This window comes from Streptomyces sp. NBC_00328 (genome assembly GCF_036139655.1).
Taxonomy (GTDB): domain Bacteria; phylum Actinomycetota; class Actinomycetes; order Streptomycetales; family Streptomycetaceae; genus Streptomyces.
In genome coordinates this window covers 6086660-6200001 of sequence record NZ_CP108013.1, presented here as the reverse complement: position 1 = coordinate 6200001, position 113342 = coordinate 6086660, and the positions used below count along the sequence as shown (strand labels likewise).

Annotated in this window: 101 protein-coding genes and 1 pseudogene; 45 read left to right on the top strand and 57 right to left on the bottom strand. The window is 71.2% G+C overall.

What is annotated here, in order from left to right:
* Window positions 1-5 precede the first annotated feature (5 nt).
* Genes OG485_RS27270 through OG485_RS27260 form a run of 3 tightly spaced genes read left to right on the top strand, consistent with a single transcriptional unit; the run spans window position 6 to window position 3314 of the window.
* Window positions 6-1178 (top strand): toxic anion resistance protein, encoded by a 1173-nt coding sequence (locus OG485_RS27270; protein WP_328671152.1) that lies wholly within the window; start codon window positions 6-8, stop codon window positions 1176-1178.
* Window positions 1175-2719, top strand: coding sequence for a substrate-binding and vWA domain-containing protein (locus OG485_RS27265; RefSeq protein ID WP_328671151.1), 1545 nt, complete (start codon window positions 1175-1177; stop codon window positions 2717-2719). Before OG485_RS27270 ends, OG485_RS27265 begins: the two co-directional genes overlap by 4 nt.
* Window positions 2706-3314 (top strand): hypothetical protein, encoded by a 609-nt coding sequence (locus OG485_RS27260; protein ID WP_328671150.1) that lies wholly within the window; start codon window positions 2706-2708, stop codon window positions 3312-3314. The genes OG485_RS27265 and OG485_RS27260 overlap by 14 nt, the downstream gene beginning before the upstream one ends.
* Window positions 3315-3369: 55 nt before the next feature.
* Here the strand turns inward: OG485_RS27260 and OG485_RS27255 are convergent, their stop codons facing one another.
* From OG485_RS27255 to OG485_RS27225, 7 genes are all read right to left on the bottom strand, one after another.
* Complete coding sequence (locus OG485_RS27255; RefSeq protein WP_328671149.1) at window positions 3370-4539, bottom strand: hypothetical protein; 1170 nt, start codon at window positions 4537-4539, stop codon at window positions 3370-3372.
* Complete coding sequence (locus OG485_RS27250) at window positions 4536-5342, bottom strand: PP2C family serine/threonine-protein phosphatase (protein WP_328671148.1); 807 nt, start codon at window positions 5340-5342, stop codon at window positions 4536-4538. The genes OG485_RS27255 and OG485_RS27250 overlap by 4 nt, the downstream gene beginning before the upstream one ends.
* 27 nt (window positions 5343-5369) lie before the next feature.
* On the bottom strand, window positions 5370-6131 hold the full coding sequence (locus OG485_RS27245) for a vWA domain-containing protein (RefSeq protein WP_328448780.1): 762 nt from the start codon (window positions 6129-6131) through the stop codon (window positions 5370-5372).
* Between the two features lie 17 nt (window positions 6132-6148).
* A complete protein-coding gene (locus OG485_RS27240) occupies window positions 6149-7369 on the bottom strand; it encodes a hypothetical protein (RefSeq protein WP_328671147.1) in 1221 nt (406 codons plus the stop codon).
* A 117-nt stretch (window positions 7370-7486) separates the two neighbouring features.
* Window positions 7487-7951: a hypothetical protein gene (locus OG485_RS27235; protein ID WP_328671146.1), complete on the bottom strand. Its 465-nt coding sequence runs from the start codon at window positions 7949-7951 to the stop codon at window positions 7487-7489.
* Window positions 7938-8900 (bottom strand): serine/threonine-protein kinase, encoded by a 963-nt coding sequence (locus tag OG485_RS27230; RefSeq protein ID WP_328671145.1) that lies wholly within the window; start codon window positions 8898-8900, stop codon window positions 7938-7940. The genes OG485_RS27235 and OG485_RS27230 overlap by 14 nt, the downstream gene beginning before the upstream one ends.
* A gap of 244 nt (window positions 8901-9144) precedes the next feature.
* Complete coding sequence (locus tag OG485_RS27225; RefSeq protein ID WP_326785804.1) at window positions 9145-10971, bottom strand: phosphoenolpyruvate carboxykinase (GTP); 1827 nt, start codon at window positions 10969-10971, stop codon at window positions 9145-9147.
* Between the two features lie 322 nt (window positions 10972-11293).
* On the opposite strand from OG485_RS27225, the gene trhA reads away from it, so the two are divergent.
* From trhA to OG485_RS27205, 4 genes are all read left to right on the top strand, one after another.
* Complete coding sequence (trhA, locus tag OG485_RS27220) at window positions 11294-12007, top strand: PAQR family membrane homeostasis protein TrhA (RefSeq protein ID WP_328448790.1); 714 nt, start codon at window positions 11294-11296, stop codon at window positions 12005-12007.
* 168 nt (window positions 12008-12175) lie between these two features.
* Window positions 12176-13741 (top strand): MFS transporter, encoded by a 1566-nt coding sequence (locus tag OG485_RS27215; protein ID WP_328671144.1) that lies wholly within the window; start codon window positions 12176-12178, stop codon window positions 13739-13741.
* A gap of 5 nt (window positions 13742-13746) precedes the next feature.
* Window positions 13747-14409, top strand: a complete 663-nt coding sequence (locus tag OG485_RS27210; RefSeq protein ID WP_328671143.1) for a TetR/AcrR family transcriptional regulator — start codon at window positions 13747-13749, stop codon at window positions 14407-14409.
* Between the two features lie 4 nt (window positions 14410-14413).
* Window positions 14414-15139 (top strand): Mut7-C RNAse domain-containing protein, encoded by a 726-nt coding sequence (locus OG485_RS27205; RefSeq protein WP_328671142.1) that lies wholly within the window; start codon window positions 14414-14416, stop codon window positions 15137-15139.
* A 30-nt stretch (window positions 15140-15169) separates the two neighbouring features.
* Here the strand turns inward: OG485_RS27205 and OG485_RS27200 are convergent, their stop codons facing one another.
* The 6 genes from OG485_RS27200 to OG485_RS27175 all read right to left on the bottom strand — a co-directional run bounded on the left by OG485_RS27200 (window position 15170) and on the right by OG485_RS27175 (window position 24500).
* The gene (locus OG485_RS27200; RefSeq protein ID WP_328674682.1) at window positions 15170-17434 is read right to left on the bottom strand and encodes a galactose oxidase early set domain-containing protein; all 2265 of its coding nucleotides are present in this window, start codon (window positions 17432-17434) and stop codon (window positions 15170-15172) included.
* Window positions 17435-17577: 143 nt separating this feature from the next.
* On the bottom strand, window positions 17578-18783 hold the full coding sequence (locus tag OG485_RS27195) for a glycosyltransferase family 2 protein (RefSeq protein ID WP_328671141.1): 1206 nt from the start codon (window positions 18781-18783) through the stop codon (window positions 17578-17580).
* Window positions 18780-20459, bottom strand: coding sequence for an ArnT family glycosyltransferase (locus OG485_RS27190; protein ID WP_328671140.1), 1680 nt, complete (start codon window positions 20457-20459; stop codon window positions 18780-18782). The genes OG485_RS27195 and OG485_RS27190 overlap by 4 nt, the downstream gene beginning before the upstream one ends.
* Window positions 20456-21718 (bottom strand): glycosyltransferase, encoded by a 1263-nt coding sequence (locus tag OG485_RS27185; protein ID WP_328671139.1) that lies wholly within the window; start codon window positions 21716-21718, stop codon window positions 20456-20458. Before OG485_RS27185 ends, OG485_RS27190 begins: the two co-directional genes overlap by 4 nt.
* 180 nt (window positions 21719-21898) lie before the next feature.
* Window positions 21899-23935 carry a thioredoxin domain-containing protein gene (locus tag OG485_RS27180; RefSeq protein WP_328671138.1) on the bottom strand — a complete coding sequence of 679 codons (2037 nt, stop codon included), beginning with the start codon at window positions 23933-23935 and terminating at the stop codon, window positions 21899-21901.
* Window positions 23916-24500: an ArsR/SmtB family transcription factor gene (locus OG485_RS27175; protein WP_328671137.1), complete on the bottom strand. Its 585-nt coding sequence runs from the start codon at window positions 24498-24500 to the stop codon at window positions 23916-23918. The genes OG485_RS27180 and OG485_RS27175 overlap by 20 nt, the downstream gene beginning before the upstream one ends.
* Window positions 24501-24592: 92 nt before the next feature.
* On the opposite strand from OG485_RS27175, the gene OG485_RS27170 reads away from it, so the two are divergent.
* Together OG485_RS27170 and OG485_RS27165 are read left to right on the top strand one after the other, a co-directional pair.
* Window positions 24593-25054: a hypothetical protein gene (locus tag OG485_RS27170; RefSeq protein WP_328671136.1), complete on the top strand. Its 462-nt coding sequence runs from the start codon at window positions 24593-24595 to the stop codon at window positions 25052-25054.
* A 77-nt stretch (window positions 25055-25131) separates the two neighbouring features.
* Complete coding sequence (locus tag OG485_RS27165) at window positions 25132-28326, top strand: tetratricopeptide repeat protein (RefSeq protein WP_328671135.1); 3195 nt, start codon at window positions 25132-25134, stop codon at window positions 28324-28326.
* Between the two features lie 301 nt (window positions 28327-28627).
* On the opposite strand, the gene OG485_RS27160 is transcribed toward OG485_RS27165, so the two are convergent.
* On the bottom strand, window positions 28628-28879 hold the full coding sequence (locus OG485_RS27160; protein ID WP_326785816.1) for a hypothetical protein: 252 nt from the start codon (window positions 28877-28879) through the stop codon (window positions 28628-28630).
* On the bottom strand, window positions 28872-29732 hold the full coding sequence (mca, locus tag OG485_RS27155) for a mycothiol conjugate amidase Mca (RefSeq protein ID WP_328674681.1): 861 nt from the start codon (window positions 29730-29732) through the stop codon (window positions 28872-28874). The genes OG485_RS27160 and mca overlap by 8 nt, the downstream gene beginning before the upstream one ends.
* A gap of 171 nt (window positions 29733-29903) precedes the next feature.
* Here mca and OG485_RS27150 point away from each other — a divergent pair, with 171 nt between their 5' ends.
* Entirely contained in the window at window positions 29904-30302 is a 399-nt protein-coding gene (locus tag OG485_RS27150; RefSeq protein WP_328671134.1) for a DUF4307 domain-containing protein, read from the top strand.
* A 234-nt stretch (window positions 30303-30536) separates the two neighbouring features.
* The gene (greA, locus tag OG485_RS27145; RefSeq protein WP_326785819.1) at window positions 30537-31034 is read left to right on the top strand and encodes a transcription elongation factor GreA; all 498 of its coding nucleotides are present in this window, start codon (window positions 30537-30539) and stop codon (window positions 31032-31034) included.
* A 124-nt stretch (window positions 31035-31158) separates the two neighbouring features.
* Here the strand turns inward: greA and OG485_RS27140 are convergent, their stop codons facing one another.
* The 3 genes from OG485_RS27140 to ilvA form a co-directional block, all read right to left on the bottom strand.
* Entirely contained in the window at window positions 31159-32016 is an 858-nt protein-coding gene (locus tag OG485_RS27140) for an ABC transporter permease (protein ID WP_328671133.1), read from the bottom strand.
* Window positions 32013-33047, bottom strand: a complete 1035-nt coding sequence (locus OG485_RS27135; RefSeq protein WP_328671132.1) for an ATP-binding cassette domain-containing protein — start codon at window positions 33045-33047, stop codon at window positions 32013-32015. The genes OG485_RS27140 and OG485_RS27135 overlap by 4 nt, the downstream gene beginning before the upstream one ends.
* Before the next feature lie 200 nt (window positions 33048-33247).
* The gene (ilvA, locus tag OG485_RS27130) at window positions 33248-34477 is read right to left on the bottom strand and encodes a threonine ammonia-lyase (protein ID WP_328671131.1); all 1230 of its coding nucleotides are present in this window, start codon (window positions 34475-34477) and stop codon (window positions 33248-33250) included.
* A 165-nt stretch (window positions 34478-34642) separates the two neighbouring features.
* Between ilvA and OG485_RS27125 the strand changes: the two genes are divergently transcribed.
* The 3 genes from OG485_RS27125 to OG485_RS27115 all read left to right on the top strand — a co-directional run bounded on the left by OG485_RS27125 (window position 34643) and on the right by OG485_RS27115 (window position 36114).
* Window positions 34643-35149, top strand: coding sequence for a MarR family winged helix-turn-helix transcriptional regulator (locus OG485_RS27125; protein WP_443048944.1), 507 nt, complete (start codon window positions 34643-34645; stop codon window positions 35147-35149).
* A 219-nt stretch (window positions 35150-35368) separates the two neighbouring features.
* Entirely contained in the window at window positions 35369-35866 is a 498-nt protein-coding gene (locus OG485_RS27120; RefSeq protein ID WP_328671129.1) for a sigma factor-like helix-turn-helix DNA-binding protein, read from the top strand.
* A complete protein-coding gene (locus OG485_RS27115) occupies window positions 35863-36114 on the top strand; it encodes a hypothetical protein (protein WP_328671128.1) in 252 nt (83 codons plus the stop codon). The genes OG485_RS27120 and OG485_RS27115 overlap by 4 nt, the downstream gene beginning before the upstream one ends.
* Before the next feature lie 128 nt (window positions 36115-36242).
* Here OG485_RS27115 and OG485_RS27110 read toward each other — a convergent pair whose 3' ends face one another.
* A complete protein-coding gene (locus tag OG485_RS27110; protein ID WP_328671127.1) occupies window positions 36243-37397 on the bottom strand; it encodes a cystathionine gamma-synthase in 1155 nt (384 codons plus the stop codon).
* Between the two features lie 155 nt (window positions 37398-37552).
* Here OG485_RS27110 and OG485_RS27105 point away from each other — a divergent pair, with 155 nt between their 5' ends.
* Complete coding sequence (locus OG485_RS27105) at window positions 37553-38671, top strand: hypothetical protein (protein ID WP_328671126.1); 1119 nt, start codon at window positions 37553-37555, stop codon at window positions 38669-38671.
* Window positions 38672-38911: 240 nt separating this feature from the next.
* Here OG485_RS27105 and OG485_RS27100 read toward each other — a convergent pair whose 3' ends face one another.
* Window positions 38912-40261, bottom strand: coding sequence for a VanZ family protein (locus OG485_RS27100; protein WP_328671125.1), 1350 nt, complete (start codon window positions 40259-40261; stop codon window positions 38912-38914).
* A gap of 189 nt (window positions 40262-40450) precedes the next feature.
* Entirely contained in the window at window positions 40451-41629 is a 1179-nt protein-coding gene (locus OG485_RS27095; RefSeq protein WP_328671124.1) for a M48 family metallopeptidase, read from the bottom strand.
* Window positions 41630-42045: 416 nt separating this feature from the next.
* On the opposite strand from OG485_RS27095, the gene OG485_RS27090 reads away from it, so the two are divergent.
* On the top strand, window positions 42046-43275 hold the full coding sequence (locus tag OG485_RS27090) for a serine hydrolase domain-containing protein (RefSeq protein WP_328671123.1): 1230 nt from the start codon (window positions 42046-42048) through the stop codon (window positions 43273-43275).
* A 31-nt stretch (window positions 43276-43306) separates the two neighbouring features.
* Here the strand turns inward: OG485_RS27090 and OG485_RS27085 are convergent, their stop codons facing one another.
* Together OG485_RS27085 and OG485_RS27080 are read right to left on the bottom strand one after the other, a co-directional pair.
* Entirely contained in the window at window positions 43307-45475 is a 2169-nt protein-coding gene (locus OG485_RS27085; RefSeq protein WP_328671122.1) for a restriction endonuclease, read from the bottom strand.
* 283 nt (window positions 45476-45758) lie between these two features.
* Entirely contained in the window at window positions 45759-46802 is a 1044-nt protein-coding gene (locus OG485_RS27080) for an NAD(P)-dependent alcohol dehydrogenase (protein WP_328671121.1), read from the bottom strand.
* 174 nt (window positions 46803-46976) lie between these two features.
* Between OG485_RS27080 and OG485_RS27075 the strand changes: the two genes are divergently transcribed.
* Window positions 46977-47891 (top strand): helix-turn-helix domain-containing protein, encoded by a 915-nt coding sequence (locus OG485_RS27075; protein WP_328671120.1) that lies wholly within the window; start codon window positions 46977-46979, stop codon window positions 47889-47891.
* A gap of 11 nt (window positions 47892-47902) precedes the next feature.
* Here OG485_RS27075 and OG485_RS27070 read toward each other — a convergent pair whose 3' ends face one another.
* From OG485_RS27070 to OG485_RS27050, 5 genes are all read right to left on the bottom strand, one after another.
* Window positions 47903-48673 carry a group II truncated hemoglobin gene (locus OG485_RS27070; RefSeq protein WP_328671119.1) on the bottom strand — a complete coding sequence of 257 codons (771 nt, stop codon included), beginning with the start codon at window positions 48671-48673 and terminating at the stop codon, window positions 47903-47905.
* Window positions 48674-48820: 147 nt separating this feature from the next.
* Window positions 48821-49504, bottom strand: a complete 684-nt coding sequence (locus OG485_RS27065; RefSeq protein WP_328671118.1) for an ABC transporter ATP-binding protein — start codon at window positions 49502-49504, stop codon at window positions 48821-48823.
* Between the two features lie 41 nt (window positions 49505-49545).
* Entirely contained in the window at window positions 49546-51009 is a 1464-nt protein-coding gene (locus tag OG485_RS27060; protein ID WP_328671117.1) for an ABC transporter permease, read from the bottom strand.
* Window positions 51010-51224: 215 nt separating this feature from the next.
* Window positions 51225-52493 carry a L,D-transpeptidase gene (locus OG485_RS27055; protein WP_328671116.1) on the bottom strand — a complete coding sequence of 423 codons (1269 nt, stop codon included), beginning with the start codon at window positions 52491-52493 and terminating at the stop codon, window positions 51225-51227.
* A gap of 251 nt (window positions 52494-52744) precedes the next feature.
* Complete coding sequence (locus OG485_RS27050; RefSeq protein WP_328671115.1) at window positions 52745-53089, bottom strand: hypothetical protein; 345 nt, start codon at window positions 53087-53089, stop codon at window positions 52745-52747.
* Between the two features lie 110 nt (window positions 53090-53199).
* Between OG485_RS27050 and OG485_RS27045 the strand changes: the two genes are divergently transcribed.
* Complete coding sequence (locus OG485_RS27045; protein ID WP_328671114.1) at window positions 53200-53565, top strand: hypothetical protein; 366 nt, start codon at window positions 53200-53202, stop codon at window positions 53563-53565.
* A 37-nt stretch (window positions 53566-53602) separates the two neighbouring features.
* Window positions 53603-54355, top strand: a complete 753-nt coding sequence (locus OG485_RS27040; protein ID WP_328671113.1) for a DUF2625 family protein — start codon at window positions 53603-53605, stop codon at window positions 54353-54355.
* Window positions 54356-54508: 153 nt separating this feature from the next.
* Here the strand turns inward: OG485_RS27040 and OG485_RS27035 are convergent, their stop codons facing one another.
* The 6 genes from OG485_RS27035 to OG485_RS27010 all read right to left on the bottom strand — a co-directional run bounded on the left by OG485_RS27035 (window position 54509) and on the right by OG485_RS27010 (window position 61389).
* Window positions 54509-56287 (bottom strand): DEAD/DEAH box helicase, encoded by a 1779-nt coding sequence (locus tag OG485_RS27035; protein ID WP_328671112.1) that lies wholly within the window; start codon window positions 56285-56287, stop codon window positions 54509-54511.
* 133 nt (window positions 56288-56420) lie between these two features.
* Window positions 56421-56624 carry a cold-shock protein gene (locus OG485_RS27030; RefSeq protein WP_030362889.1) on the bottom strand — a complete coding sequence of 68 codons (204 nt, stop codon included), beginning with the start codon at window positions 56622-56624 and terminating at the stop codon, window positions 56421-56423.
* Between the two features lie 224 nt (window positions 56625-56848).
* Complete coding sequence (gene hutH / locus OG485_RS27025; RefSeq protein ID WP_328674680.1) at window positions 56849-58387, bottom strand: histidine ammonia-lyase; 1539 nt, start codon at window positions 58385-58387, stop codon at window positions 56849-56851.
* Window positions 58388-58568: 181 nt separating this feature from the next.
* Window positions 58569-59723: a GGDEF domain-containing protein gene (locus tag OG485_RS27020; RefSeq protein WP_328671111.1), complete on the bottom strand. Its 1155-nt coding sequence runs from the start codon at window positions 59721-59723 to the stop codon at window positions 58569-58571.
* An 84-nt stretch (window positions 59724-59807) separates the two neighbouring features.
* Entirely contained in the window at window positions 59808-60635 is an 828-nt protein-coding gene (locus OG485_RS27015; protein WP_443048769.1) for an enoyl-CoA hydratase/isomerase family protein, read from the bottom strand.
* A gap of 184 nt (window positions 60636-60819) precedes the next feature.
* Window positions 60820-61389, bottom strand: a complete 570-nt coding sequence (locus tag OG485_RS27010; protein ID WP_328671110.1) for a hypothetical protein — start codon at window positions 61387-61389, stop codon at window positions 60820-60822.
* A gap of 37 nt (window positions 61390-61426) precedes the next feature.
* Between OG485_RS27010 and OG485_RS27005 the strand changes: the two genes are divergently transcribed.
* Window positions 61427-62512 carry a hypothetical protein gene (locus OG485_RS27005; RefSeq protein ID WP_328671109.1) on the top strand — a complete coding sequence of 362 codons (1086 nt, stop codon included), beginning with the start codon at window positions 61427-61429 and terminating at the stop codon, window positions 62510-62512.
* Between the two features lie 10 nt (window positions 62513-62522).
* Here OG485_RS27005 and OG485_RS27000 read toward each other — a convergent pair whose 3' ends face one another.
* Window positions 62523-63605, bottom strand: a complete 1083-nt coding sequence (locus tag OG485_RS27000; protein WP_326790818.1) for an adenylate/guanylate cyclase domain-containing protein — start codon at window positions 63603-63605, stop codon at window positions 62523-62525.
* An 800-nt stretch (window positions 63606-64405) separates the two neighbouring features.
* Window positions 64406-65275 carry a biotin--[acetyl-CoA-carboxylase] ligase gene (locus OG485_RS26995; protein WP_328671108.1) on the bottom strand — a complete coding sequence of 290 codons (870 nt, stop codon included), beginning with the start codon at window positions 65273-65275 and terminating at the stop codon, window positions 64406-64408.
* Window positions 65276-65439: 164 nt separating this feature from the next.
* Here OG485_RS26995 and OG485_RS26990 point away from each other — a divergent pair, with 164 nt between their 5' ends.
* The 6 genes from OG485_RS26990 (at window position 65440) to OG485_RS26965 (ending at window position 69523) form a co-directional block, all read left to right on the top strand.
* A complete protein-coding gene (locus OG485_RS26990) occupies window positions 65440-67032 on the top strand; it encodes an acyl-CoA carboxylase subunit beta (RefSeq protein WP_328671107.1) in 1593 nt (530 codons plus the stop codon).
* Window positions 67033-67063: 31 nt separating this feature from the next.
* Window positions 67064-67273, top strand: a complete 210-nt coding sequence (locus OG485_RS26985) for an acyl-CoA carboxylase epsilon subunit (protein WP_328448876.1) — start codon at window positions 67064-67066, stop codon at window positions 67271-67273.
* A 42-nt stretch (window positions 67274-67315) separates the two neighbouring features.
* Window positions 67316-67645: a hypothetical protein gene (locus OG485_RS26980; RefSeq protein WP_328671106.1), complete on the top strand. Its 330-nt coding sequence runs from the start codon at window positions 67316-67318 to the stop codon at window positions 67643-67645.
* Complete coding sequence (locus OG485_RS26975) at window positions 67645-68037, top strand: hypothetical protein (protein WP_328671105.1); 393 nt, start codon at window positions 67645-67647, stop codon at window positions 68035-68037. Before OG485_RS26980 ends, OG485_RS26975 begins: the two co-directional genes overlap by 1 nt.
* A gap of 597 nt (window positions 68038-68634) precedes the next feature.
* Entirely contained in the window at window positions 68635-68763 is a 129-nt protein-coding gene (mmpB, locus tag OG485_RS26970) for a morphogenic membrane protein MmpB (RefSeq protein WP_328671104.1), read from the top strand.
* 139 nt (window positions 68764-68902) lie between these two features.
* On the top strand, window positions 68903-69523 hold the full coding sequence (locus tag OG485_RS26965; protein ID WP_328671103.1) for a Maf family protein: 621 nt from the start codon (window positions 68903-68905) through the stop codon (window positions 69521-69523).
* Window positions 69524-69707: 184 nt separating this feature from the next.
* Here the strand turns inward: OG485_RS26965 and OG485_RS44050 are convergent, their stop codons facing one another.
* Window positions 69708-70397: a hypothetical protein gene (locus OG485_RS44050; protein ID WP_443048768.1), complete on the bottom strand. Its 690-nt coding sequence runs from the start codon at window positions 70395-70397 to the stop codon at window positions 69708-69710.
* Between the two features lie 355 nt (window positions 70398-70752).
* Here OG485_RS44050 and OG485_RS26955 point away from each other — a divergent pair, with 355 nt between their 5' ends.
* Together OG485_RS26955 and OG485_RS26950 are read left to right on the top strand one after the other, a co-directional pair.
* The gene (locus OG485_RS26955; RefSeq protein ID WP_328671102.1) at window positions 70753-72525 is read left to right on the top strand and encodes an acetyl/propionyl/methylcrotonyl-CoA carboxylase subunit alpha; all 1773 of its coding nucleotides are present in this window, start codon (window positions 70753-70755) and stop codon (window positions 72523-72525) included.
* A gap of 314 nt (window positions 72526-72839) precedes the next feature.
* Window positions 72840-73385 (top strand): TetR/AcrR family transcriptional regulator, encoded by a 546-nt coding sequence (locus OG485_RS26950; RefSeq protein ID WP_328674678.1) that lies wholly within the window; start codon window positions 72840-72842, stop codon window positions 73383-73385.
* Between the two features lie 217 nt (window positions 73386-73602).
* On the opposite strand, the gene OG485_RS26945 is transcribed toward OG485_RS26950, so the two are convergent.
* Entirely contained in the window at window positions 73603-74568 is a 966-nt protein-coding gene (locus tag OG485_RS26945; RefSeq protein WP_328671101.1) for a DeoR/GlpR family DNA-binding transcription regulator, read from the bottom strand.
* Between the two features lie 167 nt (window positions 74569-74735).
* Window positions 74736-76184, bottom strand: coding sequence for an NAD(P)H-quinone dehydrogenase (locus OG485_RS26940; protein ID WP_328671100.1), 1449 nt, complete (start codon window positions 76182-76184; stop codon window positions 74736-74738).
* Window positions 76185-76291: 107 nt separating this feature from the next.
* Between OG485_RS26940 and OG485_RS26935 the strand changes: the two genes are divergently transcribed.
* The 4 genes from OG485_RS26935 to OG485_RS26920 all read left to right on the top strand — a co-directional run bounded on the left by OG485_RS26935 (window position 76292) and on the right by OG485_RS26920 (window position 80979).
* On the top strand, window positions 76292-76729 hold the full coding sequence (locus OG485_RS26935; RefSeq protein ID WP_328671099.1) for a gamma-glutamylcyclotransferase: 438 nt from the start codon (window positions 76292-76294) through the stop codon (window positions 76727-76729).
* Between the two features lie 294 nt (window positions 76730-77023).
* Window positions 77024-77848 carry a purine-nucleoside phosphorylase gene (locus tag OG485_RS26930; RefSeq protein ID WP_328553785.1) on the top strand — a complete coding sequence of 275 codons (825 nt, stop codon included), beginning with the start codon at window positions 77024-77026 and terminating at the stop codon, window positions 77846-77848.
* An 82-nt stretch (window positions 77849-77930) separates the two neighbouring features.
* Window positions 77931-79562, top strand: a complete 1632-nt coding sequence (locus OG485_RS26925; protein ID WP_328671098.1) for a phospho-sugar mutase — start codon at window positions 77931-77933, stop codon at window positions 79560-79562.
* Window positions 79563-79758: 196 nt separating this feature from the next.
* Window positions 79759-80979: a hypothetical protein gene (locus OG485_RS26920; protein WP_328671097.1), complete on the top strand. Its 1221-nt coding sequence runs from the start codon at window positions 79759-79761 to the stop codon at window positions 80977-80979.
* An 81-nt stretch (window positions 80980-81060) separates the two neighbouring features.
* On the opposite strand, the gene OG485_RS26915 is transcribed toward OG485_RS26920, so the two are convergent.
* From OG485_RS26915 to OG485_RS26905, 3 genes are all read right to left on the bottom strand, one after another.
* Window positions 81061-82764 (bottom strand): hypothetical protein, encoded by a 1704-nt coding sequence (locus tag OG485_RS26915; protein ID WP_328671096.1) that lies wholly within the window; start codon window positions 82762-82764, stop codon window positions 81061-81063.
* 116 nt (window positions 82765-82880) lie between these two features.
* A complete protein-coding gene (locus OG485_RS26910) occupies window positions 82881-83558 on the bottom strand; it encodes a PH domain-containing protein (RefSeq protein ID WP_328671095.1) in 678 nt (225 codons plus the stop codon).
* 52 nt (window positions 83559-83610) lie between these two features.
* Window positions 83611-84051 (bottom strand): helix-turn-helix domain-containing protein, encoded by a 441-nt coding sequence (locus tag OG485_RS26905; RefSeq protein WP_328671094.1) that lies wholly within the window; start codon window positions 84049-84051, stop codon window positions 83611-83613.
* 89 nt (window positions 84052-84140) lie between these two features.
* Here OG485_RS26905 and OG485_RS26900 point away from each other — a divergent pair, with 89 nt between their 5' ends.
* The 4 genes from OG485_RS26900 to OG485_RS26885 all read left to right on the top strand — a co-directional run bounded on the left by OG485_RS26900 (window position 84141) and on the right by OG485_RS26885 (window position 88827).
* Window positions 84141-85007 carry a class I SAM-dependent methyltransferase gene (locus tag OG485_RS26900; protein WP_328671093.1) on the top strand — a complete coding sequence of 289 codons (867 nt, stop codon included), beginning with the start codon at window positions 84141-84143 and terminating at the stop codon, window positions 85005-85007.
* A gap of 454 nt (window positions 85008-85461) precedes the next feature.
* Window positions 85462-86457 carry a deoxyribose-phosphate aldolase gene (gene deoC, locus OG485_RS26895; protein WP_328674676.1) on the top strand — a complete coding sequence of 332 codons (996 nt, stop codon included), beginning with the start codon at window positions 85462-85464 and terminating at the stop codon, window positions 86455-86457.
* A 6-nt stretch (window positions 86458-86463) separates the two neighbouring features.
* The gene (locus OG485_RS26890; RefSeq protein WP_328671092.1) at window positions 86464-87921 is read left to right on the top strand and encodes an aldehyde dehydrogenase family protein; all 1458 of its coding nucleotides are present in this window, start codon (window positions 86464-86466) and stop codon (window positions 87919-87921) included.
* Window positions 87922-88827 carry an aldehyde dehydrogenase family protein gene (locus OG485_RS26885; protein WP_328671091.1) on the top strand — a complete coding sequence of 302 codons (906 nt, stop codon included), beginning with the start codon at window positions 87922-87924 and terminating at the stop codon, window positions 88825-88827. It abuts the gene before it with no gap.
* Window positions 88828-88981: 154 nt separating this feature from the next.
* Here the strand turns inward: OG485_RS26885 and OG485_RS26880 are convergent, their stop codons facing one another.
* Window positions 88982-89389 carry a hypothetical protein gene (locus tag OG485_RS26880; RefSeq protein ID WP_328671090.1) on the bottom strand — a complete coding sequence of 136 codons (408 nt, stop codon included), beginning with the start codon at window positions 89387-89389 and terminating at the stop codon, window positions 88982-88984.
* Between the two features lie 249 nt (window positions 89390-89638).
* Here OG485_RS26880 and OG485_RS26875 point away from each other — a divergent pair, with 249 nt between their 5' ends.
* Window positions 89639-90277 carry a uridine kinase family protein gene (locus tag OG485_RS26875; protein ID WP_328671089.1) on the top strand — a complete coding sequence of 213 codons (639 nt, stop codon included), beginning with the start codon at window positions 89639-89641 and terminating at the stop codon, window positions 90275-90277.
* 279 nt (window positions 90278-90556) lie between these two features.
* Here the strand turns inward: OG485_RS26875 and OG485_RS26870 are convergent, their stop codons facing one another.
* A complete protein-coding gene (locus tag OG485_RS26870; protein ID WP_328671088.1) occupies window positions 90557-91351 on the bottom strand; it encodes a SigE family RNA polymerase sigma factor in 795 nt (264 codons plus the stop codon).
* Window positions 91352-91647: 296 nt separating this feature from the next.
* Between OG485_RS26870 and afsQ1 the strand changes: the two genes are divergently transcribed.
* The 5 genes from afsQ1 to OG485_RS26845 all read left to right on the top strand — a co-directional run bounded on the left by afsQ1 (window position 91648) and on the right by OG485_RS26845 (window position 95704).
* Window positions 91648-92325, top strand: coding sequence for a two-component system response regulator AfsQ1 (afsQ1, locus tag OG485_RS26865; protein WP_037625670.1), 678 nt, complete (start codon window positions 91648-91650; stop codon window positions 92323-92325).
* Window positions 92322-93911, top strand: coding sequence for a HAMP domain-containing sensor histidine kinase (locus OG485_RS26860; RefSeq protein WP_328671087.1), 1590 nt, complete (start codon window positions 92322-92324; stop codon window positions 93909-93911). Before afsQ1 ends, OG485_RS26860 begins: the two co-directional genes overlap by 4 nt.
* A gap of 281 nt (window positions 93912-94192) precedes the next feature.
* The gene (locus OG485_RS26855) at window positions 94193-94771 is read left to right on the top strand and encodes a hypothetical protein (RefSeq protein WP_328674674.1); all 579 of its coding nucleotides are present in this window, start codon (window positions 94193-94195) and stop codon (window positions 94769-94771) included.
* A 63-nt stretch (window positions 94772-94834) separates the two neighbouring features.
* Window positions 94835-95416 (top strand): VanZ family protein, encoded by a 582-nt coding sequence (locus OG485_RS26850; RefSeq protein ID WP_328674672.1) that lies wholly within the window; start codon window positions 94835-94837, stop codon window positions 95414-95416.
* An 84-nt stretch (window positions 95417-95500) separates the two neighbouring features.
* The gene (locus OG485_RS26845) at window positions 95501-95704 is read left to right on the top strand and encodes a PspC domain-containing protein (RefSeq protein WP_328448921.1); all 204 of its coding nucleotides are present in this window, start codon (window positions 95501-95503) and stop codon (window positions 95702-95704) included.
* Between the two features lie 184 nt (window positions 95705-95888).
* Here the strand turns inward: OG485_RS26845 and OG485_RS26840 are convergent, their stop codons facing one another.
* Both OG485_RS26840 and OG485_RS26835 read right to left on the bottom strand, forming a co-directional pair.
* Complete coding sequence (locus OG485_RS26840; RefSeq protein ID WP_328671086.1) at window positions 95889-96242, bottom strand: ATP-binding protein; 354 nt, start codon at window positions 96240-96242, stop codon at window positions 95889-95891.
* A 143-nt stretch (window positions 96243-96385) separates the two neighbouring features.
* Complete coding sequence (locus OG485_RS26835; protein ID WP_328671085.1) at window positions 96386-97540, bottom strand: adenosine deaminase; 1155 nt, start codon at window positions 97538-97540, stop codon at window positions 96386-96388.
* 113 nt (window positions 97541-97653) lie between these two features.
* Between OG485_RS26835 and OG485_RS26830 the strand changes: the two genes are divergently transcribed.
* Window positions 97654-98415 (top strand): alpha/beta hydrolase, encoded by a 762-nt coding sequence (locus tag OG485_RS26830; RefSeq protein WP_328671084.1) that lies wholly within the window; start codon window positions 97654-97656, stop codon window positions 98413-98415.
* A 48-nt stretch (window positions 98416-98463) separates the two neighbouring features.
* On the opposite strand, the gene OG485_RS26825 is transcribed toward OG485_RS26830, so the two are convergent.
* Window positions 98464-99426, bottom strand: coding sequence for a LysR family transcriptional regulator (locus tag OG485_RS26825; RefSeq protein ID WP_328671083.1), 963 nt, complete (start codon window positions 99424-99426; stop codon window positions 98464-98466).
* Between the two features lie 63 nt (window positions 99427-99489).
* Here OG485_RS26825 and OG485_RS26820 point away from each other — a divergent pair, with 63 nt between their 5' ends.
* Window positions 99490-100809 carry an MFS transporter gene (locus OG485_RS26820; RefSeq protein ID WP_328671082.1) on the top strand — a complete coding sequence of 440 codons (1320 nt, stop codon included), beginning with the start codon at window positions 99490-99492 and terminating at the stop codon, window positions 100807-100809.
* 201 nt (window positions 100810-101010) lie between these two features.
* Entirely contained in the window at window positions 101011-102078 is a 1068-nt protein-coding gene (locus OG485_RS26815; RefSeq protein ID WP_328671081.1) for a sigma-70 family RNA polymerase sigma factor, read from the top strand.
* A gap of 39 nt (window positions 102079-102117) precedes the next feature.
* Here OG485_RS26815 and OG485_RS26810 read toward each other — a convergent pair.
* The 10 genes and pseudogenes from OG485_RS26810 to OG485_RS26765 all read right to left on the bottom strand — a co-directional run.
* Window positions 102118-102357 (bottom strand): annotated as a pseudogene (locus OG485_RS26810) (STAS domain-containing protein); the annotation flags it as partial.
* A 53-nt stretch (window positions 102358-102410) separates the two neighbouring features.
* A complete protein-coding gene (locus tag OG485_RS26805) occupies window positions 102411-102995 on the bottom strand; it encodes a Uma2 family endonuclease (RefSeq protein WP_328671080.1) in 585 nt (194 codons plus the stop codon).
* Window positions 102996-103090: 95 nt separating this feature from the next.
* On the bottom strand, window positions 103091-104374 hold the full coding sequence (locus OG485_RS26800) for a thymidine phosphorylase (protein ID WP_328671079.1): 1284 nt from the start codon (window positions 104372-104374) through the stop codon (window positions 103091-103093).
* 65 nt (window positions 104375-104439) lie between these two features.
* Window positions 104440-104853: a cytidine deaminase gene (locus OG485_RS26795; RefSeq protein WP_328671078.1), complete on the bottom strand. Its 414-nt coding sequence runs from the start codon at window positions 104851-104853 to the stop codon at window positions 104440-104442.
* Window positions 104850-106115 carry an ABC transporter permease gene (locus OG485_RS26790; protein ID WP_328671077.1) on the bottom strand — a complete coding sequence of 422 codons (1266 nt, stop codon included), beginning with the start codon at window positions 106113-106115 and terminating at the stop codon, window positions 104850-104852. The genes OG485_RS26795 and OG485_RS26790 overlap by 4 nt, the downstream gene beginning before the upstream one ends.
* On the bottom strand, window positions 106112-107236 hold the full coding sequence (locus OG485_RS26785; RefSeq protein ID WP_328671076.1) for an ABC transporter permease: 1125 nt from the start codon (window positions 107234-107236) through the stop codon (window positions 106112-106114). Before OG485_RS26785 ends, OG485_RS26790 begins: the two co-directional genes overlap by 4 nt.
* Window positions 107236-108927 (bottom strand): ABC transporter ATP-binding protein, encoded by a 1692-nt coding sequence (locus tag OG485_RS26780; RefSeq protein WP_328674670.1) that lies wholly within the window; start codon window positions 108925-108927, stop codon window positions 107236-107238. The genes OG485_RS26785 and OG485_RS26780 overlap by 1 nt, the downstream gene beginning before the upstream one ends.
* Window positions 108928-109170: 243 nt before the next feature.
* Entirely contained in the window at window positions 109171-110223 is a 1053-nt protein-coding gene (locus OG485_RS26775; protein WP_328671075.1) for a BMP family lipoprotein, read from the bottom strand.
* A 332-nt stretch (window positions 110224-110555) separates the two neighbouring features.
* Window positions 110556-111611 carry a BMP family lipoprotein gene (locus OG485_RS26770; protein ID WP_328671074.1) on the bottom strand — a complete coding sequence of 352 codons (1056 nt, stop codon included), beginning with the start codon at window positions 111609-111611 and terminating at the stop codon, window positions 110556-110558.
* Window positions 111612-111950: 339 nt separating this feature from the next.
* The gene (locus OG485_RS26765; RefSeq protein WP_328674669.1) at window positions 111951-113174 is read right to left on the bottom strand and encodes an amidohydrolase; all 1224 of its coding nucleotides are present in this window, start codon (window positions 113172-113174) and stop codon (window positions 111951-111953) included.
* Between the last annotated feature and the right edge of the window lie 168 nt (window positions 113175-113342).

Here is a 113342-nt window from a genome sequence, read left to right as displayed (position 1 = left end):
AGCACATGAGTACCGAAGACACGTTCACCCTCACGCCGCCCGAGGCCGTTGCCCCCGTGCCCCGTGAGAAGGCCGGCGGACTCGTCCCCGTCGACCCCGGTGTGCAGGACGAGATGGCGCGCCGCGCCGCGGAGTACATCGACGGTCTCGCCGTCCTGGACGCGCGCTCCCCCGAATTCGCGGGCAAGGTCGGGGAGATCGCCGGCCTCGGGGCCACCGAGATGCGCGGCGCCGCCGCCCAGTCCAACCGCATGCTGGAGCGCACGATCCGCAGTCTGCCCTCCAAGGGCGAGGACGCGCAGTCGCACGTCGCGGGCTCCCTCGTCGAACTCCGGCGTGTGGTCGAGGACCTGGACCCGCGCGACCTGTCCGCGAGCAAGGGCAGGAAGTTCCTGTCCCGGCTGCCGGGCGGCAACAAGCTGCGCGACCACGTCGCCAAGTACGCCTCCGCGCAAGGCACGTTGAACAAGATCGTCGGTTCGCTGCGCGGCGGCCAGGACGAACTGCGCCGGGACAACGCGGCCCTGCAGACCGAACGCGTCCGGCTCTGGGAGACGATGGGCAAGCTCCAGGAGTACGTCGTGCTCACCCAGGCCCTGGACACCGCGGTCGAGACCCACATCGCGGGAGTGGACGCCGCCGACCCCGCGCAGGCCGACACGCTCCGCTCCGACGTGCTCTTCCCCGTCCGGCAGAAGCACCAGGACCTGCTCACCCAGCTCGCGGTGTGCGCCCAGGGCTATCTGGCGATGGACGTGGTCCGGCGCAACAACGACGAACTCATCAAGGGCGTCGACCGCGCGGCCACCACCACGGTCTCCGCGCTGCGCATCTCGGTCATGCTCGCCTCCGCGCTCGACAACCAGCGCAAGGTCGTCGAACAGGTCAACGCCCTGCGCGGCACGACGGAGGACCTCATCCGCGGCAACGCCGAGATGCTCGCCACCCAGAGCGGAGAGATCCAGCGCATCGCCGCCGACCCGGCCGTCGGCGCCGAGACCCTGCGCACCGCCTTCCAGGAGATCTACCGCACCCTCGACGCGATCGACACCTACAAGGTCCGGGCGACCGAGACGATGGCCGCGACCGTGGAGTCCCTGACCTCCGAACTCCAGAACGCCGGAGCCTACTTGGAGCGCAGCCGCACGCGGGGCGCCCTGGACGGCGGTCAGGGATGAGAGCGCTCCGGCGGGCGGCCGGCGCCGCCCTGGCCCTGCTCGCCGTCACGGCCTGCACGGCCCAGGGGGAGCCGAGGTCCGGGGACGACGGGGCACCGCGGCCCGGCACCCTCCGGGTCCTCGCCTCCAGCGAACTCAGCGACATGAAGCCGGTGCTCGACCGGATCCGGCGGGACACCGGCATCACGGTCAGACCCACCTACATGGGCACCCTCGCCGCCGTGGACCTGATCGCGCGGGGCGCCTCGGACGACAGGTTCGACGCCCTGTGGCTCTCCTCCGACGACTATCTGCATCTGCGCCCGGAAGCCGCGAAGAAGGTCGTCTCGGAGACACCGGTCATGTCGAGCCCGGTGGCCCTCGGCGTGAAGCCGGACACGGTGCGGGCCCTCGGCTGGAAACCGGACGACGTCACCTGGTCGCAGGTGGAGAAGGCCGTGGCGGACGGAAAGCTCACGTACGGCATGACCGATCCGGCACGCTCCAACTCCGGTTTCTCCACACTGATCTCGGTGGCCTCGGCCCTGTCCGGCGCCCAGTCGGCACTCACGGACGCGGACGTGGCCAGGGCGACACCCCGGCTGCGGGAGTTCTTCGAGGGGCAGAAGCTGACGTCGGGTTCATCCGGCTGGCTGGCCACCGCCTACGAACGCCGCGGCACCGTGGACGCCCTGCTCAACTACGAGTCCGTCCTCATGGGCGTGAAGGGCCTGACCGTCATCCGTCCGCGCGACGGCGTGGTGACGGCGGACTATCCGCTCTCCTCCCTCGCCGCGACCTCCAGGGACACCCGCGACGACGTCCGGCGCCTCGCCGAGGCACTGCGCGCGCCGGCCGCCCAGAAGCTGATCACCGAGCGGACGCACCGCCGTCCGGTCGTCGCCTCCGTCGCCCCGGCGGCCGGACTCGACACCGGCCGCCGGCGTGAACTCCCCTTCCCCGGAAGCCGGTCCGTCGCCGACCATCTGCTCGACTCGTACGAGAACAAGCTGCGGCGGCCGTCCCGGACCGTGTACGTCCTCGACACCTCGGGCTCGATGGGCGGCGAGCGCATCGACCGGCTGAGGAAGGCCCTCGGCAACCTGACCGGCGACTTCCGCGACCGTGAGGAAGTGACGCTGATGCCGTTCGGGTCGGCGGTCAAGAGTGTCCGCACGCACGTCGTCCGCCCCGAGGACCCCCGGGCCGGGCTCGACGCCATCCACGAGGACGTCCTCGCCCTGAAAGCCTCCGGCGACACCGCGATCTACACCTCCCTGGAGAAGGCGTACGGGCATCTGGGCGCCGACGACGACACGTTCACGTCGATCGTGCTGATGACGGACGGCGAGAACACCAGGGGCGCGAGCCCGTCCGACTTCGAAGCCTTCTACCGGCGGCTGCCGGGCGGACAACGGGAGATCCCCGTCTTCCCCATCCTGTTCGGCGACTCCGACCGCGGCGAGCTCCAGCACATCGCCGACCTGACCGGCGGCCGTCTCTTCGACGCCCAGAAGGGCTCGCTCGACGGCGCCTTCGAGGAGATCCGTGGCTACCAGTAGGTTCATCGGCTTCCTCGAATCGCGCAAGAACCTGACCGGCAGCGCGTGCGGGATCGCCGGACTCGCGCTGACCTTCACCGGTCTGGCGGGCCCGTACTGGCCGGTCGTCGTGGCCGGTCTGTACGGCGCGGGCGCGCTGATCGCACCGCCGGAGCGCCCTGCCCCGCCCGACTTCCCGGACCCCTCCGCCCAACTGGCCGAACTGCGCGTCGACTTCGGCAAGCTGCGGGAGTATCTGGACGGCGTCGAGCTGCCCCCGGCGGCGGCCGGCCGGCTCACCGAGCTGACCGAGGTCCTCACCGCCCTGCTCGATCCGGGCTGGGTCGCCGAGATCCTCGCCCAGGACCCCGAGGGCGTGCACGCCCTGTCGCGTACCGTGCGGCAGGACATCCCGGAAGCCGTCGACACCTTCGTCCGCACCCGGTGGTGGACCCGGCTGGCCCCCGGCACCGAACCGCCGGAGCGCCATCTGGAGCGCCAGCTCACCGTGCTCCAGGAGGAGTCGGACCGGCTCGCGGCGGCGCTGCGCGAGACGGAGGCGCGACGCCAGGAGTCCCACACGCGCTATCTGGAGGACCGCGGCCGCTCACAGTGACCGCGGCGGTCCGCAGTGGCCCCGGCCGCCCGCGGCCGCCCACGGTTCCGGCGGCTCAGGCGTTCGCCACGATCACCGCCAGGATCACGATCGCCAGGATCAGCAGCGCCACCTTCAGCCCCGTGGGCCACGGCTCGCCCGGCGCCGGCACGGGCGGCGGCGGCTGGGCCACGCCGGGCCCCGGGACCGCCACCGGGACGTTGAACACGTCGTGCCCGGTGAGCGCCGCCCGGGTGCACCAGGGGCACGAGGTCAGATGCGAGCCGAACGCGTGCAGCGGGCGGGCCGGGCAGACCCGTACCAGCGCGCGCTCCTTGTCCAGGGCGCGCAGCCACGCCTCCGCGGGGGGCCGCGTGGCGGGGTCGTGCACGCCGGGGCCGAAGGCGGTGCGGGCCAGCGCGAGGAGTTCCGGCGGGAGCACGGAGGGGTCGACGGTGCCGCGCGGGATGACGACCCGTTCGGGGCGCACGACGTAGGAGATGCTGGCGGCGATGTTGTCCTTGACGGTCGACTCGGACGCGCTGTCGTGCGGGACGCCGCCGAAGGGGTGGTTCCCGGCCGTCAGGAGCTGGTAGACGAGGACCGCGAGGGCGAATTCGTCGGTGGCGCGGGTGGCGGGGCCGCCTGCCTGCCGCTCGGGGGACGAGTAGTCGGTGGTGTGCATCAGACACGGGAACAGCTCCCCGGTCACCGGGTCGCTGAAGGCGATGGAGTCGCAGTCGAGGAAGGTGACGAAGCCGTTGGCGTCGACGACGACATTGCTGCTGGAGAAGTCGCCGATGACGAGATTGTCGTAGTGCATCCGCGCGGTCATGAAGGCGAGGTTCCAGGCGACGCCGAGCAGGAAGCGCCAGTCGGCCCGGTCGGCGAACAGCTTGAGGCGCTGGGCGCGGGTGAACAGGCCGATGAGCTGGACGTGCTGGGGCTCGCCGAAGCGGCGCATGGCGTAGCCGAGGAACTCGCCCTGCGGGCCGCGGGCGAGGGCGGTCGGCCAGGCCAGTTCGGGCGGCTGCGAGGCGTCGGTGGGACGGGTCACGAGCGGGGACATGGTCAGCATCCGCTTCAGCCGCTGTTCCTCCTTGGGGCCCGGCGTCTCGCGGTACAGCTTGACGACGATGCCGTCGTCGCCGACGACCGGGAAGACGGCCGCCTGACCGCCGCCCTTCAGGGGCAGCTCGGCGAGGGTGACCGGCTTGCCGTCCAGGAACACGGTGCGGCCGCTCATGGCCGCGCCTTGAGCACGGCCCGCAGCAGGGTCTTGTCGTCGGCGTTGAGGGCGGTGAGCCGGTCCGAGCGGAGCAGGGTCCCCAGGCCCTCGTGGGCGCTCGCGGTCACCGGACCGGGGGCGTCGAGCGAGCGGAACACGGCCTCGGCGAAGGACGTGTTGGGGGACAGCGCGCCGCCCGTGGACCGGTTGAGCGCGGCCTGCGCCAGTCCGTCGGTGGACAGCAGCACCCCGTCGATCCCGTTGTCGGAGACGCAGTCGGTGTGCACCCAGCGGGCCGCGTCCGGCGAGGTGAGGAAGACCGTCTCGTTGCTGTACTCGCTGGCCGCGGCCGGCTGCGGCAGCAGATGGAACTGCCGCTCACCGTCCTCCGTACCGGCCCGCAGGACGACGAAGCCGTCCCCCACGGACAGATGACCGAGCCAGCCGCGCGCGAGCACGACCACGGTGAGCGTGGTCGCGAAGTCCGCCGCGTCGGCGCCCGTGCGGTCCAGGAACACCTTGGAGACGTCGTGGAAGGCGTCCCGCAGAAGCTCGCGCACCGCCTTGCCGGGACGCCGGTCCGCCGCACTGGCGGCCCGGCGCGCGAAGTGCTCGGTGGCCAGGTCGACCGCGAGCCGGGCGCCCTCCTCCGAACGCGGCCGGCTGCCCGCGCCGTCGGCGACGGCGAGGACCGCCACGGACGCCCTCACCGTGTGCGCGCAGGCGTCCTGGCAGGGCTGCCCCTGACGGCGGTGCCGGTATCCCTCGACGCTCATTCCGTGGATCCGCCACGGCGTGTCCCTCTCGTCGGCTTCGGTCATCAGTCAGGATTCCCATCGGGTCATCGGTCACGATTCCCAGGCCGGGCGCTGTGTCTTGAACTGGCTGAAGATCTTCTCGAAGACCTCGTCACCTGCGCCCTTCTGCTCGGCGTTGGCGCTCGCGGACATCATCTGGAGCAGCTCGCGGAACGGGAATCCCTGGAGCCGGGCGTTGAACTTCGGCGCGAAGGACCGGAGCACCTGCTCGCCCCGGTCCGTGATGCCGCCGACCCCGATCGCGTACAGCCGGAAGCGGCGGGCCTGCTGCTCGTCGGCGAGGACGGGGATCAACCGGTGCCAGGAGTCGGTGAGATGACCCGTGGCGTCGGTGGGCAGTCCGTCGGTGACGAGACAGATCTGCGGCCGGTAGTACTGGAGTCCGGAGGCGCGCAGCTCGGCCTTGCGGGCGGCGATGATGTTCATCGACAGTTCGAGGGCCTCGGTCATCAGGGTGACCCCGGCGGCGGCGAGCTGCGGCGGGTGGAACATGTGCGCCGGCACGAAGGGGCTCACCGGCGCGTGCGGGGGCAGGAGCTGGGGTCCGCGCCAGGCGGTGACGCCGGGCCCACCGAAGGTGACCACGGCGACCTCGACGCTGTAGCTGAGGCTGACGTCGTCGTGCAGTTCCCGGGTCCACTCGGCGAGCGCGTTGTTGAGCGTCTGGATGGGCTGACCCGCCATGGAGCTGGAGATGTCGAGGCACAGGACGAGCGGCAGCCGCTGCGCGTTGTTCTCGAACTCGATGTCGGCGTACTCCGCCGGCAGCGTGGGCGGGTAGTCGCTGTGCATGGGGATCTCTCCTGGTCTCAGGGCCTGGTGGCTTTGGCGTGCCGTCCGGCTGTGGGCGGGAACGCGTAGAGGACGTCGGAGTCCCGCTCCCCCGCCTCGGTGACGTCGACGAGTCCGCCGGGCGCGGGCGGCGGCCGGCCGGGTTCGGCCCACACCGCCCGGTACAGCACGTGCTCCACCTCGACGTAGCCCTGCGGGTGCAGTTCGGTGCGTACGACGGCGGGCCGGGCGGGGCCCGGTACGTTGCCGACGCGCCGTCCGTGGCTGCGGGGCGCGGGCGTGGCCCGGATGCGGGTGGTGGCCTCGTCCGGCATCCGGGCACGGGTCCGGGTGGTGGCCTCGTCGGGCATCCGGGCGCGGGGGCGGGTACGGGGACGGGGCGTCGCGGCGGCAGGTACGGCGCCGACGCCCTGTGCGGCGAGCGAGCGCCTGGACAGGGTGCCGACGGCGACGGACCGGGCGGAGCGGCGGATCAGGAAGAGCAGCAGGCCGAGCAGGAGGACGAGTACGGCGCACAGGACGGTGAGCACCGCGGTGGCGGTGTCCCAGCCGGCGTCGTCGCCCGGGTCGGGGGCGGTGCCGGGGTCCGGGCCGGTGTTGCCGCCGTTCCCGGTCGCCTGCTCCTGCTGCTGGTTCTGCCCCTGTCCCTGCTCTTGCTCCTGCCCTTGCCCCTGTTTCCCGGCGGCGGTCTCACCTGTGGAGGCCGCGGACGGGCCGGCCCCGGAGCCGCTGACGGTGTCCGTGCGGGAGAGGTCGCCGGCCAGGCCCAGGCGGACCAGGTCGGCCCCGGTCAGCGAGTCGCCCTTGCCGAGCCGGGCGCACAGGTCCCCCGTCTCCTTGGGGTGGCAGGCTCCGTGTGCGGCCAGCTCGGCCACGGTCTCGGGCTTCAGCGGGTCGATGACGGCGTCGTCCGCGACGAGCCTGCCCTTGCGGTCCGCCAGCACGAGAAGTGCCGTTCCGCCCTGCCCGGTGTGGACGCGCGAGGGCACTTCGACCAGGAGCCTCGCGCTGTGGGCCGACAGGGTCCGTTCGAAGGGCTCGCGGCGGTCGGCGGGGCCGTCGAACAGCAGGGGCCGGTCGAGGGTGACGCGAACCGTTCCCTCGCCGATCCAGTCGGCCCAGCAGCCGAGGTGCCGGTCGAAGGTGCCGCCGCACGGCTCGCCGGCCGCGGCGGTCACCGCCGGAGCGAACGCGGCCAGGAGTCCGGACATCATGACGAGGGAAATCCGACGCCGCATGAAAAGACCCCCCATGGCCCTTAGAAAACACCCCCGTGACCCTGAAAGGCACTCGCCCATAGTGGCGGAAACCGGAGGGTGTCCGGAAGGGTTTGAGAAACGCTGCGGGCATCACTTCTACAACTCGAACACCTGATGGCATCGGGTGAACATTTGTCTCGCCCGCTCCACCCAATCACTGGCCAAAGCATCGAAATCTGTTTGCGTCATTCGACAGGTCAGGGGAAGGTCGCACACTCCTGCGAGACAGGGACGCGGTCCCCGTACGTCCCATACGGACAGCATGGGGTGGAGCTGCTCGGTGTTCCACGCGTTCGACGCGGCGGCGGCGAGGGCCAGTTGGTCCTTGCGCAGGAAATGCCCGTCGGTCGCGAAAGCGACCAGCAGCCGCTTGGTCGTCATGAATCGGACGGTGACCATCCGGCCCGTTTCCTCCAGGTCGAATCGCATGGAGACGGAAACGGTGTCGGTCACCGTGTGGAAATTCCGCCTGGCCACCCAGGTCTGCACCAACTGCCGCCAGTGCGTTCCGATTTCCAGGATCTCCCGGCCGCGGCCGGGAAAGGAGTCAGGCGTCGCCACGGACCACCGCCTCGGCGACCATCGCGTCGGTCAGTCCGGCGTCGAGCAGCGCCTGGGCGTGCGACAGCAGACAGGAGGGTACGGACACGCTGGCGCTCTCCTTGCGGCGCTTGATCAGGTCCTGGGTGCACACCTTGATGCTGAGGGCGACCGTGGGCGGTGGCCACTCCGCCTGCCGGGGCTCCTGCTCCAGCAGGCCGGCCAGGAGCAGGTCCGGTCGGGGCCGGTCCTCGGGATTCTTGGCCAGACAGCGCGCGACCAGATCCCGCAGCGGCCCCGCGATGCCGTCGAGTCCGGGTTCGGCGAAGACGACGCGGTGGCGCACGGCCTCTCCGCTGCCGTGCGGCGGCCGCCCGGTGAGCGCGTACACCAGGACCCCGCCGAGCGAGAAGACATCGCTCTGCGGGCCCACCGCGGCGCCCTTGATCTGCTCGGGCGACATATAGGGCGGGGTGCCGACGACGACGCCGACCTGGGTGAGGCCGGGGGCGCCGTCCACGCGGGAGATCCCGAAGTCGATGACGCGCGGTCCGTCCGAGGCGAGGAGCACGTTGGCCGGTTTGAGGTCCCGGTGCACCACGCGTGCGGCGTGGATGGCCTGGAGCGCCTCGACCAGGCCCGCGCCGAGCCGTCGTACCTGCGGCTCGGACAGGGGACCGTCGGTCTGGACCGCCTCGGCGAGCGAGGGGCCGGGCACGTACAGCGTGGCCAGCCAGGGCAGTTCGGCCTCGGTGTCGGCGTCGACCACGGCCGCGGTGTAGGCGCCGCTGACCACGCGCGCCGCGGCGACCTCGCGCGCGAAGCGCTCCCGGAACTCGCGCTCCGCGGCCAGTTCGGGCCGCACCACCTTGACCGCGACCTCGCGCCCGGCGGGCGAACGGCCGAGATACACCCATCCCATGCCACCGGAGCCGAGCCGGCCCACGATGCGGTACGGACCGATCTTCATGGGGTCACTGACAGGCGTACGCACCCCGCCCACCTCATTTCGGGGGTCACTGCAGGATGTCAGGAGTGTCCCGCGAAATCCGTTCTTTTTCAGCCGTTCCGGCACGGGCAGGGCGCGGGGAACGAAAAAGCCGGGGTCCCGCACGGATGTGCGCGGAACCCCGGCCGGTGCTGTCACCGCGGCCGACCGCCGCAACGGTCGCAGGTCAGGGCAACTCGGGTCGGCCGCGGAGTCACAGGGGGCGTCAGCCCAGGCGCTGCACCAGGGCGCGGTACTCGTCCCACAGCTCCGTCGGCGTGTGCTCGCCGAAGGTGTTGAGGTGCTCGGGGACCAGGGCGGCCTCCTCGCGCCAGACCTCCTTGTCGACCGTGAGCAGGAAGTCGAGGTCCGACTCGGCCAGTTCCAGACCGTCGGTGTCGAGGGCCTGGCGGGTCGGCAGGACGCCGATCGGGGTCTCGACGCCCTCGGCCTTGCCGTCGAGGCGCTCGACGATCCACTTCAGGACGCGGCTGTTCTCGCCGAAGCCGGGCCACACGAACTTGCCCGCGTCGTTCTTGCGGAACCAGTTCACGTAGTAGATCTTCGGGAGCTTCGTCTGGTCCTTGTCCTTGGCGACGTCGACCCAGTGACCCATGTAGTCGCCCATGTTGTAGCCGCAGAACGGCAGCATGGCGAAGGGGTCGCGGCGCAGCTCGCCGACCTTGCCCTCGGCGGCGGCGGTCTTCTCGGAGGCGACGTTCGCGCCGAGGAAGACACCGTGGTTCCAGTCGAAGGACTCCGTCACCAGCGGAACGGCCGTGGCGCGGCGGCCACCGAAGAGGATCGCCGAGATCGGCACGCCCTTGGGGTCCTCCCACTCGGGCGCGATGATCGGGCACTGCGAGGCGGGCGTGGTGAAGCGGGCGTTGGGGTGCGCCGCGGGCGTGGCGGACTCCGGGGTCCAGTCGTTGCCCTTCCAGTCGGTCAGGTGTGCCGGAGTCTCCTCCGTCATGCCCTCCCACCAGATGTCGTTGTCGTCGGTGAGCGCGACGTTGGTGAAGACGGAGTTGCCCCACAGCGTCTTCATCGCGTTGGCGTTGGTGTGCTCACCGGTGCCGGGCGCGACACCGAAGAAGCCGGCCTCGGGGTTGATCGCGTAGAGGCGGCCGTCCTCGCCGAACCGCATCCAGGCGATGTCGTCACCGATGGTCTCGACCGTCCAGCCGGAGATCGTGGGCTCCAGCATGGCGAGGTTGGTCTTGCCGCAGGCGCTCGGGAACGCGGCGGCGACGTACTTCGACTCGCCCTGCGGCGGCGTCAGCTTGAGGATCAGCATGTGCTCGGCGAGCCAGCCCTCGTCGCGCGCCATCACGGAGGCTATGCGCAGGGCGTAGCACTTCTTGCCGAGGAGTGCGTTGCCGCCGTAGCCGGAGCCGTACGACCAGATCTCGCGGGTCTCGGGGAAGTGCGAGATGTACTTCGTGGAGTTGCAGGGCCACGGCACGTCCGCCTCGCCCTCGGCCAGGGGCGCTCCGAGCGTGTGCACGGCACGCACGAAGAACCCGTCGGTACCGAGTTCGTCCAGGACGGGCTGTCCCATACGGGTCATGGTGCGCATGGACACGGCGACGTAGGCGGAGTCGGTGATCTCGACGCCGATCGCGGAGAGGTCCGAGCCGAGCGGGCCCATGCAGAACGGGACCACGTACATCGTGCGGCCGCGCATCGAGCCGCGGAAGACGCCGCCCTGGCCGCCCTCGCCCTGGAAGATCTCCCGCATCTCGGCGGGGGCCTTCCAGTGGTTGGTCGGGCCCGCGTCCTCTTCCTTCTCGGAGCAGATGAACGTCCGGTCCTCGACCCGCGCGACATCGGTCGGGTCGGAAGCGGCGTAGTACGAGTTGGGGCGCTTGATCGGGTCGAGCTTCTTGAAGGTGCCCTTGCGGACGAGCTCCTCGCTCAGTCGCTCGTACTCGGCCTCGGATCCGTCACACCAGACCACACTGTCCGGCTCGGTCAGTTCGGCGATCTCGTTGACCCACGAGATCAGTTCCTTGTGGTTGGTCGGGACGGGAGCCGCGATGTCGCGCGCCACGATTGCTCCTAAATGAAGGGTTTTGTTTTGGTGCCCCGTGGGGGCTGCGACCCGGATGCTTCACGGTGATGGAACCCCTGGCGCTCATCCGGTGCCGACCGCACTCATTTGATGATCCGACCGGGCCGCGCATATGTCCAGAGGGCCTCACACTTGAGCGGAGTGAGCATCGCCACTTCCAGGGAGGTTTCCGCCCGCTCACCCGGGGTTCACCGCGAGTACCCCGCGGACCCCGTCGCCACCGTGAGATCATGGCCACTATTGCGGCCCGCTTGCGTGGGACTGACGCGTAACTTACGGTTCCGTAGGTACGATTCGGCGCATGACTGCGTCCGTCCCCGACGCGCCCACGGACTCGCCGGCCGCCGGCCAGACGTCTGTCGCGCACTCCTTGTCGGAAGAGATCAAGCCCAAGCTCCGCGGCTGGCTGCACCTCGGCATGTTTCCGGCCGCACTCGTCTCCGGACTGGTCCTCACCGCCCTGGCGGACTCGCCCCGTGGACGTATCGCCTGCGGGATCTTCGCCCTGACGGCCTGCCTGCTGTTCGGCGTGAGCGCCCTCTACCACCGCGGCGACTGGAGTCCGCGCATGGACGGTGTCCTGCGCAGACTCGACCACGCGAACATCTTCCTGATCATCGCGGGCACCTACACACCGCTGACCATGCTGCTGCTGCCGGAGGCCAAGGGGCAGTGGCTCCTGTGGAGCATCTGGGCCGCCGCGGCGGCGGGCATCGTCTTCCGGGTGTTCTGGGTCGGCGCCCCGCGCTGGCTCTACACGCCCTGCTACATCGCGATGGGCTGGGCGGCCGTGTTCTTCCTGCCCGACTTCATGCGCACGGGCGGCATCGCCGTCCTCGTCCTGGTGATCGTCGGCGGGCTGCTCTACAGCGCCGGCGGAGTGATCTACGGCATCAAGAAGCCCAACCCGTCACCGCGCTGGTTCGGATTCCACGAGGTCTTCCACTCCCTGACCCTCGCGGCGTTCATCGTGCACTACGTCGGCATCTCCCTGGTGGCCTACCAGCACGGCTGATCCCCCGACTTCCCCCCTTCTTCAGTGGCCGCGGCTCCCCAGCCGCGGCCACTGCGCGTTTTCCGGCCACCGTCCGGCCCTCGCGCCTCCGCCGCGGCTCCGCCCACCAGCTGTCTGAAAGTCGTACTCGATTGACATCACCTAGCTTTTGGGAGTTACTCTCATTTCATGGTGACTCTCACTCAGGACGGCGCCGTTCGGCGCGACCCCCGACGCTGGTGGGCCCTCGGGGCCCTGGTCGCGAGCATGCTCGCGCTCGGCTTCGACATGACGATCCTCAATGTGGCGCTGCCGACGATGGCCCGGGACCTCGGCGCGTCCACCGGGGAGCAGCAGTGGATGGCGGACGCGTACGTCGTGGTCTTCGCCTCGCTGATGCTCCCGGCGGGCCTGCTCGGCGACCGCTTCGGGCGGCGCCGGATGCTCATCACGGGCCTCGCGGTCTTCCTCGCCGGCTCCCTGGTCGGCGCCGTCGTCGACGACGTCACCTGGGTGATCGCCGCCCGCGCCCTGATGGGTGTCGGCGGCGCGCTGGTGATGCCGCTCGCGCTCGCCGTCCTGCCCTCGCTGTTCGGACCCGACGAGCGCACCAAGGCGGTCGGAGCCGTCTCCGCCGCCTCGGCGCTCGGTCTGCCGCTCGGCCCGATCATCGGCGGCTGGCTGCTGAACCACTTCTGGTGGGGCTCGGTCTTCCTGGTCAACGTGCCGATGGCGGCCATCGGGATCACCGCCTGCGCCTTCCTGCTCCCCGAGACCAGGGACCCGGCATCGCCCAAGGTCGACGCGCTCTCCACCGCGCTCACCGCGGCCGGCCTCAGCGTCCTGATCTACGCCATCATCGAGGCCCCGACCCGCGGCTGGGGCGACCCGCTCGTCCTCGGCTGCTTCGCCGCCTCCGTCGCCCTGATCGCGCTGCTCGTCGTCCGCGAACGCCGCAGCCCCCGGCCCATGCTCGATCTCTCCCTGCTCGCCCAGCGCGGCTTCCTGCTCAACGCCCTCGCCGCGACACTCGTCATGTTCGTCCTGTCCGGCCTGATGTTCGTACTGCCCCAGTACCTCCAGGCGGTGCTCGGACACGACGCGCTGGCGACCGGGGTCCGGATGCTGCCGATGATGGGCGGGCTGCTGGTCGCCTCCCGGGGCGCGCAGCCGCTGGTCGCCCGCTTCGGGGCGCGCTCGGTGATCAGCGCGGGTCTCGTCGTCCTCGCCCTCGCCGCGTTCCTCGGCAGCCGTACGACCGTCGACGACGGGTACGGCGCCACGGCACTGTGGCTGTCCGTCGCCGGGCTCGGCTTCGGTTTCGCCGTGGTGCCCGCCATGTCCGCCGCCCTCGGCGAACTCCCCCGCGACCGGGCCGGCAGCGGCTCCGGGCTGCTGATGACGGTGCGCCAGGTGGGCAGCGCGATCGGTATCGCCCTGCTCGGCTCCCTGCTGGCGAGCACGTACGCCGACCGTCTCGACACGTCCGCGCTGCCGCGTGCCGCCGCGAACGCCGCCGACGGCTCGGTGGTCGGCGCCCATGTGGTCGCGGACCGGCTCGGCGACCCGGCCCTCGCCGCCTCCGCGAACGCCGCGTACATCCACGGCATGGATCTGGTCCTGCTGGTCAGCGGGATCGCGGCGCTGGTCACCGCGCTGCTGGCGGCGGCGCTGCTGCCGAGCCCCCGGCGGGCCGCCCCGGCGCCCGAGGAGGACACCGCCATGACCCCGGCCCCGGCGGATGCCGGACAATAGGAACCATGGCCGCCACCACTCAGAGTTCCGCCCCCGCCGCGGAGCCCCAGCCGGGGCTCCGCGAGCGGAAGAAGATGAAGACCCGCGTCGCGATCCGCGAGGCGACCTACCGGCTGATCGAGCGGCAGGGGTACGACGCGACGACGGTCGAGCAGATCGCGGAGGCGGCCGAGGTCTCCCCGTCCACGGTGTTCCGCTACTTCCCGACCAAGGAGGACATCGTCCTCACGGACGAGTACGACCCGCTGCTGGAACAGGAACTGCGCGAGCGCCCCGCCGACGAGCCGTGGTTCGACTCGCTGCGCCATGTGATCAGGAAGGCCATCGGCGCCAGCAGCTCCGAGGACCCCGAGATCAGCCGGCTCCGGACGCGGCTGATGGTCGAGGTCCCCGCGGTGCGTTCCCGGATGATGGAGAGCATGTCCGTCACCGGGCGGCTGCTGAGCCGGGTCATCGGGGAGCGCTCCGGCCGGGACCCGGACAGCCTGGAGGTCCGGGTCTTCGCGATGTCGCTCATCGGCGGGCTGATGGAGACCTCCATGTACTGGGCCGAGACCGGGCAGGGGGACGACCTCGCCGAGCTCGTCGAGCGGACCGTGAACGTCATGGAGCACGGTCTGCCGCCGCAAAACCCGGGGGACCGGGGCGCACCCCGCATGACATCCTGACCGCGTGAACGGACCGGAGATCCACATCGAATTCGCCCCCGAACTGGGGCTGTTCGTCCCGCACGCCCGCCGTACGGGAAGCAACCCCGTCGGCACCGACGGCTCCTCCACCCTCGGCCATGTCGTCGAGTCGCTGGGCGTCCCGCTCACCGAGGTCGGCGCCCTGACCGTGGACGGGCGCGAGGTGCCCTTCTCGCACATCCCGGCGGCCGGCGAGTCCGTGCGGGTCCGCGCCGTCGAACGCCCGCAGCGGGTCCCCGGCGCGCCGCTGCGCTTCCTCCTGGACGTCCATCTCGGCACCCTGGCCCGCCGGATGCGCCTGCTCGGCGTCGACACGGCGTACGAGTCCACCGACATCGGCGACCCGGCGCTCGCCGCGCGTTCGGCGGCCGAGCGGCGCGTCCTGCTCAGCCGCGACCGCGGGCTGCTGCACCGCCGCGAACTGTGGGCCGGCGGCTTCGTCTACAGCACCCAGCCCGACGACCAACTCCGTGACGTCCTGGGCCGGTTCGCGCCCGAGCTGAAACCCTGGTCGCGCTGCACCGCGTGCAACGGCCTGCTCGCGAAGGCCACCAAGGAGCAGGTCGCGGACCAGCTGGAGAGCGGCACCGAGCGGTCGTACGACGTCTTCGCGCAGTGCGCCGAGTGCGGACGCGCCTACTGGAAGGGCGCGCACCACGACCGGCTGGAGACCGTCGTGGAGCGCGCCCTCGCGGAGTTCGGGACCTGAAGGACAGGTCCCGGCGTCCACGGATGACACTCAGCGCCTGATCAGATCCTTCGCCCCGCAGGCCAGTCGGTCCCCGCTGGGGTCGAGTCCGAGCGGATCGTCCTTGCCGTTGATCCTGAGGCGCCCGTAGTCGTTCTTCTTCAGCCAGGCGCAGCGGGAGGCCGTCGTCTTCTTCACCCCCTCCGGGAAGACCGTCGGCACGCAGATGTTGACCGTGCCGTAGTGGCGGTCGCAGCCCGAGATGGTCGTGGACACCTTCTGCGAGGTCCGCTTCCTGCCCGGCTCGGTGACGGCGCCTTCCAGCGAGTCGGCGAAGGCGTGGACGTGCGCCGAGGCGGTGTCCGCGGCGAGCGCGGACGGGCCCTGGAGATGCACCCACCTGGCCACCGAGGGAACGCCGTTGGCGTCGACCGCGAAGAGCATGTACCAGCCGGGCGGCGCCAGGTTGGGGTTGCTCGTCACGTTGAGGTCGACGTTGTTGCCGTCCACGCTCAGCGGCAGGTCCACGAACCGCTGGTTGGGGTCGGACGAGTGCGTCACCGCGGCGGGCCGGATCAACTCCGCCTTCACGATGGGCCGGTCGACCGTGATGCGCTGGGTGTCCCCGTACACCCACTCGTTGTCGATCACCGAAGTGATCGTCGGGCGGGTGCCCTTGAGGAGGTACGGCGGGGTGTAGATGGACACGTCGTGGTTCCAGGTGCCGTTGCCCGGGTTGTCGCCGGTGGCCATCACGCGGCCGTCGGGCAGCAGGAACGCGGAGGAGTGGTAGCCGCGCGCCTCCGGGTCGGCGGCCACCGGGTCGAAGGACGAGGTCGCCGGGTCGAAGAGCGACGCCTCGAAGACCGGGTCGGCGCGGTTGTGCAGTCCGCCGCCCGTCTCCAGGACCTTCCCGTCGGGCAGCAGTACCGCCGAGACGTACATCTTGCCCTGGCTGCCGGTCTGGGCGACCTTGCCGTTGCCGAGGTCCACCGTGCCCTGCGGTATCGGCGGGCCCATCGTGTACGCCGGGTCGGCGGCCTTGAGGTCGATGATGTCGGTGAGCCGGTTCGCGGCCGGGTTCGAGTCGATGTTGCCGCCGCCGAGGGTGAGGACCTTCTGGTCCTGCGCGGGAGGCAGCAGCACGCTCGCGGACTGGTCGCGCTCGTCCTTGTTCTGCAGGCCGGGGACCGCGGTCTGGGTGTTGGCGTCGTAGTCGTAGATCGCCGAGCCGGTGCCCGGGGTTCCGTTGCCGAAGACATGGCTGCCCGAGTAGAAGAGCCGGCCGTCCTGCATCAGGATCATCGACGGGTACAGGCCCCAGAACGACCACGTCTGGTTGACCTGCCACAGCGGAAGCCACTGCTGCTGGGCGTTCGACCAGCGCTCGGCGGTCACCGAACCGGACGAGTCCTCGCGCAGCCCGCCGAACGAGATGATGTCGCCGTTGCCCAGCTCGGTCGCCGACGGATACCAGTGACCGTCGTTGAGGTCGTTCGTCCTGCTGTACGTCTCGGTGACCGGGTCGAAGACGTACGAGTCCTTGAACCCCTCGTACCCATGCCCGCCCACGACCGGGAACGCCTTGTTACCGCTCATCACCAGCACCCGCCCGTCGGCGAGCTGGACGTGCCCGGCGCAGAACATGTCCTTGGGCGTGGGGATCACCTTGTACGAGCCGGTCGCCGGGTTGTACACCGCCGACGTGAACGTGCCCGCGGCGAAGTTCTCCTCACTGTTCCCGGAGCCCGCGATCAGCAGCACCTTGCCGTTGCTGAGGACGACGGAGTGCATGGAGCGGACCGGGTTCTGGGTCGGCAGGACCGTCCACTTCCCGTTCGCGCACTCCTCGGCCGTGCCCGTGCAGGTGGCCGGCGGAACGGGGTCGGAGACCTGTTCCATCGTGTAGTCGTCGGTGGTCGCGGAGCCCGTGCCGTACACGGAGACACCCCAGGTGACGCGGTCGGTGCCCGCCGGGACGGCCGGGGTGCGCACCGTCGCCTGGGTCCAGGCGGCCGCCATGTCCAGGGTCTTCAGGTCGGTCCAGTACTGCCAGCCCGCCGTGGTGTCGTGCCGGAAGAGCGTGATCGCCGCGTCGGGGGTCGTCGTCCTGTAGTAGAGCCCGAGGTCGTACTGCTTGCCCACGGTGACCACCGGCGCGCACGCGGCGGACTCGGTGATCAGCGCCTTGCGGTCGCCGTCCACCCGGCGCGTCAGCGTCACCTTCATGGCCTTGGAACCGGAATGGGCGTCGGTCACGGTCGCGAAGCCGAAGTCGTTGTCGCCCCAGCCGGACTTCTCCCAGCAGGACGGCATGCCGTCCGTGCCGTCGGTCTCGAAGCCCGGGTTCGTGACGAGGTTGGCGGCGGACGCGGGCTGCGGTGACACGAGCAGCAGTCCGGCGGCCAGACCTGTCACGGCCAGGAGTGACGTCCCGCGTCGCGGTCTCACCCGGAATCTCACACGGTCCTCCTCGCGGTACGGCCTCCGCGCCCGCTCTCGCGGCTGCGGCGCGGCAGATAGACCAGCGCTTCGGTGCCGGCGAAGCGCAGAACGAAGGTCGTCACCAGGGCCAGTGCCGTGGCGGACAGGGCGCCCATGCCGAAGCGGTCGACGAAGAGCGCGATCAGCGGGATGCGCAGCAGCAGGTCGGCGTTGGCGAGCAGCGCGAACCGGCCCATGCGGTCCCAGCGGTTGCGGTGCTTGCGTCGCTCCCGGAACAGCAGATGCTCGATCAGCAGGAAGTTCCAGGCCACGCCGAGCTGGTTGGCGAGGATCTCCGCCGGTACGTAGTGCAGTCCGGCGGCCGTGAGGGCGTACAGCCCGAGCAGGTTCGGCACGAAGCCGGTGGCTCCGATCAGCCCGAAGACCACCATGCGGGCCACCGGCGAGGCGGTGCGCAGCCCGACGAGATGGCGCAGGAACCGGAAGCCCTCCCGCGCGCTCGACTTGGACTCTCCCGCGAAGCGGTCCTGGAAGACGAACGGCACCTCGGTGACCTGGCGGGGACGGCTGCGTACGGCGAGTTCGAGCAGGATCTTGTAGCCGAGCGGCCGCAGGACCTCGGCGGTCACCGCGCTGCGCCGGATCGCGAAGAACCCGCTCATCGGATCGCTGATGCCCCGCAGCCTGCGCGGGAAGAGCGACTTGGTCAGCCAGGTCGCGCCGCGCGACACCGCGATCCGGTAGCCGCCCGCGAGCCCTTCCCGGCTGCCGCCCTTGATGTACCGGCTCGCGACCACGAGGCCCGCGTTCGCACGCTCCCCCGAGGCGATCAACTCCGGTATCAGGGAGGGCGGGTGCTGGCAGTCCCCGTCCATGACGACGATCCACTGGGAGGTCGCCGCCTTCAGCCCCTCCACGACCGCGCCGCCGAGCCCGCCCTCGGGCGTCTCGCGGTGCAGCACGGTCACCGGGAACGGACAGTCCCGCGCCGCCTCGGTGATCACCTCGGGGGTGTCGTCGGTGGAGTCGTCCACGAAGACGACCTCGCAGGGCAGCCGGACCGGCACCGACTCGGTGATCTGCCGCAGCAACTGCCGTATGTTCGCCGACTCGTTGAAGGTCGGTACGACGACGGTGACGGCGCCCGGCTCCGGGACCTCGGCGGCGCGTACGGCCGGATCGGCCAGTTCCTGCGGTGCGGTGCTCTCGAAGCTGCTCATCGATCGCCTCCGGAAGAACGGACGGTGGTGGTGGTGTCGTTGTCGTCGTGGTTGTCGTCGATCCGCCGGATCTCGACCCGGTCCTCGCCCGTGCCGAACGTGGCGACAGGCGTGGAGTGCTCCATCGCGGCCTTCACGTTCGGCAGGTCGGGCGCGTCCCGCCGTACCGTCGGGGAGGCGACCACGTAGTCGAGGTCCTTCCAGCCCCGCGGCATCGTCTTGGTGACCGCGGGGTCGAGGTCGGCCTTGTAGAACCAGATGACGCCGAGGCCGGGCCGGTAGCCGTCGTGCACGAGGTCGAGCCAGAGCGCGTCGTCGACCAGGACCCGGGTGTCCGCGGGGTCCTTCACCTCGGTCCGCAGCCATGAGGAGGCCGCCCGGTAGGGGGCGTTGGCGTCGGCCGTCATGGCGGTGCGGTCACCGTCGTACCAGCGGGGCACGACATAGGCGCCCGCGGCCACCACCAGCACCGCGGCCAGCCCGCGCCGGCCCCAGGTCACATACGTCCGCTCCTGCTCGGTCCGCCGTCTGCGCAGCACGGCGTGGGCCACGCTCGCGGTGCCTCCGGCGAGGACGAGGGCGAGGAAGGGGAGCGCCTGGATCACGTACATCGCGGGCAGGTAGCCGCTCGGGCGCAGCGCCACCACGGCGAGGACCGCCACGGTGAGCGCGGGTCCGGCCAGGGCGCGGGCCGTCACCGACCAGCGGAACGTGACCAGGAGCAGCAGCGCGCCCGCGAGTCCGCCGAGCGGCAGGATCCGGTCGTAGTACAGCCAGGAATGGAGGACCCCGTACGAGCCGGTGCCGCGTTCCAGGACGAATCCGGAACCGGGGCGGCTCATCTGGTAGGTGATGCCCTCCCAGAGCGAGACATGTCCTCCGCCGGGGAACAACTCGCCTTTGAGCAGGGCGAAGAGCGGATACGCGGTGCCGATCAGCACGCATGCCGTGACGGCCCCGGTGAGCGCGAACTTGCGGGTGTCGCGGTGGCTGTGCCGCCACATCGTGACGAACAGCGCGGGCAGGATGACGAGCATCGTCTCCTTGGTCAGCACGGCGGCGGCGCCCGCGAGGCCCGCGCCGAAGTGGTGCCAGAGATGACGGCTCGGCGAGGCGGCCAGGCAGAACGCGAGCAGCGTCCACATCACCGCGATGTTGTCGAGGAAGATCTCCCGCTGGAGCACGACCGAGAGCGGGGAGAGCCCGAAGAGGACCATCGCGAGCCCGGCCGCCCACCGCGGCAGCGACAGCCGGCGTGCGAGGACGTACAGCAGAACCGCGCTCGCCGCGCTGACCACGAGCATCGCGAAGCGCATCGAGCCCACCGTCATCAGGGACGGGCTGATGTGCGCGGGGATCCAGGTCAGCAGGGCTATCTGGATCCAGCCGAGGGGCGGATGGTCGTACCAGTACGTGTAGTGGGCCAGGCCCCTGCCGTGCTGGACGGCCCAGGCCTGGGCGAGGTAGGTGCCCTCGTCGTCGCTGAGGGCCGGATAGGCGGAGATGTTCCAGCCCTGCACGAGGAGGATCGCCGCGAGCAGCGCCGCGCACAGGATCAGATCGGCGCGCGAGCTGCGAAATCGCGGTGCCGCGAGGGACGTCGGGACGATTTTGGGCGCAGGAGGCCGCTGCGCGGGGACCGTGGGTGTGGTCGCCGCGGGAAGGGTGGAGGTCACGCGGGAACGTCCTCTCGGATCGCGTCGGTGAGATGCGCGCCGACGTGACTGGTCAGCTCCCAGTCGTTGCGGCCCCGTTGCTCACGCCAGACGGCGCGCACGGCGGCACCCGCCAGCAGCACCTGGTAGAAGGGGCCGCCGACGACGAGCTTCAGGTAGTGCACGAAGCGCACGCGAAGCCCGTACTGCTTGCCGAAGTCGTGCAGCCCGACGAGTTCGAAGACGAAGGTGACCAGGGCGGTCACGGCCGGCAGGAACGTGACGAAGGCGATCCCGACGGGCACGTCGAGGAAGAGGGCGACCGCCACGTTGAGGGGGATGATCACCCCGGAGACCGCCTGGAGGTACGGCGTCATCAGCGTGTAGCGGGCCAGCAACCGCTGCCCGAAGGTGGGCAGTTGTCTCCAGTCGCGCTTGCGGTAGACCTGGAGGAAGCCCTGGTTCCACCGGGTCCGCTGCTTGAGCAGCGACACGAGCGAGCCGGGAGTCTCCTCCTTGGTCACCATGTCGGAGTCGTACGCGACGACGACCTTCTTGCCGACGCTGGACAGGCGTACGCCCAGGTCGCAGTCCTCCGCCAGGCACTCGGGGTCCCATCCGCCGGCCTCCCGCAGGACCTCCGTCCGCACGAAGACGGTGTTGCCGCCGAGCGGTATGAACCCCTTCTGCGCGTGCAGATGAAGGCGCGAGCGGAACCAGAAGAAGTACTCCAGGCAGTTGCGCAGGCTGTACCAGCTGGAGTGGAAGTTGATGAGCTGCACCCCGCCCTGGACGACGTCCGCGCCCGTCGTGCGGAACGCATGGTCGACGTGGGCCAGCAGCTCCGGATGCACCTGGTCCTCGGCGTCGAAGACCCCGACCACATCGCCGCGGCAGTGCGGCAGGGCCGTGTTCATGGCCTTCGGCTTGTTCTTCGTCTCGTGGTGGTCGACGACGACCCGCACCCGCGTATCGCGCGCCTCCGCGCTCCGGGCCACCTCCGTGGTCTCCGGGTCGTCGTGACCCACGATCACGACGATCTCGAAGTCGGTGTGGCCGGATTCCAGCAGTCGCTGGATGGTGTGGTCGAGCACCGCCTGCTCGTGCCGCGCGGGCAGCAGCAGCGAGAAGGACAGGCTCTCACCCCCGTCCGGACTGCTGAACCGGGTGGAAGCCAGCACTTCGGGCGTACGCCACGCGTGCATCTGCCACCACAGGGTGAAGGCCGCCATGCAGAAGAGTGCCAGTGAGACGGCAGTGATGAAGACAGACGTCAGCAACAGATCCCCCCAGATCCCCAAACCCCGTCGTGACAGCACGTCATGGCTGTCACGACCCCACGCAGAAGCTATGGGCGATCTGTGAAGGACACGGGTTGTCCCGATGAAGAGCTTGTTTCATCACGCTCGGCCAAATTGCCGAACAAATCGCTCTCTGGGGGCGTTTGGACCGGTTGGGGGTTACGCGTTTCGGCCGTTCAGGACCGCGCGAAGGCGGTCGGGATCGGTCGTCGGGACATCGCAGACGAAGTTACGGCAGACGTACGCGGCCGGCTTCCCGTCCACCAGCGGGCGGCCGGCGAGCAGCGGCAGCTCCTCACTCTCCGGCACCCCCACCGCCACGACGGCCCCCGGCACGGTGCCCAGAAGTGCCGCACGCCGCAAGGCCGTTGTGGCCGGGTCGCTCGCCTCGCCCACCACCGCGACCTCCCGGGGGCCGTCGAGCAGCGCCTCGGCCACCGCGAGCCCCCACCCGATGAAACGGGGCGCCCGGGGCCCCAGCGCCTTCACCACGCCGAGCGCCCGCTCGGCGGCGGTGCGATGGGGTTCCGCGCCGGTCTGAGCGCTGTACGACAGCAGCGCCCCGGCCGCCGCGCTCCACCCCGAGGGCGTCGCGTTGTCGGTGGGATCCTGCGGGCGGCGGATCAGCCGCTCGGCGTCGGCCGCCGTGTCGTACAGCGCACCCGACCCGGCGTCCGTGAACTGCGCGAGGACATGGTCGAGCAGGAACCCGGCGAACTCCAGCCAGACCCCCTCCCCGGTCACGGACGTCAGCGCGAGGAAGCCCTCGGCGACGTCCGCGTAGTCCTCCAGCACCCCCGCGTGGGCGCCGGCCCGGCCGTCCTTGCTGGTGCGGGCGAGGCGCGCCCGGTCGTCCATGTGCAGCCGTACGAGGAGGTCGGCGGCGCCGATCGCGGCCTCCACCAGATCGGGTCGGTCGAAGTAGGCGCCGGTCTCCGCCAGGGCGGCCACCGCGAGCCCGTTCCAGGCGGCGACCACCTTGTCGTCGCGCCCCGGGGCGGGCCGCCCGGCCCGCGCCGCGAGCAGCCGCTCCCGTACCGAGGCGAGCCTCTCGGCGTCGAAGACCTCTTCCTGCTGCGGCAGTTGGAGGACGGAGGCCCCTTCCTCGAAGGTGCCCTCCTCGGTGACCCCGAAGTACCGCGCCGCGAACTCGGCGTCCGCCTCCCCGAGCACCTCACGCAACTGCGCCGGCGTCCACACGTAGTACGCGCCCTCGACGTGCCTGCCGGTGCCGTCGTCACTGTCGGCGTCGAGCGCCGAGGCGAACCCGCCCTCGCCGGTGCGGAGTTCGCGCACCAGGAAGTCCGCCGTCTCCAGCGCGACCCGCCGCGCGAGCCCGGACCCGGTGGAACGCCAGAGATGGGCGTAGACCCGGCAGAGGAGGGCGTTGTCGTAGAGCATCTTTTCGAAGTGGGGGACCACCCAGTCCCGGTCGACGGAGTAGCGGGCGAATCCGCCGCCGAGCTGGTCGTAGAGACCGCCGCGCGCCATCCGCTCACAGGTGTCCACGGCCATCTGGAGCGCGCCCTCGGAACCGGTCCGCGCGTGGTGGCGCAGCAGGAACTCGATCACCATGGACGGCGGGAACTTGGGCGCACCGCCGAATCCGCCGCGCGCCGCGTCGTAGTCCCGGGTGAGCCCGAGCAGCGCGCCGGCCAGCTCCTCCTCGCCCGGCACCTGGCTGTCCCCGAAGGACATCTCCCGCTCGGCGAGATCCCGCGTGATCTTCCCGGCGACCTCGGCGACCTCGTCCCGCCGGTCGCTCCAGGCGGTCGACACACCCTCCAGCACCTGCCGGAAGGAGGCCATGCCGTGGCGCGGCTCGGGCGGGAAGTAGGTGCCGAAGTAGAAGGGCTCGGCGTCCGGGGTGAGGAACACGGTCATCGGCCAGCCGCCCTGCCCGGTCGCCGCCTGCACCGCCTCCATGTAGACGGCGTCGACATCCGGCCGTTCCTCGCGGTCGACCTTGACGCTGACGAAGCGCTCGTTCAGATAGGTGGCAGTCGCCTCGTCCTCGAAGGACTCGTGGGCCATGACATGACACCAGTGGCAGCTGCTGTACCCGACGCTCAGCAGAACGGGCCGGTTGCTTCTGCGGGCCTCGTCGAAGGCCTCGGCCGACCACGGCCACCAGTCGACGGGGTTGTCGGCGTGCTGGAGCAGATACGGGGACGTCTCATGGGCCAGTCGGTTCACCCTGCCACTCTCCCACGGCGTCCGGGACGGCGTAGAAGCGCAGATGCACCGGGCGAGCCCCGTCGGGGGCGTCTTCACGAGTGTGGCCGTACCGGTCCAGGAGCGCCCGGTACTCGCGTACGAAGTCCAGGAGTTCCTCCCTGGTCATCCAGTTGCCGGAGCGCTGGACCTGGGCCCACCCCTCGGGCCCCGCGTACTCCTTGTGCGCCCGGAGGTACAGCCCGGTGTCCATCTCGATCCTCAGGCGCGCCACACCCTCGGCGGCCGCGAGCTCCTCGGGGGCCATCGTGGCCGGATCGGGTGTGGTGTGGCTGAACGGAAGGGCCCGCCACCAGCGTTCACGACCGCCCGACTTCTCCGCGATCTCCTCGATCAGATGCTGGTCGGCCAGCTTGCGCAGGTGGTAGCTGGTCGTGCCGGAGCTCTCGCCGAGTTCCCTGGCGAGCACGGTCGAGTTCGCCTCGCCGTGCCGGCCGAGGTAGTCGAGGATGCGGCGGCGCAGCGGGTTGCCGAGGGACTTGTACAGGGCGGTGCGTTCGAGACCGGTCAGCTCGGGGTCGGGCATACGGACACGGTATCCCCGGCCCGTCCCTTCCACAGAACTAGTTCTGCAGAATTTTCTTTGCAGAAATTCCTCTGTGGTCCTATCGTGGAGGCATGAAGACGAATCGCGCCGTCGTGCGAAGCGACTGGGCTCTGGTGCTGCTCGGTGTCATCGCCGTGGCGCTCGTGCCGTGGATGGTGCTCCTCGTGCGGACGCTCCCGGCGAGCACCGAGGTGCGGAACTGGCAGGTGGCCTGGGCGGGACTCGACGTGCTGATGGCCACGGGCTGCGCGGCGACCGCCGTGCTGGGGCTGCGCCGCGATCCGCGCGCCCGGCTGACCGCCTCGGCGACGGCCGCCGTCGCGGTGCTCGACGCCTGGTTCGACATAACCACCGCGCAGCCGGGCGCCCCTCTGGTCCAGGCCCTGGCCTGCGCGGTGGCGGAGGCGGGACTCGCCTGCGCCTGCGTGTTCCTCGCTCTCTCCAAAGGCCGCGCCCCACGCGGTGAACAGCCGGAGCTCGTGCGTCCGAGGGGGCGAACTCCGGAGCCGGGCACACGCGATCGCGGCGAATGATCGACGCCCCCTCGCGTTCGCGTCCCGGCCGAAGGACACTCGTAGGCCAGGGAGTTGCTGCCGGAGGGGGACGTGACATGCGGGACGGCCATCGGGCGGAGGCCGAGCGGCTGTTGGTCCGGGCCGTCGAGGAGGAGGTGCGCCGCTCAGGGGGGCGTGCGGACGGGACCGCGTTACTGTCCCGGGCGCGGGCCTCGCTCGACACGATGGCGGAGACGGCCGCCGAGGAGTACACGGCGTACACACGGGCGCTGGACGAGTCCGAGGCCGGGCGGCTGACCTTCGGGCAGCGGTTCGCCCGCCAGGGATCCGGAACTCCCCTGCTGGTGGCCGCGGTCGGCGCGCTCGCCGCCGTCGCCTGCGACCTGGCCCTCGGCACCGGCGCCGGCACGGCCGTCGGCACCGGAGCGACGGTGGCCGTGGCGGGCGCGACCGCCACCGTCCTCAAGGTGACGGCCTCGCACGTACCCGCCGCGAGCCGCCGCGCCGGAGCCCTGGGGCAGCCCGGCGGCCCCGAGCAGCTGCGCCTCCAGTGGCTGACGGCCCTGGAGGTACGGGGCATCCGGCCGTTCCTCGACCAGCAGCGGGTGCTCAGCGCCACCACCGGCGCCAAGAAGGGCGCCCCCCAGCTGCGGCGCACCGACAAGAGCGCGGCCGCCCGCCGGCGCAGCGTGCTGGAGCATTCCTTCGGCCAGCTCCCCGAACAGGAGGGCCCGTTCACCGGGCGCCGCACCGAACTGTCGCGGATCGCGCAGTGGGTTCACGCGGCCCGCGCGAGCACGGAGACGAGACCGACGGTCGTCGTGCTGCACGGCGCCCCCGGCTCCGGCCGCAGCACCCTCGCGGTCCGGGCGGCGCACGCCCTCAAGGACCAGTTCCGCGGCGCGTGCGTGGTCGACCTGCGGAGCGACAGCCCGGACGATCCGCCGCTCACCACCCGCGACGCGCTCCTGCACCTGCTGAACCGGCTGGGCGCCCCGCGCGAACAGCTCCTCTTCCGCGAGCGCTCCTCGCAGGACCAGCAGGTCAAACGGCTGAGCGAGCTGTACCACCAGCATCTGACCGGCCTGCCCGTGACGATCGTGCTGGACGACGCGAGCGACGCCGAGCAGGTACGCATCCTGGTCCCCGAGCGCTCCGAGAGCCTGGTCCTGGTGACCGCGCGCAAGCCCCTCGACCTGCCCGCCGGTCTCTCCGCCTGGGTGCACCAGCTCCCCGTGGAGGCACTGGACGCGGCAGGCTCCGAGGAGCTGCTGACCGCGGCGGCACAGGACGCCTCCGGTCCGTACGACGCCGAATCCTCCGACCGGATACGGGAGTTGTGCGGCGGTCTGCCGCTGGCGCTGCGGGTCGCGGGCTCCTCGCTCGGCCCCCGCACCCCGCGCGCTCTCGCCGGCGACCTCGCGGCCTACGGCCCGGTGGAGCCCGTCGAACGGGTGCTGTGGCTGCGCTACACGGACCAGTCGGACACGGCGCGCCGGCTGCTGCGCCGGCTGGCCCTGGCCGGCCGGGCCTCGCTGGGCGCGGCAGCGGCGGCGTCCCTGCTCGCGACGGACGAACCCGAGGCCCTCCGTCATCTGACCGACCTCTCCCGGGCGGGCCTGATCGACCACGTGCGCGGCAGCCGCTACCGCCTGCACGATCTCGTGCGGACCTTCGCCGCGGCCCGCCTCCTCGACGAGGAAGAGGCCTCGGAGCGCACGGCGGCGCAGGAGCGGCTGATCGTGAACTACGCGGAACTCGCCGATTCGGTGATCCGCCTGGTGGACGGCAGGACATCGACGCGCGCCGACCAGTTCGGGCCGCAGGGCTTCACCTCACTGGACGCCGCGCTGCGCTGGCTGGACGACGAGTCGAGCTTCATCACGGCGGCCCTGCGGCACGCGGAGGGGGTGGACCAGGCGGCGGTGCTCCATCTGCTGGGCGCTCTGTGCGACTACTGCCTGCTGCGCGGCGATCTGTACCGGCTGGGCGAGATCAGCGAGCTGACCCAGGCCGTCGACCAGGGGCTCCTAATCCGCTCGGTGCAGTGGCGCACGGGTATCGCGGCCCGCCAGCTCGGCGAGCTGGACAAGGCGCGGACGACCCTGGCCGCGGTGGTGGATCTCTATTTCGAGGCCCATCACGACGCGGGGGCCGCGAGAGCGCTGTGCTCCCTCGGCATCACGCTGCACCACCAGGGCACCCTCGTCGAGGCGGCAGCCAAGCTCCAGGAGGCCATGGACCTTCAGGCCTCACCCGAGCTGGCGGCCGACCGCGCCTGGACGATGCACGCGCTCGCGGCGGTGGAACGCGACCGGTCCCGGCTCGGCCAGGCGCTGGGCCTCCTCACCGAGGCCCTGGTCCTGCACCGCGAGAGCGGCTCGGTGCACGGCGAGGCCTGGGCCCACTTCCAGCTCGGCCAGCTCGGACTGCGGATGGGCGACGTACCGCGCGCCGAACGGGAACTGCGCGAGGCGCTCGATCTGTACGGCCGTACGCGCGACGCCCGCGGGGAGGCCTGGGCGCTCACCCAGCTCGCCCGCGCGCGACTCGTCGAGGGCGACCCTTCGGCCGCGGTCGACGGGCTGCGCCAGGCGGCCTCCCGGCATCGCGAGAACGAGGACGCGCGCGGCGAGGCGTGGACGGTGTACTACCTGGGCCAGTCCCTGGAGGAGACCGGTGACCTGGACCAGGCGGTGCGGGAGCTGGAGCGGTCGAGGACGATGTTCTCGCGCATGCGGGACGTCTACGGACTGGCCTGCGCCCGTCACCACTCGGCCCGTGTGACCCGCGACCAGCGCGCCGCGCAGACGGGCTCCCTGCGGAACTCGGGCTTCGCCCGCCAGCTCCTCGTCGACGCCCGCGCGGACTTCCAGCGCATCGGGGTGGCTCACGGCGAGGCGTGGACGTGCCTGGAACTCGCCGTCGTCGACGCGGGCAACGCCCGTACCCAGCAGGCGCTGTCCCTGTGCGACGAGGCCGCCGGTCTGTTCGCCTCGTACGGCGACCGCCGCGGGGAGGACTGGGCCCGCTTCCTGCGCTGCACGCTGCTCCCCTACGCGGCGCCGGGCGGTCACGAGGTGGGCGCCGCGGTGTCCCTGGAGGAGCTGTCGCAGCTCTCGCGGGCCGGCCACGCCACGCGCGACGGCAGGCTGGACGACTTCATCGAGGCGTACCGGCTGCTGCTGGAGCGGGGCGTGGACCTGGACGCCGGCTGGCAGGCCTGGCGGCTGGGCATGGTGCCGGGACGGCACGCCCGCGATGTGATGGGCGTGACCGTGACGACGTGACGTGACCCTGCCGTGAGGCGGCTGCTCCTCGGACGCACGCCGGAGCGGCCGGCCGGGCTTCGGGGCGCGGTTCCGGCCGGGGTTCCGGCTGGGCTTCGGAGCGGGCTTCCGGCCGGGCTTCCGGGCGCGCGCCGGAGCTCGGTGTGTGCCCGGAGGGCCTCACACCGGGGTTCCGGTCATCGCTCACGGCTCCCGAGGGTCCACGGGGGCCGGAGTTCCACCGGTCCACGGGGCACGGGTCCACGGGGGCCGGACGCACGCGGGCGGCGCGCGCCCGGGCCCGGCCCCTCGCGGCGCCGGCTCAGCCCTTCGCGGGAGCGGTCTTCCCGCCGGGGCCGGAGCCGTCGGCGGACGCCGCCTCGTTCTCGGGGTCCTGCTCGAAGGAGACCTTGCCCATGTGACGGTTCATGGACTTCATCAGGCCCCAGACGGCCAGGGCCATCACCGCGAAGACGATGAAGCCGAGGACGCCGGGGGTGACCTTGTTCTCGTCGACCTCCTTGGCGAGGGGGACGAGGTGCGTCAGTGCCAGGCTTGCGCTCATGTCAGGCATTGTCGCGGATGCCCGCAAAGAGGTCGGCCTCGGGGAGGGATGTGTCCACGAGGGACTTCGCGAGCTCGTACTCCTCGGTCGGCCAGACCTCCCGCTGGATGTCCATGGGGACCTTGAACCAGCCGCCGTCCGGGTCGATCTGCGTGGCGTGCGCGATCAGCGCCTTGTCACGGATCTCGAAGAAGTCGGCGCACGGAACGTGTGTGGTCAGCGTGCGCTCGGCGCGCTCGAACTCGCTCCAGCGCTTCAGCCAGTCCGCGTACGGCGACTCCATCCCGCGGTCCAGGAGCGCGTGGTGCAGCGCCTCGGTGCGCGGCCGGTTGAAGCCCTGGTTGTAGTACAGCTTCCGCGGCTGGAACGCCGGCCCGAACTCGGACTCCGGGTACTTCTCGGTGTCCGTCGCGCCCTCGAAGGCCACCATCGAGATCTTGTGGGTCATGATGTGGTCGGGGTGCGGGTAGCCACCGTTCTCGTCGTACGTGGTGATCACCTGCGGGCGGAACGAGCGGATCTGCTTGACCAGCTCGCCGGCCGCCTTGTCGACGTCCTCCAGGGCGAAGCAGCCCTCGGGCAGCGGCGGCAGCGGGTCCCCCTCGGGCAGACCGGAGTCGACGAAGCCGAGCCACTCCTGCTTGACGCCGAGGATCTCGCGGGCCTCGTCCATCTCCTTCTTGCGTACCTCGTGGATGTTCTCCTCGATGTACTTGTCGCCCTGCAGCTTGGGATTGAGGATGGAGCCGCGCTCCCCGCCCGTGCAGGTCACGACCAGCACGTCCACCCCCTCGGACACGTACTTCGCCATGGTGGCCGCACCCTTGCTCGACTCGTCGTCGGGGTGGGCGTGCACGGCCATCAGTCGCAGCTGGTCAGTCAAGACTCAATCCTCGGTCGGTCGGCTGTCGCCTGAGTCGGTCGGCTGTCGGCGCCCGGCGTGATTCCGCGCTGCGGGCGGCTTCTATAGTGACGGAATCGGGGGGCGATTAATTCCGGGGTCCGGCTCTGGAACCCGGCCGAGAGGACGATCATGAGTACGGCGAGCACGTTGCCCGAGGGCCGGTACGGCCGCTCCGCGGACGAGCGGGCCGACCGGAAGCTCAGGGCCATCGGCGGTGTCCTGGGAGTCGCCCTGATCGGTGTGGTCGGCTGGTTCGGCTACGACTACATCGCCGGGTCCGAGATCAGCGCGCAGGTGATCACCTTCAAGGCGGTCTCGGACAGCGCGGTCGAGGTGCACCTGGAGGTGCACAAGGACGCCGGCACGAAGGGCTACTGCACCTTGCGTTCGCAGGACGCCGACGGCCTCGAGGTGGGCCGCGCCGATTTCCGCTTCGACCAGGACTCCTCCCGCCTCGACAAGGTGGTCACCCTGCGTACGACGGCGCGGGGCACCACGGCGGAACTCCTCGGCTGCCACCCGGGCTGAGCGGCACCGCCGACCGGGACCCGACGGCATCGGCCCGGGCCGGTGTCACTCTGGGCGACCAGTGGCTGACCCTACGGCCGGACTGCGGCTGACCTGCGTTGATGCAATTCTGATGTCTTATGTCCTCCCCTCGGAGCCGCTGAATTGTTAGGCTCGTGGTTTCGCCCACCCGTGAGAGAACATCCTTCTGGGTAGGGCGATGCTTTGTATTCCCAGTACCTACGAGGAGCACCTGTGACCCAGACCAGCGAGAACGTCACCTGGCTGACCCAGGAGGCGTACAACCAGCTCAGGGCCGAGCTGGAGTACCTGTCTGGTCCTGCGCGCACGGAGATCGCCGCCAAGATCGCGGCCGCGCGCGAGGAGGGCGACCTGCGCGAGAACGGCGGGTACCACGCGGCCAAGGAAGAGCAGGGCAAGCAGGAGCTCCGTGTGCGCCAGCTGACCCAGCTCCTGGAGAACGCCAAGGTCGGCGAGGCTCCCGCGGCGGACGGCGTGGTCGCGCCCGGCATGATCGTGACCATCGCCTTCGACGGCGACGAGGACGACACCCTGGACTTCCTGCTCGGTTCCCGCGAGTACGCGAGCTCCGACATGGAGACGTACTCTCCGCAGTCGCCGCTCGGCGCCGGAGTGAACGGCAAGAAGGTCGGCGAGGACGCCCAGTACGAGCTGCCGAACGGCAAGCTCGCCTCGGTGAAGATCCTCAAGGCCGAACCGCACCGGGGCTGAGCCCGAGACCGGCGACGACGATGCCCCCGGCAGTACGCCGGGGGCATCGTCATATCCGCGTCGAGGGCGGCGCCGGCGTCACGCCGTCTTCGAGCGGTACCTCACGCCGTCGCCGAACGGCAGCTCACGCCGTCGCCGAGCGGTACTTGCGGACGGCGAGCGTCCGGAAGATCACCACGATCAGGACCGAGTAGATCACCGAGGCCCACAAGGAGTGCCGCATGGGCCAGGCGTCGGACGTCGACACGCCGGGGTTGGCGAACAGCACCCGGCAGGCCTGCACGGTGGCGCTGAACGGGTTCCAGTCCGCGACATGCCGCAGCCAGGGGGTCATGTTGCCGGTGTCCACGAACGCGTTCGAGATGAACGTGACCGGGAAGAGCCAGATCAGCCCGCCGGAGGTGGCCGCCTCGGGCGTCCGCACGGACAGGCCTATGAGCGCGCCGATCCAGGTGAACGCGTACCCGAGCAGAAGCAGCAGCCCGAAGGCCCCGAGGACGCGGAACGCGTCGGTGCTGCCGTTCGAGCCGACCCGCCAGCCGACCATCACGGCGACCACCGCGAGGACCAGCAGGGTCAGCGCGGTCTGCACGAGGTCGGCCAGGGTGCGGCCGGTGAGCACCGCGCCCCGCGCCATGGGCAGCGACCGGAAGCGGTCGATGAGGCCCTTGTGCATGTCGTCGGCGATGCCTGCACCGGCACCGGCAGTGGCGAAGGTGACGGTCTGGGCGAAGATGCCGGCCATCAGGAAGTTGGTGTAGTCGGTGGCGCTGGTGCTGCCGCCGATCTTCATGGACCCGCCGAAGACGTAGGTGAACAGCACCACGAACATGATCGGCTGGATCAGTCCGAAGATGACCATCTCGGGAATCCTGGACATTCTGATCAGGTTCCGCTTGGCGATGACCAGGGAGTCCCGGACGGACTGGTAGACCGGGTTCGAGGGTGCCGTGACCCGCACGGCGTCGCTGACGGCGCTCACTTCGCGGCCTCTTTCCTGCTCTTGTCGCTCCGGGCGTCCTTGCCCTTGCCGCCCCGGCCGTCCCCGGAGCCCCCGTTCTCCTCGGCCTTCTCCTCGGCCACATGGCCGGTGAGGGAGAGGAAGACGTCGTCGAGGGTGGGGCGGCGCAGGCCTATGTCGTCGATCTCTATGCCGCGGGTGTCCAGCTCACGGATCACCTCCGCGAGGAGCTTCGCGCCGCCGGTGACGGGCACGGTGAGCTTGCGGGTGTGCTCCTCGACCGTCGTCTCGCCCTTGCCGAAACCGCGCAGCACCTCGGAGGCGGTGGCCATGTGCTCGCGCTCGTGCACGACGACCTCGACGCGCTCGCCGCCGGTCTGCGCCTTGAGCTCGTCGGCCGTGCCGCGGGCGATGACGCGGCCGTGGTCGACGACGCAGATGTCGTGCGCGAGGTGGTCGGCCTCTTCGAGGTACTGGGTGGTCAGCAACAGCGTCGTACCGCCGGAGACGAGCTGCTTGATGACGTCCCAGAGCTGCTGGCGGTTGCGCGGGTCGAGGCCGGTCGTGGGCTCGTCCATGAACATCACCGGGGGCGACACGACCAGGGCCGCCGCCAGGTCGAGACGGCGTCGCATGCCGCCCGAGTACGTCTTGGCGGTGCGGTCGGCGGCGTCGGCGAGGTGGAACTGCTCCAGGAGCTCGTCCGCGCGGACCTTCGCGGCCTTCGCCCGCATCTGGTAGAGCCGGCCGACCATCTGGAGGTTCTCGCGGCCGGTCAGGTATTCGTCGACCGCCGCGAACTGTCCGGAGAGGCCGACCCTGCGCCGTACCGCGTCGGGGTCCTTGAGCACGTCGACGCCCGCGACGACGGCCTTGCCGCTGTCGGGGCGCAGGAGGGTCGTCAGACAGCGGACCGCGGTCGTCTTGCCCGCGCCGTTCGGCCCGAGCAGGCCGAGCACGGTGCCTTCCGGGACATCGAGGTCGACGCCGTCCAGAGCCCTTACGTCACCGAAGGTCTTCACCAGGCCTTCGGCGTAGATGGCGCCTGGCATGAGTGGTCTCCACGTCGTTGGGGATTTTCGGATGTACGCGCGCTTTCGGATGTGCGCGTACTGGAGACTGGCGCACGACGAGAAAGTCATCGGCCCGGCCCCGTCGGCGCCCGTCCGCAGACCCACCGTAACGCGATGTATCGCGTCACTCAATGGATTTTCCCGAGTGGGTCGACCGGGCCCCTCGGGTGGCCGCGCCCTCAGTCGATGACCGTGTACCCCGCCTCGCGCAGCGCCGTGTTCACCTCGGCGCAGTGATCGTGCCCCTTCGTCTCCAGGTGCAGCTCGACCTCCACCTCCGTGAGCCCGAGCCGCGGATCGGTCCGCACATGGCTCACGTCGAGGACGTTGGCGTCCGCCACCGACAACACCCCGAGAAGCGTGGCCAGGGCACCGGGCCGGTCGGTGAGCCGCAGGGTGACCGCCAGGTAGCGGCCGCCCGCCGCCATGCCGTGCCGCAGGATGCGCTGCATCAGCAGCGGATCCACGTTCCCGCCCGACAGCAGCGCCACGACCGGGCCCTCGAAGGCGCCGGGATCACTCAGCAGCGCCGCGACGGAGCTCGCGCCGGCCGGTTCGACGACCAGCTTGGCGCGCTCCAGGCACAGCAGCAACGCGCTGGACAGGTCGTTCTCGGAGACCGTACGGACCTCGTCGACCAGTTCCTCGACGAGACGGAACGGTACGTCGCCGGGGCGGCCGACCTTGATTCCGTCGGCCATCGTCGCCGGGTTCTCGACCGACAGCGGCCGCCCGGCCGCGAGCGAGGGCGGGTACGCCGCCGCGCCCTCGGCCTGCACCCCGATGATCCGTACGTCCGGGCGCAGCGACTTCACCGCGACGGCCACGCCCGCCGCGAGCCCGCCACCGCCGATCCCGAGGACGATCGTGCGCACCTCCGGGCACTGGTCCAGGATCTCCAGGCCGACCGTGCCCTGCCCCGCGATGATGTCGGGGTGGTCGAAGGGGTGGATGAACACCGCGCCCGTCCGCTGCGCGTACTCCTGCGCGGCGGCCAGGGTCTCGTCGACCACCTGACCGTGCAGCCTCACCTCGGCGCCGTAGTCGCGGGTGGCCGCGACCTTGGGCAGCGGGGCGCCGTTCGGCATGAACACGGTGGACCGCACCCCGAGCAGCGAGGAGGCGAGCGCGACGCCCTGCGCGTGGTTGCCGGCGCTCGCCGCGACGACGCCCGCGGCGCGCTCCTCCGGAAGCAGGCCCGCGATCCGCACGTACGCGCCGCGCAGTTTGAACGAGCCCGTCCGCTGGAGGTTCTCGCACTTGAACTGCACCGGTGCGCCCACCAGCTGGGTCAGATACCTGCTGCCCTCCATCGCGGTCACCCGCGCCACACCCGTGAGCATCTTCTGCGCGCCGCGCACGTCGTCGAGAGTCACACTGGGAAAGGAGTCAGCCGTGCTGTAGCTCATGACCACCAGTCTCGCAGTTCACGCGGGCGCACTCCCGTGGTGACCACGCTCCGAGACCCGGTTTGCGCAGCGCCGGTACGGCCCGCGCCCCGGCCGCGTAACCTGTCCCCCAACCCAGCTCCCCACGCATGAATTGAGCCCCCGGCCATGCCCACTACACCAGAGATGTCGATGGACATGACGACCGTCGGTGACACCGGTCTTCTCGAAGCCCTTCAGCACGAGGTCGCGGTCTTCGCGCGCCGTGCGGAACAGACCCGGCTAGGCGGGGTGGGACAGGTGCGCAACTCCATGGACCGGGCCGCCTACCTGCTGCTCAACCGCCTCGACAAGGAAGGCCCGATGGGCGTCAAGGCGCTCGCGGCGAGCATGGGGATCGACTCCTCGACGGTCACCCGGCAGGTCGCCCCGCTGGTCGACACCGGGCTCGTCAAGCGCACCTCGCACCCCGAGGACGGACGCGCCGTGGTGCTCCAGCTCTCCCCGCGCGGCCAGTCCCGGCTCGACGAAGTACGCGCGTCCCGGCGTCAGTTGATGGCCGAGCTGACACACGAATGGGCACCGGAGGAGCGTGAGGTGTTCTGCGCGCTCCTCACCCGCTTCAACGGCGCGCTCTCCGCCCGCCAGGCCACCCAGGGCATGCCGGCGCCGGAGTCCGAACAGGCCTCCTGAACCGCGCCCCGGGGGTGGGCCGCGGTCCGTACCCGGGGCCCCCGGGCATCCGCCGCCCCGCACGCACGCGTGCGTGTGCGCCGAACTCTTGACCGGAAGGCGCCACCTGGCCTCATATGAGACCGGGTCCTCGTCGTACGGGGTGCTACGGGTCGCACGCGGCCGCGGGCCCTTTCTCGGAGGTCGCCCTCAGAGGGTCGCCCTCAGGCGGGAGGCGTGGTGCGAGAAAGGCGTGCCTCCCAGGGTGTCCGCCGCACCCGGGAGTTCGAGAGGTTCGTGGCGGGCGCCGCGGGACGGCTGCTGCACACCGCCGCGCTGCTCACCGCGGAGCCCGTGGGCGCCAACCCGCGCGCGCGGCGGCTGCTGACACTGGCCCTCGCCCATACGTACGCCTCCTGGGACCGGCTGCACGGCGAGGATCCCTACGACAGCACCCGCCGGCAACTGATCGCGCGCTTCCAGCGCACCGCCTGGCACCAGTACGGGAGCCTGGGGCGCCGGCGCCCCTCCCCGGACCACGTCCTGGCCGGGCTCACACCCCAGGAACGGCTGATCCTCGTCGTCAGACTGTACGAGGGGGTCGCCGAGGAGCAGGCGGCGGCGCTGCTCGGGGTCCCCGTGGAACGGGTACGGGCGATCTGCGCCCGCGCCACGGCGACTCTGCTGCACCCGCCCCGCGACCCGGCGCCGCCCCGGGTGGAGGTGGCGCCGTCATGAATCTGCCGGAGCGCGAGGCGGCCGTACGACGGCTGCTGGAGCAGGCGCCCGCGCCCGTGGTGCCGCCCGACCTGTACGGCGAGGCGGCACGCCGCGGAAGGCGCATGCAGCACCGCGGGAAGGCGGTGCGGCTGCTGTTGTGGCTGGCGCTGTTCGGCGCTGCCGTCGTCTTCGTCGTCTGGGCGGTGACGGCCCGTCCGTGGGTGGAGCCGCCTTCGGAGACGACTCCACCGCTGACGGGTTGGTGACCGGACTCCGTCGCCCGCGGGCCGAACCCCCGGCCCGCGGCCGACGGTGGCGGGCCCGGGGCCCAAAGTGGCGGCCCGGGGACACCTCCGGGTCAGCCCAGGGGTGGCGGCCCGGGGGTACCTCCGGCTCAGCCCAGGGCCTGCTGGAGGTCCTGAAGCAGGTCGTCGATGTTCTCGATGCCCACGGAGATACGGACGAGGTCGGCGGGGACCTCCAGCGCGGATCCGGCGACCGAGGCGTGCGTCATGCGTCCCGGGTGCTCGATCAGGGACTCCACCCCGCCCAGCGACTCACCGAGCGTGAACACCTTGGCGCGGTTGCAGACCTCGACGGCCGCCTCCTCGCCGCCCTCGACCTGGAAGGAGACCATGCCGCCGAACGCCCGCATCTGCTTGGCGGCGATCTCGTGACCGGGGTGCTCCGGGAGGCCCGGGTACAGAACACGCGTCACGCGCGCGTGACGGGTGAGCATCTCGGCGACGCGGCCCGCGTTCTCGCTGTGCCGGTCCATGCGCACGGAGAGGGTCTTGGTGCCGCGCAGCACCAGCCAGGAGTCGAAGGGCCCGGCGACCGCGCCCATCGCGTTCTGGTGGTACGCCAGCTCCTCGCCGAGTTCCTGGTCGCCGGTGACCAGGGCGCCGCCCACGACGTCCGAGTGGCCACCCATGTACTTGGTCAGGGAGTGCACGACGACGTCCGCGCCGAGCGCGAGCGGCTGCTGGAGGTAGGGGGTCGCGAAGGTGTTGTCGACGACGAGCCGGGCACCCGCCTCGCGCGCGATCTGCGCGACCGCGGTGATGTCCGTGATGCCGAGGAGCGGGTTGGAGGGGGTCTCGACCCAGATCGCCTTGGTCTTCGGGGTGAGGGCGGCCCGCACCGACTCGAGGTCGCTGGTGTCGGCCACCGACCATTCCACGCCCCACCGGGAGACGACCTTGGCGAAGAGCCGGAAAGTGCCGCCGTACGCGTCGTTGGGGATCACCACGTGGTCACCGGGGCTGAGCAGCGTACGCAGCAGGCAGTCCTCGGCCGCCAGTCCCGACGCGAACGCGAGGCCGCGGCGACCGCCCTCCAGGGCTGCGAGGTTCTCCTCCAGTGCGGTCCTGGTGGGGTTGGCGCTGCGGCTGTACTCGTAACCGCCGCGCAGGCCGCCGACGCCGTCCTGCTTGTAGGTCGAGACCTGGTAGATCGGCGGGACGACCGCTCCGGTGAGGGGGTCGGCGGTGTTGCCCGCGTGGATCGCGAGCGTCTCGAAATGCTGACTGATGTGCCTGTCGCTCATGAGTCCCGAGCCTAGTGCCCTCCGGGAGCTCATGACGGCGTACGCCAGGCGGCGCGGAGGGCCTTCGCGCGTGCGCCCGGCGGCGCGGAGGGCTTCGCGCACAGCGTGACGGACCGGGTTGGCCAATTGTCGGACCCGTCTGGTTCGCTGGAGGCATGCAGATTCTCTGGGTCCTGATGGCGCTGGCCATGTTCAGCGTGGTCCTGCTGCCGGTGTTCCGGCGCAGGCGCTCCGGTATACAACTGGTCACGCCCGGTGACCCGGACGCCGCGGACCCGGCGAACTACGGCTTCCTGCGCCAGGAGGAGCTGGACATCCGCATGCCCGGCCCGGACGCGGATCTGCTGAACGTCCTGGACGTGGTGCAGCGGACCCAGGACTACCGCGCGGCCTCGCAGCTCCTGGCCGGCACGGAGACCGAGGGCGAGACCCGCTGGCAGCGGGTGCAGGCCTTCGCGGGCGCCGCCGCCCTGGAGCTCCAGCAGCGCCCCGGCGGGGTCAGCGAGACACCGGGCGGCCAGTGGCTGCGCGTGTGGCGTGCCGAGGCCCCCAAGGACGCGGGCGGCGCGGCGGTGCACGCCGAGTTCCTGGTCCAGCAGGCCTGGCGGACGTCGACGCCGGGGTCCGACGACTTCCGGATCATCATGGAGGAGGCGCGGTCCGCGTGCGGCGACGCGGCGCTGCTGTCCCCCGGTGACCCGATCCCGTACATCATCGAGCTGTCGGTGGCCCGTGGACTCGGCTACTCCCAGCCGGAGTTCGAGAAACTCTGGCTGAAGATCCTGGACCGCTCGCCCTCCCACATGGGCGCGCATCTGGCGGCCCTGCACTACTGGTGCGAGAAGTGGCACGGCTCGCGGGAGACGGCGTACGCGTTCGCGGAGGCCGCGGCGGCACGCGCGCCGCAGGGCTCCCTCCTCGCGGCGATGCCGCTCTTCGCGGTCTTCGAGCACCTTCCCGAGGTGAACCTGGTCCGCAGCTTCTACCAGAGCGAGGTCGTGGCCAAGGCCGTCCACGGCGCGCTGTACGCGGTCCACGCGGCCCGTCCCGACGACCCGATGCTCGCCCACGTCCGCCATCTGCTGATCTGCTTCCTGGTCCGCGGCGAGCGCTGGTCCGAGGCGATGGACCAGCTGGTGCGCGTGGACGGCCACGTCGGCGCCCTGCCCTGGACCCTCAGTCCCGACCCGGCCTCGGACTACGCGATATACCGCGCGCTGGCGGTGGCGGGCTACGAGGCGAACGGCGGCAGTCCGGCGACGCTGTCGCACTGACGGCGCCGCGCGGGGGTGAGCGGCCCCGGGAATTCACTTGCCCGCCGGGAGCTCACCGACGCTCACGGGCACTCACGGGCACACGGGCCGCAGACCGGGCCTGAAGCCTGACGGACGGACCTCAGCCCTTCCCCTCTCCCCCGACACCCCCGGCCCCACCCCGGCAAAGCCGGTACACCTCGAACCCGGCGGCCGACATGAACGGCGGCCCGCAGCGGCGACGTCGGGGGAGGGCCGCCTTCACTCGTCGAAGACCCGACCGGTGCCCGCGTCGACGGCCGCACCGAGCGGCTCGCAGCCCGAACCGTCCTTGTCGGGCGCGCACTCCGTGTCAGTGATCTTCACGGACCACACCACCCGCCAGGGACCTTGCCAGCCCTTGGCCCGTTCGGCCTTCAGCACGTCGGCCCGGATCCGCAACGCCCCGACATCGGCACCGTTCTTCTTCTGCCGCTCCCTGACGACGTCCTCGGCCCGCTTCGCCGAAATCAGGTGAGCCGGGAGGTTCACGTGCTCGGGCCCGAGGTCCACCAGCATCCGCGAGACGCGGCCGGCCCGGTTGGTCTGTACGTCAAGGCTGCGGGGCATCACCACGCCGTGCTCCTTGAACCTCCAGGACGAGAGCCACCCGGACTCGGCCTTGCTGCCCACAGGCCGGGTCTCGTGCCACGAGGCCGCCTCGGCCCACGGGTAGTGGGCCTTCATGTACGTGCGGGCGACGAGGGACGCACCGTGAACGTCACGGGGCTTCGCGACACCGGGGACCGGAAAGCTCGCCTTGGCCGGGTGGGCGGAGTTCTCGAAGCTCACGTTCAGTCGGCGTCCACCGGGCCACATGAGCTCCGCGGGAAACCCGTCGGACATCTGGATGGATATCCAGCCGTTGTATCCGTCGAGGCCAGGACTGACACGCACGTCACCGACGTGGTAGTGGTTCCCGAACGCCTGCCGGACGGCCTGCTCGGCGGCCTCCCTCTCGGCGCCGTGCGCGTCCCGGACCCCGGAGCCGTCCACGTGGTCCAGGATGATCGCGGTCTGACAGACCACCGTCCCCGTCACTCCGAGCACCAAGGCCGCGATCAAGGTGTGCCCGGCCCACGCCTTCCACGCGACGCGCCCCCGCACCACCACAAGTCCCAGGGCCATGCCCAGCAGACCCCCACCGGCGTTCATCTCCATGTCGGCGCTGTCGCAGATACCGCTCACCAACGGCACCAGGGCCTGGGCGAGTTCGATGAGACACGGCAGGGCCAGGACACCGAAGAGCACGGGAAGCGTCCGGCGCAGTGCCAGCACGCCGAACATCCCGAGCGGGACGAACATCGCCAGGTTCCACAACCCTTGTGTGGTGTAAAGCGGTTCGGTGATCTCGTGGTTGATCACACACTCGGCACGCCCTGCCTCGCCTCCGCGCAGGGCGAGCGTGACACCGAGCACCCCGGTCAGGCAGAAGGCCAGGGCCAACCACCACAAGGAGTGGGGCACTTGGCGCCGACGTGCCAGTGCCCAGGCGGCTGGCCCCGCGACCGCGGCAACGACCGTCAGCCCGGCCAGGAACCACAGGTCGTCACCGAAGACAGCGGCGAACAAACCGAATCCTCTCGGTCGGTGATCCTGAAAGCGCCGGTGATCCTGAAAGCGCCCCCGAAGGAAATTCGGGGGCGCAACGCAAAGTTTTCAGTTCAGCAATTCGATATCAGGGTCTGAATCTTGTTCGCGACGGCGGGCGCGGCATCGGCCGCATATCCACGACCGGGGGAGGCGCCACGTCGCACTTGTTCACTGTGTCAGCGGGACGCAATCTCGCACGACCTTGCGCGTCAGCACTTGTTTGGGACGGCGGAGTTCGTCTTCGATGCGGTTCCGGTCGAGCTCGTCGAGCGTGATGGCTGCGCCGCCTCCCGGGACGCGGGCCAGTCGTGCCACGCGCAGGGGTCCGGACGGGAGACCGGCAGGGCCGACCACCGTTCCGATGCCGTCCGGCTCCGTGGTTTCGTCACACCCCCGCTTTTCGCGCAGACTCTCGGAATAGCGGGCGACCTTGTCCCAGAGCGCCTCCTGCGCAGCTGTCGCGGAGGAGCGGTCGCCTTTGAACGTCCGGGTCGCGATGGCCAGGCGATGTACTTCGATACCCACCGCGCGGGCCAGTTGTCGGTCCTGCAACGCGGCGACGGCTGCCTCGGTGGAAGCCATACGAGCGGCCAAGTCGTCCGCATCGAACTCCGCACGGCGTGTGGCCGGCAGGATGAGCCACGACAGCAGGCGGGCCGTCGCAGCCGCCGCCGCCCTCGGGATGCCCAGCAACCACTCGCCCTTCCGGGTCCTGGCGTTGAAGAGCGACGCACCCCCTGCTACGTCTCCCGCGTGAAATGAATGTGCGGGGGCACCCGACGGGATGTATGCGTCGTTTCCGGTTCGCGTCGTCCGGGCCATGGCGTTGAGGGACTCGAGTGCGGTACCGACGAACGCGTCTCCCCGGAGATCGCGACCGGAGAGGTGCCCCAGAGCGTGGGCAACGGCAGCAATCGGCTTCCGGGTGGGGTGGGCGGACCAGAGAGGAAGGCCGAGGACCAGGCACCGCTTGCGTCGTACCCCGTAGTGGGTGACGGTCACGGAGAACTCCGGACCGAGCTGGATCGCGTCGACGCGTCGCACCCCGGCTGCGTCCGCCATGCGATCCACCAGATCGAACAGAGCCGGGGCGTCCGCGTGCCGCAACGTGGGCAGCTCAGCATCCAACCTGCCCGGACGTGGGCGCAGCAACAGAGCCACGCCCAGCAGCACAACGCCCACCAGTGGCTGAACAGCCGTGCGGAACCCCAGCACGATCAACAGCACGCCACCGGTGAACAGTCCCGCCGTCACGAGATGGACCATGGCTGCGACGGCGTACGCGGCGACGGTCGTCCACCTGATCAGGAGCGGGCTTTCGGGTGGAGTCTGTCGGACACTGTCCATGGGGCCCCCTTCGGCGGTGAGCGCTCGGTGTCGCTCAGGCGTCCGTCGAGCTGACCAGTACGGCAGCCGACCGGCAAGCGGTCTGAGCAACATCTGAGCTCTGCCACGAACATCGCGTGCCGCGCTCCGCAAGGTTCCTGCGGGGACTCGGGCGGGCTGAGACGGTCGGCCACGGCCCTGGGCATCCGCCGGGCCCAGAACATCCACCGAAACCGGCCCGGACTGCTCGCCCAGGCCGTGGAGGGGCTGCCGGCCGAGGTTCCGCGATGCCGGCGTAACGGACCTCGGGGGCGTAGCTCCGAACGAGTGGACTCGGCGGAACGCTCATCGGACCGGGGCTCCTTCCGGGTGTGCGGGTGGTGGTGTTGCCGTCTGTTCCCGTGAGCTGGATCTGATCCGGAAGAGGCTCCCTCCCCATGCGACGTACCCCCTACCGCCGTCCGCTCGCCGCGGCGCTGCTCGCGGCGTCCGTGCTGGCCCCGCTGACAGCGGCGCAGGCCGCGGCCGTCCACGCGGCGGATGTCCGCACGACAGGCGTCCGCGCGACGGGCGAGGACGGATACGGCAAGGACGACGGCGCACGCGACAGTCTCAGCCCCGCGCTGAGCGCCCGGCTGGACAAGGCCATCGCGGACGTCCGCCGGCAGGCCGGTATCCCCGGCGTCGTCGTCGGGCTGTGGATGCCCGGCAAGGGGAACTACGTCCGCGCGACCGGCGTCGCGGACAAGGCCACCCGCGAGCCGATGTCCGCCGGCTCCTACGTCCGGATCGGCAGCGAGACCAAGACCTTCACCGTCACCGCGCTGCTCGAACTCGTCGACCGGCACCAGGTCCGGCTGGACGACCCGATCTCCCGCTACATCCCCGGCGTGCCGAACGGCCGCCGGATCACGCTGCGGCAGCTCGCCGGGATGCGCAGCGGACTGTTCCCGTACACCTCCGACGCGGACTTCGAGCACGACCTGCTGAGCGACCCGCAGCGCGCCTTCACCCCGCGGGAGCTGCTCGCGTACGGCTTCAAGCACCCGAACACCTTCGCCCCGGGCGCGCAGTTCGAGTACTCCAACACCAACCTCATCCTGCTGGGCCTGGTCGTCGAGAAGGTCACCGGTCACGAGCTGCGCGACGTCATCGAGCGGCGGGTCCTGCGCCCGGCCCGTCTGCGGCACACGCTGTTCCCGAAGGGGAACGAGTTCCCCGAGCCGCACCCGCAGGGCTACACCGACCAGACGCTGAGCGGCGAGGTCGCGAACTCCACGAACTGGAACCCCAGTTGGGGCTGGGCGGCCGGGGCGATGATCTCGAACCTCCAGGACCTGCGCCACTGGGCCAAGGTCGTCGCCACCGGCACGCTGCTCAGCCCCGCGACCCAGGCAGAGCGCCTCAGGACACTGCCGACCGGCTTCCCGGGAACGTCGTACGGCCTCGGCATCTTCGACGCCAGTGGATGGATCGGGCACAACGGCTCCCTGCCGGGATACGAGACGGTGACCGTCTATCTGCCCGCGAAGAAGGCCACCCTCGTCGTCATGATCAACACGGACATCACCTACCAGGGCCAGGAGCCGTCCACCCTGGTCGCCAGGGCCGTCACGGAGATCGTCACCCCGGACAACGTCTACGCCGGCGCGGTCGTCAGTCCCTGAGGCCCGCCCCCGCGACTGTCGGCGGGCGGTCCTACTCCACCGCGATGCCGAAGTCCCGTACGAGTTCCTCGAGACCGCCCGGGTAGCCCTTGCCTCCGAGGACGAACTTCCAGTTCCCGTCGTTCCGGCGGCGGAAGGAGCCGAGCACCAGGGCGGTCTCGCCCGGCCGGCCGTCGGAGACGTCGAGCCGGTCCAGTTCCGCGAGATCCTGGCCGAGCAGCCGGATGCAGGCGTCCGTGAAACCCGAGAGGTCGGCGTCCGGGGCGGCCTCGGGGTCCACGGCGGCGACGAGGACGACCCGGTCGGCCTCCGAGGGCAGCGTGTCGAAGGAGACGCCGATCGCGGCCTTGTCGGGCGGCGACGCGGGCAGCGCGGACACCGAACCGTCCGGTGTCCGCGGGTTGTTGTAGAAGACGAAGTGATCGTCGCCGAGGACACGGCCACCCCGGCAGACGAGCGCGCAGACGTCCAGGGCGACGCTTCCGCTCCATCCCATGCCCAGGATGTTGTGGCCGTCGGGCAGCCGGGGCCCCGGATCCGGCTGCCCGGACCCCTGATCCGGCCGTGACGGCCTCGACGACGGCCTGGCCAATGGCTCCGACGACGGCTGCGACGGCCTCCCTGAGGACCGGGACGGTCGCGGTGACGGCCCGGAGGCCGGTTCCGCCCGCGAGCGGCCCGCGTCGCCCAGCCTCCCCCGCAGCCCATGGCGGTGCAGCAGGTCCACGAGTTCGGGGCCCGCGATCAGCTCCAGCGGCTTGCCGTCGGCGAAGGTGTGCGAGCCGGGGCCGAACCCCGACGTCGTCACGAGCACCCCCTTGTTGGCGCCCGCGTCCTGCACCGTCCCGTACAGATCGCGTACGGCGGTGGGCGGCACGGTGTTCCGGTACCGCTTCACCTGGACGACGATCTTGCCGCCACGGATCGGCGCCGGGTCCAGCGCGTCGACGTCCACGCCGCCGTCGTTCGAGCGCTGGGTCGTCACCGCCTGCATCCCCATGGCCCGGAAGAGATCGGCCACGAGCTCCTCGAACGCGATCGGGTCCATGGCGTACAGGTCGGGTTCCTCGTCGCTGCCGTGGGCGACGACACGGTTCCCGACGTCCTGCGGCCGCCGGCCCGGCCGTACGGGGGTGAGCTGGTCCGGGCGGGCCGAGAGCTGCCCGCGCAGTCCGTCGCTCAGACAGCTGCCCGCGTCCACCTGCGCCAGGTGCAGTCCGAGGAACGAGGAGCGGGCCGCCATGACCGTGACGAGAACGATGTGGTCCGGCCGGCCCGTGGCGGGGTCGTGTCCGTCCACGAAGCCGTTCAGGACGACCGATTCGAGTGCGCCCTGCTCGTCGGCTCCGAAGAGCTCGTGCAGCACGAGCAGCGCGCACTGCGCGAGGACCTCGCGGTACAGGCTCCGCCGCTGGGTCACGGGACGGGCGGTCTCCTTGTCCTGATCGGCCCCGGACAGGTACCGGACGGACTTCACCTCGGGGACGACGTCGTACGCGGGCAGCTCCCAGTCGAGGACGAGCTGCCCGGCCGCCGCGTCGTAGGCGGCGGCGATCCGGCGCGGAAAGCCCTCCGGCCACGCCGAGGACGAGTAGAGAGCGGCCGAGAAGTACTCGATCACGGAGTCGGGATCCCTGCGGCGGACCCCTTCGGCCACCTCGGCGACACCCGCGTTGTGCCGCCGCACCTCCGCCAGCCGGCCGTCGGCCCACTGCTGGTACTCCCGCTGGTACGACGCCAGTTGCCGCTGCCGGTGCGCCTCGGCGGCCTGGGCCGCGTGCCAGTCCCGCTCGAAGCGCGCCTGGGCCTCGGCCTGCGCCTGCGCCCGGCGGTTCGCGGTCCAGCCGCTCTGCGCCTGGTACAGGCCGATGTCCGGCATGACCACCGGCTGGGCCAGCTGCCCCGGGGCGAAGGGCTGGATGTCCTCGGGGCGCAGGAGCGCGGCGGCCCGGAAGGCGGGCGCCCGGCAGCCCGCGGCGAGCAGGCCCTGCAACGAGGCGACCTGCGCGTCCAGTTCCTCGGTACGGCGCCGCGCCTCGGCCTGCCGGTACTCGCGGTACTCCGTGACGGCGCGCCGCTGCTGGGCCCGCGCCTGCTGCTCCTCCTGCCGGCGCCGTCGCGCGTCGAGCTCCCGCTGGCGCTGCTGCTGCCGCTGAACCTCGGCCCAGACGCCGACGAGACCCGTAGAGCGACGACTCATGTGGTGCAGGCCCTCCCCCGATGCCGGCAGCCCGAAAGGCCCCGTTGGTTGTCCCCACAACCATGTGTAAAAGGGTGACTCTATCCAGTAATCGCCGTCCCGCACATCCGTTGGGCGGCGGCCGCCGGAACCGGGCATTCTGGCAGGTCACCTCCGGTGAGAAGCACGAAGGCGCCGTTCCGGTCGTACGACCGGAACGGCGCCCAGGGGTCCTGCTTCACGAGACGGCCGGACCGCCCGGCCTGCCGGCCGGGACCGGCGGATCGTGGCCGGGCCGCCGGGACTAGCCGATCGTGGCCGCGTCGATCACGAAGCGGTAGCGGACGTCGCTCGCCAGGACCCGCTCGTACGCCTCGTTGATCTCGGACGCGTCGATCAGCTCGATCTCGGCGCCGAAGCCGTGCACGGCGCAGAAGTCCAGCATCTCCTGGGTCTCCTGGATGCCGCCGATGCCGGAGCCCGCGAGGGTCTTGCGGCCGCCGATCACCGAGAAGAGGTTGAGGCGGACCGGCTCCTCGGGGGCGCCCACGTTCACGAAGGCGCCGTCCGTGCGCAGCAGCGCGAGGTAGGCGTCCAGGTCCAGCGGGGCGGAGACGGTGGACAGGATCAGGTCGAACGTGCCGCGCAGCGCCTTGAACGTCTCCGGGTCGCTGGTGGCGTGGTAGTGGTCGGCGCCGAGCTTCAGGCCGTCGTCCTTCTTGCGCAGCGACTGGGAGAGGACCGTGACCTCGGCGCCGAGCGCGTGCGCGATCTTGACGCCCATGTGGCCGAGACCGCCCATGCCGAGGACGGCGACCTTCTTGCCGGGGCCCGCGTTCCAGTGCTTGAGCGGGGAGTACGTGGTGATGCCGGCGCAGAGCAGCGGCGCGGCCACGTCGAGGGAGATGCCGTCGGGGATGCGCAGGGTGTAGTTCTCGTCGACGACGATCTTCTGGGAGTAGCCGCCGTAGGTGGGCTCGCCGTCCTTGCCGACGGCGTTGTACGTGCCGACGCCGCCGCCGGTGCAGTACTGCTCCAGACCGGCGGCGCAGTTGTCGCACTCACGGCAGGAGTCGACCAGGCAGCCGACGCCCACGCGGTCGCCGACCTTGAACTTGGTGACACCGGAGCCGACCTCGGCGACGATGCCGGCGATCTCGTGGCCGGGCACCATCGGGAAGGCGGCCTTCCCCCAGCCCTCGCGGGCCTGGTGGATGTCGGAGTGGCAGATGCCGGCGAACTTGATGTCGATCAGGACGTCGTGCTCCCTGACCTCACGGCGCTCGATGGTGGTGCGCTCCAGCGGAGCCTTGGCGGCGGGAGCGGCGTACGCAACGACAGTGGTCATGCCGGGGTTCTCCTCGGGAGGGGGGTGGTCCGTGCCCGGCTGTCTCACGCCGGGCACGGCGTCCAGCCTGCCCGATCCCCCGGGGTTCACCCAGGCCACGCTTCTGCGTACGTTCGCTGGTCCTACCACTGGCGGGGTCAGGCTCCGCGGCGTACGACCGTCGATACTGGACGTATGGATGAACAGCCCTCCGAAGTGCCCGCCGGGGAGGCGGCCCACCCTCTGGACCGGCGCGCCGAGCTGAGCGAGTTCCTGCGCAGCCGCCGCGCCCGGCTGAAGCCGGAGGACGTCGGGATGCCCGACTTCGGGCGGCACCGCCGGGTGCCCGGGCTGCGCCGCGAGGAGCTGGCCCAGCTGGCCGGGGTGTCCGTCGCCTACTACACACGCCTCGAACAGGGCAACGGCCGCAACGTGTCGGCCGAGGTGCTGGACTCCATCGCGCGGGCGCTGCGTCTGACGGATGCCGAGCACAACCACCTCACGCACCTCGCGAAGCCCAAGCAGCACAAGAAGAGGCAGGCGGCCAGGCCGCAGCAGGTGCGCGGCTCCCTGCGCCAGCTGCTGGACACGATCGACGGCGTCCCCGCGTACATCACCGGCCGGCGCTCGGACGTGCTCGTGTGGAACCGGATGGCCGCGGCCGTGTTCGGGGACTGGTCGGAGCTGCCGCCGCAGGAGCGGAACTGGGCGCGGATGGTCTTTCTGCGGCCCGAGTACCGGGAACTGTTCGTGGAGTGGGAGCAGAAGGCGATCGACATCGTCTGTCTGCTGCGCATGGACGCGGGCTGCCATCCGGACGATCCGCGGCTGGCCGCGCTGGTCGGGGAGCTGTCCGTGAAGAGCGAGGACTTCCGGCGGCTGTGGGCGACGCACGACGTGAAGGAGAAGAGCCACGGGGTGAAACTGCTGCGGCATCCGCTGGTGGGCGACCTCGCGTTGCAGTTCGAGTCGTTCCGGCTGATCGGCGACAGCGAGCTGGCGCTGGTCACGTATCACGCGGAGCCGGGGTCCGGCTCGGCCGAGGCGTTGCGGCTGCTGGCGTCGTGGGGGACGGACGCGACCCGGGCGGGCGCGTCCTCACCCCGCTGACGGATCCGGGCTCACGGCATGTACGGCGGCGCCGCGCCCCACGTCCACCTCGGTACGGGCTGTTCCGCCGGCGGCTTCGCGTCCGGGCCGGAGAAGTAGACGGCCAGCCTCGTGCCCCACTCGGCGTAGGCGAGGAAGGCGGAGCGGAACTCGGCGTCGGTGGGGAGTCCCGCGTCGTCGGCGGCGTCCTGGAGCAGGTTCACCCAGCGGCGGCGCTGGACCTCCGTGATGCCCTTGCCCAGGTGCTTGGCGACCATGTGGCCGTGGCCGCCCTGGGTCTCGGAGTAGGCGGACGGTCCGCCGAAGACCTCGCCGAGCCAGAGGGCGACATGGGCGGCGTGTTCGGGCGCGAGGCCGGCGAACAGCGGCGCGAGGAGGTCGTCCTTGAGGACCCTGCCGTAGAAGGCCTCGGTGAGACGGGCGAAGGCCTCGGCGCCGCCCGCCCAGGCGTAGAGCGTGGGCACGGAGGCGCCCTGGCCCCGTACCGAGGTCGGCTTGTAGTGGCGCATCTCCTCGATGCTGCCGATGTACGGGCGGATCTCGGCGAGGAAGTCGGGGAAGAGCGCGGAGGTGCGGAAGCCCTCGATGTGGTCCTCGGTCGAGGTCCAGGTGATCCTCAGGATGAAGTGCTCGAAGTCGTCCTCACAGCGTGCGAGTTCGTAGTCGACGCACTGCGGGGCCGCGGCGAGCTGGACGGCGGCGCGGGTGTAGGCGGCCAGGAACTCGGCCGACTGCTCCTCGGGAATCCGGTAGCGGACGTATTCGACTGTCGAGACGGTCATGCCCCCACACAAACACGGAAGGGCCACCGGAAGCTCTCTTTCCGGTGACCCTTTCGCTGCGGGCTCACTTCCGCGCCGTGCGGAACGGGCCCGAGGCCGCCGGCCGGAGCACGCACGCTCCGCCCCGCGGTCCCGTGCCCGATGCCGCTACGCTCCCGCGTTCTCCTTGACGGTGATCTTCCCCTTGCGGATCGTGGCGACGCGCGGGGCCTTCTTCGCGATCGCGGAGTCGTGGGTGACCATGATGAAGGTCAGCCCGTGCTCCTTCCACATGGCTTCGAGCACGTCCATGATCTCGTCGCGCATGCCCTCGTCGAGGTTGCCGGTGGGCTCGTCGGCGAGCAGCACCTTGGGCTGCTTGACCAGGGCACGGGCGATCGCCACGCGCTGCTGCTGACCGCCCGACAGCTCGGCGGGCAGGTGCCCGAGCCGCTCGGCGAGCCCCACGGACTCCAGGGCCGCCGCGGCCCTGGCACGCCGCTCCTTCGCCTTCACGCGCAGCGGTACGAGCGCGGTCTCGACGTTCTCCTGGGCGGTGAGCGTGGGGATCAGGTTGAAGCTCTGGAAGACGAAGCCGATGTTCTCGCTGCGCACCTTGGTGAGCTTCGCCTCGGACAGCCTGGCCATGTCGACGCCGTCGAGTTCGACGCTGCCCGCGGTGGGGCGGTCGAGCCCGCCGAGCATCTGGAGCAGGGTGGACTTGCCTCCGCCGGTGGGCCCCTGGATGACGAGCCGGTCGCCGTCGCCGATCGTCAGGTCGATCCCCGCGAGCGCGTCGATCGTTTCCTTGCCCCGCGCATAGCGCTTGGTGACGCCTCTGAGTTCGTACATGGTCTTACTCCTGGGATACGTAAGTACGTGAGGGGCGGGGCTTATTCGACGCGGCGCAGGGCGTCGGCGGGGCGCAGCCTGGAGGCGCGCCAGCCGCCGAAGGCTCCGGCGATCAGGCCGCCGGCCACGGCCAGGGCGACCGCGATGACGATGGTGTTGACGCTGACGGGCGCGGTGAGCGCGACGTCGAGGGCCTTGGAGGCGGTCTGCCGCGCCGGGCCGCCGAAGCCGCCGCCGCCGGGACCGCCGCCCTGGCCGCCGCCGCCCGTGTTCCCCAGCTGTGCCTGGAGGTTGGGGCTGATCTCGGTGACGACATAGGCGCCGGCGAGGCCGAGGGCGATACCGAGGGCACCGCCGACCAGACCGTTGACGATGGCCTCGCCGACCACCTGGCGGGTCACCCGGCTCGACTTCCAGCCGAGCGCCTTGAGGGTGCCGAACTCGCGCACCCGGCGGGACACGGCGGAGGAGGTGAGCAGACCGGCGACCAGGAACGCGGCCACGAGCACCGCGATCGACAGCCACTTGCCCACGCTCGAGGCGAGGTCGGAGGCGGTGGACAGGGAGCCGGAGACCGTGTCCGCGAGGTCGGCGGAGGTGGTGACCGTCGTACCCGAGATGTTCTTCTGGATGGTGCTCTTGACGCCGGAGATCTGCTGCGAGTCCGACGCCTTGACGTAGATCGTCGTGACCTTGTTCTTGGAGTCGCTGAGCGTCTGCGCCTGCTGGAGCGGGATGTAGAGGTTGGCCGCCGCGTCACCGCTGTCGGGCGTCGCGATACCGATGATCTTGTACTTGACGCTCTTGACGGTGACGGTGCCACCGAGCTTGAGCTTCTTCTCCTTGGCGTACGACTTGTCCGCGACGGCGACCTTGGCGTTCGTCTCGGAGGTCTTGAACGTACGACCGCTGGTGATCTTCGACGAGGTCAGCGGGCCCAGGGCCGGCTTGGTGACGTCGGTGCCGTAGACCGTGTAGTTGTTGACGTCGAAGTTGGCGCCGCCGCCCTCGACGCGGCCCTGCGGGGACTGCTGGCCGCCGCCGGGGCCGCCCTGCCGGCTGCCACCGCTGTTCGGGTCCTGCTTGAACTGGCCCCGGGTGAACTGGCCGTTGATGCGGATGACCTGGAGGCTCAGGCCCCCGACGGAGTCCGCGACGCCCTTTTGCGCGTCGACCTTGGAGACGGTCGAGGAGGCCAGGGTCTGGAAGCCCTGGACCATGACGCGGTCGCTGCTCTGTTCCTTGTCGGAATCGCTGTCCTTCGCGTCGAAGTTGAAGCGCGGGCGGTCGCTGGTGCTGTTGGCCGGCGCGGCGGCCTTGGTGACCGTCATGTCGGTCCCCAGCCCGTACAGCGACTGGAGGACCTTGCCCTGCGCCTTCTCCATGCCCGAGGACACGGAGCTGACCACGATGACCAGGGCTATGCCCAGGGCGAGCCCGGAGGCGACGACGAGGGCCGCCTTTCTGCGGCGGCGCAGTTCGCGCCTCAGGTAGGTGAAGAACATGTGCCGCAAGCTAGTTACGGCGTGTGATGAAGGAATAAGGCCGAAATAAGAGAACCATGAGAAGGCTGTGGCCGGGCCCAGAAATCTTTGGGAGACACCGATGCGGCGGCGGCCCGTGAGGGCCACCGCCGCATCGGTGTTCGTTCGCTTCCCGGCCTCGGCGGACCGTCAGGTCCCGCCTCGGCCTCCGCGGACCGTCGAGGTCCCGCTTCGGCTCAGGCGGCCGAACCGGCCTTCCAGGCCGCCCAGTTCAGGTTCCAGCCGTTGAGGCCGTTGTCCGGGGCGATGGTCTTGTCGCCGGTGTTCTTGACGACCACGACGTCACCGATCAGCGAGTGGCTGAAGAACCACGCGGCGGGCGTGCCGGCGTCGTTGGCACCCTTGGTGTCCGACAGACCCACACAGCCGTGGCTGGTGTTGACGGAGCCGAAGATGGACTTCGCGCCCCAGTAGTTGCCGTGGATGAAGGTGCCGGAGTTCGACAGACGCATGGCGTGCGGCACGTCCTTGATGTCGTACTCGCCCTTGCCCTTCTCGTCCTTGAAGCCGACCGTCGAGCCGTCCATCCGGGTCTCCTTGAACTTCTCGGAGATCACCATCTGGCCCTGGTACGTGGTGTTCTCCGGGGCGCCCGCGGAGATCGGGATGGTCTTGACGACCTTGCCGTCCTGGGTGACCTGCATCGTCTTGGTCTTGGCGTCGACGATGGAGACCTGGTTGCGGCCGATCTTGAAGGTGACCGTCTTCTGCTGCACGCCGTAGACACCGCTCGCGCCCTGGACCCCGTCGAGGTCCAGCTTGAGGGTGACGGTGGAGCCGCCGGTCCAGTAGCTCTCGGGGCGGAAGTCCAGGCGGTTGGCGCTGAACCAGTGCCCGACGACCTCCTGGCCGCTGCTGGAGGAGACGGTGATCCCCTTCTGCACCGCGGCCTTGTCGGTGATCGCCTTGTCGAAGTTGATCGAGACCGGCATGCCGACACCGACGGTGGAACCGTCCTCGGGCGTGAAGTTGCCGATGAAGCTGTTGGCCGGGGAGACCGTGGTGAACGACGCGTTCTCGTGGGCGGTGCGGCCCTCGGAGTCGGCGGCCTCGGCGGCGACCTTGTACGTGGTGGCGCGCTCCAGGCGGTTCAGCGGCTTCCAGGTCTTCTTGTCCGCCGATATCTGACCGGCGACGGCGGTGCCGGACGCGGTCTTCATCGTGACGGACGTGAGCGAGCCCTTGGTGACCGTGACGGCGGTGCCGTTGTTGATCGAGGCGTTGTCGGAGCCGTCCTTGGGCGTGATCTTGATCAGGGCCTCGGACGTCTTCTTGGCCGCCGCCTCGTCGACCTTGGCCTGCGACGTGGAGTCGCTGCCGTCCGATGCGCCGGCCTTGTCTCCGCCTCCGCTGCACGCAGAGAGCACCAGCACCCCGCCGAGCAGTGCGGACGCCGCCACAAGACGCCTGCGCCGCTTACTGTTCGTCATCACACGCTTCTCCATCGTCGCCTATTCCCGAAAAGGACCACGGGAGTCCCGTAACTCGTAAGAACGCCGCAACCGGTTCGCCCCGTTCCACTTCACACGGAAGTGTGGCCCACGACACGTCCGCCGCGTCCGCCGCGTATGGACACATCGACCGAAGCGGTACGGAAGGGTGGCGCGGAGGGGTGGTGCGGAGGCGGCCGCGCTTCACCGGGGACAAAGAACCCCGGACAGCGGTCGCCGGCCGGGGTCAGGGTTCCCGGACTGCTTCAGCCGCGCACGTCTTCCTCGTCGTCCTCGTCAGCATCATCCTCGTCGATGTCCCAATCCGGCGAATCGGGATCATAGTCAATGGGCTCGCTGCTCCACGAGGCCTGCGCGAGTTCGATTCCAGGCACCTCGCTGACCAGGTCGAACGGGTCGACGAGATAGGCGAGGGCCTCCGCCGTGTCTTCCGTCACTGCGCCCTCGGCATGCGCTCTCTCGTCGGCCGGCATGTCCTTGTCGGCGCCGATCCGGCCCAGCGCGGCCCGGGTGACGGCGTCGGCGTCGTCGATCTCCAGCACGAGTTCGACACGAAGCCGTACAAACTGTGAAGTCTCTGGGGTGCTCATGGGAGGGAGCGTACGGCCCCCGGCATGCGCGACTTTCCCACGACCCGCGCCTTTCACTAGCATCGGCCCCCACGGCCAATTCGCTAGCGCCACAAGGGGATCGATATTTCGTGTCCGCCGCACGTCGATCGTTGCTGACCGCCACCGCAGCGGGGACCCTCCTGGGTGCCCTGTGGTTCGTCCCGTCCGCCAACGCGACCCAGGACGTACCCACACCGGGCTCGACGACGTCGACGTCCGCGGCACCGACCGTCACCGCGTCGGCACGAACGTCCGCCGTGGCGGACGGCAACGGGACCCGCACGCTCTCCGGCGACGACGGGCCGCACCCGCTCTCCGGTGACAACGGGACCCGGCTCGCGGACACGGGCGCCGTGGACACCACTCCGTATCTCGTCGGCGGCACGCTCCTGCTCGGTCTGGGCGCCGGATTCGTGGCCTATTCCGTGCGCCGAGAGCGCATGATGGGCTACTGAGCGCGTCGACCGCGTCCGGACAACCCACGGGGAAGCCATGCGAGAGCTGAGCGAGCTGACCGACGTCGAGGAACCGGCCTGGCCGCTGCTCTCCAAGGCGATCGCAGCGAGCGGGGTGTCCATGGAAGTGCCCCCGGTGGACCCCGATCTGGGCCGCGCGAGCCTGCTCCAGCTCCAGGTCACCGCACGGTCCTGGCTGGGCGGGATGGTGCTCAACTGCGGCGGCGTGGTGCTGGACAGCGGATGGCTGCGGATCTACGGCAGTCCGGCCGAGGACGAGCCGACGGGGCTGCCGGGCGGCTCGACGGACCTGCCCTCGCTGGCCGAAGTCAACGGATTCCCCGAGTACTTCGATCCCGGCTGGCGCCCGCGGGACGGCGGGCTCGTCGTCGGCCACGACGTGCTGGGCGGGGTGTTCGTCCTCAACGGCGCCGACCCGGAGTCGGTGGGGCGTCCCGGCCATCCCGGCGAGGTCGTGTACTTCGCGCCGGACTCCCTGAAGTGGGAGGCGCTCGAAGTGGGCCACGGGGCATGGCTCCAGTGGCTGCTGGGCGAGGGCACGGACAAGTTCTACGACACGCTGCGCTGGCCCGGCTGGCGGGCCGAGTCCGGCGCCCTCACGGGCACGCAGGGGCTGTCCGTGATGCCGTTCCTGTGGTCGGCGGAGGCGCGGCGCGATCTGATGTCGACCAGCCGCCGCGCGGTGCCGCTGGCGGAACTGCTCAGCCTGCACCGGGACTTCGCCCTGAAGCTGGACGGGATCGACCCGGGTTTCCTCGGCGACGTCTGAACCCCCGCACCACGCGGCCCGGTTCGGCTCCGGGAACCGCGAGAGGCGGTCTCCCGGCCGCGGGGCGTGGTCCGTTCACGCGGCGGCCCCGCACCCCACGGGCATGATGCCAGGGGGTGCGGGGCCGCGGCGAAGCCGAACGATCCGGTCCGGTCAGGCGGCCTTGCGGCCGCCACCGCCCTGGCCGCCGTTCTGACCACCGCGCTGCGGAGCACGCCCGCGGCCGCCGGAGCGACCGGCACCCGCGCCACCACCGGCCTCCGTACGACGACCCGCGCCACCACCGGTCTCGGTACGACGACCCGCGCCACCACTGGTCTCGGTACGACGACCCGCGCCGCCACCGGCCTCGGTACGACGGCCCGCGGCCGCTCCCCCGGTGCTCGCGCGGCGTCCGGCGGCCGTGCCGCCCGTCGCGGCGTCCGTGCCCGGACGTCCGCCGCGCTGCCGGCGGGCCTGGCCGTCGGAGCTGGTGCGTCCGGCCGTGTCGCCGCCGGCGACCGCCGGGCGCCTGGCCCCGCCCCCGGTGGCACGCCGCGCCTTGGGCCGCTGCTTCGGCTGTTCGGCCTGCTGCGGAACCTCGATGACGACCGGCACCCCGGAGGGCTCGCGGGCGCCGGTGAGGCGGGCGAGTTCCTCGTCGCTGGACTTGACGCGGGCGGTGCGCGGCGTGATGCCCGCGTCCGCCATGAGCCGGGTCATCTCACGCTTCTGCTCGGGGAGCACCAGGGTGACGACGCTGCCGGACTCTCCGGCGCGGGCGGTGCGGCCGCCGCGGTGGAGGTAGTCCTTGTGGTCGGTCGGCGGGTCGACGTTGACCACGAGGTCGAGGTCGTCGATGTGGATGCCGCGGGCCGCCACGTTCGTGGCGACGAGCGCGGTGACCTGACCCGTCTTGAACTGGTCCAGCGTGCGGTTGCGCTGCGGCTGGCTGCGCCCGCCGTGCAGCGCGGAGGCCCGGACACCGCTGGCGAGCAGCCGCTTGGTGAAGCGGTCGGCACCGCGCTTGGTGTCGACGAAGAGGATCACCCGGCCGTCGCGGGCGGCGATCCGCATCGCGACCGCCTTCTTGTCGGTCTCGTCGGCGACGTGCAGCACGTGGTGCTCCATGGTCACCACGGCGCCCGCGGACGGGTCGACGGAGTGCACCACGGGGTCGGTGAGGAACATCTTGACGAGCCGGTCGATGTTCTTGTCGAGCGTGGCCGAGAAGAGCAGCCGCTGGCCGCCCGGCTCGACCTGCTTGAGCAGCGCGGTGACCTGGGGCATGAAGCCCATGTCGGCCATCTGGTCGGCCTCGTCCAGCACGGTGATCGCGACCTGTCCGAGGGCGCAGTCGCCGCGCTCGATGAGGTCCTTGAGCCGCCCGGGGGTGGCCACGAGCACCTCGACGCCGCGGCGCAGCGTGCCGGCCTGCCGGCCGATCGACATCCCGCCGACGGCCGTGGTCACGCGCAGGTTGACGGCGGTGGCGTACGGCGTCAGCGCGTCGTCGACCTGCTGGGCGAGTTCGCGGGTGGGGACGAGGACGAGCGCGAGCGGACTGCGCGGCTCGGCCCGGCGGCCGGCGGTGCGGGCGAGGAGCGCGAGCCCGAAGGCGAGCGTCTTGCCGGAGCCGGTGCGTCCGCGGCCGAGCACATCGCGCCCGGCGAGGGAGTTCGGCAGCGTGGCGCCCTGGATCGGGAAGGGATCAGTGACACCCTGGGCCGCGAGGGTCTTCGTCAGGGCGGCCGGCATGTCCAGCGCGTCGAAGGAGTCGACCGCGGGCAGCGCCGGGGTGATGGTCTCGGGCAGGGAGAACTCCTGCGGCGGCGCGACCTTGCGGGCGCCGGGGCGCCCGGCACTCCGGCCTGCGTTCCTCGCGGAACCGCCGGTCTGTACGGCGCGCGCGTTTGCCGGCCGCTTACGGACGGGACGTTCGGATCGAGTCATGCTGGATCTGGATTTCCTTCCTGGGCCCACGGACTGCACACACAGCGCTCACCGACTGCATGAGCTGTCACAGCGCTGAGCCGGGACCCGCACCCGAAGGCGCGGGACCCGGCTCTGGAAAAGCGCGCTCGAACTAGGCGGGAACGATGTTCTCCGCCTGCAGGCCCTTCTGGCCCTGCGTGACCTCGAAGGAGACCTTCTGGCCCTCGAGGAGCTCGCGGAAGCCGGAGCTGGCGATGTTCGAGTAGTGGGCGAAGACGTCGGGGCCGCCGCCGTCCTGCTCGATGAAGCCGAAGCCCTTTTCCGAGTTGAACCACTTCACGGTGCCAGTAGCCATGTTGTTCTCCTGAACAGGTAGTTGGGCCCCCATCCGGAGATGCACCGGGTAATGCCGGAGATGCCGGTAAAACAAAACGCGCCTGCGGAGGATTCCGATCAGGCGCACAAAGTAAATGGGTACCAAAAACGTATCAATGAGACAGTAGCACACCCTGATACCAGGGAGCGAGGCGCTGCGTGTGGGCCGGGACACACCCGGCCCACACGCAGCGCACTCCGCCGCTACGCGAGCGGACCGGTCACCGGCTCCACCGCGGCCACCACACCACCGGCACGCACGAACGCGTCCGCCGCCGCCAGGTCGGGGGCGAGGAAGCGGTCCGGGCCGGGGCCCTGGACGCCGGCCGCGCGGACCGCGTCGATGACCGCCCGCGACGCCGGGGCGGGCGTCAGACCCTCGCGGAGTTCGATCGCGCGGGTGGCGGCGTACAGCTCGATCGCCACGATCCGGGTCAGGTTGTCCACGGAGGTGCGCAGCTTGCGCGCCGCCGACCAGCCCATGGAGACGTGGTCCTCCTGCATCGCGGAGGAGGGGATGGAGTCCGCGGACGCCGGTACGGCGAGCCGCTTCATCTCGCTGACCAGCGCGGCCTGCGTGTACTGGGCGATCATCAGGCCCGAGTCGACGCCGGCGTCGTCCGCGAGGAACGGCGGCAGGCCGTGCGAGCGGTTCTTGTCGAGCAGCCGGTCGGTGCGGCGCTCGGCGATCGAGCCGAGGTCGGCGGCGGCGATGGCGAGGAAGTCGAGGACGTAGGCGACCGGGGCGCCGTGGAAGTTGCCGTTCGACTCGACGCGGCCGTCGGGCAGCACGACCGGGTTGTCGACGGCGGAGGCCAGCTCGCGCTCGGCGACCGTGCGGGCGTGCGCGAGGGTGTCCCGGCCGGCGCCGGCGACCTGCGGGGCGCAGCGCACGGAGTAGGCGTCCTGGACGCGCGGGGCGCCGTCCTGGTGGTGGCCGGTGAGCTCCGAACCCTTCAGCACGGCCAGCATGTTGGCGGCGCTGGCGCTCTGGCCGGGGTGCGGGCGGATGGCGTGCAGCTCGGGGGCGAGGACCTTGTCCGTGCCGAGGAGCGCTTCGAGGGAGAGCGCGGCGGTGACGTCGGCCGACTTGTACAGCGTCTCCAGGTCGGCGAGGGCCATGACCAGCATGCCGAGCATGCCGTCGGTGCCGTTGAGGAGGGCGAGGCCCTCCTTCTCGCGCAGTTCGACGGGGGTGATGCCGGCCTCGGCGAGCAGCTCGCCCGCGGGCCGCACGACTCCGTCGGGGCCTTCGGCGTCGCCCTCGCCCATCAGGGTCAGGGCGCAGTGGGACAGGGGCGCCAGGTCGCCGGAGCAGCCGAGCGAGCCGTACTCGTGGACGACCGGGGTGATGCCCGCGTTCAGGATGTCCGCCATGGTCTGCGCGACCTCGGGCCGCACACCGGTGTGGCCGGAGCAGACGGTCTTGAGCCGCAGGAACATCAGCGCGCGGACGACCTCGCGCTCGACGCGCGGGCCCATGCCGGCGGCGTGCGAACGGACGATGTTGCGCTGCAGCTGGGCGCGCAGTTCCGGGCTGATGTGCCGGCTCGCCAGGGCGCCGAAGCCGGTGGAGACGCCGTAGACGGGCTCCGGCTTCGCGGCCAGCGCCTCCACGATCTCGCGGGCCGCGGCGAGGGCCGCCACCGCCTCGCCGGAGAGCTCGATCCGGGCGCCTTCGCGCGCCACGGTGAGAACGTCGGACGCGGTCACTCCGGACGTCCCCACCACCACAGTGTGCATATCCATATTCAGGAGCGTACGCAGTGAATTCGATGATGTCACTAGCGGGTGGCGGGTTGACCCCTTACTCCGGCGTACGTCACAACGGCCGCTCCGTCCGCCACGGCCGCCGCCCGGGGGCGTGTCACGGAAGCGCCGACCGCGCCGCGGCACGGCCCCGCGCGCGGCGGCCGCGCCGTCGTCACGTGCGGGGCCTGTCGTGCCGTCCGCGGAACCTGCGGCGCTCGCCCGCCGCCGGCGGGGGCGCGTCCGCGAGGCGCACCACGGGATCGTCGGGGCCCTCGCGCCCGGCGACCACGGGCTTCGCGGCCCGGACGGCCTTCGCACGGTACTGCGCCGCGTCCGCCAGCCGGAACAGCCGACGCGCCGACCGTACGGGGCCGATCGCGTCCCCGGTCGAGGCGACCCCGCACGCCACGCCCTCCCCGAGCTCCAACTCGGCCGCCCGGCAGCAGAGTTCACCGGCGATCCGGACCACGTCGTCGGCCGGCGGCCCGACCGCCAGCAGACAGAACTCATCGCCGCCCAGCCGTGCCGCGAGGGTGCCCGGGAGCATGGCCCCGCACAGCGAGAGCACCGACCCGAACCGTTCGAGGAGCCGGTCGCCGACGGCGTGCCCCCGGGTGTCGTTGACGCGCTTGAGCCCGTTGAGGTCGCACACGACGAGACTGACCACGGCACCGTCCTCCTTGTGCCGCTCCACGGCCTCCTCGAGCCGTACGTCCACGGCGCGGCGGTTGGCGAGTCCGGTCAGGGAGTCGGTGTACGCCAGGCGCCGGGCCTCCTCCAGGCGCTCGGTCTGCGCGATCCCTGCGGCGACGACGGAGGCGAGGACGGTCGCGAAGTCGGCGTCCTGCGGGCCGTAGACGGGGGCTCCGGCCGGACGGGCCACGTAGAGCTCCCCCCACGCCCGCCCGTGCATCACGATCGGCGCGACGACACAGCAGCCGCGGCCGCGCCTGCGCAGCGCCGCCACGCGCTGGTGGCAGTACCCGAAGGCGCCGGCCACGGGGCCGTCGGAGGTCTCGACCCAGGCGTTGGGCTCGCCGCCACCCGCCCAGCGCTCGTGCAGGAACTCGGTGATCTCCGGGAACTGGTGCACCGGGTAGGCCTCCCCGTCGGGGAACTCGTCCTCGTCCGGGGCGCGGTCGCCCACGTTGGCCAGCACCCGCAGGCGGCCGAGTTCGCGCTCCCACACGGAGAGCGCGGCGAAGCTCCCGGCCAGCGCGTGACACGCGCCGAGCGCCGCCGCCCGCCACGACTCCCGCGGGGTGTGCGCCGCCGCCATCCCCTGCGCCAGCGTCACCACGGCCCTCAGCCGATTGTCCTCGCCCATCACCCCAGGCTAGGTATATTTGCGCACATTTGGGACATCGGCGGAGCGAACAGGGGTCCGGGTCGCACGAACCGGATCCCGGGGCTACTCTCCCGGCCACTCCGGCTTGCGCTTCTCGTTGAACGCGGCGACCCCTTCCGCCCGGTCCCCGGAAAAGGCGACGGAGCGCCAGGCCGCGTCCTCGACCTCCAGACCGGCACGCAGGTCGAGTCCGTGACCGAGTCGCAGGGCGCGCTTGGCGGCGCGCAGTCCGACCGGCGAGTTGGCGGCGATCCGGGCGGCCAGAGCGAGCGCTTCCGCCCTGTCCTGTCCCGCCTCCACCAGCTCGTCCACCAGACCCAACTCCCGCGCCTCGGCGGCCTCCAGACGCCGCGCCGAGAAGATGAGCTCGGCGGCGCGCGCGGCCCCGACCCGGCGCGGCAGCAGCTGCGTACCGCCGCCTCCGGGAATCACGCCGATGGACACCTCGGGCAGTCCGACGACCGCCGAACGGTCGGCCACGATCAGGTCGCAGGACAGCGCCAGCTCGAACCCGCCGCCCAGCGCGAAGCCGTGAACGGCGGCGACGGTCGGCATCGGCAGTTCCAGGACACCGGTGTACGCGGCTCGCGCGAGCGGCCGCTGGCGTACCAACTCGGCGTCCGAGAAGGAGTTGCGCTCCTTCAGATCGGCGCCGACACAGAAGGCGCGCTCGTGCGTGGAGGTCAGCACGACCACGCGTACGTCCCGGTCGGCGGCGAGGGCGTCGCAGGCACCGGCGATCGACCTCGCCATGTCCGTGGACACGGCGTTCATGGCCTTGGGCCGGTCGAGGACGAGCTCGGCGACGTACCCGTGCCGCCGTACGGCCACGAACTCCCCGAACCTCCGCTCGCCCGACTCCGCCACCTGGTCCGCCTCGTGCTGCGCCATGACACCCTCCCGGTTAACGCGGGTTAACAATCGATGCTCCGATCATCGCAGCAGGCGCCGTCCGGCGAAACCCGCCCCCTCGGGCCGTAGCTCCTCGTTCGAGTGACATGTCGCCAGTCTTCGTTTCTCCGCCCTCAGACCGCGCATAACCTGCGCACCGCCGCAACGCATCAGGGACACCGGCTCACCGGGGAGGGACGACCATGACGAACCGCGAGACACCGCAGGCCACCAGCACCCGGCCGGGCCCGCGACCCGCACTCACGCGACCGCCGGCCCAGCGGGCGTCGTCCGGGGCCACCGGTCCCGGTACCTCGCCCGACCGGCGCTCCGACTCCACGGCGGCCGGGACCGCGCCGGCGGACACCGGGTGGATCCGCGTCACGCCGCTCAACCGGGCGTTGTCCGCCCCAGCCCCGGCGGCCGCCACGGGGGGAGCCGGAGCCGAGGTCGCCGGGACCACCGAGAGGCGCGCCCCGGGCCCACGGAGCGGAGCGACCGCCGCGGGGAAGGCCGGGACGACGCCGGACAGGGCCGCGAAGGTCTGGGCCCCCTCACCGGAGAGGCCGACCGCCGGTGCCGGAGCGGGCGCGCGAGCACGAGGAGCCGGTACCTCCGCGGCCACGACGGCACGCGGGGCCGCGGCCAGGGCGGGCGCCGAGAGGGCGGAGGCCGGGGCTGAGCCGCGCAAGGCACCCGTCGCGACAGGCTCCCAGGGGGCGGAGGCCGGGGCGAAGACGCGGGAAGCCGTCACGCGGGCAAGGGGCACCCAGGCGGGGGCACGGGAGGCCGTGGCTGAGCCGCGCAAAGCCACCGCCGCACCGGACGTTCAAGCGACACCCGCCACGGCGAAGGCACCGGAAGCCAGGGCTGAGACGCCCGAGGCAACCGTCGCGGCGGACACCCCGCGAGCGGAAGCCAAGGCGGCGGCCGAGAGGGCGGAAGCCACGGCCGAGCCGCGCAAAGCCACCGCCGCACCGGGCGCTCAAGGGACACAAGCCACGGCGAACGTGCCGGAAGCCGGGACTGAGACGCCCGAGGCCACCGTCGCGGCGGACACCCGGTGGGCGCGAGCCAAGGCGAAGGCACCGGAAGCCGGAGCCGAGGCGCGGGGAGCCGGGGTCGGGGCCAGGGTCGGGGCCCGGGAGGTGTCGGGTGGGGCCGACGGTGCCGGCCGGGGGCGACGGATCGTTCCGGCGCCGCGTTCGGCCGGAGTGCGCGAGCGCGCGTACGCCCCCGGCGACGAGCCCACGTACGCCCCCCGCGACGACGAGCCCGCTCCTGTCCGGCTCCGTACCGTCCGGGGCCGTCACCGCAAGCCCCGCCGACGCCGGGTGCTCTTCGCCGCGGGCGGACTCGCGCTCGCCGCGGGAGTGCTGAGCCTCGCCCGGATGACACCGGACTCGGTGACCGGGCACGCGGACGCCGGGGCCACGGAGGCCGAGCCGGTCGCGACCGCCACCGACAACGACGTCGCGGGCGACGCCGTCCCCACCGTCGCGGCCATGCCCTCGCCCACGCGGGCCGGGGCCGCACCGGCGAGCCCGGCGATGGGCGGGACGAGCCCGGCACCCACCTCGGACGCGAGCCGGATCCCGGCATCGGTCCGGACGCCGGGCGCCACGGTCCCGGCGGCCCGCGGCGCGGCCCCCGTCGCCACGACGCCGGGCAGCACCGGCATCCCCACGGCTCCCGTGACGACAGCGCCGCCCGCGCGATCGACACCGACGGCCACGGCGCCCGCAGAGGTACCGCGGCACACCCCGGCCCCGTCCCCGACCGCCAAGGCGCCGTCCCATCAGCCGCCGGACGTGTGCGTGCCGATCGTGGGGATCTGCGTGGGCGAGCTGCTGTCCCCCGGCCAGGACGGCCGGTGACCGGGACCCGCTACGCCTCGTCGGCCCGCCGGGCCAGCAGCCACGGCTCGATGACGCCGAGACCTCGGACGGGCCGCTGCCACATCGGCTGGAGCGCGAAGCGGTACGAGGGGGGTTCCTCGCCCTCCTTCTCCGCTGCGGCCGCGGCCTCCGCGGCAGCCGCCTCGGAGGCGGGCGCGTCACCGGTGCGGGTCAGCTCCTCGGCGAAGGCGCCGTCGACGAGGACGGCGTCGCGCGGCGCTATCGACGTCAGGCGGCTCGCCAGGTTCACGGTCGTACCGAACACGTCGCCCATCCGGGTGGTCACCGTGCCGAAGGCGATGCCGACACGCAGCTCCGGCATCGTCTCGTCGTTGGCCATCGTCTCGATGAGCCGCAGCGCGATCTCGGCGGCGACTCCGGCGTCGTCCGCGGAGTAGAGCACCTCGTCGCCGAGGGTCTTGATGAGCCGGCCCCCGTGGGCCGCCACCAGGTCCGCCGCGGTGGTCTCGAAGGCCTCGACGAGCTCGCCGAGCTCTTCCTCCTCCATGCGGCGGGTCAGCCGGGTGAAGCCGACCAGGTCGGCGAAGCCGACGGCGAGACGGCGGTCGACCATCTCCTCGTCGTCCGCCGCCTGCACGACCCGGCCGGTGGCCGCGGCGAGCTGGCGGCGCCAGACGTAGACGAGGAACTCCTCCAGCTCGGGCAGGAGCAGTTCGATCAGGGGGTACGTCACCTCGGTGCGCGTCATTCCCGGTTCCGGGGGCTCGGTCAGGCCCTCCAGAAAGGAATCGATCTGCCATTCGGCCAGACGGGCGGTGGTCTGCCCGGTGGACCGGGCGACCTGGACGGCCATGGCCTCGCTCAGCAGGCCCGCCTCGACGAGACCGGCGAGCCGGCGCAGGGCGAGCACGTCCGCCTCGGTCAGCGCCTTGGCCTGGCCGATGTCCGCGAAGCCCATCGCCCGCCAGAAGCGGGAGGCCAGCTCCATGGAGACGCCCGCGCTGCGGGCCGCCTGGAACGGGGTGTAGCGCCGCTCGGCGCCGAGGATCAGCCCCTCCAGGCGCAGCGCGAGCGGGTCCTCCCCCGAGTCCGGCTCGGCCTGGGGGTCCACCCGTCCGGTCGCCTCGTGACGTGCGTCGGGCCGGACGTCCGGACGGGTGTCCGGACGGGTGTCCGGACGGGTGTCGCCGCCGTGGTCGTCCCTGCGGATCTCGCTCCCCTCGTCGGAGCGGTCGTCCCCGTGGAGGCCGGTTCCCGCGTGCGGGCGGTCGTCCGGGCGGTGGTTCGGGCGGGTGCCGGTCCCGGCGTCGGGACGGGCGTCCTGCCGGGCCTCGCCGTCCGCGGCGGCCCGTGCGGTTGCCGCGTCCGTGACCGGCCCGGCGGCACGGCCCGGCTCGCCGCCGGGGGCGGGCTGGGCGCCCGTGCCGGAGCCGGTGTCGTCGACGGTCACTCCTGCTGCCCTTCCGATCTGCCATGGTCAGGTTCGACCGCGCTCAACTCTACGGCAGGTGTGCGCTGGCTCACTCCCGACGGCGGGACCGAGGCCGGGGACGGTGCCGAAGGCCTGGACCACTCGCGGGTCCAGGCCGTCACACCCCTCACCGGACCACGCCCTCGCACCGCCCGCCACGCCACGCCACGGCCTCGCACCACCCGCCGCGCCGGACTACGCCCTCGCACCACCCACCGCGCCGGACCGCGCCCTTCTGGCCTCCGGAGCGCCCGCTCGATGTCCAGGGCGCCCACAGGGCTGTCCACAAACGCGCCGACAGGCGGTTCGGCCACGCGGGCCGGACGGGCTCGGACGCCCCGGCCCGCGCGGCCCGTCGGGCCAGGCCGAGGCGCCGCACACCGGGCGGACGAGGATGCCGCGGCGCGCTCGGGTCGTGGCGGCCCTCCGCGCCCGTCGCCTCACGCGGGCCGCAGATGCACCACGTCCCCGGCCCCCACCGGCTCCTGCACGCCGTCCGCGGTCGCGATGACGAGCCGCCCGTCCCCGTCCAGGGCCACCGCTTCCCCGACGACCGTCCGGCCGCCGGGCAACTCGGCCCGCACCGTGCGCCCGAGCGTCGCGCATCCGGCCGCGTACGTCTCCTGGAGGCCGGACGCGACGGGGTCGCCGCCCGCGTCCCGCCAGCGCACGTACCACTGCTCCAGGGAGCGCAGCACGGCCCGCAGCACGGTGTCACGGTCCGTGGTCGTCGCGCCCGCCAGCGCCAGCGATCCGGCGCCCGGTACGGGCAGTTCCTCGGCGCGCAGCGAGACGTTGACGCCGATGCCGACGACGACCGCGTCGGCGCCCGCGCGCTCGGCGAGGATGCCGCCCGCCTTGCGTTCCTCTCCGTCCACGGTGACCAGCAGGTCGTTGGGCCACTTGAGTGCCGTGTCGACCCCGGCGGAGTGCGAGAGCGCCGTCGCGACGGCCACGCCGGTGAGCAGCGGCAGCCAGCCCCAGCGTTCGACGGGGACTCCGGTGGGCTTCAGCACCACGGAGAAGAAGAGGCCGGAGCGGGCCGGCGCGGTCCACCGGCGGTCCAGGCGGCCGCGTCCGGCGTTCTGTTCCTCGGCGACGAGGACCGCGCCCTCGTCGGCCCCCTTCTCCCCCGTGACGATGCCCGCCAGGTCGGTGTTGGTCGACCCGGTCCGTTCCACCACCTCCACGTCGGACCACAGGCCGCCGTCGCGGACCAGTGCCCTGCGCAGGGCGGCCCCGTTCAGTGGCGGACGGTCCAGGTCGGACCACCGGTTGTCGTTCGCGTCTGCTGCATCTCGCGGCGTCATGCAACCCACCCTAGGTGTGGTAAACGCCGCACTGCCGATAGGTAGGCACGCCACTACGCTACGGATGAGTAGCAAGTCCCCCTTCTGAGCACCGCTTCTGAGCACCGCGTTTTCTGAGCAGTCACCCTCACGTCCCCTTAGATCAGGCAGGGAGCCGCATCCCGATGTCCGAGCCGGAAGAGCTGCACCACCCCGACATCCACACCACCGCGGGCAAGCTCGCGGATCTGCAGCGCCGCATCCAGGAAGCGACGCACGCCGGCTCGGAGCGCGCCGTCGAAAAGCAGCACGCCAAAGGCAAGTTGACGGCCCGTGAGCGCATCGAACTGCTGATGGACGACGGTTCCTTCGTCGAGTTCGACGAGTTCGCGCGGCACCGCTCGACCGACTTCGGCCTGGAGCACAACCGCCCCTACGGCGACGGTGTGGTCACCGGCTACGGCACCGTCGACGGCCGCCCGATCGCGGTGTTCTCCCAGGACTTCACCGTGTTCGGCGGCGCCCTCGGCGAGGTCTTCGGCCAGAAGATCATGAAGGCGATGGACTTCGCGCTCAAGACCGGCTGCCCGGTCATCGGCATCAACGACTCCGGCGGCGCCCGGATCCAGGAAGGCGTCAGCGCGCTGGGCATGTACGGCGAGATCTTCCGCCGCAACACCCACGCCTCCGGCGTCATCCCGCAGATCAGCCTGGTCGTCGGCCCGTGCGCGGGCGGCGCGGTCTACTCCCCGGCCATCACCGACTTCACGGTCATGGTCGACCAGACCTCGCACATGTTCATCACCGGCCCCGACGTCATCAAGACGGTCACCGGCGAGGACGTCGGCTTCGAGGAACTCGGCGGCGCCCGCACCCACAACGCCGTCTCCGGCGTCGCCCACCACATGGCGGGCGACGAGAAGGACGCCATCGAGTACGTCAAGCAACTGCTGTCCTACCTGCCGTCCAACAACCTCAGCGAACCCCCGGTCTTCCCCGAGGAGGCGGACCTCGCCCTCACCGACGAGGACCGCGAGCTGGACACCATCGTGCCGGACAGCGCGAACCAGCCCTACGACATGCACACCGTCATCGAACACGTCCTGGACGACGCCGAGTTCTTCGAGACCCAGGCACTGTTCGCCCCCAACATCCTCACCGGCTTCGGCCGCGTCGAGGGCCACCCGGTGGGCATCGTCGCCAACCAGCCGATGCAGTTCGCCGGCTGCCTGGACATCGACGCCAGCGAGAAGGCCGCCCGCTTCGTGCGCACCTGCGACGCCTTCAACGTGCCCGTCCTGACCTTCGTCGACGTCCCCGGCTTCCTGCCCGGCGTCGACCAGGAACACACCGGCATCATCCGCCGCGGCGCCAAACTCATCTACGCCTACGCCGAGGCCACCGTCCCACTGATCACCATCATCACCCGCAAGGCCTTCGGCGGCGCCTACGACGTCATGGGCTCCAAACACCTGGGCGCCGACCTCAACCTCGCCTGGCCCACCGCCCAGATCGCCGTCATGGGCGCCCAGGGCGCCGTCAACATCCTGCACCGCCGCACCATCGCCGCCGCCGAGGACCAGGACGCCACCCGCGCCCGCCTCATCCAGGAGTACGAGGACACCCTCCTCAACCCCTACACCGCGGCCGAACGCGGCTACATCGACGCCGTCGTCATGCCCTCCCAGACCCGCGCCCACGTCGTCCGCGGCCTGCGCCAGCTCCGCACCAAACGGGCATCACTGCCCCCCAAGAAGCACGGAAACATCCCGCTCTAGAACGCCGCAGACCCGGATCCTGGGAGCAGACATGACGATCAAGGTCGTACGGGGCAATCCGACCCCGGAGGAGCTGGCCGCCGCACTGGCGGTGGTCCGCGCACGCGCCGCGGCGGTGGCGTCCGCCCCGTCCGGCGCGTCCGGGCCGCGTGACTCCTGGTCCGACCCCGCCCGCATCGCCGCGCACCGGCTCCCGCGGCCGGGCCCGACGTCCTGGGGCCGCAGCTGCTGGCCGGGCTGACGGGGCCGGGGTTCGGATCCCGCCGCTGAACTCCTCGCGAACATGGACGAGTTGTACAGCCTCGCCGTGAGTTGCGGCGGCGACCCGAGCCGGCTGGTCACTGACTACTACCGGCAGAAATTCTATGCGGACATCCACTGGAAAATGCCGGTCGGCGATGTCGACCGGACATTCATCGACTACGCCGACAGCCGGGGTGCGGAGCTGCTGTCCGAATGCACGGTCCTTTCCCACCTGCTCCCGGACGACATGCTGAGGGAGTTCCGCCTCGGCTTCGCCGCGACCCTGACCGCGCACGCCGGGCTGGAGGCCGGCAGCCGGGCGAAGATGAAGTCCAACCACGCCCGACTGTTCACGGACGGTAAGGCCTGATGCAGTCCTGGGTCCCGGCGGTGCTCTTCCTGGGCTTCTGCCTGGCCTTCGCGCGCGTCAAAAAGAGCCGAAGCCTCGCCGGACTGGTCAAGACCTCCACCGCCACGGGAACCCTGACCCTGTTGCTGGGCTGGTTCAAGGTCATCTTCGCCTTCCCGTCGAGCGCATGTCCCGACTTCCGCAACAGGCGCCCCACCGTCAACTTCGACCACTACGAGAGCAGCTACTTCCCACTGCGGGCCACCTGCCACTGGGACAACGGCGAGCAGAAGGCACTCGTCGGCGCCTGGATGAATCCACTCCTGTTCACCTGCATGGCCGTGCTGACCGGCTGCCTGGTGACGATGGCGGTCCTTGCCCACCGCCGCCACCGGAAAGGACACCCACGTTGAGCGACACCGCTCACATGCCCACCCGCCGTCAGACCCTCGGCATTGCCGCAGGCGTCACCACGGGGGCCTTCCTCGCCGGCAGCGGCTCCTGACCAGCGCGCGTGGCGCGGCGGACGGACACAGAACCACTGGCCCGTCGTCGGCCGCGGCCACATCGACACCTTCCGGATCGAGGGCACCGGTGTCGACGTCCCGCTCCTGAAGGGCGACGTGGCCACCGTACTGACCTACGTGGCCCGCCGGTTCGCGTACGAGATCGACATGCTCCGCCCCGGCGACGTGGAGAGCCACACGGTCCACCGCGCCGTCGGTACCGGCTTCGAGTCGAACCACCTCTCCGGTACCGCGATCTCGATCCGGCCGCTCTTCTACCCGCCGGAGCGCAGCCGGGTACGGGCCTGTCCGAACTCGAGGAGGTTGTCGTCGCGGACATCCTCGCCGACTGCCAGGGCGTCATGGGCTGGGGCGGACACACGAACCCGGTCAAGGAGTCCCAGGCCGCTGAAGCAACCGCGGACACCCGTTTTCACAGGATGCCCCCAAGTTGAGTACGCGTACTCAGGTGCCCGGCCCTCCTTCCGTCGCACGATCGGGAGCATGCTGTGGTCCGACCCCGAGAACGAACCCCCCGAGGATCTCCGCGACATGCAGGACATGTTGCGACGCCTGGGCGTTCTCCTGGCGCTGGCCATGGTGATCGCGATGATCCTGCTGGGCATCCGCTGACCGGGCCGACCCGGCTCGACCCGGCCTCCGACGGGAGGGCCCGCGTCCGGTGGTCCGGGTCCGCGCTCGGGCAGAGCCGCCCCGGACCAGGGGAACGGCGGCCGAGGCGGAGGCGGATCGGCGCCGATACCCTGGTTCCATGACCGATCAGCCGCGCCGCCGTCTCGTGCTCGCCTCCCAGTCCCCCGCCCGGCTCAATCTGCTGCGGCAGGCCGGACTCGCCCCCGAGGTGATCGTGAGCGGGGTCGACGAGGACGCCGTCACCGCACCCACTCCCGCCGAGCTGGCCCTCGCGCTGGCCGAGGCGAAGGCCTCCGTCGTGGCGGCACGGCCCGAGGTGCAGGGCGCTCTGGTGATCGGCTGCGACTCGGTGCTGGACCTGGACGGCCAGGCGCTCGGCAAGCCCGCCGACGCCGAGGAGGCCACCGCGCGCTGGAAGGCGATGCGGGGCCGGGCGGGCACGCTCCAGACGGGGCACTGCGTCTGGGACACGGCGCAGAAGCGGTGGGAGTCCGGGATCGCCTCGACCGTGGTCCGCTTCGGCGAACCGACCGACGAGGAGATCGCCGCGTACGTCGCCTCGGGCGAACCCCTGCACGTGGCGGGCGCGTTCACCCTGGACGGCCGCTCGGCGCCGTTCATCGAGGGCATCGACGGCGACCACGGCAACGTCATCGGCATCTCGCTGCCGCTGGTGCGCAGGCTGCTCGCCGAACTGGGCGTCGGCATCACGGAGTTGTGGACGCCCCGGGAGGCATGAGGACCACCGGCCCGGGCGCCCGGCCAAGAAGGCCCGCCGCCCGGCGCTCGGGGAACGTCCGTACGCCACAGGGCGGTTGCGGTCGAACGCCCGCAGGCCGGGCATCCGCACCCCGGCACCCGGGTGCCGGCTCCCCTGAGCGCCCGAGGGCGACAGGGGAGCCGGGAGAAGGATCAGGGAGCCGTCAGGAGGCCGAAGCGGCCGCCGCGACCGCGGGTTCCTCTTCGACGGCGGCCATCGCCTCGGCACCCTCCGCTTCGGTGCCCTTCGTGTCGGCGCCCTTCGTCGGATCGGCCTTCACCAGGTCGGCCTTCGCCTCGGCGCCCTTCGCCAGGTCGACCTTCCCCGCGGTGACGTTCCCGCCCGGGACCGGGCTCGCCGCACTGGTGCTCGCGGCAGGGCCGGTGCCGTCCGCCTCGGCCGCGTCCCCCTCGCCGTCACCGGTCCCGCCGGTCTCCGGCGCGGCGTCGACGGGACCGGTCTCCCGGCCGTCGTACGCCAGGAGGGTGAACACGACCAACGCGAACACCACCATCATGAGGGTGAACGCTCTCCAGCCCACCAGGCCCACCGTGAAGGCGCCGAGCAGGGCGTGCACCACGGCGGCGCTGATCAGCAGAAGCCGCCCGAGAAGGCCCGGGGGGCGCTGTCGGAGCGCGACCAGCAGGGCTGACACGGCACAGGCCAGGAAGTAGAGACCGAAGACCAGACCGCCGATCTTCGACGACCGCGACATCATGTCGGAGTCGATCCCCGCCACATGCATGTTCTGGCGGTCGGCGACCACGCCGAGGAACCAGTTGAGGAGAGCGATACCTGCCGCCTCCACGAAGAGCACGATCGCCGCCACCCACACCAGCGGTCTGCGCACCACCGGCCCCACCCACTTCCGCGTGCTGTTACCCCAAGTACGTCTTAGACATCCCGAACGCTACTAACGGGTAAACCCGGGGACAAGGGTTCGGTCGAGGGCAAAGAATCGTTGGGCCATTCGTAGGGACTCCACAAAGAATCGTTGTGGGCCGCAGCACGGAGTCACAGAGACCTTGACCACACCTGAGGGCTAGGGTTCAGGGAAGGATTCCCGCGTGCCTTGGCACCACAAGGGATTTCGCAGGTAGGGCGAGCCTCGTATCACGCTCCGTGTGGGCAAGCTCACCACTGGGGACAGCTCGAAGAGTCGTGTTGGCTGTCCCTAAACTCGGCTTGTTTTCAAGGAGGGAGCCATCGTGCGCAAGGTGCTCATCGCCAACCGTGGCGAAATCGCTGTCCGCGTGGCCCGGGCATGTCGGGACGCCGGGATCGCGAGCGTTGCCGTGTATGCGGAACCGGACCGGGACGCTCTGCATGTCCGTGCGGCGGACGAGGCGTTCGCGCTGGGCGGTGACACTCCGGCCTCCAGTTACCTGGACTTCGCCAAGGTGCTGCAGGCCGCCAAGGACTCGGGCGCGGATGCCATCCATCCGGGCTACGGCTTCCTTTCGGAGAACGCCGACTTCGCCCAGGCCGTCCTCGACGCCGGGCTGATCTGGATCGGCCCGCCGCCGCAGGCGATCCGCGACCTGGGTGACAAGGTCGCCGCCCGGCACATCGCGCAGCGCGCGGGCGCGCCGCTGGTGGCGGGCACCCCGGACCCGGTTGCGGGTGCCGAGGAGGTCGTCGCGTTCGCGGAGCAGCATGGTCTGCCGATCGCGATCAAGGCGGCGTTCGGTGGTGGCGGGCGTGGTCTGAAGGTGGCCCGGACGCTGCAGGAGGTGCCGGAGCTGTACGAGTCGGCGGTGCGTGAGGCGGTCGCGGCGTTCGGGCGCGGTGAGTGCTTCGTGGAGCGCTACCTGGACAAGCCCCGGCATGTGGAGACGCAGTGTCTGGCCGACTCCCACGGCAACGTGGTCGTCGTCTCCACGCGTGACTGTTCGCTGCAGCGGCGCCACCAGAAGCTGGTCGAGGAGGCCCCCGCGCCGTTCCTGTCGCCGGCGCAGGTGGACGAGCTGTACGCGTCGTCCAAGGCGATCCTGAAGGAGGCCGGCTACGTCGGCGCCGGCACGGTGGAGTTCCTGGTCGGCACGGACGGCACGATCTCCTTCCTGGAGGTCAACACCCGTCTGCAGGTCGAGCACCCGGTCACCGAGGAGGTCGCCGGCATCGACCTGGTCCGGGAGATGTTCCGTATCGCCGACGGTGAGGAACTGGGCTACGGCGATCCCGAACTGCGCGGGCACTCCATCGAGTTCCGTATCAACGGCGAGGACCCGGGCCGCGGCTTTCTGCCGGCCCCCGGCACGGTCACCGCGTTCGCGGCGCCGTCCGGCCCCGGGGTGCGTCTGGACGCGGGCGTCGAGTCCGGCTCGGTGATCGGCCCGGCCTGGGACTCGCTGCTCGCCAAGCTGATCGTCACCGGCGCCACCCGCGAGCAGGCCCTGCAGCGGGCCGCCCGCGCGCTGGCGGAGTTCCAGGTCGAGGGCATGGCGACCGCGATCCCCTTCCACCGCGCGGTGGTCACCGACCCGGCGTTCGCCCCCGAGCTGACCGGCTCGAAGGACCCGTTCACGGTCCACACCCGCTGGATCGAGACCGAGTTCGTCAACGAGATCAAGCCGTTCACCGCCCCGGCCGACACCGACACCGACGACGAGCCCGGCCGCGAGACGGTGGTCGTCGAGGTCGGCGGCAAGCGCCTGGAGGTCTCGCTGCCCATCTCGCTGGGCATGTCGCTGGCCCGCACCGGTCTGGCCGCCGGCGCCAAGCCCAAGCGCCGGGCCGCCAAGAAGTCCGGCCCGGCCGCCTCCGGCGACACCCTCGCCTCCCCGATGCAGGGCACCATCGTCAAGGTGGCCGTCGAGGAGGGCCAGGAGGTCAAGGAAGGCGACCTGATCGTCGTCCTGGAAGCCATGAAGATGGAACAGCCCCTGAACGCCCACCGCTCCGGCACCGTCAAGGGCCTCAGCGCCGAGGTCGGCGCCTCCGTCACCTCCGGCGCCCCCATCTGCGAGATCAAGGACTGAGCAACACGAACGGGTGACGCGCCCGTCATCGCGTCCGAAGCGCCCGGCGGACCGCATCTGCGGCCCGCCGGGCGCTTCACCGTGCGGGGCGGACCCGCCCACGGCGGCGCTCGGGCCCCCGTCCGCGCAACCGTCCATGATGCTTCGAGCCGTCCGGCGCGAAAGCCCGTGGAGGTCCGTCCAGGAGCCGCCGGTGGCATTCTGGAGCGCAGCCGGGCGGCGGGAGAGGGCAGGTGGAAGCCATGGTGGGCGCGACCGCGAGGGAGCGGGCCGGCACGTCCGGACCCGCCACGGACCCAGGAGCGCCGCGCGTGATGCGGGCGGACGCCCGGCGCAACTACGGACGGCTGCTCGCCGAGGCGCGCTCCGCGTTCGCCGAGCGCGGCACGGACACGTCCCTGGAGGACGTGGCCCGGCGCGCGGGCGTCGGAATCGGCACGCTGTACCGGCACTTCCCGAATCGGCACGCGTTGATGAGCGCGGTCTTCGAGGACGCCGTGAACGATCTGCTGGCCCGCTCGCGGGAGTTGCTCGACGCCCCGCAGCCGTGCACCGCCCTGGTGGAGTGGCTGCGCGAGATCATCGCGCACGCGGGTGAGTACCGAGGGCTCGCACGCGCCCTCATGTCGGCCTCACAGGACGAGGGTTCACACCTCGCCCGGTGCAGTGGCCCGATGCGTGAGGCGGGCAGCGCCCTGCTGCTGCGCGCCCAGGAGTCGGGGGCCGTACGCCCCGATGTCTCGATCGGTGATCTCCTCCAGCTGACCAACGCGATCGCGCTGGCGGCGGAGGAAACCGCGGACGACCCCGCGCTGGCCGACCGTCTGCTGAGCCTGACGCTGCGCGGCCTGAAACCGTGAGCCGGGCTCGCGGCCCGGAGACCCGTGAGCCCACCCGGCCACTCGGCGGCCCGATGGCGCCGGCCGACCCGGCCCGCCGCCCGACTCCGTGAGCCGGTCCGGCCCGCGGCCCGCAGCCTGACGTCGTCAGCCGACCTGTCCGGCTGTCCGGCTGTCCGGCTGTCCGGCTGTCCGCCGAGGATTTCAGCCCCCGGCGTCACCGTCCCGCCGACACCGCTCAGCGGCGTCGGAGATCGGCCACCCGTGCTCTTTCGGCCGGGGGCTGGTCCCCCATCACCGTCGCGCTCCGTAGTTGCGGTCCCGATCCCGGGACCACCTGGCCGCGGCGCGGGCCCGGGAGGGGTACGTCCCGACGCGGCTGGCGCCCCGCCGGGAGCGGATCCCCTCCCGCACCGCCCGCCGAAGACCCGGCCACCGCGATCTGCACGCCCTGATCGGCCAGGGCCTGGAGTTCGGTGGCCGCACGGTCGTCATGGGCGGGCGGCTCGTCCGTGACCAGGCGGGTGATGAGGTCGGTCGGCACGGTCTGGAACATGGTGTCCGTCCCGAGCTTGGTGTGGTCGGCGAGGACCACGACCTCCGTGGCCGCCTGGACGAGAGCACGGTCCACGGACGCCGAGAGCATGTTGGACGTGGAGAGTCCGCGCTCGGCGGTCAGACCGCTCCCGGAGAGGAACGCCCGGGAGACGCGCAGCCCCTGGAGGGACTGCTCCGCGCCCGAGCCGACCAGTGCGTAGTTGGAACCGCGCAGGGTGCCGCCGGTCATCACGACCTCCACGCGGTTGGCATGGGCCAACGCCTGGGCCACCAGCAGGGAGTTGGTGACGACGGTCAGACCGGGCACCCGCGCGAGCCGGCGGGCCAGCTCCTGCGTGGTGGTACCCGCCCCCACCACGATGGCCTCGCCTTCTTCGACGAGACCCGCGGCGAGATCGGCGATGGCCGTCTTCTCGGCGGTCGCGAGATGCGATTTCTGCGGAAAGCCGGACTCCCGCGTGAACCCGCCCGGCAATACCGCACCGCCGTGCCGGCGGTCGAGGAGTCCTTCTGCCTCCAGCGCGCGCACGTCCCGCCGTACGGTCACTTCGGAGGTCTGGACGACGCGGGCGAGCTCACGGAGCGACACGGCCCCGTTCGCTCGCACCATTTCGAGGATCAATTGGCGACGTTCTGCAGCGAACACGAAACTGACAGTAACCCCAACGACCGTCTGCTTTCAGCAGTTTGCGCCGAATAACAGAAGTTGTTCGCATGGCGGGGTGCTAAGTGGTATACGTGCCTACTCGCGGCACCCGTTCCCTGCGCAGCGTCACCAACTCCCCGTGACCAGCGGGGAGTCGCCGAAAGTCGTCAGCCCTCGCTCGTGGTCTTCCGGGTGTGCAGCTGTCGTGCCACCTCGGCGATCGAGCCGGACAGGGACGGGTACACGGTGAACGCGTTCGCGATCTGTTCGACCGTCAGATTGTTGTCGACCGCGATCGAGATGGGGTGGATCAGCTCCGAGGCGTGCGGGGAGACGACCACACCACCGACCACGATGCCGGTGCCGGGGCGGCAGAAGATCTTGACGAAGCCGTCGCGGATGCCCTGCATCTTGGCGCGCGGGTTGCGCAGCAGCGGCAGCTTCACGACCCGGGCGTCGATCTTGCCCGCGTCGACGTCCGCCTGGGAGTAGCCGACGGTGGCGATCTCGGGGTCGGTGAAGACGTTCGAGGAGACCGTCTTCAGGTTCAGCGGGGCCACCGCGTCGCCGAGGAAGTGGTACATGGCGATACGGCCCTGCATGGCGGCGACGGACGCGAGGGCGAAGACGCCGGTCACGTCACCGGCCGCGTAGACGCCCGGAGCGGTCGTACGGGAGACCCGGTCCGTCCAGATGTGCCCGGAGTCGCGGACCCTGACGCCGGCCTCCTCCAGGCCCATCCCGCTGCTGTTCGGGATGGCGCCGACGGCCATCAGGCAGTGCGTGCCGCTGATGACCCGGCCGTCGGAGAGCGTGACCTCGACCCGGTCGCCGACCCGCTTGGCGGACTCGGCGCGGGAGCGGGCCATGACGTTCATGCCTCGGCGGCGGAAGACGTCCTCCAGGACGGCGGCGGCGTCGGGGTCCTCGCCCGGCAGCACGCGGTCGCGGCTGGAGACGAGGGTGACGCGGGAGCCGAGTGCCTGGTAGGCGCCGGCGAACTCGGCGCCGGTGACACCGGAGCCCACCACGATGAGTTCTTCGGGCAGCTCGTCGAGGTCGTAGACCTGGGTCCAGTTCAGGATGCGCTCGCCGTCGGGCTGCGCGTCGGGCAGCTCGCGCGGGTGCCCGCCGGTGGCCAGGAGCACGGCGTCGGCGGTGAGGGTCTCCTCGGTGCCGTCCGCGGCGCTCACGACGACCTTGCGGGAGCCGTCCAGGGCCTGCATGCCCTCCAGCCGTCCGCGTCCGCGCAGGACACGGGCGCCGGCACGGGTCACCGAGGCGGTGATGTCGTGCGACTGGGCGAGCGCGAGGCGCTTCACGCGGCGGTTGACCTTGCCCAGGTCCACGCCGACCACGCGGGCGGCCTGATCGATGTGCGGGGTGTCGTCGGCGACGATGATCCCCAGCTCCTCGTAGGAGGAGTCGAACGTCGTCATCACCTCGGCCGTGGCGATGAGAGTCTTCGACGGCACGCAGTCGGTGAGCACCGACGCCCCGCCCAGACCGTCGCAGTCGACGACGGTCACCTCCGCGCCGAGCTGCGCGGCTACCAGCGCCGCTTCATATCCGCCGGGTCCGCCACCGATGATCACGATCCGAGTCACGTACTCCATTGTCCCGCACGCTTCAAGGTGCTTCCGCCCAGGGGCCCCCGATCCGGGGCATCCGCGCCACTTTGTTACGCGAGAGACGTACGTGCCGCTGCCGTACCCTCGACCCCATGTCGCTCTACGCCGCGTACGCCGGCAATCTCGACCCGCGGCTCATGACGCGCCGCGCCCCGCATTCACCGCTGCGCGCCACGGGCTGGCTGAACGGCTGGCGGCTGACCTTCGGCGGCGAGCACATGGGCTGGGAGGGAGCGCTCGCGACGATCGTCGAGGCGCCGCGGTCCCAGGTCTTCGTGGCGCTGTACGACGTCGCACCGCTGGACGAGGACTCCATGGACCGCTGGGAGGGCGTCGGCCTCGACGTCTACCGCCGGATGCGTGTACGTGTGCACACACTGGAGGGTGAGGAAGCCGCGTGGGTCTACGTACTGAACGGGTACGAGGGGGGACTGCCCTCGGCGCGTTATCTGGGCGAACTGGCGGACGCCGCCGAGTCGGCCGGCGCACCGCACGACTACGTCATGGAGCTGCGCAAGCGGCCCTGCTGAGGTCGCTTCCACCGGCGCGCGCCGCCGCTCCGCGGCGGAATCCTGGCCGCTCCGCGGCGCTTTCTCCCACCCGCCCGTCCGTCTCGCTCCGTCGCGGGGGCGCCCTCGTCACCCCGCCGCTCCGCGGCGTCCTTCCCACCCGCCCCCCGTCTCGGCCCGTTTCAACGGTGCCCTCGTCGTGCCCCTCGCACCCCACCCACCCCACCCATTTGTCGGAAACGACAAGACAACGATCGCAAGACCGTGAGCACCGTCATCTACGCGCGTAGGAACAAACCGGCTACGCTCTTGCGCGTGAACGCATCTCTTCTTCCGGACGACATCCAGGGCGACCCCCACGCCGCCGCCGACGCCGCCGCCACGCGCCTGCGTGAGCTGACGGGCGCCGAGACCCACGACGTCGCCCTCGTGATGGGCTCGGGCTGGGCTCCCGCCGTGGACGCCCTCGGCACCCCCGAGGCCGAGTTCCCGGTCACCGAGCTGCCCGGCTTCCCGCCGCCGGCGGTCGAGGGCCACGGCGGCACGATCCGCTCGTACCGGATCGGCGACAAGCGCGCCCTGGTCTTCCTCGGCCGCACCCACTTCTACGAGGGACGCGGGGTCGCCGCCGTCGCGCACGGTGTCCGTACCGCCGTCGCCGCCGGCTGCAAGACCATCGTGCTCACCAACGGCTGCGGCGGACTGCGCGAGGGCATGCGCCCCGGTCAGCCCGTGCTGATCAGCGACCACATCAACCTGACGGCCACCTCGCCGATCATCGGCGCGAACTTCGTCGACCTCACCGACCTGTACTCGCCGCGGCTGCGCGCGCTGTGCAAGGAGGTCGACCCCTCCCTGGAGGAGGGCGTCTACGCGCAGTTCCCCGGCCCGCACTACGAGACGCCCGCCGAGATCCGGATGGCCCGCGTCATCGGCGCCGACCTGGTGGGCATGTCGACGACCCTCGAGGCCATCGCCGCACGTGAGGCGGGCGCCGAGGTGCTCGGCATCTCCCTCGTCACCAACCTCGCCGCCGGCATGACGGGCGAGCCCCTCAACCACGAGGAAGTCCTCCAGGCCGGCCGCGACTCGGCGGCGCGCATGGGGGAACTTCTGACCCAGGTGCTGGATCGTCTGTAGGCGACGGGTGTCCGCCCCCGGCACCGGGGGCACGACGACCCGGGCACACGGAACCGTACGACCGAAGAGAGGTGCACCCCAGGTGCAGGACGACATCGTCGCGCGGGCCAAGGCGTGGCTGGCCGAGGACCCCGACGCGGAGACCCGTGACGAACTCGCGAAGCTCGTCGAGGCGGAAGACGTCACCGAGCTGACCGCCCGCTTCAGCGGGACGCTCCAGTTCGGCACCGCGGGTCTGCGCGGTGAGCTCGGCGCGGGGCCGATGCGGATGAACCGTTCCGTGGTCATCCGGGCCGCGGCCGGACTCGCCGCGTACCTCAAGGCCCAGGGGCACACCGGCGGACTCGTGGTGATCGGCTACGACGCCCGCCACAAGTCCGCGGACTTCGCCCGGGACACCGCGGCCGTGATGACGGGCGCCGGCCTGCGCGCCGCCGTCCTGCCCCGGCCGCTGCCCACCCCGGTCCTCGCCTACGCCATACGGCATCTCGGCGCGGTCGCGGGCGTGGAGGTCACCGCCAGCCACAACCCGCCCCGGGACAACGGCTACAAGGTCTACCTCGGCGACGGTTCGCAGATCGTCCCGCCGGCCGACGCGGAGATCGCCGCCGAGATCGACGCGGTCCGCGCGCTCGCCGACGTGCCCCGCCCCGAGTCCGGCTGGGAGACCCTCGACGAGAGCGTCCTTCAGGCCTACCTGGCCCGTACGGACGCCGTCCTCTCTGAGGGCTCGCCGCGCACCGCCCGCACCGTCTACACGGCGATGCACGGCGTCGGCAAGGACGTGCTGCTCGCGGCCTTCGCGCGGGCCGGGTTCCCGGAGCCGGTGCTCGTCGCCGAGCAGGCGGAGCCCGACCCGGACTTCCCGACCGTCGCCTTCCCCAACCCGGAGGAGCCCGGCGCGATGGACCTCGCCTTCGCGGCGGCCCGCGCGACGGAACCCGACCTGATCATCGCCAACGACCCGGACGCCGACCGGTGCGCCGTCGCGGTGAAGGCCGGCGCCGACTGGCGCATGCTGCGCGGCGACGAGGTCGGCGCGCTGCTCGCCGAGCACCTGGTGCGGCGCGGCGCGCGCGGCGTCTTCGCCGAGTCGATCGTCTCCTCCTCGCTGCTCGGCCGGATCGCCGAGGGCGCGGGTCTGCCGTACGAGGAGACGCTCACCGGCTTCAAGTGGATCGCCCGGGTCGAGGGGCTGCGGTTCGGGTACGAGGAGGCGCTCGGCTACTGCGTCGACCCCGAGGGCGTACGCGACAAGGACGGCATCACCGCCGCCCTGCTCGTCACCGAGCTGGCCTCGGAGCTCAAGGAGCAGGGCCGGACCCTGCTCGATCTCCTCGACGACATCGCCGTCGCGTACGGGCTGCACGCCACCGACCAGCTCTCGGTGCGGGTGGAGGACCTCTCGGTCATCGCGAACGCCATGCGCCGGCTGCGCGAGCAGCCGCCCACGGAGCTCGCGGGTCTGGCCATCACGAAGGCCGAGGACCTGACCCGGGGTACGGACCGGCTGCCCCCCACGGACGGCCTGCGCTACACCCTGGACGGCGCCCGGGTCATCGTCCGGCCGAGCGGCACCGAGCCCAAGCTGAAGTGCTACCTGGAGGTCGTGGTGCCCGTCGGAGGCCACGACGCTCTCCCGGCGGCCCACGCGAAGGCGGCCGAGCTGCTGACGGCGATCAAGCGGGACCTGTCGGCCGCGGCCGGCATCTGAGCCCACGCCCGGCGGGAGGCGGCCCGTCCGCCGCCTCCCGCCGGTGATCCAAACGACAGGCCCGAAGCCCCGACACGCACATCCGCCCTCCTTACGGGTGATTTCCGCACGGCAGTTGACGCAGCGCTCCCGTGCGCCACCGGACGACCGAGGAACGGTTACCGGCAGCGCACCATCGAGTCCCAGGAGCCGCCGCGTGCCCTCGACCGATTCCCGGCCGACGTCCGCCCCGCCCCACAGCGCCCCGGGCGGGAGCGCCCCCGGCGTCCCGGCCGCCCGGCGCGGACCGGGCGCCTCCGGTCTCCTCACCGCGGTCCGCGCCGCTCTGCGGCACGCGGCGCCCGCGCTCCTCGCCTACGCGGCCGTCCGCCTCACCGGACTGGCCGTACTCGCGCTCTGGGCGCACCGGCGGCATCACGGCGTCTGGCCGGCCCTGGCGGCCCAGTGGGACGCGGACTGGTACCTCGGCATCGCGGACCACGGGTACGCGCGCCACCTGGGCACCGCGTTCGACGCGAACAACCTGGCCTTCTTCCCGCTCTACCCGGTCCTGGTCAAGGCCGTCGCGGTCCTGACCCCCGGCTCGCGCGCCTCCACCGGGCTGGCGATCGCGGTCGTGTCCTCGTTCCTCGCCGCGTGGGGAGTCCACGCGGCGGGCAGTCACCTGCACGGCCGCCGCGTGGGCGTGCTGCTGACCGTGCTGTGGGCGGCCCTGCCGGTGGGACTGGTCCAGTGGATGGGCTACACGGAGTCGCTGTTCACCGCGCTCGCCGCGTGGGCGCTGTACGCGGTTCTCACCGGCCGGCTGCTGTGGGCCGCCTCGCTGGCGGCGCTGGCGGGGCTGACCCGGCCCACCGGTGTCGCGGTGGCCGCCGCCGTGGCCGTCACCGCGCTGCTGTCGCTGCGCCGGGGCTTCACCGTCCGGGCGCTCGCCGCGGCCGTCCTGGCCCCGGCCGGCTGGCTCGCGTACGTCGGCTGGGTGGGCCTCAGGCTGGGCCGCTGGGACGGCTACCTCGCCGTACAGCGGCTGTGGCACAACGAGTGGGACGGCGGCGCCGAGACCGTGCGCCGGATGCGGGAGGTACTGGCGCAGAACTCGTCGCCCGAGCTGTTCCTGATCATGGTGACGGTGACCCTGCTCGCGGCGGTGGTGCTGTACGGCCTCTCCGTGGGGGACCGCCAGCCGCTTCCGCTGCTGGTCTTCACCGGGATCCTGCTGCTGATCGTCCTCGGCAGCGGTGGCGTCTACTTCCCCCGCGCCCGCTTCCTGCTCCCCGGCTTCCCGCTGCTGCTCCCGCTCGCCCTGTACCTGGCCCGTGCCTCACGCCGCCTGCGGACGCTGGCTCTCACGGCCGCGGTGCTCGGTTCGGCGTACTGCGGCGCGTACATGGTCCTGGTGTGGCCGAGCGCGCCCTAGGAGCCCTGGTCGGATACCACCTCCACGCGGGCCCCCGGCCTCACCGTCGCGTCGCGGGATCTCCGGCCGTCACACCTCGGCTCACCCGTCCAGGAACCCCATGAGGCCGGCCGGCACGGCCGTCAGCCACACCAGGACGAACGGCACCGCCAGCGGCCACAGGGGGCGCCCCCGCTCGCGCTCCTCGCTGTCGCCGGTGGGGCGCAGGGCGGGGTCGGTGTGCATGGCGGTGACCTCGGCGGCCAGGGCGTCGTACGGGTGGGTCACACCCCGATGGCGCTGGAACCAGGCCCAGCGGGGCGCGGAGACCGTCCAGGCCCCGTCGCCGCGCCAGCGCAGCTTGAGTTCGAGCGACTCCCGGCGGACGGAGTGGATGTCGTCCCACGGGATGTGGGTGATCCCGCGCAGGCCGTTCAGCCAGAGCCCGGTGCGGTCCGCGGTGACGCGCCAGCACAGTTTCACAGGGATGCGGAACGCGCCGGACAGGCCGACAAGGAGGAGGACGATCTGCTTCCAGAGGCTGATGCCCCCGTCGGTGGACGTGACCCAGCACAGCAGGACGCCCGCCGGCACCATCAGGAAACCGGCCAGCCAGTCCACCGCGCCCGCGCGCCAGCGCCGTACCGGCACCAGGTCCTTCAGACGCGCGGCCTCCACCAGCCCGAAGTACTGCTCGTCGTCCACCGCCCTCCGGGCCGCCGTTCGCTTCGCCCGCTTGAGCCGCCGCCGCACTCCGCCCTCCGAAAGCGGGCGTACGGGCCCGGACGACCGTTCCGCCACCGGCGGGTCGCCGGGCTTCGCCGGGGCGCTGACGAGCGCGACCTCGGCACCCTCGTACGGCACCCCGTACAGGACGGCCTCCCGCAGCGGCCCCGGCCGGTCGCCGTCGAGCCGGTCGGCGGACTCCGCCAAGCCCGCCGCGTCCGCCAGATCCAGCGCCGTGTCCGTCACGGCGTCCGCCACATCGCCCCCGTCGTAGTCCGTGTCATGGTCCAGCGGAACCACGCCGACGGTGAACAGCGGTCGCAGGCCCGCCACGTCGTCCGCGGCGAAGACCTTCGCGTCGCCGCGTCCGGTCGTACGCATCAGGACGCGCAGGACGGGCGCGGGCGCTGCGCGCAGCGCGGCTGCCCGCCGCCTGCCCAGCACTCCGGAGAGCAGCGCGGTGACGCCCAGCCCGGCCGCGAAGCACCCGGCGACAGCCACCGCCCGGCGGCTCTCCGAGGAGTTCCACACACCGACGGTCGCGATCAGCCCGATGCCCGCCAGGATCAGGGCGATCCCGAGCCCGGAGAGGAACCGGCCGCGCCCGAGGGGCCGGTCCCCGTCCGGCAGGGGCGCCGTCACACCTCCGGAAGCGGCCAGCGCCGCCTCCCGCTGTCGCTCCCGCGCCCGCAGTCGCAGGGTGGAGATCGCCATGGCGGTCGCGGTCAGCAGGAGTGCGCCCGCGAGGACGGGGAGGACCGGCGCGGGACGCAGGACGACGGCCGCCAGGGCCAGGGCCGGCGCCGACACCCGTACGACCTCGGGCCGTAGCTGCAGCCAGACCAGGAGGAGTCCGGCCGGCGCCGCGAGGTAGGGCGGCAGACCGGCCCCGGTCAGGCCCAGGGCGGCCAGCGCGCCGGTCAACAGCACCAGCTTGAGAACCCTCAGCCCGACTCGTGGCACCGGTATCCAGCCCGGCGGCAGCACCCGCGTCCAGCGGAGGGTGTGTTCCGTGCTCCAGGGAAGGCAGCCGTCGGGTATCGCGGTGGCGGGCAGTGTCCGCCGGACGTCGGTGTTCATCGTTTCCCAGAGACTCGGACCACGGGGGCGGTTGTGCAGCAGGCCCTCGGCTTCGTCTCCGGGTGGGGGAACGGCGGTCGCGGCCGATGCGGGGCACAGCCCCGCGAAGGGTTTCGTCAGCCTGTGGCCAGGAGGATCGCGAGCACGATGGCGCCGGCGAGCGCGGGGCCCATCACCTCGTACGCCCAGCGCACCCTGACCTCCCCCTGCGCGCCCTCCGTGGCGGCGCGGCTCTCGGCCAGCTCGCGCAATTCGTCCACGATCCGGTCGGTCTCGGGCCGGACCGGCGTGTGGGTGGCCGCGCCCCGGCCGACGGCGGACGCGCGGCCCGGCGACGACGGACGGCCGAAGCCTCCACGGCCGGCCTCGCCCTGCGCCGACTGCCTGGCCGCCTTCTTGCGGGCGCGCAGCGACACGGGCACCGCCCACAGCTGGTACTTCGTGCCCGAGGTGTCGACCACCTCGTTCGAGTAGTGCGAGCGCAGCGAGGCGACCTTGCTCCAGGGGAGCACGATCACGCGCAGCGGGTTGCGGACGCGCAGCCGGTTCTCGTTGGCGTAGACGGCGGGGCGCAGGGTGAAGGCGGTGACCAGGGGGACGATGAGGATCATTCCGGCGAGCGCCAGCCATGGGGTGCGGCCGTGTCCGGAGACCAGTGCGTCGAAGCCGAGCCAGCCGACGATGAGCAGAAGGAGGACGCCGCCCACGATACCGGCGGGCGACCGGTAGATCCGGTCCCTGGCCTCGGGTCGCGAGGCGTCCGGAAGGGGTGACTGGTGGTCGGGGGTCGTCATGGTCCCGATTGTGCCCGACGTGTGCCGCGTGCTTGAGCTCGGTGGGGTCTCGCTATGGTCGCGAAGGAGCCCACGGCGTCCGTCTCGCGGGCACCGTGACCACGCCGGACACGACAGCCCCGATGATCCGGCGGAAGGTCGGGCATTCCATGTGGCTGGGCGCGGGACAGGCGGCGGTGTGCCGCAGCGAGTCGCGCAGGACCCCGAGCTCGCGGATCGTCCGGTCCAGCTCGTCGGCCTTGTCGAGGAGGGCCTGAGGGTCGATGCGCGGACGTCCGTCCGGCGCGAACGTCCGGGCGATCTCGTCCAGCGAGAACCCGGCGGAACGCCCGAGCGCGATGAGCGCCGGCCGTTCCAGTACGGCGGGGTCGTCCTGGCGGCGCAGACCGCGTCTGCCGGTCGGGGCGACGAGTCCCCGCTCCTCGTAGTACCGCAGCGTCGGAGCGGGCACTCCGGCGCGGCGTGTCACTTCGGCGATATCCAGGTCCGGCATCGTCTTGACCTCGAGTCGGCTTGAAGGAGGACGGTGTCATCTCCAGGCCGTGAGGGCAACCAGCCGTGAGGGCGACCACAGGAGGCGCGATGGAATCCGGGCGCGGGGCGGGCGACACAGTGGGCAGGGAGCAGCTGGCTCGCTGGAACGGACCGGCGGGGAACGCCTGGGTCGAGGCCCAGGACATGGTGGACGCGTTGTTCGCGCCGCTGGAGAGGCTCCTCGTCGAGACGTTTCCGGCGGCACAGGGGGGCAGGGTCCTCGATGTCGGCTGCGGTACGGGAGGCACGACGGTGGCCGTCGCGCGCCGGCTCGGTCCCCGGGGGCGGTGCGTCGGCGTCGACATCTCGGAGCCGATGGTGGCGGCGGCCCGGGTCCGTGCGGAGCGGGAGGGCGCGGGGGCCTCGTTCGTCCGCGCCGACGCGCAGGACCACGTCTTCGAGCCCGCCTCCTTCGACGGGGTCGTCTCCCGCTTCGGGGTGATGTTCTTCCCGGATCCGGTGCGGGCCTTCACCAACCTGCGGCGGGCCGCGAAGGAGAACGCCGTGCTGCGGTTCGTCGTCTGGCGCGACATCGCGGAGAACCCGTTCATGACGACGGCCGAGCGGGCCGCGGCACCGCTCATGCCGGACCTGCCCGCGCGGGATCCCGACGCGCCGGGGCAGTTCGCCCTGGCGGACGCGGGCAAGGTGCGCCGTCTGCTGGAGGAGAGCGGGTGGGCCGGGATCGGCGTCCGGGCCGTCGACGCGGCGTGCGTCATGCCCGAGAAGGAGCTGGTCCCGTACTTCGGCCGGTTCGGCCCGGTCGGTATCGCCCTGCGCGAGACGGACGAGACGACCCGGGACCGGGTCGTCTCAACGGTCCGCACCGCGTTCGACCCGTTCGTCCACGGCACGGAGGTCCGCTTCACAGCGGCCTGCTGGCAGATCGACGCCCACGCCGGTTCGCTGCGCTGACGTCTGCGGGTCTCGGTCCGGTGGGCGGGTCGGGGCCGTGCCGGTACATCCGCCCGTCGCCGTTGGATCGGACGTGAGTTTTCTGGGGAGCCGCTGCTCGATCCGAACGTAAGCGACGGGCATGTGATGTACCGGCACGGCCCCTTCCGCGCGCTCCCGGCTGCGGGTGCGTCGTGGTGGCCGGTCCGGATTTCAGCCCCGGCCGGGGAAGTCTCAGCCCCTCCGGCGTTCGAGGAGCGGGGTCCGGGGCGGAGCCCCAGGGGTGGGGCGGAGGGGGCGAAAGTAGGCCTGCGGACAGGAGGCGGAAGAAACGGGGGATCCAGTTCGTTGCGAGTGGGCGGAGGGTCCGTTCCCGGAAGTCAGCCCGGCGCCCCGCCCCCGCGGGCAAAAAATCCCTCGGCCGCACCCAGGGCTGTACAGCCGCTACGCGCGTAGATATGCTCGGCTGGTGACCATGCCCACCTCTGCACCCTCCCCCAAGCTCTCGACTCCGCTCGAGCAGGGTGGTGCCCCCACCCACGCACTCGGCGACGTGACCGCGTCCGACAGCACGCTGCGCCGCTTCCTCCACGGGCTGCCCGGCGTCGACCCGGTCGGCCTGGAGGCGCGAGCCGCCTCGCTCGGCACCCGTTCCATCAAGACCACCGCGAAGGCGTACGCCATCGACCTCGCCATCTCGATGGTCGACCTGACGACGCTGGAAGGCGCGGACACCCCGGGCAAGGTCCGGGCACTCGGCGCCAAGGCGGTCCTCCCGGACCCGACCGACCGCACGGCGCCCACCACGGCGGCGGTCTGTGTCTATCCCGACATGGTGGCCGTCGCGAAGGAGGCCGTCGCCGGCTCCGGGGTGAAGGTCGCCTCGGTCGCGACCGCGTTCCCGGCCGGCCGTGCCGCGCTCGCCGTGAAGCTGGCCGACGTACGCGACGCCGTCGCCGCGGGCGCCGACGAGATCGACATGGTCATCGACCGCGGAGCGTTCCTCGCGGGCAACTACATGAAGGTGTACGACGAGATCGTCGCCGTGAAGGATGCCTCGGGCGCCGCCCGGTTGAAGGTCATCTTCGAGACCGGCGAGCTGTCGACGTACGACAACATCCGGCGGGCGAGCTGGCTCGGCATGCTGGCCGGGGCCGACTTCATCAAGACCTCCACCGGCAAGGTGGCCGTGAACGCGACGCCCGCGAACACGCTGCTGATGTTGGAGGCCGTCCGCGACTTCCGCGCCCAGACCGGCGTGCAGGTCGGCGTGAAGCCGGCCGGCGGCATCCGCACGACCAAGGACGCCATCAAGTTCCTGGTCGTGGTGAACGAGACCGCGGGCGAGGACTGGCTGGACAACCACTGGTTCCGCTTCGGCGCGTCCTCGCTCCTGAACGACCTGCTGATGCAGCGTCAGAAGCTGGCCACCGGCCGCTACTCCGGCCCCGACTACGTGACGGTGGACTGATCCATCATGGCTTCCGCATTCGAATACGCACCGGCGCCCGAGTCCCGCTCCGTCGTCGACATCGCCCCCTCCTACGGCCTGTTCATCGACGGTGAGTTCACCGAGGCCGCCGAGGGCAAGGTCTTCAAGACCGTCTCCCCCTCCACCGAAGAGGTCCTCTCCGAGATCGCCCAGGCGGGCGAGGCGGACGTCGACCGCGCGGTGAAGGCCGCCCGCAAGGCGTTCGTCAAGTGGTCCGCGCTGCCGGGCTCCGAGCGCGCCAAGTACCTGTTCCGCATCGCGCGGATCATCCAGGAGCGCAGCCGCGAGCTGGCCGTCCTGGAGACGCTGGACAACGGCAAGCCGATCAAGGAGACCCGCGACGCGGACCTCCCGCTGGTCGCCGCGCACTTCTTCTACTACGCGGGCTGGGCGGACAAGCTCGACCACGCGGGCTTCGGCGCGAACCCGCGCCCGCTGGGTGTCGCGGGCCAGGTCATCCCGTGGAACTTCCCGCTGCTGATGCTGGCGTGGAAGATCGCGCCTGCTCTCGCGACCGGCAACACGGTCGTCCTGAAGCCCGCCGAGACCACGCCTCTGACGGCGCTGTTCTTCGCGGACATCTGCCGCCAGGCGGGCCTGCCCCGGGGCGTCGTCAACATCCTTCCCGGGTACGGCGACGCGGGCGCGGCCCTCGTCGCGCACCCGGACGTGGACAAGGTGGCCTTCACCGGCTCCACCGCCGTCGGCAAGGCGATCGCCCGGCAGATCGCGGGCTCGCACAAGAAGGTCACGCTCGAACTCGGCGGCAAGGGCGCGAACATCGTCTTCGACGACGCCCCGATCGACCAGGCCGTCGAGGGCATCGTCAGCGGCATCTTCTTCAACCAGGGCCAGGTCTGCTGCGCGGGCTCGCGGCTGCTGGTCCAGGAGTCGATCCACGACGAGCTGCTCGACTCGCTCAAGCGCCGCCTGTCGACGCTGCGCCTCGGCGACCCGCTCGACAAGAACACGGACATCGGCGCGATCAACTCCGCCGAGCAGCTCTCCCGGATCACCACGCTCGTCGACCAGGGCGAGGCAGAGGGTGCCGAGCGCTGGTCCCCGGCCTGCGAACTCCCCTCCTCCGGCTACTGGTTCGCCCCGACGCTCTTCACGAACGTCACCCAGGCGCACACCATCGCCCGCGACGAGATCTTCGGCCCGGTGCTGTCCGTCCTCACGTTCCGCACCCCGGACGAGGCGGTCGCCAAGGCCAACAACTCCCCGTACGGCCTCTCCGCGGGCATCTGGACCGAGAAGGGCTCCCGGATCCTCGCCGTGGCGAACAAGCTCCGCGCGGGTGTCGTCTGGTCCAACACGTTCAACAAGTTCGACCCGACCTCGCCGTTCGGCGGGTACAAGGAGTCGGGCTTCGGCCGCGAGGGCGGCCGTCACGGCCTGGAGGCGTACCTCGCCCCGTCTAGCCCGGAGGGCGAGCGATAAATGAGTGCAGCCGAGAAGTCCGAGCAGCAGCGCCTGAGCGTCTTCAAGACCTACAAGCTGTACGTGGGCGGCAAGTTCCCGCGTTCCGAGAGCGGCCGGGTGTACGAGGTGAGCGACTCCAAGGGCAAGTGGCTGGCGAACGCTCCGCAGTCGAGCCGCAAGGACGCCCGTGACGCGGTCGTCGCCGCGCGCAAGGCGTTCGGCGGCTGGTCCGGTGCGACCGCGTACAACCGCGGCCAGATCCTGTACCGCGTCGCCGAGATGCTGGAGGGCCGCAAGGAGCAGTTCGTCCGCGAAGTGGCCGACGCGGAGGGCCTGTCGAAGGCGAAGGCGGCGGCCGTCGTCGACGCGGCGATCGACCGCTGGGTCTGGTACGCGGGCTGGACCGACAAGATCGCCCAGGTCGTGGGCGGCGGCAACCCGGTCGCGGGTCCGTTCTTCAACCTGTCCTCCCCGGAGCCGACCGGTGTCGTCACCGTGCTCGCCCCGCAGGAGTCGTCGTTCCTCGGCCTGGTGTCCGTGGTCGCCCCGGTGATCGCCACCGGCAACACGGTGATCGTGATCGCCAGCGAGAAGTCCCCGCTCCCGGCGCTGTCGCTGGGCGAGGTGCTGGCCACCTCCGACGTGCCGGGCGGTGTCGTGAACATCCTGTCCGGCCGGACCGCGGAGATCGCGGCCCCGCTGGCCGCGCACCAGGACGTCAACGCGATCGACCTGGCCGGCGCGGACGAGGTGCTGGCCAAGGAGCTGGAGATCGCGGCCGCGGACAACCTGAAGCGCGTTCTTCGTCCACAGGCTGTGGATTACGCGCGGACTCCCGGGACCGGGCGCCTCACGGCCTTCCTGGAGACGAAGACGGTCTGGCACCCGACGGGCTCCCTGGGCGCCTCGGGCTCGTCCTACTGAGCCCACCCGCACCACCGCGCGACCACGCCCCGAGTTGCCGGGGCCCCGATCCGTGTCCCCGGGGCCCCGCGCACGAAGGAGCCGCGCTTCCCCTCCGTCCAGGGGGAGCGCGGCTCCTTCATGTCCAGGGGCCGCGGACGGCCGTGCGCGGGGTTCAGTGCAGGAGGCCGGCCGCCCGGCCGAGCACCGGAATGCCGCCGATCGACGGCGCCTGCGCCACCGGCCCGGTGAGCGCCTTGGAGGACAGCGGCTTGAAGTCCGCCAGCTGGGTGCCCACGCCGTTGTCGAGCGGGTCCACACCGGTGCCGGCCAGCGGGTTGGGCTTGAGGTTCTCGACGGGACCCGTGACATACCCCACGGTCCCGGTCGTCGCCTGGAGTCCGGCCTGCGGGTCGAGCTCGCCGAGCGAGGCGGGCCGGGTGCGTACGACGTCCACGGCGGAAGCCGTGTCCGCGAAGGCCGGGGTGGCCGCGGCCGCACCGGCAGCGACCACGCCGACCGCCACGGCGATCCGCGCTGTCGTACGGGCCAGGGTGTTCCGCTGGGCTGCGTGTCGCGCCATCAGGTTTTCCTCTTTGACTAGCGGAGAGTGAAGAACGGAGTGCAATTGATGCGACACGCAGAGTAGTTGACGGGATGCCGCGCCGGGCGGTCCCGGCCACGGATTCGCTCCTGCGGGGCAACAGGCATATCAGCGCCACTCGTCACATCCGCGCGACATCCGTCCGCACATTCGGCAAAGCCGGGGATAATGGGCGGGAGCCGTGCCGACGCACGGCGCCGCCGGACCTGTCACAGAAGGTACAGACCATTGGGTTCCCCTCTCCCGATACCCGCCCGCGTGGTGCTGCTCTGCGGCCCCTCCGGCTCCGGGAAGTCCCTTCTCTCCGCCGCTTCCGGCCTCCCCGTGCTCCGCCTCGACGACTTCTACAAAGAGGCCACGGACCCGACGCTGCCCCAGGTCGAGGGCAGCGAGGACATCGACTGGGACCACCCGCGGTCGTGGGACGCGGACACCGCCGTCGCCGCGATCGAGGACCTGTGCCGTACGGGACGTACGACCATCCCCGTCTACGACATCTCCCTGAGCGCCCGTACCGGGGCCGAGGCCCTGAGCATCGACGGGGCGCCGCTGTTCATCGCGGAGGGGATCTTCGCCGCCGAGATCGTCGAGCGCTGCCGCGAACTCGGTGTCCTCGCCGACGCGTTGTGCCTGTCCCGGGGCGCGGTGACCACGTTCCGGCGCCGTTTCGTGCGGGATCTGAAGGAGGGCCGCAAGTCGGTGCCCTTCCTGCTGCGGCGCGGCTGGCGGCTGATGCGCTCCGAGCGGTCCATCGTGGCGCGCCAGGCCGCTCTGGGCGCCCACCCCTGCGACCGGGACGAGGCGCTCGGCCGGCTGGCGGCCGCCTCGTCCGCGCCCCGGGCGTCCGCGCCCACGGCGACCGCGTAACCCGCCCCGCCGGTCACACTCCGGCGCGCGGGCTTTCGGGACCCGGCTCACGCCGGGGCCGCGCCCGCCGGCTTCCTGGAAACGAAAGAAGGTCCAAGCGGACCCCCGACCGCCTGGACCTTCTTCGTTTCCCCCGTGGTCCCCCGTGACACGGCGACTTCCCCGTGACCCGTTCCCCCGTGACCCCGTTCGGCGTCGGCTCCCCCCGGAACCGACGCCCCCCGTCACCGGCTCCCCCCGGAGCCGGCCCGTCTCTTTGTTACCGCTCCCCCCAGCCCCTCAGGCGACAAGCTCCCCGAAGGACTCCTCCTCGTCACGGCCGAAGCTGAGGACCTCGTCCTCGCGCATCCGGCGGAGCGACCGCCAGATGCTGGACTTCACCGTGCCGACACTGATGCCGAGGATCTCCGCGATCTCCGGGTCGGTGCGGCCCTCGTAGTAACGGAGGACCAGCATCGTGCGCTGGAGTTCGGGCAGCCGGGCCAGCGCCTGCCACAGGACCGCGCGCAGCTCGGTGCCGCGCATCGCGTCCGTGTCACCGGGCGTCTCCGGCAGTTCCTCGGTCGGGTACTCGTTCAGCTTGCGGCGGCGCCACGCGCTGATGTGCAGATTCGTCATGGTGCGGCGGAGGTAGCCCCCGACCGCGGCCTTGTCGGTGATCCGGTCCCAGGCCCGGTACGTCGAGAACAGCGCGCTCTGCAGCAGGTCCTCGGCCTCGAAGCGGTCACCGGTCAGGTGGTAGGCGGTTGCGTACAGGGAGGCGCGGCGCTCCTGGACGTAGGCGGTGAAAGCCGCTTCGGCCTCCACACTCCCCGCCCCGGAACGACGCTCCCCCGAGCCCTCCCCGTACGCGGCTCCCCCGTGAGCCTTCTCCCCCGTCGTGCCCACGGCGGCAGGCGCCGTGGTCCTCTCCCCCGTGAAACCGTCAACCACCGTCATGTACACGGTGTGCTGACGCCCGGCGCTACGAGCGCACCCCCGCTGGCTCACAGCACCGGACTTCTCCGCTGCCCGGTTGACGTCGTGGAGCCGCGTGACAACTGCGCTAGTGCTGGTGCTGTGCAGCGTGTTCATCTCGCGCCCCCCGTCGTGGAGTCCCGGATCTTCGGTTCGTTCCGTCGTGCGTCCTGCCTTGTGTCGAAAAGCTTGCCGGGCCCACTTCATGGCCGTGTCCCCCGACTGTCACAGACCTGTCACAGGGGCCGCCCCCAGGCGCGGCACAGCGCGATCACAGAGAAGAGCGGTACGACTACGCAGATGACCACTTGGGCCCCGGACGCCGCCCGCGAGGGCCTTCGTTGTGCCCGGGAGACGAGTGGGAGCGCTCCAACAGTCGATACCCGAGCATGACATGGGCCAGAATGACGTCCGTGCCTTCCCTGTTGCTGATCGAGGACGACGACGCCATCCGTACGGCCCTGGAGCTCTCTTTGACGCGCCAGGGACACCGCGTGGCCACCGCTGCCACCGGCGAGGACGGTCTGAAGCTGCTGCGCGAGCAGCGACCGGATCTGATCGTGCTGGATGTGATGCTGCCCGGCATCGACGGATTCGAGGTGTGCCGGCGCATCCGGCGCACCGACCAACTGCCGATCATCCTGCTGACCGCGCGCAGCGACGACATCGACGTCGTGGTCGGACTGGAGTCCGGCGCCGACGACTATGTCGTCAAGCCGGTGCAGGGCCGGGTGCTCGACGCCCGGATCCGCGCCGTGCTGCGCCGCGGCGAGCGGGAGGCGAACGACTCGGCTTCGTTCGGCTCGCTGGTCATCGACCGTGCCGCCATGACGGTCACCAAGAACGGTGAGGATCTGCAGCTGACACCGACCGAGCTGCGGTTGCTCCTCGAGCTGAGCCGCAGGCCCGGACAGGCCCTGTCCCGGCAGCAGTTGCTGCGTCTGGTGTGGGAGCACGACTACCTGGGCGACTCACGCCTGGTCGATGCCTGTGTGCAGCGGCTGCGCGCCAAGGTGGAGGACGTGCCGTCCTCTCCCACCCTGATCCGTACCGTGCGTGGCGTCGGCTATCGGCTGGACAATCCTCAGTGACCAAACCGCAGGGCAAGCTCCGCGGCTGGGCCGCGGCGCGCAAGGCGTTGCTGTCCGGTCTGCGCTTCACCAGCCTGCGGCTGCGGCTGGTCGTGGTGTTCGGACTCGTCGCGCTCACCGCCGCGGTGTCCGCGTCGGGCATCGCGTACTGGCTCAACCGCGAGGCCGTGCTGACGCGTACCCAGGACGCGGTGCTGCGTGACTTCCAGCAGGAGATGCGCAACCACGCGAGCATGCTGCCCGTGCATCCGGCGCAGGACGAACTCCAGCGCACGGCCGGGCAGATGGCGAACAGCAGCCAGCGTTTCAGTGTGCTGCTGACCGCCGAGGCCGCCGACGGCAAGATGATCACCGGCAACTCCGAGCTGGACACGTTCACGCTGGAGGACGTACCCAAGTCCCTCCAGAAGGCGGTGAACAAGCAGCAGCCGCTGACCTCGACCAACAAGTCCGCGTACCACCTGTACTGGCAGCGGATCATCCAGCACGACAAGTCGTACCTCGTGGGCGGGGCCCGGGTGATCGACGGCTCCACGACCGGTTACATGCTCAAGTCCCTGGAGCCGGAGGCCAAGGACCTCAACTCCCTCGCCTGGTCGCTGGGGATCGCGACGGGGCTCGCGCTGATCGGCTCGGCGCTGCTCGCCCAGGCCGCCGCGACCACGGTCCTCAAGCCGGTCCACCGGCTGGGCATCGCGGCCCGCCGGCTCGGCGAGGGAAAGCTGGACACCCGGCTGCGAGTCTCCGGCACGGACGAACTCGCCGACCTGTCACGGACGTTCAACCGGACGGCGGAGTCGCTGGAGAAGCGGGTCGCGGACATGAGCGCCCGGGACGAGGCCTCCCGCCGGTTCGTCGCCGACATGTCCCACGAACTGCGGACGCCGCTCACCGCGATCACCGCCGTCACCGAGATCCTCGAGGAGGAACTGGACGCGGAGACCGGCAGCGTCGACCCGATGATCGAGCCGGCCGTACGGCTGGTCGTCAGCGAGACCCGGCGTCTGGGCGACCTCGTGGAGAACCTGATGGAGGTGACCCGGTTCGACGCGGGCACCGCCCGGCTCATCCTCGACGCCGTGGACATCGCCGACCAGATCACCGCGTGCATCGACGCGCGCGCCTGGCTGGACGCCGTCGACCTGGACGCCGAGCGCGGCATGACGGCGCGGCTCGACCCGCGCCGCCTCGACGTGATCCTGGCGAACCTGATCGGCAACGCGCTCAAGCACGGTGGTTCACCCGTCCGGGTGTCGGTGCGCATGGAGGGCGAGGGCGAGGAACTGGTCATCGAGGTGCAGGACCACGGTCCCGGTATTCCCGAGGACGTCCTGCCGCACGTCTTCGACCGGTTCTACAAGGCCAGCGCGTCCCGTCCGCGTTCCGAGGGCAGCGGCCTCGGGCTCTCCATCGCCCTGGAGAACGCACACATCCACGGCGGCGAGATCACCGCGGCGAACGCGCCGGGGGGCGGGGCGGTCTTCACGCTGCGCCTGCCCCAGGACGCGTCGGAACTGCTCGCCGACGACCTGCGGGGCCGTGACGCCTCCGCGCACGGGAACGGCACGGAAGGCACCGCCGGATGACCACCGCACACCCCACGGCCCCGGAGGTTCCCCACCCCTCCCGGCCCACCGGCTCCCCGGAGACCGCCCGCCCACGGGCCGCCGACTCCCCGGACACCACCCGCCCACGGGCCGCCGACTCCCCGGACACCACCCGCCCGCAGGCCGCCGACTCCCCGGACACCACCCGCCCGCAGGCCGCCGGCTCCGCGGCCCCCGGGCGTCTGCGGGCGGCGGGTTCCGCGCGGCCGGGACGCTCGTTCCGGCCCCGGCGGCCGGGCGGGGTACGGCCCTGGCCGGCCGTGGCGGTGCTCGCCGTGCTGCTCACCGGGTGCGGTATCCGTCCCACACAGGTGCCGACCGACTTCGGTCCGGCGCCCTCCCGCGTGCCCTGCGCGCTCTCCGGCCCCGACATCGCCACCCAGTCCTCGCACGGGGTGCCGGTCCAGGTCTTCCTGCTGTGCTCGGAACAACTGGTCACGGTCGACCGGTCGGTGCGCATCGCGGACGGTACGGCGGAGTCGGCGCGCCGGGCCCTGGTGGCCCAGGCGCTGCTGGACGAGCTCGCCGAGGCACCGTCGACGCCCGAGGAACAGGCCGGGTACACGACGGACGTACGCGGCGGCATGACGGTCAGCGGGCCCCGCGAGGGGGACCCCGAGGACGCGCTCCGGCTGAGCACCTCACCGCAGGACCTCACGCCTACGGCCCTCGGCCAGATCGTCTGCACCTTCTCGGACTCGGCCGCGGCGCGGGACGACGGCAGTGTCGTCCTCGGCGGTCCCGCCCCCTCCGGCCTGCGCAGTTACGAGTGCACCCCCGAGGTGCGCGCCGCCCCCGGCGACACGTCCCCGACGTCGACGGCTGTCCGGAATTCGTAACGCAGCGAGGCCGAAAACCAGCGCAACGGAACCGATCGTGCCGGAGCCCGCGTCTTGGGGGGCGTGCAGCGTCATGGTTCAGAGGACGGCAGCGCCGTCACCCGCGTCCGTGTGGCAGGAGGTGTCCTCCTCGTCGCACACCTGGCGCTCGTCGCCTGGATCACGCTGCGTCCGCTGGACGTCCCCTGGGTGAGCGCCGCCAACCTGCGGCCCTTCGCGGGTATCAGAGCCGACCTCGCACTGGGCCCCGAGGTGGCGGCCCGGCGTATCGCCGCGGGCCTCGGCCTGCTCGCCCCGCTGGGTGTGCTGCTCCCGATGGCGGGGGGCAGGCTCGCCGCCTTCCCCCTCGGCTCGCTCCTGCGGACGACCGCCGCCGGCGTGCTGCTCTCGCTGGGCATAGAACTGCTCCAGACCGGGGTGCCCGGCCAGGTCGTGGACATCGACTCGATCATGCTCAACACCCTCGGGGTGGCCCTCGCGCATCTCGCGGTCGTCCCCGCCGTCAGGGCCCGGCTCCGTCGCAGGGCCGAGACGCGGCGCCGCGCGGCCGTCCGCCGGGAGGACCACGCTCAGGGTCGGACCCCGACGATTCCCAGGGTCGGGATCGCTCCCTGGAGCGAGGTTTCGCGCACGTCGTCCTCGTAACGTTGAGGGCATCGGTGAAGGCACCGGTGAGAACGACGAGGCCGGCCCCGCCGGCACTCGACGACGGTTCGCGAAGGAGCCACCATGACCGCCCTTGCCCGCCCCACGAACGGCCGCATGATCGGCGGAGTCTGTGCTGCGCTGGCACGGCGCTTCGGCACCTCGGCGACGACGATGCGTGTCGTCTTCGTCGTGTCCTGCCTGCTTCCCGGCCCGCAGTTCCTGCTCTACATAGCGCTGTGGATCCTCTTCCCGTCCGAGGACAAGGTCTCCCGCAACGCCTGGTGACCCGGGCGGGCACCCGGCGGCGGCCGGCGTGGGACACGGCGAACGCCGGTGGGGCACACCCGGGGAGGGTGTGCCCCACCGGCGTTCGTACAGCCGGAGCGGCCGCGATGCGCGCGGCCCGTCCTCGTACGGCCGGAAGGCCCCGCGCCCGGACAGGCGGGGGACCTCCGTCCCACGGAGAACGTCAGCCCAGCGGAATCCCGTTGACCGGCACGCCGTGCGTGGGCAGGCCCTGCAGCGGCATCCCTCCGAGCAGTCCGGTCACGGGCGCGGCCTGCCTGTCGGCGAGCAGACGCGTGGCGGCGGGATTCGCGGCGATCACATCCGTGCCGACGGCGCTCTGGCCCTGGGCGAGCGCCTGGCCGGCAGCGGGCAGCGCCGCGGCGGTGGTCTCGGCGGGCAGCGTCCTGGTGACGGCGTCCAGCGCCGAGGAGGCGTCCGGCACGGCCGGGGCGGCGTTCGCGGCACCCGCGCCGGCAGCGGCGAAAGCGGCGCCGAGAGCGGCGACACCGAGAGTCTTGACAGCAGACTGCTTCATCGTGAATGCGTCCTTGGGGTGGGTGAGACGGGTATGTGAGCGGTCCAGAACCGTAAACACGTAATCCCACCCTCCGCAAACAACGAAAAGCGGCCGAGTCATGGAGGAGAAGTGAAGACCCGGCCGTTTCGCATTCACCCCGATCAGGCTTGTTCTCCTACAGAACCGCTGGTGGAGGCGGTCTGCTGGAACAGCCATTCGGACTTCAATTCTGCATATCCAGGCTTGATCACGTCATTGATCATGGCGAGGCGTTCATCGAAAGGAATGAATGCTGACTTCATAGCATTGACCGAGAACCACTGCATGTCCTCGAGCGAGTAACCGAACGCCTCGACAAGGTGCTCGAATTCCCGGCTCATACTCGTACCCGACATGAGGCGATTGTCGGTATTGACCGTGGCGCGGAAATGCAGCCGCCGCAGCAGCCCGATGGGGTGGGCCGCGTACGAGTCCGCGGCGCCGGTCTGGAGGTTGGAACTGGGGCACAGCTCCAGCGGGATGCGCTTGTCGCGGACGTACGACGCGAGCCGGCCGAGTTCCACCGAGCCGTCCTCGCGCACCTGGATGTCGTCGATGATGCGGACGCCGTGCCCGAGCCGGTCGGCGCCGCACCACTGGAGGGCCTGCCAGATGGACGGCAGACCGAACGCCTCGCCGGCGTGGATCGTGAAGTGGTTGTTCTCCCGCTTGAGGTACTCGAAGGCGTCGAGGTGCCGGGTGGGCGGGAAGCCGGCCTCTGCGCCCGCGATGTCGAAGCCGACGACGCCCGAGTCGCGGTAGCGGTTGGCGAGCTCGGCGATCTCCAGGGCGCGGGCCGCGTGCCGCATGGCGGTCAGCAGGGCACCGATCCGGATGCGGTGGCCGTTCTCCCGGGCCAGCCGCTCCCCTTCCCGGAAGCCCTCGTTGACCGCCTCGACGACCTCTTCGAGGCTGAGCCCGCCCTCCAGGTGCTGCTCGGGCGCGTACCGCACCTCGGCGTAGACGACCCCGTCCTCGGCGAGGTCCTCGGCGCACTCGGCGGCGACCCGCACCAGGGCCTCGCGGGTCTGCATGACGGCACAGGTGTGGGCGAAGGTCTCCAGGTACCGCTCCAGCGAACCGGAGTCGGCGGCCTCGCGGAACCAGATCCCGAGCTTGCCGGGATCGGTCTCGGGGAGGCCGGAGTAGCCGGTGTCGCGGGCGAGTTCGACGATCGTGCCGGGGCGCAGGCCCCCGTCGAGGTGATCGTGCAGCAGGACCTTGGGCGCCCGGCGGATCTGCTCCGAGCTCGGGGTGTTCCGGATCTGGCTCGTCATTTTCGCACTCTAGCCCCTACGCGCGTAGATCTCCTGTTGTACGAATCCGTCGATACGTAACGGTGACCGTGCGGACGGGTGGCGTACACCCTTGCTTCTGACACTGTTCTGTCATGGCACAGCAAGCGACGCCGGTTCGCAGGGCCCGGCTGGGGAGGGCGCTCGGCCCCGAGCCGACGGCGGTCAGCGGAGTTGTTCTGCTGCTGCCGGGCGGCGAGGAGACCTCGGCCCGAAGACCCTCCCCCATGATGGCGACCGCCTCCGTACGTGCGCTCGGGCGCCGGCTGACCCGCGCCGGACGCGCGGAAGGCCTGGTCAGCCACGTGGTGCACTACCGGGTACGCGGCTGGAACGGCAGCGAGGCCCATCTCGCGTCCGACGCGTCCTGGGCCGCGGACGAGGTCGTCCGCCGTTACGGCGACGTGCCCGTGTGTCTGGCGGGCATCGACATGGGCGGCCGGGCGGCGCTGCGCGCGGGCGGGCACCCGGCCGTCAACTCCGTGCTGGCGCTGGCACCCTGGCTGCCGGAGGACGATGTCGCGGCGCCACCCGAACCGGTGAAACAGCTCGCCGGGCGGCGCGTGCTGATCGTGCACGGCACCAACGACGCGCGCACCGACCCGGAGTTGTCCTTCCGGCTCGCCGCGCGCGCGAAGAAGACCAACCGCGGCATCTGCCGCTTCGAGGTCCACTCGGACGGGCACGCGCTGCACCAGCACCGGCACGAAGTCCTGGCCCTCGCGGAGGACTTCGTGCTGGGATCGCTGTTCGGCCACTCCTTCTCCCGCCCGGTCGAGGACGCCTTCGCCGCACCGCCGCCCCTGGGCCTGCGGATGCCGCTGGCGGCGGGCTTCGGGCAGTCGTTGCGCCGCTAGCCCGACAGCGGGTGGCCTGGCAGCGGGACAGCGGAGTCGCCCGGAGGCTCAGTCGGGCAGCAGGTGGCCGCGGCGGGAGAGCAGGAACTTCTTGAAGGCGGCCACCGGCGGGGTGTCCGGGTGGCCGTCCAGCCAGGCGACGCCGATCTCGCGCACGGCCCGCGGGGCGGTGACCGTGAGTTCGACGACTCCCGGACGGGCGACGGCCGGTGGCGGCAGCAGGGCGACGCCGAGGCCGGCGGCGACCAGGCCCCGGAGCGTCTCCGCCTCCTCGCCCTCGAAGGCGATGCGCGGCCGGAACCCCGCCTCCTGGCACAGATCGTCGGTGATGACGCGCATCCCGTAGCCGGGCTCCAGGGTCACGAAGGTCTCGTCGGCCGCCTCGGCGAGCCGGACGCGCCTGCGCGCGGCGAGCGGATGGTCGGCGGGCACGACCAGACGGAGTTTCTGCTCGTCGAGCCGGCGGCCCACCAGATCGGGCGCGTCCGGCACGGGCGAGGTCAGACACAGGTCCAGTTCGCCCGACCGCAGCCGCTCCAGCATGGCCTCCCCGTAGTTCTGCACGAGGCTGAAGCGGACGCCCGGGTGGTCGGCGCGGAACGCGCGGATCAGCCCCGGCACCGTCTCCGATCCCATCGTGTGCAGAAAGCCGAAGGCGACCTTGCCGGTGGCCGGGTCGGCGTCCGCGCGCACCTCGTCGGCGGCGCGCTCGACCTCGGCGAGGGCCCGTTCCACGGAGGCGAGGAAGGTGCGGCCGGCCGGGGTCAGCGACACGGTCCGGCCACGGCGCGCGAACAGGTCTACTCCCAGGTCCTGTTCGAGCCGGACCATGGCCCGGGACAGGGTCGACTGCGGGACCCCCATCTGCTCCGCGGCCCGGGTGACGTGCTCGGTGCGGGCGACACCGGCGAAGTACGCCAGGCGCGGGGCGAGCAGTTTCGCGAAGTGCGCGCTGTCTTCTGTGTCACTGAACGGTGACAGGTGAAGCTGTGACCTCTGCTGATGCGCCATGGGAACGATTATGGCGATTCCATGCATTGGACGGATGAACGACGGGGTCCTTAGGTTCGAGGCATGCCTTCCGCCAGTACCGGGGCGCCCGTCACCGCGGGCGCCGCCGCCTCCGCTCCCGTCACCGTCTCCGTCCCCACCGCCACCGCCACCGCCACCGCGGATTCCCGCATGGCCCCCGGCGGGCCCGGCTACCGCCGGATGAGCTTCGCGCTCTTCCTCGCGGGCGTCGCGACCTTCGCGCTCCTCTACTCCACCCAGGCCCTGCTCCCGCTGGTCTCCTCGGACTTCGGGGTCAGCGCGAGCGAGGCGAGCTGGACGGTGTCGGCCGCGACGGGCGGGCTCGCGCTGTTCGTCCTGCCGATGAGCGCGCTGTCGGAGCGCTTCGGACGGCGTACGTTGATGACGGCGTCCCTGGCGGTGGCGGTCACCGTGGGCCTGCTGGTCCCCTTCGCGCCGTCGATCGGCGCGCTGGTGGTGCTGCGGGCGGTACAGGGCGCGGCGCTCGCGGGACTCCCGGCGTCGGCGACGGCGTACCTGGCGGAGGAGGTCCGCCCCAAGGCGCTGATCACCGCGATCGGCCTGTTCGTCGCGGGCAACAGCGTCGGCGGGATGAGCGGCAGGATCATCACCGGCTGGGTGGCGCAGGAATGGGGCTGGCGGGTGGCCGTCGGCACGATCGGGCTGATCGCCGTGGGCTGCGCGGTGGCCTTCCGGATGCTGCTTCCGGCACCGCGGCACTTCGCGCGGGGTTCGCTGCGGCCCCGGGTGCTGGCCCGCACGGTGCGCGACCACCTCGCGAACCCGCTGCTGTGCCGGCTGTACGCGATCGGCGCGCTGTTCATGATGGTGTTCGGCGGGGTCTACACGGTCATCGGCTACCGCCTCGCCGAGGCGCCGTTCTCGCTCCCGCAGGGCCTCGTCGGCTCGGTCTTCCTCGTCTATCTCGTCGGTACGGTGTCGGCGTCGACGGCGGGCCGTCTCGCGGGCCGGCTGGGCCGCCGCGGCTCCCTCTACGTGGCGGGCGCCACCACGACGGCCGGGCTGCTCCTGTCCCTGGCCGGTTCCCTGGCTCTGGTCCTGCTCGGCCTGGTCCTGATCACCGCGGGCTTCTTCGCGGGCCACGCGGTGGCGTCGTCGTCGGTGAGCCACACCGCGAAGACCGGGCGGGCGCAGGCCTCGGCCCTCTACCAGTCCGCGTACTACATCGGCTCCAGTGCCGGCAGCACGCTGGGCGCGGTCGCCTTCCACGCGGGGGGCTGGGCGGGCACGGTGGCCATGGGGCTGTTCGCGGTGCTCGGAGTCGTCTCGATCACCCTGTTCGGCTCCCGCGCGGCCCGTACCGCCTCGCGCCGCGCGCCCGCGCCCGCGCCGGCCCACTGAGGGCCGTCCGGGACCCACCAGAGGCCCGTCCGGGACCCACAGGGGCCCCGGACGGCCACCAGACCCGGATCACCCTCTGGAATACCCCCTGTGACCTGCGGCTTTCCCCGCTCCGCCAGCCATTGTCAGTGGGCTGCGGTAGCTTCCGAAGTGCCGGCGCGATGACGCGCGAATCAAAAAGGCCACAGGGGTGGGTTGGCGATGAGCGAGGGTACGGCGACGACGACGGACCTGGACGTCCGGCTGGAGAAACACCGCGTCGAGCTGACCGGGTACTGCTACCGCATGCTCGGCTCGTCCTTCGAGGCCGAGGACGCGGTGCAGGACACGATGGTCCGGGCCTGGCGCAGCTACGACAAGTTCGAGGGCCGCTCCTCGATGCGGTCCTGGCTGTACCGGATCGCGACGAACGTGTGTCTGGACATGCTCAACGCGGGCAACCGAAGGGCTCGTCCGATGGATCTCACGGGCCCCTCGCCGCTGGCGCAGGCCGCGCTCACCCCCCGCCCGGACAACACGTGGCTGGAGCCGATGCCCGACGGCCGCGTGCTGCCGACGACCAGCGATCCGGCGGAGGCCGCGGTGGCCAAGGAATCGGTGCGCCTGGCCTTCATGGCGGCCCTCCAGCAGCTTCCGCCCAAGCAGCGGGCGGTGCTCATCCTGCGCGAGGTCCTCGCGTGGCGGGCGAGCGAGGTCGCCGAGCTGCTCGGGACCACGGTCGCCTCGGTCAACAGCGCCCTCCAGCGGGCCCGCGCCACCCTCGCGGAGAACGACGGGACGGGCGCGGACGCCGCGACCTCCGACCCGCTCGACGAGGAGCAGCAGAAGCTCCTCGAACGCTACGTGGCGGCTTTCGAGGGGTACGACATGACGGCTCTGACGGCGCTCCTGCACGAGGACGCGGTCATGACGATGCCGCCGTTCGACCTGTGGCTGCGGGGCCCGCAGGACATCACCGGCTTCATGACGACGCTGGGCGCCGCCTGCGCGGACTCGCGCCTGATCCCGGTGGAGGTCAACGGCATGCCGGGGTTCGCGCAGTACAAGCCGGACGAGGAGACGGGCGGCCACACGCCCTGGTCGGTGCAGGTGCTGGAGATCTCAAAGGGCCGCATCTCCGGGTTCCACTTCTTCCTGGACACGGCCCGCTGGTTCCCGCTCTTCGGACTCCCCCTCCATCTCGACGGGCCCGAAGCTCCCGGAGACCGCGGAGCCGGCGGGACCGGCGCCGTCGCAGGTCTCGAAGCGGAGGCCGACGAGGTCGAGTAGGGCGCGCAGTGCCGGGTCGGGGCCTGCGAGACGTATCCGGCCTCCCGCCCGGCGGGCCGCCAGTTCCATGCGGGCCAGTGCGTCGACGGCGGTGAGGCCGGGTGGCCCGAGGCCCGCGACATCGCAGACCACGACCCCGGCGCCGGTCGTCCCGAGGAGCGCCCGGACAGCCTCGCAGAGCCGGGGCACCTCGTCTCGGGTGACGAGTCCTGGCAGCACGAGCACGGCCGGTTCGACGGAATCCACGCTCAGTAGACCGGCCGGGGGCTCCGAACTCATCGCGGGCGGCCGGAAAGCAGACCGCGACCACGCTCCGCGCCTCGGGGCTCCGCTCAGTCCTCGGGGAACTCGCCGGTGTCGATGACGAGGTCGAAGGGCGCGGGCAGCTTGACGGGCTCGCCGAACTTGGCGGTGCTGAGGGGGCGGTAGACATCGCCCTTGGGGTCCCCGAAGAGGGTCACGGTGGGACCGTCGGGTGCCCAGCGGTCGACGAGGAGGTAGAGCGGGATGCCCGCGGCGGCATAGGCGGCGGGCTTGCTGACGCGGTCGTGGCGGGCGTTGGTCTTCGAGGTGACCTCGACGACCAGTTCGGCGAGCCCGGCCGGAATGTGGGTGTCCGTCTCGGCACACAGAGGCACCGGAGCAACCACGATGTCCGGGATGAGCATGCCCAGACGCGACGGCACGGCGCTGGCCAGGGTCTGGAAGACCCCCCAGTCCTCAGGAATCACGGAGTAGAGGCGACGCTGGATGCGTTCCGCGATCACGTTGTGACGGGCAGCAGGAGCAGGTGACACGGTGATGATCCCCTCAATGATCTCCACCTTGCTGCCCTCGGGCCATTCCATCTCCTCCCAGAACCGGACGAGGTCGTCCCAGCTCTGCTCGGGGTCCTGGCTCACGGTGAGTGCGCTCATGGCGGTCTCCTATCGGTGCGTCACCGAGCACAGCATGCCGAACGGGACCGGTGGAGGTCCACCGATCCCGTTCACCCGAAGGAGGAAACCGCAGGTCAGGCGATACGGTCCAGCACGATCGGGGTGGCCTTGAAGTCGGTGCCGGCCACGGCGATGTCGTACGAGCCCTCGACCCCCTGGAGCGCGTATTCGAAGCGGTCCGGGGTGTCCGTGTGGAGGGTCATGAGGGGCTGGCCCGCCGTCACCGTGTCGCCCGGCTTGGCGTGCAGCTCGACGCCCGCGCCGGCCTGCACCGGGTCCTCCTTGCGGGCGCGTCCGGCGCCCAGGCGCCAGGCGGCGATGCCGATGTCGTACGCGTCGAGGCGGGTCAGCACACCGGAGGCCGGGGCGCTGACGACGTGGGTCTCGCGCGCGGTGGGCAGCGCGGCGTCCGGGTCGCCGCCCTGCGCGGCGATCATGCGGCGCCACACGTCCATGGCGGAGCCGTCGGCGAGCGCCTTCGCCGGGTCGGCGTCCTTGATCCCGGCCGCGTCGAGCATCTCGCGCGCCAGGGCGATGGTGAGCTCGACGACGTCGGCGGGGCCGCCGCCGGCGAGGACCTCGACGGACTCGCGGACCTCCAGGGCGTTGCCGGCGGTCAGGCCGAGCGGCGTCGACATGTCGGTGAGGAGCGCGACCGTCTTCACACCGTGGTCGGTGCCGAGGCCCACCATCGTGGAGGCCAGCTCGCGGGCGTCCTCGATGGTCTTCATGAAGGCGCCGGTGCCGACCTTCACGTCCAGGACCAGCGAGCCGGTGCCCTCGGCGATCTTCTTGGACATGATGGAGGAGGCGATGAGCGGGATCGCCTCGACCGTGCCGGTGACGTCGCGGAGCGCGTAGAGCTTCTTGTCCGCGGGGGCGAGTCCGTCGCCGGCCGCGCAGATGACCGCGCCCGTGGTGTCGAGGACGTGCAGCATCTCCTCGTTCGAGAGCAGCGCGCGCCAGCCCGGGATCGACTCCAGCTTGTCCAGGGTGCCGCCGGTGTGGCCGAGGCCGCGTCCGGAGAGCTGGGGCACCGCGGCACCGCAGGCGGCGACGAGCGGGGCCAGCGGAAGGGTGATCTTGTCGCCGACGCCGCCGGTGGAGTGCTTGTCGGCGGTCGGGCGGGACAGGGAGGAGAACTCCATGCGTTCGCCCGAGGAGATCATCGCGGCCGTCCAGCGGGCGATCTCACGGCGGTTCATGCCGTTGAGCAGGATCGCCATGTTGAGCGCGGCCATCTGGTAGTCGGCGACCTCGCCGCGGGTGTACGCGTCGATGACCCAGTCGATCTGCGGATCGCTGAGTTCGGCACGGTCCCGCTTGGTGCGGATGACGGAGACGGCGTCCATGGCCATGGCGTTCCTTCCGAAAGATGAGCGGCCCCTCCCCGGCGTCAGCCGGTCGGAGGGGCCGCGGGGCATTACTTGGTGAGATGGCCCGGCCCGAAGGCCTGCGGCAGCATCTCGGACAGGGGCACGAGCCCGAGGGGTGTCTCCAGGATCAGTTCCTCGCCGCCGAACTCGAACAGAAGCTGCCGGCAGCGTCCGCACGGGACGAGGATCTCGCCCTGCCCGTCGACACACGTGAAGTGCGTCAGCCGGCCGCCGCCGGTGGTGTGCAGCTCCGATACGAGGCCGCACTCGGCGCACAGGGAGAGGCCGTAGGAGGCGTTCTCGACGTTGCAGCCGGAGATGATCCGGCCGTCGTCGACGCGGGCGGCGGCGCCGACCGGGTACTCCGAGTAGGGGGCGTACGCGCGGGACATCGCCGTACGGGCCACCTCCCGCAGCTCCTCCCAGTCGACGTCCGCGGACTCCACGCCGGCGGCCGTCACTTCCCCTGTCCCTTCCGGTACGGCAGGCCGTCCGCCTTCGGCATGCGCAGGCGCTGCGCCGACAGGGAGAGGACGAGAAGGGTGATGACGTACGGAGTGGCGGAGACGATCTGGCTGGGCACCTCGTTGGTCGTGGCGTACCAGAGGAACACGAGGCCGCCGATGACCAGGGTGATGACGGCGGACACGTACTTCTTCTTGACCGCGAGCCAGATCGCGCCGATCACGAGCAGGATGGCGCCGAGCAGCAGCAGGGCGTGGACGTTCTCGGAGCCGCCGCGCAGGTTGAGGCTGTCGGTGTAGCCGAACAGGACCGCGCCCAGGGCGAGCCCGCCGGGCATCCAGTTGCCGAAGATCATCGCCGCGAGACCGATGTAACCGCGGCCGGCGGTCTGGCCCTCCAGGTAGAAGGGGTTGGCGACGATGGAGAGGAAGACTCCGCCGAGGCCGGCCAGGCCGCCGGAGATGATCACGGCGATGTACTTGTACTTGTAGACGTTCACGCCGAGCGACTCGGAGGCGACCGGGTTCTCGCCGCAGGAGCGCAGGCGCAGACCGAACGAGGTGCGCCACAGGATCCACCAGGTGGCGGGGATCAGCGCGATGGCGATCAGGGTCAGCCAGGAGACGTCGGTGACCAGACCGCCGAGCAGACCCGCGAGGTCCGAGACGAAGAACCAGCCCTTGGAGTTCAGGGTGGCGAGCCAGTCGGAGAGCCCCGGCACGGTGAACTGGCCGAGCGACTCGACCGGCGGGGACTGCTTGGCGGAGCCGCCCGGGACGCCCACGAAGGCGAGCGGGGAGAGGTAGCGGGTGATGCCGAGCGCCAGGATGTTGATGGCCACACCGGAGACGATGTGGTTGACGTTGAAGGTGACCGTGATGATCGCGTGCAGCAGACCGCCGGCGGCGCCGCCGATGACACCGACCAGGATGCCGGTCCACGGGCCCCACTGGTAACCGGCCCAGGCGCCGAACCAGGTGCCGAGGATCATCATGCCTTCGAGGCCGATGTTGACGACGCCGGAGCGCTCGGCCCACAGACCGCCGAGACCGGCCAGGCCGATCGGGACGGCCAGTTCGAGCGCGGTCGACATCTGGCTGACGTTGGTGATGCCGTCCGCGCCGGTGATGATGCGGACGATCGAGGTCAGCGCCAGGGCGCCCGCGATCACCAGCAGGAGGACGGGGAGCGACATCCGGCGGCCCTTGGGAGCCCCGGGCTGAAGCGTGGGCTGGTTGACGTCGGTTGCGGTGGTCATCGGCCCGCCACCTCCTTCTCGGTGTTGTCGGTTCCGCCGAGGACGTTGCCCGCGGCGAGTTCGGCGCCGACGCGGCGCTGCTGGCGGCGCAGACCCCACTCGCGCACGGCCTCGTAGGAGACGACGACCGAGATCACGATCAGGCCCTGCATGATGACCGCGATCTCCTTGTCGTACCCGTGGAAGTCGAGCTCGGGCGAGGCCTTCTCGAGCCAGGCCCACAGCAGCGACGCGAAGGCGATGCCGACGGGGCTGTTGCGGCCGAGCAGCGCGATACCGATACCGAGGAAGCCGATGCCGGTCGGGAAGTTCAGGCTGTACGTGTGGGTGTCGCCGAGGAGGATCGGCAGACCCGCGAGACCGGCGATGCCGCCGGAGAGCAGCATCGCGGTGAGCACCATGCGCTTGGGGTCGACACCACTGGCCGCGGCGGCGGACTCGGAGGCGCCGGAGGCGCGCAGGTCGAAGCCGAAGCGGGTGCGGTTGAGGACGATCCAGTAGCCGATGCCGAGGACCACGGCCAGGATTACCAGACCGTAGATCTCGCCCGCGTCGCCCATGCTGAAGCCGGGGATCCAGCCGGACTTGTGCATCTCGCCGGTGGTGTTGTTGTTGCCGAGCTTGACGCCGAAGACGTCGGGCAGCCACAGGTAGGCGATGACGGAGGTCGCGATCGCGTTCAGCATGATCGTCGCGACGACCTCGCTGACCCCGCGGGTGACCTTGAGGACACCGGCGATGCCGGCCCAGAACGCGCCGGTGCAGATGGCGGTCACCATCAGCAGCGGGACCTGGAGCACGGCCGGCAGCGCGACGTGCGCGCCGACGATCGCGGCCATCATGGCGGCGAGCTGGTACTGGCCGTCGACACCGATGTTGAACAGGTTCATCCGGAAGCCGATGGCCACCGCCAGCGCCGCGATGTAGTACAGCGAGGCCTGGTTGATGATCAGGACCTGGATGTCGGAGTACGTCGCCTGCTGGAACATGATCGTGTACGGCTCGATCGGGTTCTTGCCCGAGGCGAGCAGCACGATCGAGGTCAGCGCCACGGCGACGACGAGCGCGATGACCGGTCCGGCCACCCCGAGGAGCACGCGCTCCTTGTCGAACTTCTTCATCAGCGGGCCTCGTCTTCCGGGGCGTCCGCCGGGTTCTCGGCGGGCTCTTCGAGCTCGGCCGCTTCGGCGAGCTCCTCGTTCTCCAGGTGTCCGGAAGCGGCACCGGTCATGGCCGAGCCGAGTTCCTCCGGGGTGATGGTGGCCGGGTCCGCGTCCGCGACCAGCTTGCCGTTGTAGATCACCCGGAGCGTGTCGGACAGGCCGATGAGCTCGTCCAGGTCCGCGGAGATCAACAGGACGGCGAGTCCTTCACGGCGCGCCGCGCGGATCTGGTCCCAGATCTGCGCCTGCGCGCCGACGTCCACACCACGGGTGGGGTGGGCGGCGATCAGGAACTTCGGCTTGTGGCTCATCTCGCGGCCGACGATCAGCTTCTGCTGGTTGCCGCCGGACAGGGAGGCCGCGGTGACGTCGATGCCGGGGGTGCGCACGTCGTATTCCTCGACGATGCGGCGGGTGTCCTGCTGGGCGCCCTTGATGTCGATCCAGATGCCCTTGGCGTTGGGCGTCTCGGTGACATGGCCGAGGATGCGGTTCTCCCAGAGGGGGGCTTCCAGGAGGAGGCCGTGGCGGTGGCGGTCCTCGGGGATGTAGCCGATGCCGTTCTCGCGGCGCTTGCGCGTGGACAGCCCGGTGATGTCCTCGCCCGCGAAGCGGATGACACCGGAGTCGGCGGCCTTCAGGCCGATCAGCGCGTCGATGAGCTCGGTCTGGCCGTTGCCCTCGACACCCGCGATGCCCATCACCTCACCGGCGTGGATGGTGAAGGAGACGTGGTTGAGCACGAGCCGTACTTCGCCGCGTTCCACCTGGTCCATGAGCAGGGCCGCCGAGCCCTTGCCCATCGACACCGTGCCCTTGGCGAAGACCGTCAGGTCCTCGACCTCGATCACGGCCTGGTCGGTGACCGTCGACTCGGACGTCTCGGGCGTCGGCAGTTCGCTGCCGACCATCAGCTCGGCGAGCTGGCGCGGGGTCGTCTCGGAGGGCACGGCGGTGCCGACCGTCGTGCCGCGCCGGATGACCGTGATGTCGTCGGCGACGGAGAGGACCTCGCCCAGCTTGTGCGAGATGAAGATGACCGACAGGCCCTCGGCCTTGAGTTCGCGCAGGTTGTCGAAGAGCGCGTCGACCTCCTGCGGCACGAGGACGGCGGTGGGCTCGTCCAGGATCAGGATGCGGGCGCCGCGGTAGAGGACCTTGAGGATCTCCACGCGCTGGCGGTCGGCGACACCGAGCTCCTCGACGAGGACGTCGGGGCGGGCTCCGAGGCCGTAGCGCTCGGAGAGCTCCACGATCTTGCGGCGGGCCTTGGCGCCGATCCCGTACAGCTTCTCGCTGCCGAGGACGACGTTCTCCAGGACGGTGAGGTTGTCGGCCAGCATGAAGTGCTGGTGGACCATGCCGATGCCGCGGGCGATGGCCTCGCCCGGCGACGAGAAGGTGACCTGTTCGCCGTCGACGGCGATGGTGCCCTCGTCCGGCTTCTGCATGCCGTAGAGAATCTTCATCAGCGTCGACTTGCCGGCGCCGTTCTCGCCGACGAGGGCGTGCACGGTGCCCTTGCGGACGCTGAGGTGGATGTCGTGGTTGGCCACGACGCCAGGGAATCGCTTCGTGATCCCGGCGAGTTCGACAGCGGTCGCCTGACCGTTGACCGCGCCGGCCGGAGGGCTGCTGGACGCGTTGATGGCGCACTCTCCTGAGGGAAAGGGGGTCGTCTACGCGCGTAGCGCCCCTACGGCAACGAAAGGGGCCACGTTTCGCGAGAACGGGATACGGGGAGCAACACTCCTCGTATCCCGTTGAGCGGACGTAACCCCGCGGTTACCAAGCGGCTCCGGGGCAGAACAGACGCCTCTCCGTGCCGGCCGGCACGAAGACTTGCCCGAACTTCCCCGGGACCGCATTGGCTGCTCCTGAGGTACTGCTCGTCAGCTGGTCTTGACCTTGATCGCACCGCTGATGATCTTCTCCTGGGCGGCCTTGACGGCGTCCTGGATCGCGGTGTTGCTCTTGTAGGCCGGGTTGGAGTCGGCCAGGCCGACCTCACCGGACTTCAGATCGCCCCGAACGATACCGCTCTCGGGCTTGCCATCCTCGACAGACTTCGCCAGGGAGTAGACCGCCTTGGCGACATCCTTGGTCGCGGAGGTCAGGATCGCGTCCTTGTACTGGGACAGCGCTGCCTGCATGTACTGGTCGGAGTCGACACCGATGGCCAGGACCTTCTTGGCGGAGGCGGCCTCGATGACACCCTGACCGGACAGACCGGCCGCGGCGTAGACGACGTCGGCCTTCTTCTCGATCTGGCCCTCGGCAGCGGCCTTGCCCTTGTCCGGGCTGGAGAAACCACCCTCCTGGGCGGTCTGCGTCAGGTACTGCGAGAGGACCTTGACGCCGGGCTTGGTGTCCTTGACACCCTGCTCGAAGCCCGCCTCGAACTTGTGGATCAGCGGAACGTCCACGCCGCCCACGAAGCCGACGGTGTTGGTCTTGGTGGCCTTGGCCGCGGTGACGCCGGCGAGGTAGGAGGCCTCCTGCTCGGAGAAGACCAGGTCCGCGACGTTCGCCGCCTCGACGGAGGAGTCGTCGACGATGCCGAAGGTGGTCTTCGGGAACTTCGCCGCGGCGGCCTTGACGGCCGGGCCGTAGGCGTAGCCGATGCCGATGACCGGGTTGTAGCCCTGCTTGGCCAGGGAGACCAGACGCTGGGTCTTGTCCGCGTCCGTCTCACCGTCGGTGGGCTCGACGTCGGCGGTGTCGTACTTGAACTCGCCCTTCGCCTTCTTCAGACCCTCGAACGCGGCGTCGTTGAAGGACTGGTCGCCCTTGCCGCCGACGTCGTACGCGATGGCGAGGCCCTTGTTGCCGCCCTTGGAGTCCGAGGAGTCCGAGGAGGTCGAGGTGCCGCCGCAGGCGGACAGAGCGAGGGCGAGAGAGGCGGTCGCAGTGCCTGCGAGCGCGATGCGGGTAACCCGGCGCATTACATGTGCTCCTGTCGTTCAGCGCCTGACGGTTCAGCTTCGGCGCTGGCTTCGCCGCAGATTAACGCGCGTAGACCAACTAGAAAACCCCTTCTGTCCACCTTGTTATCCGGCTGTGCTCGACGCCACGTGCGCTCGGGCCCGGGACACGCCGATCACGAAGGAAAAGTGGCGGATGGTGACCTCGCGAGCGGCCTGGGAACGGACAGCGGAACGGGCGGGCACCTGGGGTGCCCGCCCGTTCCGCTGTCCTTCGATCGTGTCGGCCCGCTTGAGGTGGGAGAGGCGGTCCGGAGGCGGGCAGGGCCCGCCGCGGTCAGCCGCTCACACGGCTACGAGGTCTTGACCTTGATGCTGCCGTCGATGATGGCCGCCTTGGCCTTCTCCACGGCCGCGGTGAGACCGGCGATCTCCGCCATCTTCGGGTTGCTGTCGGCGAGGCCGACACCGTTGACCTTGAGGTCGAAGGTCTGCGTGCCCGTCAGCGGCTTGCCGTCGTGGACCGACTTGGACAGTGTGTAGACCGAGCCGCCGACGTCCTTGAGCGCGGAGGTCAGGATCTTGTCCTTGTACTTGGCCAGCGCTTCCTGCTTGTACTGGTCGGAGTCGACGCCGATCGCCCACACGCCCGCCGCGGAGGCGGCCTCGATGACACCCTGGCCGGAGAGGCCGGCCGCGGCGTAGAGGACGTCTGCCTTCTTCTCGATCTGGCCCTCGGCGGCGGCCTTGCCCTTGTCGGGGCTGGAGAAGCCACCCTCGGCGGCGGTCTGCGTCAGGTACTGCGAGAGGACCTTCACGCCGGGCTTGGTGTCCTTGACGCCCTGCGTGTAGCCGGCCTCGAACTTGTGGATCAGCGGAACGTCCACACCGCCGATGAAGCCGACGGTGTTGGTCTTGGTGGCCTTGGCGGCGGCGACACCGGCGAGGTACGAGGACTCCTGCTCGGCGAAGACCAGGGAGGCCACGTTCTTGCCCTCGACGACCGAGTCCACGATGCCGAAGGTGGTCTTCGGGAACTTCACGGCCGCCTTCTCCAGCGCGGGGCCGTAGGCGAAGCCGATGCCGATGACCGGGTTGTAGCCCTGCTTGGCGAGCGACTCCAGACGCTGCTGCTTGTCGGCGTCCGTCTCGTTGTCGGTGGGCTCGACGTCGGCCGTCTTGTAGCCGAACTCCTTCTGCGCCTTCTCCAGGCCCGCGAACGCGGCGTCGTTGAAGGACTGGTCGCCCTTGCCGCCGACGTCGTACGCGATGGCGAGGCCCTTGTCCCCGCCGCTCTCGCTGCTGTTGCTGCTGTTGCTGTCGCTGCTGGTCCCGCCGCAGGCGGTGGCGGCGAGTGCGAGCGACGCGACCCCCACCGCGATTCGGGTCAGGTTGGCTGTCCGACGCATCTGAAGTTCCCCATTCTCCAAAGCCCCGCAGTGGGTGCTGAGTTCGGCGCACATTAACGCGCGTAGACCGTCCAGGGAACGGGGTTCCGCCTGGCCGTTATCCATTCGTGCCGGTGGCCGGTTACGTCCTTGTGAACCACGCGGCCGAAAGCCGTGTTCGGGGACGCAGTGCCCACCACGGCCGTCGCAGGGCGATTCCGCAGGACGGACCCCCTGTGACGGAGCGGATGGTCCCCGCATCACGGAGTGACTGTTGTCGAAGAACTGCGGACCACGCTACTGCCGGGGGGCGGGGGACGCGACCGGAGTCACCCAGCCGTGTCCCGCCGCCCTTACGCCCTAAATGGGGGGCTGGTCCAGGAGGGCCGCGGCGGTGAACATCTCGACGCCGACCGTGATCGCGTGCTCGTCGGCGTCGAAGTCGCCCCGGTGCAGATCGCGGGTGGTCCGGTCGCCGGGACGTCGCACGCCGAGCCGGGCCATCGCACCGGGCACGTGCTCCAGGTACCAGGAGAAGTCCTCACCGCCGAGGCTCTGCTCGGTGTCCTCGATGGAGTGCGCGCCGCGCCGGGCGGTCATGGCCTCGCGGAGGAGTTCGGTGACGGCCGGGTCGTTGACGACCGGCGGGACGCCCCGGATGTAGTTGATCTCGGACTTGGCGCGGTAGAGGTTCGCGATCTCGTCGATGGCCGCGTGGACGAGGTCGGGGGCGGCCCGCCAGGCGTCGAGGTCCAGGCAGCGGATCGTGCCGGACAGTTCGGCGTGCTGGGGGATCACGTTGCAGGCGTGCCCCGACTCGATGCGTCCCCAGGTCACCGCGAGCCCGCTGCGGGCGTCCACGCGCCGGGCGACGAGCGCCGGCACGTCGGTCACGACCCGCGCGGCGGCGGTGACGAGGTCGGTGGTGAGGTGGGGGCGCGCGGTATGGCCGCCCGCGCCGTCGAGTGCGACTTCGAGCCGGTCGCACGCCGAGGTGATGGCGCCGTGGCGCAGTCCGATGCGCCCCGCGTCGACCTTCGGGTCGCAGTGCACGCCGACGATCCGCCCGACGCCTTCGAGCACGCCCGACTCGATCGCGTCCGGGGCACCGCCGGGCAGTACCTCCTCCGCGGGCTGGAAGATCAGCCGGACACGCCGGGACAGCAGGCCCTGGGCGTGCAGGTCGGCGAGGACGAGACCGGCGCCGAGCACGACCGTCGTGTGGATGTCGTGGCCGCAGGCGTGGGCGCGGTCGGGCACGGTCGAGCGGTACGCGCAGTCACTCTTCGTGTCCGGGATGGGCAGCGCGTCGATGTCGGCGCGCAGCGCCAGCATGGGGCGTACGTCGTCCGCGTCCCCGATGTCACAGATGAGTCCCGTGCCGATGGAGAGAACCCGCGGCTCCAGGCCCGCCTGCTCCAGGCGCGCCTTGATCGCCGCGGTGGTGCGGAACTCCTGGTTGCCGAGCTCCGGGTGCATGTGCAAGTCGCGACGGAACGCGACTAGTTCGGCGCGCAGTGCCTCGGGCAGCGCGCCCGGGAGCAGCGGCTCCCCGGGGAGATCGGCCTCGGACTCTCGGGACATCAGTTGGTTCACCCTTTGAAGGGTAGGACGATCGGGCGGCCAACTAACCCACGATCAACAAAAGTTCAGCCCGTTAGGGGAAGAAAATCTGGCCGCGCGGTGCATGGTCGGCTGCGAGGATGGGTAGACTCGCCCGGCTCTTCGGGCGTTTGGATCTTGAACGGGTGC

Excerpts from the sequence above, each read along its gene's own strand:
- OG485_RS26985 (WP_328448876.1), top strand. The coding sequence starts at position 67,064 with ATGACGATCAAGGTCGTACGGGGCAATCCGACCCCGGAGGAGCTGGCC.
- OG485_RS26830 (WP_328671084.1), top strand. The coding sequence starts at position 97,654 with ATGGCACAGCAAGCGACGCCGGTTCGCAGGGCCCGGCTGGGGAGGGCG.
- ilvA (WP_328671131.1), bottom strand. The coding sequence starts at position 34,477 with ATGAGCTACAGCACGGCTGACTCCTTTCCCAGTGTGACTCTCGACGAC.
- OG485_RS26845 (WP_328448921.1), top strand. The coding sequence starts at position 95,501 with ATGACCGCCCTTGCCCGCCCCACGAACGGCCGCATGATCGGCGGAGTC.
- OG485_RS27050 (WP_328671115.1), bottom strand. The coding sequence starts at position 53,089 with ATGAGCACCCCAGAGACTTCACAGTTTGTACGGCTTCGTGTCGAACTC.
- OG485_RS27240 (WP_328671147.1), bottom strand. The coding sequence starts at position 7,369 with ATGCGGCGTCGGATTTCCCTCGTCATGATGTCCGGACTCCTGGCCGCG.
- OG485_RS27060 (WP_328671117.1), bottom strand. The coding sequence starts at position 51,009 with ATGTTCTTCACCTACCTGAGGCGCGAACTGCGCCGCCGCAGAAAGGCG.
- OG485_RS26765 (WP_328674669.1), bottom strand. The coding sequence starts at position 113,174 with ATGTCCCGAGAGTCCGAGGCCGATCTCCCCGGGGAGCCGCTGCTCCCG.
- OG485_RS27250 (WP_328671148.1), bottom strand. The coding sequence starts at position 5,342 with ATGACCGAAGCCGACGAGAGGGACACGCCGTGGCGGATCCACGGAATG.
- OG485_RS26785 (WP_328671076.1), bottom strand. The coding sequence starts at position 107,236 with ATGAAGAAGTTCGACAAGGAGCGCGTGCTCCTCGGGGTGGCCGGACCG.
- OG485_RS27200 (WP_328674682.1), bottom strand. The coding sequence starts at position 17,434 with ATGCCGTCCTGCTGGGAGAAGTCCGGCTGGGGCGACAACGACTTCGGC.
- OG485_RS26965 (WP_328671103.1), top strand. The coding sequence starts at position 68,903 with ATGACCGATCAGCCGCGCCGCCGTCTCGTGCTCGCCTCCCAGTCCCCC.
- OG485_RS26950 (WP_328674678.1), top strand. The coding sequence starts at position 72,840 with ATGCGGGCGGACGCCCGGCGCAACTACGGACGGCTGCTCGCCGAGGCG.
- OG485_RS27150 (WP_328671134.1), top strand. The coding sequence starts at position 29,904 with ATGAGTACGGCGAGCACGTTGCCCGAGGGCCGGTACGGCCGCTCCGCG.
- OG485_RS27265 (WP_328671151.1), top strand. The coding sequence starts at position 1,175 with ATGAGAGCGCTCCGGCGGGCGGCCGGCGCCGCCCTGGCCCTGCTCGCC.
- OG485_RS26910 (WP_328671095.1), bottom strand. The coding sequence starts at position 83,558 with ATGACGACCCCCGACCACCAGTCACCCCTTCCGGACGCCTCGCGACCC.
- hutH (WP_328674680.1), bottom strand. The coding sequence starts at position 58,387 with ATGCACACTGTGGTGGTGGGGACGTCCGGAGTGACCGCGTCCGACGTT.
- mca (WP_328674681.1), bottom strand. The coding sequence starts at position 29,732 with ATGGCCGTGCACGCCCACCCCGACGACGAGTCGAGCAAGGGTGCGGCC.
- OG485_RS27170 (WP_328671136.1), top strand. The coding sequence starts at position 24,593 with ATGAAGACGAATCGCGCCGTCGTGCGAAGCGACTGGGCTCTGGTGCTG.
- OG485_RS27095 (WP_328671124.1), bottom strand. The coding sequence starts at position 41,629 with ATGGACAGTGTCCGACAGACTCCACCCGAAAGCCCGCTCCTGATCAGG.
- OG485_RS26990 (WP_328671107.1), top strand. The coding sequence starts at position 65,440 with ATGTCCGAGCCGGAAGAGCTGCACCACCCCGACATCCACACCACCGCG.
- OG485_RS27110 (WP_328671127.1), bottom strand. The coding sequence starts at position 37,397 with ATGAGCGACAGGCACATCAGTCAGCATTTCGAGACGCTCGCGATCCAC.
- OG485_RS26935 (WP_328671099.1), top strand. The coding sequence starts at position 76,292 with ATGTCGCTCTACGCCGCGTACGCCGGCAATCTCGACCCGCGGCTCATG.
- OG485_RS26840 (WP_328671086.1), bottom strand. The coding sequence starts at position 96,242 with ATGAAGCAGTCTGCTGTCAAGACTCTCGGTGTCGCCGCTCTCGGCGCC.
- OG485_RS27090 (WP_328671123.1), top strand. The coding sequence starts at position 42,046 with ATGCGACGTACCCCCTACCGCCGTCCGCTCGCCGCGGCGCTGCTCGCG.
- OG485_RS27035 (WP_328671112.1), bottom strand. The coding sequence starts at position 56,287 with ATGACTCGATCCGAACGTCCCGTCCGTAAGCGGCCGGCAAACGCGCGC.
- mmpB (WP_328671104.1), top strand. The coding sequence starts at position 68,635 with ATGCTGTGGTCCGACCCCGAGAACGAACCCCCCGAGGATCTCCGCGAC.
- OG485_RS26975 (WP_328671105.1), top strand. The coding sequence starts at position 67,645 with ATGCAGTCCTGGGTCCCGGCGGTGCTCTTCCTGGGCTTCTGCCTGGCC.
- OG485_RS27125 (WP_443048944.1), top strand. The coding sequence starts at position 34,643 with ATGTCGATGGACATGACGACCGTCGGTGACACCGGTCTTCTCGAAGCC.
- OG485_RS27195 (WP_328671141.1), bottom strand. The coding sequence starts at position 18,783 with ATGAGCAGCTTCGAGAGCACCGCACCGCAGGAACTGGCCGATCCGGCC.
- OG485_RS27115 (WP_328671128.1), top strand. The coding sequence starts at position 35,863 with ATGAATCTGCCGGAGCGCGAGGCGGCCGTACGACGGCTGCTGGAGCAG.
- OG485_RS26820 (WP_328671082.1), top strand. The coding sequence starts at position 99,490 with ATGCCTTCCGCCAGTACCGGGGCGCCCGTCACCGCGGGCGCCGCCGCC.
- OG485_RS27065 (WP_328671118.1), bottom strand. The coding sequence starts at position 49,504 with ATGTACGAACTCAGAGGCGTCACCAAGCGCTATGCGCGGGGCAAGGAA.
- OG485_RS27015 (WP_443048769.1), bottom strand. The coding sequence starts at position 60,635 with ATGGCGCAGCACGAGGCGGACCAGGTGGCGGAGTCGGGCGAGCGGAGG.
- OG485_RS26790 (WP_328671077.1), bottom strand. The coding sequence starts at position 106,115 with ATGACCACCGCAACCGACGTCAACCAGCCCACGCTTCAGCCCGGGGCT.
- OG485_RS27085 (WP_328671122.1), bottom strand. The coding sequence starts at position 45,475 with ATGAGTCGTCGCTCTACGGGTCTCGTCGGCGTCTGGGCCGAGGTTCAG.
- OG485_RS26775 (WP_328671075.1), bottom strand. The coding sequence starts at position 110,223 with ATGCGCCGGGTTACCCGCATCGCGCTCGCAGGCACTGCGACCGCCTCT.
- OG485_RS27245 (WP_328448780.1), bottom strand. The coding sequence starts at position 6,131 with ATGCACAGCGACTACCCGCCCACGCTGCCGGCGGAGTACGCCGACATC.
- OG485_RS27165 (WP_328671135.1), top strand. The coding sequence starts at position 25,132 with ATGCGGGACGGCCATCGGGCGGAGGCCGAGCGGCTGTTGGTCCGGGCC.
- OG485_RS27135 (WP_328671132.1), bottom strand. The coding sequence starts at position 33,047 with ATGCCAGGCGCCATCTACGCCGAAGGCCTGGTGAAGACCTTCGGTGAC.
- OG485_RS27075 (WP_328671120.1), top strand. The coding sequence starts at position 46,977 with ATGGATGAACAGCCCTCCGAAGTGCCCGCCGGGGAGGCGGCCCACCCT.
- OG485_RS26905 (WP_328671094.1), bottom strand. The coding sequence starts at position 84,051 with ATGCCGGACCTGGATATCGCCGAAGTGACACGCCGCGCCGGAGTGCCC.
- OG485_RS27215 (WP_328671144.1), top strand. The coding sequence starts at position 12,176 with ATGGTGACTCTCACTCAGGACGGCGCCGTTCGGCGCGACCCCCGACGC.
- OG485_RS26995 (WP_328671108.1), bottom strand. The coding sequence starts at position 65,275 with ATGACGCCGCGAGATGCAGCAGACGCGAACGACAACCGGTGGTCCGAC.
- OG485_RS27105 (WP_328671126.1), top strand. The coding sequence starts at position 37,553 with ATGCAGATTCTCTGGGTCCTGATGGCGCTGGCCATGTTCAGCGTGGTC.
- OG485_RS27070 (WP_328671119.1), bottom strand. The coding sequence starts at position 48,673 with ATGACCGTCTCGACAGTCGAATACGTCCGCTACCGGATTCCCGAGGAG.
- OG485_RS26770 (WP_328671074.1), bottom strand. The coding sequence starts at position 111,611 with ATGCGTCGGACAGCCAACCTGACCCGAATCGCGGTGGGGGTCGCGTCG.
- OG485_RS27030 (WP_030362889.1), bottom strand. The coding sequence starts at position 56,624 with ATGGCTACTGGCACCGTGAAGTGGTTCAACTCGGAAAAGGGCTTCGGC.
- OG485_RS26880 (WP_328671090.1), bottom strand. The coding sequence starts at position 89,389 with ATGGCGCGACACGCAGCCCAGCGGAACACCCTGGCCCGTACGACAGCG.
- OG485_RS27160 (WP_326785816.1), bottom strand. The coding sequence starts at position 28,879 with ATGCCTGACATGAGCGCAAGCCTGGCACTGACGCACCTCGTCCCCCTC.
- trhA (WP_328448790.1), top strand. The coding sequence starts at position 11,294 with ATGACTGCGTCCGTCCCCGACGCGCCCACGGACTCGCCGGCCGCCGGC.
- deoC (WP_328674676.1), top strand. The coding sequence starts at position 85,462 with ATGCCCACCTCTGCACCCTCCCCCAAGCTCTCGACTCCGCTCGAGCAG.
- OG485_RS26870 (WP_328671088.1), bottom strand. The coding sequence starts at position 91,351 with ATGAACACGCTGCACAGCACCAGCACTAGCGCAGTTGTCACGCGGCTC.
- OG485_RS26800 (WP_328671079.1), bottom strand. The coding sequence starts at position 104,374 with ATGGCCATGGACGCCGTCTCCGTCATCCGCACCAAGCGGGACCGTGCC.
- OG485_RS27210 (WP_328671143.1), top strand. The coding sequence starts at position 13,747 with ATGGCCGCCACCACTCAGAGTTCCGCCCCCGCCGCGGAGCCCCAGCCG.
- OG485_RS26885 (WP_328671091.1), top strand. The coding sequence starts at position 87,922 with ATGAGTGCAGCCGAGAAGTCCGAGCAGCAGCGCCTGAGCGTCTTCAAG.
- OG485_RS26805 (WP_328671080.1), bottom strand. The coding sequence starts at position 102,995 with ATGAGCGCACTCACCGTGAGCCAGGACCCCGAGCAGAGCTGGGACGAC.
- OG485_RS27020 (WP_328671111.1), bottom strand. The coding sequence starts at position 59,723 with ATGGGCGAGGACAATCGGCTGAGGGCCGTGGTGACGCTGGCGCAGGGG.
- OG485_RS27230 (WP_328671145.1), bottom strand. The coding sequence starts at position 8,900 with ATGAAGATCGGTCCGTACCGCATCGTGGGCCGGCTCGGCTCCGGTGGC.
- OG485_RS27270 (WP_328671152.1), top strand. The coding sequence starts at position 6 with ATGAGTACCGAAGACACGTTCACCCTCACGCCGCCCGAGGCCGTTGCC.
- OG485_RS26890 (WP_328671092.1), top strand. The coding sequence starts at position 86,464 with ATGGCTTCCGCATTCGAATACGCACCGGCGCCCGAGTCCCGCTCCGTC.
- OG485_RS27255 (WP_328671149.1), bottom strand. The coding sequence starts at position 4,539 with ATGAGCGGCCGCACCGTGTTCCTGGACGGCAAGCCGGTCACCCTCGCC.
- OG485_RS26900 (WP_328671093.1), top strand. The coding sequence starts at position 84,141 with ATGGAATCCGGGCGCGGGGCGGGCGACACAGTGGGCAGGGAGCAGCTG.
- OG485_RS26835 (WP_328671085.1), bottom strand. The coding sequence starts at position 97,540 with ATGACGAGCCAGATCCGGAACACCCCGAGCTCGGAGCAGATCCGCCGG.
- OG485_RS26940 (WP_328671100.1), bottom strand. The coding sequence starts at position 76,184 with ATGGAGTACGTGACTCGGATCGTGATCATCGGTGGCGGACCCGGCGGA.
- OG485_RS26815 (WP_328671081.1), top strand. The coding sequence starts at position 101,011 with ATGAGCGAGGGTACGGCGACGACGACGGACCTGGACGTCCGGCTGGAG.
- OG485_RS27175 (WP_328671137.1), bottom strand. The coding sequence starts at position 24,500 with ATGCCCGACCCCGAGCTGACCGGTCTCGAACGCACCGCCCTGTACAAG.
- OG485_RS27055 (WP_328671116.1), bottom strand. The coding sequence starts at position 52,493 with ATGGAGAAGCGTGTGATGACGAACAGTAAGCGGCGCAGGCGTCTTGTG.
- OG485_RS27040 (WP_328671113.1), top strand. The coding sequence starts at position 53,603 with ATGCGAGAGCTGAGCGAGCTGACCGACGTCGAGGAACCGGCCTGGCCG.
- OG485_RS27080 (WP_328671121.1), bottom strand. The coding sequence starts at position 46,802 with ATGACCACTGTCGTTGCGTACGCCGCTCCCGCCGCCAAGGCTCCGCTG.
- OG485_RS26915 (WP_328671096.1), bottom strand. The coding sequence starts at position 82,764 with ATGAACACCGACGTCCGGCGGACACTGCCCGCCACCGCGATACCCGAC.
- OG485_RS26825 (WP_328671083.1), bottom strand. The coding sequence starts at position 99,426 with ATGGCGCATCAGCAGAGGTCACAGCTTCACCTGTCACCGTTCAGTGAC.
- OG485_RS26980 (WP_328671106.1), top strand. The coding sequence starts at position 67,316 with ATGGACGAGTTGTACAGCCTCGCCGTGAGTTGCGGCGGCGACCCGAGC.